This window comes from Phocaeicola acetigenes (assembly GCF_027529745.1).
GTDB classification, from domain to species: domain Bacteria; phylum Bacteroidota; class Bacteroidia; order Bacteroidales; family Bacteroidaceae; genus Phocaeicola; species Phocaeicola acetigenes.
In genome coordinates this window covers 346,028-461,370 of sequence record NZ_JAPZVM010000002.1, presented here as the reverse complement: position 1 = coordinate 461,370, position 115,343 = coordinate 346,028, and the positions used below count along the sequence as shown (strand labels likewise).

At 40.5% G+C, this 115,343-nt stretch carries 91 protein-coding genes and 2 tRNA genes (1 of these 93 cut by a window edge); 20 read left to right on the top strand and 73 right to left on the bottom strand.

Annotation, left to right across the window (positions count from 1 at the left end; all coding sequences use genetic code 11):
• The 6 genes from O6P32_RS04465 to lgt form a co-directional block, all read right to left on the bottom strand.
• Positions 1-1,299, bottom strand: the 5' portion of a protein-coding gene (locus tag O6P32_RS04465) for an ABC-F family ATP-binding cassette domain-containing protein (protein ID WP_269877016.1). Its footprint begins 342 nt before the window's first position; the window shows 1,299 of its 1,641 coding nt (coding positions 1-1,299); the start codon lies at positions 1,297-1,299; the stop codon falls past the left edge of the window.
• 361 nt (positions 1,300-1,660) lie between these two features.
• On the bottom strand, positions 1,661-3,061 hold the full coding sequence (locus tag O6P32_RS04460; RefSeq protein WP_269877014.1) for a S41 family peptidase: 1,401 nt from the start codon (positions 3,059-3,061) through the stop codon (positions 1,661-1,663).
• An 11-nt stretch (positions 3,062-3,072) separates the two neighbouring features.
• Positions 3,073-3,738, bottom strand: coding sequence for an ABC transporter ATP-binding protein (locus tag O6P32_RS04455; RefSeq protein WP_269877013.1), 666 nt, complete (start codon positions 3,736-3,738; stop codon positions 3,073-3,075).
• A complete protein-coding gene (locus O6P32_RS04450) occupies positions 3,729-4,670 on the bottom strand; it encodes a hypothetical protein (RefSeq protein WP_178266357.1) in 942 nt (313 codons plus the stop codon). Before O6P32_RS04450 ends, O6P32_RS04455 begins: the two co-directional genes overlap by 10 nt.
• A 16-nt stretch (positions 4,671-4,686) precedes the next feature.
• Positions 4,687-6,081: a DNA recombination protein RmuC gene (gene rmuC, locus O6P32_RS04445; RefSeq protein ID WP_178266358.1), complete on the bottom strand. Its 1,395-nt coding sequence runs from the start codon at positions 6,079-6,081 to the stop codon at positions 4,687-4,689.
• Positions 6,081-6,902, bottom strand: a complete 822-nt coding sequence (gene lgt / locus O6P32_RS04440; protein WP_269877012.1) for a prolipoprotein diacylglyceryl transferase — start codon at positions 6,900-6,902, stop codon at positions 6,081-6,083. Before lgt ends, rmuC begins: the two co-directional genes overlap by 1 nt.
• A 356-nt stretch (positions 6,903-7,258) precedes the next feature.
• On the opposite strand from lgt, the gene O6P32_RS04435 reads away from it, so the two are divergent.
• The 3 genes from O6P32_RS04435 to groL all read left to right on the top strand — a co-directional run bounded on the left by O6P32_RS04435 (position 7,259) and on the right by groL (position 12,135).
• Positions 7,259-9,919 carry a TonB-dependent receptor domain-containing protein gene (locus O6P32_RS04435; RefSeq protein WP_269877011.1) on the top strand — a complete coding sequence of 887 codons (2,661 nt, stop codon included), beginning with the start codon at positions 7,259-7,261 and terminating at the stop codon, positions 9,917-9,919.
• 263 nt (positions 9,920-10,182) lie between these two features.
• A complete protein-coding gene (locus tag O6P32_RS04430) occupies positions 10,183-10,455 on the top strand; it encodes a co-chaperone GroES (protein WP_178266361.1) in 273 nt (90 codons plus the stop codon).
• Between the two features lie 42 nt (positions 10,456-10,497).
• Complete coding sequence (gene groL, locus O6P32_RS04425) at positions 10,498-12,135, top strand: chaperonin GroEL (RefSeq protein ID WP_178266362.1); 1,638 nt, start codon at positions 10,498-10,500, stop codon at positions 12,133-12,135.
• A 104-nt stretch (positions 12,136-12,239) separates the two neighbouring features.
• Here groL and O6P32_RS04420 read toward each other — a convergent pair whose 3' ends face one another.
• The 4 genes from O6P32_RS04420 to O6P32_RS04405 form a co-directional block, all read right to left on the bottom strand.
• Positions 12,240-13,580, bottom strand: a complete 1,341-nt coding sequence (locus tag O6P32_RS04420; protein WP_178266363.1) for a citrate/2-methylcitrate synthase — start codon at positions 13,578-13,580, stop codon at positions 12,240-12,242.
• 23 nt (positions 13,581-13,603) lie between these two features.
• On the bottom strand, positions 13,604-14,914 hold the full coding sequence (icd, locus tag O6P32_RS04415) for an NADP-dependent isocitrate dehydrogenase (RefSeq protein WP_269877049.1): 1,311 nt from the start codon (positions 14,912-14,914) through the stop codon (positions 13,604-13,606).
• The gene (locus O6P32_RS04410) at positions 14,898-17,153 is read right to left on the bottom strand and encodes an aconitate hydratase (RefSeq protein ID WP_269877010.1); all 2,256 of its coding nucleotides are present in this window, start codon (positions 17,151-17,153) and stop codon (positions 14,898-14,900) included. The genes icd and O6P32_RS04410 overlap by 17 nt, the downstream gene beginning before the upstream one ends.
• Positions 17,154-17,642: 489 nt before the next feature.
• A complete protein-coding gene (locus O6P32_RS04405; protein WP_408636044.1) occupies positions 17,643-19,070 on the bottom strand; it encodes an aspartate ammonia-lyase in 1,428 nt (475 codons plus the stop codon).
• A 300-nt stretch (positions 19,071-19,370) separates the two neighbouring features.
• On the opposite strand from O6P32_RS04405, the gene O6P32_RS04400 reads away from it, so the two are divergent.
• The 3 genes from O6P32_RS04400 to O6P32_RS04390 all read left to right on the top strand — a co-directional run bounded on the left by O6P32_RS04400 (position 19,371) and on the right by O6P32_RS04390 (position 22,586).
• A complete protein-coding gene (locus O6P32_RS04400) occupies positions 19,371-19,892 on the top strand; it encodes a GNAT family N-acetyltransferase (protein ID WP_269877009.1) in 522 nt (173 codons plus the stop codon).
• A 257-nt stretch (positions 19,893-20,149) separates the two neighbouring features.
• Positions 20,150-20,986: a DUF3828 domain-containing protein gene (locus O6P32_RS04395; RefSeq protein ID WP_269877008.1), complete on the top strand. Its 837-nt coding sequence runs from the start codon at positions 20,150-20,152 to the stop codon at positions 20,984-20,986.
• Between the two features lie 283 nt (positions 20,987-21,269).
• Entirely contained in the window at positions 21,270-22,586 is a 1,317-nt protein-coding gene (locus O6P32_RS04390; protein WP_178266367.1) for an anaerobic C4-dicarboxylate transporter family protein, read from the top strand.
• Positions 22,587-22,706: 120 nt separating this feature from the next.
• On the opposite strand, the gene O6P32_RS04385 is transcribed toward O6P32_RS04390, so the two are convergent.
• The 4 genes from O6P32_RS04385 to O6P32_RS04370 all read right to left on the bottom strand — a co-directional run bounded on the left by O6P32_RS04385 (position 22,707) and on the right by O6P32_RS04370 (position 30,129).
• Positions 22,707-23,426: a DUF3784 domain-containing protein gene (locus O6P32_RS04385; protein ID WP_269877007.1), complete on the bottom strand. Its 720-nt coding sequence runs from the start codon at positions 23,424-23,426 to the stop codon at positions 22,707-22,709.
• Positions 23,427-23,750: 324 nt separating this feature from the next.
• Positions 23,751-26,978 (bottom strand): carbamoyl-phosphate synthase (glutamine-hydrolyzing) large subunit, encoded by a 3,228-nt coding sequence (carB, locus tag O6P32_RS04380; RefSeq protein WP_269877006.1) that lies wholly within the window; start codon positions 26,976-26,978, stop codon positions 23,751-23,753.
• A 130-nt stretch (positions 26,979-27,108) separates the two neighbouring features.
• Entirely contained in the window at positions 27,109-28,185 is a 1,077-nt protein-coding gene (carA, locus tag O6P32_RS04375) for a glutamine-hydrolyzing carbamoyl-phosphate synthase small subunit (protein WP_178267314.1), read from the bottom strand.
• A gap of 60 nt (positions 28,186-28,245) precedes the next feature.
• Positions 28,246-30,129: an amidophosphoribosyltransferase gene (locus tag O6P32_RS04370; RefSeq protein WP_178267315.1), complete on the bottom strand. Its 1,884-nt coding sequence runs from the start codon at positions 30,127-30,129 to the stop codon at positions 28,246-28,248.
• A 500-nt stretch (positions 30,130-30,629) separates the two neighbouring features.
• Between O6P32_RS04370 and O6P32_RS04365 the strand changes: the two genes are divergently transcribed.
• Positions 30,630-30,702 (top strand) — tRNA-Thr (locus O6P32_RS04365).
• Between the two features lie 346 nt (positions 30,703-31,048).
• Positions 31,049-33,637: an ATP-dependent chaperone ClpB gene (gene clpB / locus O6P32_RS04360; RefSeq protein WP_269877004.1), complete on the top strand. Its 2,589-nt coding sequence runs from the start codon at positions 31,049-31,051 to the stop codon at positions 33,635-33,637.
• 461 nt (positions 33,638-34,098) lie between these two features.
• Here clpB and O6P32_RS04355 read toward each other — a convergent pair whose 3' ends face one another.
• The 7 genes from O6P32_RS04355 to O6P32_RS04325 form a co-directional block, all read right to left on the bottom strand.
• On the bottom strand, positions 34,099-34,890 hold the full coding sequence (locus O6P32_RS04355; RefSeq protein ID WP_408636043.1) for an N-acetylmuramoyl-L-alanine amidase family protein: 792 nt from the start codon (positions 34,888-34,890) through the stop codon (positions 34,099-34,101).
• 35 nt (positions 34,891-34,925) lie between these two features.
• Positions 34,926-35,465, bottom strand: coding sequence for a peroxiredoxin family protein (locus O6P32_RS04350; RefSeq protein WP_178267318.1), 540 nt, complete (start codon positions 35,463-35,465; stop codon positions 34,926-34,928).
• Positions 35,466-35,608: 143 nt separating this feature from the next.
• Positions 35,609-37,015, bottom strand: a complete 1,407-nt coding sequence (locus O6P32_RS04345; RefSeq protein WP_269877001.1) for an amidophosphoribosyltransferase — start codon at positions 37,013-37,015, stop codon at positions 35,609-35,611.
• 185 nt (positions 37,016-37,200) lie between these two features.
• Positions 37,201-37,974: a prephenate dehydrogenase gene (locus tag O6P32_RS04340; RefSeq protein ID WP_178265751.1), complete on the bottom strand. Its 774-nt coding sequence runs from the start codon at positions 37,972-37,974 to the stop codon at positions 37,201-37,203.
• Positions 37,975-37,985: 11 nt separating this feature from the next.
• Complete coding sequence (locus O6P32_RS04335) at positions 37,986-39,053, bottom strand: bifunctional 3-deoxy-7-phosphoheptulonate synthase/chorismate mutase type II (RefSeq protein WP_178265750.1); 1,068 nt, start codon at positions 39,051-39,053, stop codon at positions 37,986-37,988.
• Between the two features lie 42 nt (positions 39,054-39,095).
• On the bottom strand, positions 39,096-40,280 hold the full coding sequence (locus O6P32_RS04330) for a pyridoxal phosphate-dependent aminotransferase (protein WP_269876998.1): 1,185 nt from the start codon (positions 40,278-40,280) through the stop codon (positions 39,096-39,098).
• Positions 40,255-41,097, bottom strand: coding sequence for a prephenate dehydratase (locus O6P32_RS04325; RefSeq protein WP_269876997.1), 843 nt, complete (start codon positions 41,095-41,097; stop codon positions 40,255-40,257). The genes O6P32_RS04330 and O6P32_RS04325 overlap by 26 nt, the downstream gene beginning before the upstream one ends.
• A gap of 393 nt (positions 41,098-41,490) precedes the next feature.
• Here O6P32_RS04325 and O6P32_RS04320 point away from each other — a divergent pair, with 393 nt between their 5' ends.
• The gene (locus O6P32_RS04320) at positions 41,491-42,666 is read left to right on the top strand and encodes a MalY/PatB family protein (RefSeq protein WP_269876996.1); all 1,176 of its coding nucleotides are present in this window, start codon (positions 41,491-41,493) and stop codon (positions 42,664-42,666) included.
• A 682-nt stretch (positions 42,667-43,348) separates the two neighbouring features.
• On the opposite strand, the gene O6P32_RS04315 is transcribed toward O6P32_RS04320, so the two are convergent.
• From O6P32_RS04315 to O6P32_RS04285, 7 genes are all read right to left on the bottom strand, one after another.
• Positions 43,349-46,006: a glycoside hydrolase family 2 protein gene (locus O6P32_RS04315; RefSeq protein WP_269876995.1), complete on the bottom strand. Its 2,658-nt coding sequence runs from the start codon at positions 46,004-46,006 to the stop codon at positions 43,349-43,351.
• A gap of 173 nt (positions 46,007-46,179) precedes the next feature.
• A complete protein-coding gene (gene thrC / locus O6P32_RS04310; protein ID WP_269876994.1) occupies positions 46,180-47,481 on the bottom strand; it encodes a threonine synthase in 1,302 nt (433 codons plus the stop codon).
• A 4-nt stretch (positions 47,482-47,485) separates the two neighbouring features.
• On the bottom strand, positions 47,486-48,697 hold the full coding sequence (locus tag O6P32_RS04305) for a cofactor-independent phosphoglycerate mutase (protein WP_269876993.1): 1,212 nt from the start codon (positions 48,695-48,697) through the stop codon (positions 47,486-47,488).
• A 4-nt stretch (positions 48,698-48,701) separates the two neighbouring features.
• Positions 48,702-51,134, bottom strand: coding sequence for a bifunctional aspartate kinase/homoserine dehydrogenase I (gene thrA, locus O6P32_RS04300; RefSeq protein WP_269876992.1), 2,433 nt, complete (start codon positions 51,132-51,134; stop codon positions 48,702-48,704).
• Positions 51,135-51,769: 635 nt separating this feature from the next.
• Entirely contained in the window at positions 51,770-53,476 is a 1,707-nt protein-coding gene (locus tag O6P32_RS04295; RefSeq protein WP_269876991.1) for an acyl-CoA dehydrogenase family protein, read from the bottom strand.
• On the bottom strand, positions 53,476-54,495 hold the full coding sequence (locus O6P32_RS04290) for an electron transfer flavoprotein subunit alpha/FixB family protein (RefSeq protein WP_178265741.1): 1,020 nt from the start codon (positions 54,493-54,495) through the stop codon (positions 53,476-53,478). Before O6P32_RS04290 ends, O6P32_RS04295 begins: the two co-directional genes overlap by 1 nt.
• A gap of 5 nt (positions 54,496-54,500) precedes the next feature.
• Positions 54,501-55,388 (bottom strand): electron transfer flavoprotein subunit beta/FixA family protein, encoded by an 888-nt coding sequence (locus O6P32_RS04285; protein ID WP_269876990.1) that lies wholly within the window; start codon positions 55,386-55,388, stop codon positions 54,501-54,503.
• 205 nt (positions 55,389-55,593) lie between these two features.
• Between O6P32_RS04285 and O6P32_RS04280 the strand changes: the two genes are divergently transcribed.
• Complete coding sequence (locus O6P32_RS04280; RefSeq protein ID WP_269876989.1) at positions 55,594-56,769, top strand: mechanosensitive ion channel family protein; 1,176 nt, start codon at positions 55,594-55,596, stop codon at positions 56,767-56,769.
• Positions 56,770-56,847: 78 nt separating this feature from the next.
• On the opposite strand, the gene O6P32_RS04275 is transcribed toward O6P32_RS04280, so the two are convergent.
• From O6P32_RS04275 to O6P32_RS04265, 3 genes are all read right to left on the bottom strand, one after another.
• Positions 56,848-57,360 carry a hypothetical protein gene (locus tag O6P32_RS04275; RefSeq protein ID WP_269876988.1) on the bottom strand — a complete coding sequence of 171 codons (513 nt, stop codon included), beginning with the start codon at positions 57,358-57,360 and terminating at the stop codon, positions 56,848-56,850.
• A gap of 155 nt (positions 57,361-57,515) precedes the next feature.
• Positions 57,516-59,114, bottom strand: coding sequence for an aspartate:alanine exchanger family transporter (locus O6P32_RS04270; protein WP_178265737.1), 1,599 nt, complete (start codon positions 59,112-59,114; stop codon positions 57,516-57,518).
• Positions 59,115-59,205: 91 nt separating this feature from the next.
• On the bottom strand, positions 59,206-61,095 hold the full coding sequence (locus tag O6P32_RS04265) for an AAA domain-containing protein (RefSeq protein WP_269876986.1): 1,890 nt from the start codon (positions 61,093-61,095) through the stop codon (positions 59,206-59,208).
• Positions 61,096-61,174: 79 nt separating this feature from the next.
• Here O6P32_RS04265 and O6P32_RS04260 point away from each other — a divergent pair, with 79 nt between their 5' ends.
• Together O6P32_RS04260 and O6P32_RS04255 are read left to right on the top strand one after the other, a co-directional pair.
• A complete protein-coding gene (locus O6P32_RS04260; RefSeq protein ID WP_178265735.1) occupies positions 61,175-61,999 on the top strand; it encodes an AAA family ATPase in 825 nt (274 codons plus the stop codon).
• Between the two features lie 11 nt (positions 62,000-62,010).
• Positions 62,011-63,009: a DUF4435 domain-containing protein gene (locus O6P32_RS04255; protein ID WP_178265734.1), complete on the top strand. Its 999-nt coding sequence runs from the start codon at positions 62,011-62,013 to the stop codon at positions 63,007-63,009.
• 72 nt (positions 63,010-63,081) lie between these two features.
• Here the strand turns inward: O6P32_RS04255 and O6P32_RS04250 are convergent, their stop codons facing one another.
• From O6P32_RS04250 to O6P32_RS04225, 6 genes are all read right to left on the bottom strand, one after another.
• Complete coding sequence (locus tag O6P32_RS04250) at positions 63,082-63,753, bottom strand: RluA family pseudouridine synthase (RefSeq protein ID WP_178265733.1); 672 nt, start codon at positions 63,751-63,753, stop codon at positions 63,082-63,084.
• A gap of 133 nt (positions 63,754-63,886) precedes the next feature.
• The gene (gene fabG / locus O6P32_RS04245; protein WP_178265732.1) at positions 63,887-64,633 is read right to left on the bottom strand and encodes a 3-oxoacyl-[acyl-carrier-protein] reductase; all 747 of its coding nucleotides are present in this window, start codon (positions 64,631-64,633) and stop codon (positions 63,887-63,889) included.
• Between the two features lie 26 nt (positions 64,634-64,659).
• The gene (locus O6P32_RS04240) at positions 64,660-65,250 is read right to left on the bottom strand and encodes a TetR/AcrR family transcriptional regulator (protein WP_269876984.1); all 591 of its coding nucleotides are present in this window, start codon (positions 65,248-65,250) and stop codon (positions 64,660-64,662) included.
• Between the two features lie 190 nt (positions 65,251-65,440).
• The gene (locus O6P32_RS04235; RefSeq protein ID WP_269876983.1) at positions 65,441-66,952 is read right to left on the bottom strand and encodes a RagB/SusD family nutrient uptake outer membrane protein; all 1,512 of its coding nucleotides are present in this window, start codon (positions 66,950-66,952) and stop codon (positions 65,441-65,443) included.
• 27 nt (positions 66,953-66,979) lie between these two features.
• Positions 66,980-70,222, bottom strand: coding sequence for a SusC/RagA family TonB-linked outer membrane protein (locus O6P32_RS04230; RefSeq protein ID WP_269876982.1), 3,243 nt, complete (start codon positions 70,220-70,222; stop codon positions 66,980-66,982).
• 21 nt (positions 70,223-70,243) lie between these two features.
• Positions 70,244-71,362 (bottom strand): thioredoxin family protein, encoded by a 1,119-nt coding sequence (locus O6P32_RS04225; protein WP_269876979.1) that lies wholly within the window; start codon positions 71,360-71,362, stop codon positions 70,244-70,246.
• Between the two features lie 783 nt (positions 71,363-72,145).
• On the opposite strand from O6P32_RS04225, the gene O6P32_RS04220 reads away from it, so the two are divergent.
• The 7 genes from O6P32_RS04220 to O6P32_RS04190 all read left to right on the top strand — a co-directional run bounded on the left by O6P32_RS04220 (position 72,146) and on the right by O6P32_RS04190 (position 79,079).
• Positions 72,146-74,167, top strand: a complete 2,022-nt coding sequence (locus tag O6P32_RS04220; protein WP_269876978.1) for a protein-disulfide reductase DsbD family protein — start codon at positions 72,146-72,148, stop codon at positions 74,165-74,167.
• Between the two features lie 139 nt (positions 74,168-74,306).
• A complete protein-coding gene (locus tag O6P32_RS04215; protein WP_178266929.1) occupies positions 74,307-75,602 on the top strand; it encodes an L-cysteine desulfidase family protein in 1,296 nt (431 codons plus the stop codon).
• Positions 75,603-75,695: 93 nt separating this feature from the next.
• Complete coding sequence (locus O6P32_RS04210) at positions 75,696-76,346, top strand: RNA-binding domain-containing protein (RefSeq protein ID WP_178266930.1); 651 nt, start codon at positions 75,696-75,698, stop codon at positions 76,344-76,346.
• A gap of 47 nt (positions 76,347-76,393) precedes the next feature.
• Positions 76,394-77,023 (top strand): hypothetical protein, encoded by a 630-nt coding sequence (locus tag O6P32_RS04205; protein ID WP_178266931.1) that lies wholly within the window; start codon positions 76,394-76,396, stop codon positions 77,021-77,023.
• Positions 77,024-77,044: 21 nt separating this feature from the next.
• Positions 77,045-77,638: a uracil-DNA glycosylase family protein gene (locus O6P32_RS04200; protein WP_269876975.1), complete on the top strand. Its 594-nt coding sequence runs from the start codon at positions 77,045-77,047 to the stop codon at positions 77,636-77,638.
• Between the two features lie 72 nt (positions 77,639-77,710).
• A tRNA-Trp gene (locus O6P32_RS04195) sits at positions 77,711-77,783 on the top strand.
• A gap of 270 nt (positions 77,784-78,053) precedes the next feature.
• Positions 78,054-79,079 carry a tyrosine-type recombinase/integrase gene (locus O6P32_RS04190; protein WP_269876974.1) on the top strand — a complete coding sequence of 342 codons (1,026 nt, stop codon included), beginning with the start codon at positions 78,054-78,056 and terminating at the stop codon, positions 79,077-79,079.
• A gap of 40 nt (positions 79,080-79,119) precedes the next feature.
• On the opposite strand, the gene O6P32_RS04185 is transcribed toward O6P32_RS04190, so the two are convergent.
• The 6 genes from O6P32_RS04185 to O6P32_RS04160 form a co-directional block, all read right to left on the bottom strand.
• Entirely contained in the window at positions 79,120-80,841 is a 1,722-nt protein-coding gene (locus O6P32_RS04185) for a hypothetical protein (RefSeq protein WP_269876972.1), read from the bottom strand.
• Positions 80,838-84,149: a phage tail tape measure protein gene (locus O6P32_RS04180; protein ID WP_269876971.1), complete on the bottom strand. Its 3,312-nt coding sequence runs from the start codon at positions 84,147-84,149 to the stop codon at positions 80,838-80,840. Before O6P32_RS04180 ends, O6P32_RS04185 begins: the two co-directional genes overlap by 4 nt.
• Before the next feature lies 1 nt (position 84,150).
• Positions 84,151-84,627 (bottom strand): hypothetical protein, encoded by a 477-nt coding sequence (locus O6P32_RS04175; protein WP_269876970.1) that lies wholly within the window; start codon positions 84,625-84,627, stop codon positions 84,151-84,153.
• On the bottom strand, positions 84,624-85,037 hold the full coding sequence (locus O6P32_RS04170) for a structural protein P5 (RefSeq protein ID WP_269876968.1): 414 nt from the start codon (positions 85,035-85,037) through the stop codon (positions 84,624-84,626). Before O6P32_RS04170 ends, O6P32_RS04175 begins: the two co-directional genes overlap by 4 nt.
• Positions 85,034-85,411 (bottom strand): phage holin family protein, encoded by a 378-nt coding sequence (locus tag O6P32_RS04165; RefSeq protein WP_269876966.1) that lies wholly within the window; start codon positions 85,409-85,411, stop codon positions 85,034-85,036. The genes O6P32_RS04170 and O6P32_RS04165 overlap by 4 nt, the downstream gene beginning before the upstream one ends.
• Positions 85,412-85,496: 85 nt before the next feature.
• Positions 85,497-85,793, bottom strand: coding sequence for a hypothetical protein (locus tag O6P32_RS04160; protein WP_269876964.1), 297 nt, complete (start codon positions 85,791-85,793; stop codon positions 85,497-85,499).
• Positions 85,794-86,039: 246 nt separating this feature from the next.
• Here O6P32_RS04160 and O6P32_RS04155 point away from each other — a divergent pair, with 246 nt between their 5' ends.
• On the top strand, positions 86,040-86,429 hold the full coding sequence (locus tag O6P32_RS04155) for a hypothetical protein (protein WP_269876963.1): 390 nt from the start codon (positions 86,040-86,042) through the stop codon (positions 86,427-86,429).
• A gap of 638 nt (positions 86,430-87,067) precedes the next feature.
• Here the strand turns inward: O6P32_RS04155 and O6P32_RS04150 are convergent.
• The 30 genes from O6P32_RS04150 to O6P32_RS04005 form a co-directional block, all read right to left on the bottom strand.
• Positions 87,068-89,794 carry a GDSL-type esterase/lipase family protein gene (locus tag O6P32_RS04150; protein ID WP_269876962.1) on the bottom strand — a complete coding sequence of 909 codons (2,727 nt, stop codon included), beginning with the start codon at positions 89,792-89,794 and terminating at the stop codon, positions 87,068-87,070.
• Positions 89,795-89,851: 57 nt separating this feature from the next.
• A complete protein-coding gene (locus tag O6P32_RS04145) occupies positions 89,852-90,418 on the bottom strand; it encodes a hypothetical protein (protein ID WP_269876960.1) in 567 nt (188 codons plus the stop codon).
• Positions 90,390-90,896, bottom strand: coding sequence for a hypothetical protein (locus tag O6P32_RS04140; protein ID WP_269876958.1), 507 nt, complete (start codon positions 90,894-90,896; stop codon positions 90,390-90,392). Before O6P32_RS04140 ends, O6P32_RS04145 begins: the two co-directional genes overlap by 29 nt.
• Positions 90,883-91,689, bottom strand: a complete 807-nt coding sequence (locus tag O6P32_RS04135; protein WP_269876957.1) for a hypothetical protein — start codon at positions 91,687-91,689, stop codon at positions 90,883-90,885. Before O6P32_RS04135 ends, O6P32_RS04140 begins: the two co-directional genes overlap by 14 nt.
• Positions 91,655-92,467: a DUF6712 family protein gene (locus O6P32_RS04130; RefSeq protein WP_269876956.1), complete on the bottom strand. Its 813-nt coding sequence runs from the start codon at positions 92,465-92,467 to the stop codon at positions 91,655-91,657. Before O6P32_RS04130 ends, O6P32_RS04135 begins: the two co-directional genes overlap by 35 nt.
• A complete protein-coding gene (locus tag O6P32_RS04125) occupies positions 92,451-93,845 on the bottom strand; it encodes a hypothetical protein (protein ID WP_269876955.1) in 1,395 nt (464 codons plus the stop codon). Before O6P32_RS04125 ends, O6P32_RS04130 begins: the two co-directional genes overlap by 17 nt.
• 249 nt (positions 93,846-94,094) lie before the next feature.
• Positions 94,095-95,135 carry a hypothetical protein gene (locus O6P32_RS04120; protein ID WP_269876954.1) on the bottom strand — a complete coding sequence of 347 codons (1,041 nt, stop codon included), beginning with the start codon at positions 95,133-95,135 and terminating at the stop codon, positions 94,095-94,097.
• Between the two features lie 115 nt (positions 95,136-95,250).
• A complete protein-coding gene (locus O6P32_RS04115) occupies positions 95,251-95,490 on the bottom strand; it encodes a hypothetical protein (protein ID WP_269876952.1) in 240 nt (79 codons plus the stop codon).
• Entirely contained in the window at positions 95,480-95,683 is a 204-nt protein-coding gene (locus O6P32_RS04110; RefSeq protein ID WP_269876950.1) for a hypothetical protein, read from the bottom strand. The genes O6P32_RS04115 and O6P32_RS04110 overlap by 11 nt, the downstream gene beginning before the upstream one ends.
• Positions 95,680-95,937, bottom strand: coding sequence for a hypothetical protein (locus O6P32_RS04105; protein ID WP_269876949.1), 258 nt, complete (start codon positions 95,935-95,937; stop codon positions 95,680-95,682). The genes O6P32_RS04110 and O6P32_RS04105 overlap by 4 nt, the downstream gene beginning before the upstream one ends.
• Before the next feature lie 332 nt (positions 95,938-96,269).
• Entirely contained in the window at positions 96,270-97,250 is a 981-nt protein-coding gene (locus O6P32_RS04100; RefSeq protein WP_269876948.1) for an AbiH family protein, read from the bottom strand.
• 12 nt (positions 97,251-97,262) lie between these two features.
• The gene (locus O6P32_RS04095; RefSeq protein WP_269876947.1) at positions 97,263-98,981 is read right to left on the bottom strand and encodes a DUF4041 domain-containing protein; all 1,719 of its coding nucleotides are present in this window, start codon (positions 98,979-98,981) and stop codon (positions 97,263-97,265) included.
• A 64-nt stretch (positions 98,982-99,045) separates the two neighbouring features.
• Complete coding sequence (locus tag O6P32_RS04090; RefSeq protein WP_269876945.1) at positions 99,046-99,729, bottom strand: hypothetical protein; 684 nt, start codon at positions 99,727-99,729, stop codon at positions 99,046-99,048.
• Between the two features lie 110 nt (positions 99,730-99,839).
• A complete protein-coding gene (locus O6P32_RS04085) occupies positions 99,840-100,847 on the bottom strand; it encodes an AbiH family protein (RefSeq protein ID WP_269876944.1) in 1,008 nt (335 codons plus the stop codon).
• A gap of 8 nt (positions 100,848-100,855) precedes the next feature.
• Positions 100,856-101,905 carry a coiled-coil domain-containing protein gene (locus O6P32_RS04080; RefSeq protein WP_269876943.1) on the bottom strand — a complete coding sequence of 350 codons (1,050 nt, stop codon included), beginning with the start codon at positions 101,903-101,905 and terminating at the stop codon, positions 100,856-100,858.
• Between the two features lie 180 nt (positions 101,906-102,085).
• Positions 102,086-103,993, bottom strand: a complete 1,908-nt coding sequence (locus O6P32_RS04075) for a hypothetical protein (protein WP_269876941.1) — start codon at positions 103,991-103,993, stop codon at positions 102,086-102,088.
• A 6-nt stretch (positions 103,994-103,999) separates the two neighbouring features.
• Positions 104,000-104,533 carry a type II toxin-antitoxin system antitoxin SocA domain-containing protein gene (locus O6P32_RS04070; protein WP_269876940.1) on the bottom strand — a complete coding sequence of 178 codons (534 nt, stop codon included), beginning with the start codon at positions 104,531-104,533 and terminating at the stop codon, positions 104,000-104,002.
• A 332-nt stretch (positions 104,534-104,865) separates the two neighbouring features.
• Positions 104,866-105,471 (bottom strand): JAB domain-containing protein, encoded by a 606-nt coding sequence (locus O6P32_RS04065; RefSeq protein ID WP_269876939.1) that lies wholly within the window; start codon positions 105,469-105,471, stop codon positions 104,866-104,868.
• Positions 105,472-105,492: 21 nt separating this feature from the next.
• Entirely contained in the window at positions 105,493-106,050 is a 558-nt protein-coding gene (locus O6P32_RS04060) for a phosphoribosyltransferase (RefSeq protein ID WP_269876938.1), read from the bottom strand.
• 867 nt (positions 106,051-106,917) lie between these two features.
• Positions 106,918-108,525 carry a hypothetical protein gene (locus O6P32_RS04055; RefSeq protein WP_269876937.1) on the bottom strand — a complete coding sequence of 536 codons (1,608 nt, stop codon included), beginning with the start codon at positions 108,523-108,525 and terminating at the stop codon, positions 106,918-106,920.
• Entirely contained in the window at positions 108,522-109,145 is a 624-nt protein-coding gene (locus O6P32_RS04050) for a hypothetical protein (RefSeq protein ID WP_269876936.1), read from the bottom strand. Before O6P32_RS04050 ends, O6P32_RS04055 begins: the two co-directional genes overlap by 4 nt.
• Positions 109,146-109,156: 11 nt before the next feature.
• Positions 109,157-109,438, bottom strand: coding sequence for a hypothetical protein (locus O6P32_RS04045; RefSeq protein WP_269876935.1), 282 nt, complete (start codon positions 109,436-109,438; stop codon positions 109,157-109,159).
• Positions 109,413-109,913 carry a C4-dicarboxylate ABC transporter gene (locus O6P32_RS04040; RefSeq protein WP_269876934.1) on the bottom strand — a complete coding sequence of 167 codons (501 nt, stop codon included), beginning with the start codon at positions 109,911-109,913 and terminating at the stop codon, positions 109,413-109,415. Before O6P32_RS04040 ends, O6P32_RS04045 begins: the two co-directional genes overlap by 26 nt.
• Complete coding sequence (locus O6P32_RS04035) at positions 109,910-110,716, bottom strand: hypothetical protein (protein ID WP_269876933.1); 807 nt, start codon at positions 110,714-110,716, stop codon at positions 109,910-109,912. The genes O6P32_RS04040 and O6P32_RS04035 overlap by 4 nt, the downstream gene beginning before the upstream one ends.
• 19 nt (positions 110,717-110,735) lie before the next feature.
• Entirely contained in the window at positions 110,736-111,338 is a 603-nt protein-coding gene (locus tag O6P32_RS04030; protein WP_269876932.1) for a hypothetical protein, read from the bottom strand.
• A 3-nt stretch (positions 111,339-111,341) separates the two neighbouring features.
• Complete coding sequence (locus O6P32_RS04025; RefSeq protein ID WP_269876931.1) at positions 111,342-112,337, bottom strand: hypothetical protein; 996 nt, start codon at positions 112,335-112,337, stop codon at positions 111,342-111,344.
• 1 nt (position 112,338) lies between these two features.
• Positions 112,339-113,388 (bottom strand): Clp protease ClpP, encoded by a 1,050-nt coding sequence (locus tag O6P32_RS04020; protein WP_269876930.1) that lies wholly within the window; start codon positions 113,386-113,388, stop codon positions 112,339-112,341.
• A gap of 57 nt (positions 113,389-113,445) precedes the next feature.
• On the bottom strand, positions 113,446-113,862 hold the full coding sequence (locus O6P32_RS04015; RefSeq protein ID WP_269876929.1) for a hypothetical protein: 417 nt from the start codon (positions 113,860-113,862) through the stop codon (positions 113,446-113,448).
• A gap of 57 nt (positions 113,863-113,919) precedes the next feature.
• Positions 113,920-114,402 carry a hypothetical protein gene (locus O6P32_RS04010; protein WP_269876928.1) on the bottom strand — a complete coding sequence of 161 codons (483 nt, stop codon included), beginning with the start codon at positions 114,400-114,402 and terminating at the stop codon, positions 113,920-113,922.
• Between the two features lie 438 nt (positions 114,403-114,840).
• Positions 114,841-115,194 (bottom strand): hypothetical protein, encoded by a 354-nt coding sequence (locus O6P32_RS04005; protein WP_269876927.1) that lies wholly within the window; start codon positions 115,192-115,194, stop codon positions 114,841-114,843.
• Between the last annotated feature and the right edge of the window lie 149 nt (positions 115,195-115,343).

The following is a 115,343-nucleotide window of genomic DNA, read 5'->3' as shown; positions in this document are numbered from 1 at the left end:
AAACATAAATGCCCCCAGTAAATCGCGTATCTTGTTGCGGATTTCTCCTTTTGCCACATCATCTATAGTCTGGAATACCGTCAGATTCTCATCCAACAGCGAAGCCTGGTTCTGTGCAAAATACCCTATCTGTACATTATGTCCCAAAGTCAGTGTACCTTCGTGCTCTATCTCGTTCATGATACACTTCACCAGCGTAGACTTCCCCTCACCGTTCTTTCCTACGAAAGCCACTTTATCTCCACGTTCAATGGTCAGCGTTGCATTCTGGAACACTACATGATCTCCATAACTCTTACCAACACCTTCCATAATCACCGGATACGTTCCACTACGCGGCGAAGGAGGAAATTTCAGACGCAAAGCCGAAGTATCCTCTTCGTCCACTTCTACCAGTTCCAGTTTCTCCAGCATCTTAACACGGCTCTGTACCTGAAGCGTCTTACTGTATGTACCTTTAAAGCGTTCGATGAAATCCTTCGTTTCCTGAATCATCTTCTGCTGTTCCTCATACTGCTTCATCTGCTGTTCGCGACGCTCTTTGCGCAATACCAGATACTGCGAATAATTCACCTTATAATCATAGATACGTCCCATTGTCACTTCGATGGTACGTGTCGTAATATTATCTACAAACTTACGGTCGTGACTGATAACCACCACTGCCTTGGCACTGTTGATAAGGAATTCTTCCAGCCAGCCGATAGACTCGATATCCAAGTGGTTGGTAGGCTCGTCCAGCAACAATACATCCGGATTCTGCAACAACAGTTTGGCCAACTCGATACGCATGCGCCATCCCCCGCTGAAATCGCTGGTCGGACGGTTGAAATCTTCGCGCACAAAACCCAATCCCAGCAATGCCTTCTCTACATCCTCTTCAAAGTGAGTCATGTCGATGGCATAAAACTTCTCGCTCATAGCCGCCACCTTTTCGATAAGCGCCATATACGAGTCGCTTTCATAGTCGGTACGCGTAGCCAATTCGTTGTTCATGCGTTCAATTTCCTCTTCCATCTCCCGCAAATGCGCGAAAGCCTGCGAAGCCTCTTCGAACACCGTACGTCCGTCTTCTGTCATCAGATGCTGTGGAAGATAAGCTATGACACAATCCTTCGGAGCCGTTACCTTTCCACGTGAAGGCTGACGCACCCCTGCCAGAATCTTCAGCAAGGTAGACTTACCTGCTCCGTTCTTTCCCATCAGGGCAATGCGGTCTTTCTCGTTGATTTGAAAACTAATGTCGCTGAATAAGGTTGTTCCGCCAAACTCGACGGTAAGTCCATCTACTGATACCATATTTCTTTTTACGCTTGTTTTTAATAATGAGGTGCAAAGATAGTGAAAGGTGAGTGCAGAGGCAAATGGAAAACGAAGTTTTCAAGTTTGAACTATGCCGAGCCGTATCCTATCTTATGAAAAGATAGCGAAAGACGGGCGCAGTACCAAGCCAAAAGCTTGCTTTTGAGCAAAATGAATGCCGAGCCACATCCTATCTTAGAAAAGAAGAACAATTGCTATCCTCACCATTCATCTATACGACTATATTTATAAGAACCAATTTTCATAAACTGTAAATATTACATTATTCTTATATTGCAAAGGTATATTCAAGGCACAACAGTTTATGTTATCTCTACGTTATCTTTAGGTTTATGCTTCACTCATTAAGCATATTCGTTTCAATCCATTCCCAACATTTATCCACACCCTTCAACCTTTCATCCATAGACATTGGTATATGAAAATCAGGATATAAACAATCATCCTCATTACGGTTCACGTCAGGTCTCTCAAAGAAAGAGTGACTTATGTATCCCTTTGTACCTGTATATGGCAGTTCAACCGGCAAGACATCACCAAAGCAAGTTGGTTTCTGCGAAGTCGGAGTACCTACAGTTGGGAAAAGATGATTGTCCATTATAGTTGTAAGCAAATAGTTTGCACTGCTGAAGGTATTCTGGCCTTGTATGAATATTACTTTTCCTTCGAAACGATTTTTTATTTTCGGAAGAGAGTGTAAGTTCTCAAAATCTCCCATCGGAATAAGTTCTTCTGATTTACATTTACTGCAATCATAGAAATCAGGCATACACTTGAAAAGGAAATCTGATTTTCTGACAAATGTCTTATATTTTGATATGCTGTCCGTATCAACGCCAAAATATTGGAGAAGCTGGTCACCAAGCATACTGTTCCCTCCACCATTATAACGCATATCAACTACCAGCTTCCATATTTGGTGCTGCTTTATATCGTAATCCATCTTATCTATAAAGTCAAAAAATGACGGTAGAAAGTTCAGATAACTATTCTCAACTTTGGTACCCGTAATCTGACATAGTTGTAAATACGACTGCAAATCATACATCGCATTAAATTGCAGATAGCATTTATCATCAATTATCTGATAGGAGAACAAATCATCACGCTTCACGGTAACAGGATAGGGAGGGAACTTCACCTGATGCCATCCGGAACGATTCTCTGTTTCCGACTCAAAAAGTAGACTATTTCCATCGTGAAAGCCAAGACATACTCCCTTTGAAGTATCTACTCCTATCTGATGCAGAAATGCTTTGCGATTCAGATAAAAACCCCATAGCCCTGCTTTTACTTCATTCTCCGAGGGCATTGCTTTACGCATAGCCGACCTGATATTTTTAACAGGTATACCATTGATGGAAACAATCTCTTTTCCCGTGAAATCAGGATATTTTGAATCTATGGCATACAGATAAAAACAACCTTCATAATATCTTATCTCAAAAGGATAAATTAATCCACCTTCAGGGATGATATAAGTATGCGCATCTTCAAGTATGGCTAACAGAGAATTTAAGGCAAACTGGAAGTGCTGCAAGTCTTTCACATCTTTCATTTCATGACAAACTTTCTCTGCCTGTCTTTCAAATCTGTTGAATCTCTCAGGATTAACTATACTGACAGGATGAAATAACCTGATAAAACGCAACAGATTCATTACCTCATTCTGATATTTATTGTAACTTTCATCATAGAAGGTTACCGGTATTTTATGAAAAGTATTATTGTCCATCATGATATCATTTTTTACATATTACTGTTTTCCCTATTTAATATATCCTGCTCAATCTCATCAATTGATGCCTGAATATATCTTTTCCGGATGGCATGAGCATCCAGGAAATCAATCTCATCACACAGTTCATGTAACGTATTGATAAGATGCGATGATATTATGACAGTCTTCCCTTTGTCTTTCAGTTCGCGTATGATTCTTTTAAGTTGGATGCATCCGTAAAGATCTACCCCATTGAAAGGTTCGTCAAGAATGTACAGGTCATTTTCCTGAAGGAGCAGGGACATCAGTGCAAGCTTCTTCTTCATCCCGGTAGAATAGTCCGAAGCGAATCTTTCCAATGGCAGTTGAAAGACTTTATTCAAGGAATCTATGGCTTTAGCATCCATCTTCTTCCCTTTGGCCTTAATGCAGAATTCAAGATACTCCTTTCCTGTAATAAGCGAGTAGAAGAAGCTTTCAGCAGGCATATAACCAACGACCATCTTGGATGACTTCCTTATTTCACCGTCGTAATCGGTTACCCCCATAATGCAATTGAAGAGTGTAGTTTTCCCGGCTCCGTTTTCTCCCACCAGTCCGTAGATTTTTCCGGATTCGTAAGAAACGGAAAGCTTGTCAAGCACTCTTGTCTTACCGTATGACTTGCTCAATTCTTTTATATATATCAGTTCCATATATGTTTATATTTTTTCTTGACTGAAAGTGTAAGGCCTATATTCAAAGCCAAATAAAGAATCAGTACGACTGGGGTTATAATCGAAACTAAAAACAAGGGCAACGGGAAAAGCAGCCAGTATATTCCCATTACTGTTTGTGTCTCAAAGGAGAATCTTGCCATGCCCATATTCCACTGGTATAACAATGTCGAAGAAAACAGTACAAGACAGAAAAGTATAGCTTCAGTATCGTGTCTCAACACAAGAATAAGTACAATGAGTGGGAACATGGTTATAAAGATATTCCTCAGCCCTGATTTGACCAGTATCAGCTGATACATTCCGAAACTGTTATAGACAGAGAGTTCATGCTTCGGTGGCGTCACCATATATGCAGTTCCCTGAATAGCTCCCCACAATATCAGACATACTTTACAGAGATTGATATTGTCATGCAGTACTCCCATGAAAGACAGAAAGAGCAATACCGCATACAGTGGTACTTGTTTCCGGAACATCCTTCTATACAGCAAATCCCCACTGCATAATAAGGGTATAGGCAGAACTATAGAATGAAACCTGACAGGGTGAATCCACGGCATAACTACCGCAATCAGTATGATAACCGGTAAAGAAATGTAATTTGCAGCAATTATCCCCGAAATAATAAACGGTAAACCGAGCAATAAATATTCTGCCGTAAACAATCCTTTGATTCCATGCACCTGTAAAGACAGAAAACCCTTGTCTTTTCTACTGTTATGATACAGCCAGAGCATAAGCAGATAACACACTGACAATACCCATACACTCGTTACTTTCGTAAAAGCATAAAACAGGATGGCAGCAATACTGATAAGAAACAGACACCGGAACGGTCCGATGCCTGCAAGTACACGCACAATCTGTTTTGAGCGCAGATTCAGATAAAGTGAAATGCTTTCTTCCATAATCTCAAAAGTGACTCTATCCTTCAGATGCAGGAAGTTCGGCAACCGAGGCATCTTCCTCACTTTCCTCTGCCAGTTTTCCTTGTAAGCGTGCAGAAAACTTCTTCTTCGGAGTTATACCCAGTCCCTTCAGCATCTCTGCCTGACGGATAACATTTCCCTTTCCGGTAACCAATTGTCCCAAGGCATTCTCGTAGGCCGAAGAAGCTGTCTTCAATGTATCCCCTATCTTCTCAAACGTATCGGTGAAGCCCACCAGTTTTTCATACAAAGCCGTACCACGCTTCACAATATCCTGAATATTCTTTTCCTGATATTCCCGCTTCCACAAGTCGAGTGCCAGGCGCAGCGCAGCAATCAGATTTGTCGGACTCATCAGTACCACCTTCTTCTGATACGCATAATTCCACAGGTTGGCATCGCTCTGCAAAGCCAGTACATACGCCGGCTCGTTCGGGATAAACATCATGACAAAATCCAATGAAGATACATTGTATTTAGAATAATCTTTCCGGCTCAATTCATCAATATGCGCCTTTACAGAAGCCAGATGTGCTTTCAAGTATTGCTCCTGTTCTGCCTTGTCCGTACTGCCTATATAATTTACATAAGCGGTGAGAGAAACTTTCGAGTCAATAATCACCTGACGGTTATCCGGATATACCACCAGCACATCAGGCTGCATACGTTGTCCGTTCTCATTACGCAAAGGTTCTCCGTTCTCGTCTTTCAGAAACTCCTGACGGAAATATTCCTCCCCTTCTCTCAACCCCGAGTTTTCGAGAATTGATTCCAGAATCATTTCTCCCCAGTTTCCCTGTGCTTTCGAATCTCCCTTCAAAGCCCGGGTCAGGTTATTGGCATCGTCACTAATCTGCTTGTTCAGCAAAACCAACTCTTTAATACGGTCTTCCAATGAAAAGCGTTGTTTCGACTCCTTGTCGTACACTTCCTCCACCTGATGCTTAAACTCTTTCAGATTCTCCCCAAACGGTTTCAGCAACGAAGCAAGACTCTCTGCACTCAGCTTGTTGAAATTTTCCGTTTTCTGCTGAAATATCTTATTGGCTATATTTTCAAACTCCAGATTAAACTGCTTATGCAAAGCCGCCACTTCTTCTTTCTGGCTCTCCAGTTTCTCTTCAAGTGCTTTTTTCTCTGCCTTAACAGTAGCCAGTTCCTGCTGCGCATCATTGTACTCCTGCTGCAAGTGCTGTATCTGTCCGGCCTGCACAGCCTGCTGTTCCTTTCCGGCAGCCAGCAATTCCTGCATATGCCCCTGCTGCATTTGCATCTGCTCCTGTTGCACCTGTATCTGTCCACGAAGCGTTCCTATCTGTCGTGCAGCCCACAGGTATCCCATTACGCCACCCAGTATTAATCCTAACACTATATATATTACCATATCCATTATTTTTTCTCCTTCTTATATCCTTGAATCATAAAATAAATACCTATTGCTACAAAAGGAATACTGAGCCACTGTCCCATATTCAGCATCATGCCATCCTCAAAGCTTTCCTGATTTTCCTTGATAAACTCTATGAAGAAACGGAATACAAAGATGGTAGTCAGACACAAGCCGAAGAAAAATCCCCGATGCAAATGTTCCTTCTGGGTACGATACAGATACCACATCAGCAAACCGATACAGAAATAAGCCAACGCCTCGTAAAGTTGTGCCGGATGACGGGGGTGCATATCTACCCGTTCGAACACAAAAGCCCAAGGCATATCCGAGGGAAGACCTATAATTTCAGAATTCATCAGATTGGCAATACGGATACATCCTGCTGTCAACGGAGTAGCCAGTGCGATGATGTCTGCCACATCCAGAAAGTGCATCTTCGTCTTCCGGCAATACAAAACCAATGCTATAATCAGCCCCAACGTACCGCCATGGCTTGCCAACCCTGCATAACCGATAAACTTCCATCCTCCATCGGGCAAAAAGCGTACGGGAAGTATTATCTCTGCCAGATGTTGAGAGAAATAAGCCCAGTCGTAAAACAAACAGTGCCCCAGACGTGCTCCAACAAAAATACCTACCACACAATATACAAACAGCCGGTTGAAGTCGTTCTCCGACAAACCTCTTGCCTTGAACACTCTTCCTGCTACTACCAGAGCAGCTGCCAGTCCAATCATCCAGAACAGGCTATACCAACGAAGTCCAAAACCCAATACTTGGAAAATCACCGGGTCGGGATTCCAATGAATCTGTGCTAACATATTATTCTATTTTAAAAATCCGGTATAAAGATACTGCTTTATCGGAAAACAGAAGAGTGCCTACTTACTTTATCCGAATTTTTACACAATGAGGCAGTCTGTTTTTTTTAGTTCTGTATACAACATGAGCAAGTTCTATAACCTTTTTGCACCAATCAGGTTTTTCGAAAAGAAAGTAGAAAAAATTCTTTTCCAACAGCCTCAACAAAAGACTGGAATTTTTATATATGTTTGTGGAATTAAAAATCATCTTTCACAAACAATCATTAGCAAAAATAATTGAAAAATAATTCTAAAAACGGGTACCCGATTCATCGTGTCATTCGTATTTATATCAAACATTAAAAATTGACTTTATGAAATTAAGATTGACACCTATTTTAGCCTTTTACCTATTGTGTACCTCCTATTTGAATGCACAGACTACTGAATCTATCAATATAGAATTACATAATGTTCCAATGGCTGAAGCCTTGAAAAACATAGAAAATAAAAGCGGCTCTCATATTTTATTTTACTATAAAGATATAGAGCAATTTAAAGTTTCATGCGACTTAAAGGATGTGTCCTTCGATAAAGTAATGGAATTCATATTATCCGGAAAACCACTTACCTGTAAGAAGGTAAATGACAACACTTATATCATTAAAAAAGGAGATACTGCTAAGGAAGAAAAAGAAAGAGAACATATATTGTCTGGAGCTGTAAAAGATTCTTTGAATATTCCAGTAGAAGCTGCAGTTGTAAGTATAATAAATCCACAAACAGGAGCTTCATACAATCAGTGTATAACCGATACAAAAGGACAATTCAAAATTAAGGCAAAAGGAAGAATTCAATTATATATAAACTGTTTAGGATATTCTCCTTACTTAAGTTCTCCTTTTCTGATAAAGAAGGATACTGCATCAAATATCATGTTACGGTCATCAAGTATTATGCTTGAGGATGTCCTTGTTATAGGAGAAAAACAGACACCATCGATACGTGTGGTAAATGGCAATACGATTTTCTTTCCCAAAAACAGTGCTACATTGGCTGGAAGTTCAGCTTTGGAAGTCTTAAAGAAAACCCCAGGTGTATTTGTTGACGGAAATGATAATGTGAGTATAGGAGGCAGAAACGGTGTCTTGATTATTTTCAACGGGAAGCCTACATACATGCAACAAGAAGAACTTGTTTCCATGCTCAAATCGATGTCATCCACATCAGTCACTTCCATAGAGGTAATAAACAATCCATCTGCACAATATGATGCTGAGGGATCTGGAGGTATTATCAACATTAATACTCAAAAACAACCGACAGAAGGCTACTCTTTTTCTATGAATAATGGCATTTCCTACTGGAAGAACCTCCGTCAGAATACAGAACTGTCATTCAGCTACACACAAGGCAAATTCAGCTTGATGGGAAACTATCATCACCAGTTTGGCTATTATGACTTAGACTATGGAATGCATCGTATACAATCGGGGAAAGATTACTATAGTCCTACAAAAGATACAGATAAGCGTAAAACCATAGCTGGTAATCTCGATTTTGAATATCAAGTAAATGACAACAATACAATAGGCGGACAACTTACAGCCAACACTCTTTTTGGACCAGGACGGACAAACACAATTACAAAAATCAGAGATTTGGAAAGTAACACTTTGGAGCAAATTCTTTATGCGCAAAACGAATATTATATGCAAAAAGGTAACAGATATGGAGCTAACCTTTATTACATTTCTACCCCCAAAGAAGGAGTTAAATATACAATAGATGCCAATTATGCATGGTTCGACGGAGGATCAGGAAACTTACAACCCAATACATATAAACTCCCGAATGGTGAAACAACAAGCGATCTTCTATATAAGTCAGTCAATAGCAGGAATATTCATATTTATGCTTTATCGTATAACCAACAACATAAAATCGGATCTGGTGAACTTAAATCCGGTATCAAGTATTCCCACGTCAATGCTGATAATGGATATAAGTTTTTTGAAATAAAGAATAATGAAGAATATATTGATGCTACACAGTCTAACGATTTTACTTATAAAGAACAGATACTGGCTGCTTATCTGCTTTATTCGTACCCAATCAACAAAAGATTAAATTTGGAACTTGGACTGCGAGGTGAACAAACTTGGTCTGACGGCCGTCTATATACAATAGACAGATTGAATGACAAAGATAACAAACGCAATTATTTCAATGTGTTTCCTTCTGTAAATCTTAACTATCAGATTGGTGAAGAGCAATCTCTTTCAGTCGGATATGGCAGTCGTATTGATCGCCCGGCTTATCAAGACCTGAACCCTTTTGAATATCTGTTGGATGAATTATCCTATTGGAAAGGAAACCCATTTCTTTCCCCACAAAAGACACATAGGACTTCCTTTACATACAATTATAAACGCAGTTCACTTTCTGTAGCTTATACATATATGAAAGACTATAAGGCACAGATAACAGATACATTATCTACCAATAAAGTAATAATGACACCCAAAAACATAGGTAAACAACAGCAATTATCTCTGACTTTTAATCAAGGCCTCACCCCTTTTTCATGGTGGGATCTAAACTTAAATCTTATTGGCTACTATGTAAATAAAGATATCGCTTTTGATCAATACAGAGAGTTTAAACAAGATGCATTTGCCGGTATTTTCACAATGATGAATACATTTCGTCTTCCATGGAAAATACAATTTGAACTAAATGGTTCATACATTACCAAAAGACCGGGTGCTTCCAATGAAAAAATGGATCCAAGCGGTTATATTGATATGGCTTTAAGCAGATCATTTATGAAAAAAAGACTGACCGTGAACCTCTCGCTTACGGATATGTTCTGGACAAGTAACTGGAATAGCTACAGCTCTTTCAGCGGTTTCCAACTTTGGAACTGGGGAAAAGGAGAATCAAGACAAATAAAATTGAATATATCCTATCGCTTCGGAAAGGAAAAGAATAGAACTCATGAGCAAGATTTTAAAGAAATAGACCGATTGTAAATCTCTATTTTATCCATTAAAAATAAATTTCCTTTTAGGACTATCTTCATTCATGGACTAATTCATCATTTAATAAGATGCAGTTCACAAATGAAGATAGTCCTAATTTTATACTTTTTATCTGCCATAAATACACACATTATGCCATACAACAAATGACACTTTGGCAGTTCGGCACTTTGGCACAGTTTTCGCTATATCCTCAGTGCTTTCGTACAGCGAAAGAAAACAAATAAGTATAAATACATAAAAAATATAGAACTATGAACATTAAACCATTAGCAGACAGAGTCTTGATTCTTCCGGCTCCTGCAGAAGAAAAAACAATAGGTGGTATCATTATTCCTGACACAGCAAAAGAAAAACCTTTGCAAGGTGAAGTTGTAGCAGTAGGTCATGGCACAAAAGACGAAGAAATGGTCTTGAAAGTTGGTGATACTGTATTGTATGGTAAATATTCTGGTACTGAAATCGAATTTGAAGGTGTAAAATACCTGATGATGCGTCAGAGTGATGTATTGGCAGTATTGGGATAATTAATGAATAAATAGTAATTATAAAAGAAAGGAAAAATCATTATGGCAAAAGATATTCTCTTCAACATCGACGCTCGCGACCAGTTGAAAAAAGGTGTAGACGAATTGGCTAATGCAGTAAAAGTAACTCTCGGCCCGAAAGGACGTAACGTAATTATCGAAAAGAAGTTCGGTGCTCCTCACATTACTAAGGACGGTGTTACTGTAGCTAAAGAAGTAGAATTGAGCGATCCGTTCCAGAACACTGGTGCACAGTTGGTAAAATCAGTTGCTTCTAAAACTGGTGATGATGCCGGTGACGGTACAACTACTGCTACCGTATTGGCTCAGTCTATCGTAGGTGTAGGTTTGAAGAACGTTACTGCAGGTGCCAACCCAATGGATTTGAAACGTGGTATCGACAAAGCCGTTGCTAAGGTTGTTGAATCAATCAAGGCTCAGTCTGAAACTGTAGGCGACAACTACGATAAAATTGAACAAGTTGCTACTATTTCTGCAAACAACGATCCTGTTATCGGTAAGTTGATTGCTGATGCTATGCGCAAGGTTTCTAAAGACGGTGTAATCACCATCGAAGAAGCTAAGGGTACAGATACAACTATCGGTGTAGTAGAAGGTATGCAGTTCGACCGTGGTTACTTGTCTGCTTACTTCGTAACCGACACAGAAAAGATGGAATGTGTAATGGAGCATCCTTACATCTTGATTTACGACAAGAAGATTTCCAACTTGAAAGATTTCTTGCCTATCTTGGAACCAGCTGTACAGAGTGGACGTCCGTTGTTGGTTATCGCAGAAGATGTAGACAGCGAAGCGTTGACTACTTTGGTTGTAAACCGTCTGCGTGGTCAGTTGAAGATCTGTGCTGTGAAGGCTCCGGGCTTCGGTGACCGTCGTAAAGCAATGCTGGAAGATATTGCCGTATTGACTGGTGGTGTAGTTATCAGCGAAGAAAAAGGCTTGAAACTGGAACAGGCTACATTGGAAATGTTGGGTACTTGCGACAAAGTTACAGTATCTAAAGAAAATACTACTATCGTAAACGGTGCCGGTCAGAAAGAACTGATTCAGGAACGTATTGCACAGATCAAGGCTGAAATGAAGAACTCTACTTCAGACTATGATAAAGAAAAACTGCAGGAACGTCTGGCTAAGTTGTCTGGTGGTGTAGCTGTATTGTACGTAGGTGCTGCCAGCGAAGTAGAAATGAAAGAAAAGAAAGACCGTGTAGACGATGCATTGTGCGCAACTCGTGCAGCAATCGAAGAAGGTATCGTACCGGGTGGTGGTGTAACTTACATCCGTGCCATCGATGCTTTGGAAGGCTTGAAAGGTGACAATGCTGACGAAACTACAGGTATCGAAATCATCAAACGTGCTATCGAAGAACCGCTTCGCCAGATTGTAGCCAATGCTGGTAAAGAAGGTGCAGTAGTTGTTCAGAAAGTACGTGAAGGTAAAGGTGACTTCGGTTACAATGCACGTACCGATGTATACGAACACTTGCACGCTGCCGGTGTAGTAGATCCTGCTAAGGTTACTCGTGTAGCTTTGGAAAATGCAGCTTCTATTGCAGGTATGTTCCTGACAACAGAATGTGTCATTGTAGAAAAGAAAGAAGAAAAACCTGAAATGCCAATGGCTGCTCCAGGAATGGGCGGTATGGGCGGCATGATGTAATTCTGACATACAACAAAGGGAAGTCTCTTCAGCTTCCCTTCCTCATACTCAAACAAAAAAGTCCGGCGCTTTGCGTCGGACTTTTTTATTATGTCACAAGACGTTTATCGGGAAGTAATCGGAGTGTATGCCACTTCTTCCAATACATTCTTATAAGCCGGACGGATAATACGTCTTCCTTCAAAGTTCAATTCTTCAATACGATGTGCTGTCCATCCCACAATACGCGCCATGGCAAAAAGAGGAGTATAGATTTCGTGCGGCAAGCCCATCATTTCGTAAATAAATCCGGAATAGAAATCTACATTCGAGCAAACCTGCTTCTTTCCTCCCTTCACCTTCTTGAAACATTCTATGGCACGCTGTTCCAGAAGTTCAAGAAAGGCAAACTCTTTCTGACATCCCTTTTCAGCTACCAGTTCTCCTGCCAGCTCTTTCAACAAGACGGCACGAGGGTCGGAAATGGTATACACCGCATGACCGATACCATAAATCAGTCCACTACCATCATACGCCTCTTTATTGAGCATACGGGTAAGATAAGTATCAATCTCATCTACATTCGTCCAGTCGGATATCACTTCTTTCAGGTGATGGAACATTTTAACCACCTGTATATTGGCTCCTCCGTGCAAAGGCCCTTTCAACGAACCGATGCCTGCAGCAATGCTGGAATACGTATCGGTACGGGTAGAACTGGTGACGCGTACAGTAAACGTAGAGTTGTTACCACCTCCATGCTCTGCCTGAAGCACCAGCAGCAAGTCGAGCATACGTGCTTCCAACGGAGTATATTCCTTTTTAATCATATACAGGAAATTCTCGGCAAGTGACAGATTTTCGTGCGGATGACGAATGTGCAGCGAACGTCCGTGTGTGCTGTGACGATAAATGTTGTATGCGTAAGCAATGATTGTAGGAAACTTGGAAATCAACTCAATAGACTGACGCATCAGATTGTCTCTTGAGATATCATCGGGATTGGGATCGAATGTATACATTTCGAGGACACTCCGGGCCAGAATATTCATAATATTCTGACCTTCCAAGTCGATGATATTCATCGTCGTCTTCTTATCGAGTGGCATATTATCATTAATCAGTTCCTTGAAAGAAGCCAGTTGTTCGTTATCCGGCAATTCTCCCGAAAGCAACAGATAAGCCACTTCCTCAAATCCGAAACGCTTCTCCTTAAGCAGTGCATGAGCGATGTCGTCCAAATCATATCCCCTGTAAAACAACTTACCGGGAATCGGTTTCAGCCCTTCCTCCGTACGTTCATATCCTACTACATTTCCGATTTTGGTCAGCCCCACCAATACTCCTGTACCATCCTCATTACGCAATCCACGTTTTACATTATATTTTGCAAACAATTCATTATCAATACGACATGCCTGTTTGGCACACTCCGAAAGTTTATATACGATGTATTCTTTTTTCATATACAAGCTATCTTTATTAATATTTACAATGATTCAATCACACGCTGTCCGAATTCTTCTGTTGTCAATACATGTCCATCAGGCATAAAGCGTGCGAGGTCCGAAGTTGCCTCTCCAGCCTCGAAGAGGTCCTCCAACGCACGGATAATCAAAGCAGAAGCTTCTTTCCATCCGATATAATCCAACATCATAACAGACGACAACAGCAGCGAGCAGGGATTTACGATATTCTTTCCGGCAATATCGGGAGCCGTACCGTGTGTAGCCTCAAAAATAGCATGTCCGGTCTGATAGTTGATATTGGCTCCCGGTGCAATACCGATACCACCCACCATCGCAGCCAACTGGTCGGATATATAGTCTCCATTCAAATTCAAAGTAGCAATGACTGAGTAATCTTCAGGAGTGAGCAATGTATTCTGCAAGAAAGCATCCGCAATGCAGTCCTTGACAATTACTTTACCCAAATTCATGGCTTCTGCCAAAGCAGCTTTGGCAGACTCTTCTCCCAACTCCTTCTTCAGCTGATTGTAGCGGTTCATGGTAAAAGTCTGCTGGGCAAATTCTGTTTCAGCCACTTCGTATCCCCAACGCTTGAATCCTCCTTCAGTAAACTTCATGATGTTTCCTTTGTGTACCAATGTAACCGAAGGCAAATGATGCTGCAGGGCGTACAGAATAGCAGCACGTACCAATCGTTTGGTTCCTTCTACCGATACCGGCTTTACACCGAAAGAAGAAGTCTCAGGGAAACGGACTTTCTTCACTCCCATCTCGTCGCGCAGAAAAGCATAGAACTTTTCAGCTTCCGGAGTCCCCTGTTCCCATTCTATACCGGCATAAATGTCTTCTGTATTTTCGCGGAAAATATGCATGTTTACTTTCTGCGGTTCCTTTACCGGAGAAACCACTCCACGGAACCAGCGTACCGGACGCAGACAAACATACAAATCGAGTGTCTGGCGCAGTGCCACATTCAGCGAACGGATGCCTTCGCCTACAGGAGTAGTAAGAGGTCCCTTTATACCGATAAGGTATTCGCGAAAAGCATCCATTGTAGCTTCAGGAAGCCATTCTCCGGTCTGCTTGAATGCCTTTTCTCCAGCCAGTACTTCTTTCCACTCGATAGAACGCTTATCATCATAAGCCAGTTTAACAGCCTCGTTTACTATTTTCTGACATACAGGAGTAATTTCTGCTCCCACTCCATCACCTTCAATATAAGGAACGGTCACACAGTCGGGTACTATCAGCCGACCGTCTTTCATATCTATTTTGGACATAATTTTTAAGTTTGTGAGTTTGTAAGTTCTTAAGTTATTTTCGGAAGGTATTCAAAGCACAACCGGCTTTAAACCAACCTATCTGCATTTCATTATAGGTATGCAGGGCAAGGAATGTATCTTCTGTTCCATCCTCGTGCGTTACTACCACCTGCAAAGGTTTTCTCGGAGCAAAGTGATCCAGCCCACAGACAGAAATACAGTCGTGTTCCTGTATTTTATCGTAATCGGATTTGTCAGCAAAAGTCAGTGCCAGCATTCCCTGCTTCTTCAAATTGGTTTCATGGATACGGGCAAAGCTTTTGGCAAGGATAACCCGCACATTCAGGAAACGAGGTTCCATAGCAGCATGTTCCCGACTGGAGCCTTCGCCGTAGTTTTCCTCGGCTACCACAATAGAAGGGATGGCCTTTGCTTTATATTGCTTGGCCACAGCCGATACGGCATCATATTCGCCAGTCAGCCGGTTCCATACACAATTGGTCTTTCCATTGAAAGCATTGACAGCCCCCATCAGCATATTGTCGGAAATATTCTCCAGATGTCCACGGAAGCGCAACCACGGACCAGCCATCGAGATATGGTCTGTAGTACACTTACCCTGCGTCTTTATAAGCAAAGGCATCTGCTCCAAATCTTTACCATCCCAGGGAGCAAAAGGAGCCAGACGCTGTAAACGGGCAGAATCGGGAGCTATGGACACTTCGATATCTTTTCCGTCGGCAGCAGGAGCTACATATCCGTTATCGTCTACAGTAAACCCTTTTTCCGGCAAGGTATCTCCTACCGGAGCATCCAGCCGTACCTGTTCACCCTGTTCATTGGTCAAGGTATCAGTCAGCGGATTAAAGCATAAATTACCTGCAATGGCCAGTGCCATTGCCACTTCCGGAGAAGCCACAAAAGCATGGGTATTAGGATTGCCGTCAGCACGTTTGGCGAAGTTACGGTTAAAGGAAGTAACAATAGAGTTAGCCCGCATAGGATCATCAGTCACTCGCTTCCACTGGCCGATACACGGACCACAGGCATTGGTCATAATCACTCCACCTACCGCTTCGAAATCGGCTATCATGCCATCGCGCCGAGCAGTACAATAGACTTGTTCCGAACCCGGGTTGATAATCAGCCCGGCAGCCATCTTCAAACCTTTCGCCTTGACCTGACGTGCCAAGGAGGCTGCACGACTCAAATCCTGGTACGAAGAATTGGTGCAGGAACCAATCAGTCCCACTTCCATTTTCTGCGGATAGCCATTCTGTTTTACCTTCTCCGCAAATTCCGAAATCGGGCAAGCCGCATCGGGAGTAAATGGTCCGTTGATATAAGGTTCCAAAACCGACAAGTCGATTTCTATTACCCGGTCATAATAAAGATGCGGAGCAGCTTCCACTTCTTTGTCCGCTCTCAGACACGAAGCATTTTCCGAAGCCATTTTTGCCACTTCCTCACGTCCGGTAGCACACAGATATTTCTCCATCTCTGCATCATAAGGAAAGATAGAGGTAGTAGCTCCCACTTCTGCTCCCATATTGCAAATAGTGGCCTTACCGGTAGCAGACAGTGAAGCCGTACCTTCTCCGAAATATTCTATAATGGCATTTGTAGCTCCTTTCACCGTAAGCAGTCCGGCCAGTTTCAGAATAACATCTTTCGGAGAAGCCCATCCGTTCAGATTACCTTTCAGATGTACTCCAATAAGCTTGGGCATTTTCAACTCCCATTCCATTCCTGTCATGACATCCACCGCATCGGCTCCGCCTACTCCGATGGCTATCATGCCCAATCCTCCGGCATTGGGGGTATGCGAATCTGTACCCACCATCATTCCTCCCGGAAATGCATAGTTCTCCAATACTACCTGATGAATAATACCGGCACCCGGCTTCCAGAATCCTATATTGTATTTAGAAGCTACACTCTTCAGGAAGCCATACACTTCCTTATTGGTTTCCTGCGCCACAGGCAAATCTGCCGATGCGCCCTTGTACGCCTGAATCAAATGATCGCAGTGTACAGTAGAAGGTACAGCCACTCGCTGCTGTCCGGAATTCATAAACTGAAGCAGTGCCATCTGTGCGGTTGCATCCTGCATGGCTACACGGTCCGGACGAAAATTGACATAATCCTCTCCACGGCGAAAAGCACAAAGCGTCTTTTCATCGTATAAATGTGCATATAAAATTTTCTCAGCCAAAGTCATTGCTTTGCCCAATTTACGTTGTACTGCATCTACGCGCATTGCATAGGATGCGTAAAACGTTCTCATCATTTCAATGTCATAAACCATCTCTTTTCTTTTTACCTTTCACTTTCAATTAGTCGCAAAAATATGGTATACTATTCTCGTTTGTCTACTAAAGGCAATATTTTAAATACATTTTAATAGAAAATAACTTATTAGCGTATACTTATAACATTTACAACCATTCTTCACAAAAAGGAGTTATAAATATTCAACTTTTAAAACAAGGCTATCGTAACTTCATACCATCAATCACAATCTGCAGCCCACGTCGTTGGTTGTACAGCCCACGGCATCGTCTGTCAAATCGGCGACGCTGGCTGTACAATCAACGTCGTCGAATACAGAAAAGAATAAATATCAGCAGCAGATTGTATCAGAAAGGAAGACTCTGAAGAAAGATATACTTTCCGATTGCGAATATAAAAAAGAGTGGAAGCCTGAAACATAAAAAAAATGCCCGACCACTGAACAGACAGTGGACGGGCAATATTTTTATCACTTATCACCAGTATCGTGACAAGAAGATGAATCTTATTTCTTCGGTTTAATATCCAGTTTTACCGGATGAATCATATTTTCAGGACTTAAGATTGTATCGATATCCTCCTTCGAAAGAATACCATGATCCAAAATCAACTGATACACACTCTTTCCGGTTTCCAAGGCTTCCTTGGCAATTTTTGTAGAATTCTTATATCCAATAATCGGATTAAGAGCAGTTACCACACCAATACTGTGGTGTACCTCTTCAATACAATATTGCTCGTTAGCAGTAATTCCCTCTACACACAAGGTACGTAGTGTATCGAATCCGTTCATCAGCAAATCTACCGACTCGAAGCAACACTGTGCCATCACCGGTTCCATTGCATTCAGTTCCATCTGAGCGGCTTCTCCCGCCATTGTTACACACAACTCATTTCCTATTACTTTATAGCAAATCTGATTCATCACTTCGGGAATAACCGGATTGACCTTACCCGGCATGATGGAAGAACCCGGTTGCATAGCCGGCAAGTTCAATTCACCCAAACCACAACGCGGACCACTTGCCAACAGACGAAGATCATTACAGATCTTGTTGACTTTTACAGCCAGACGCTTCATTGCCGAAGCATAACCCACCAGACAGGAAGTATCGGAAGTTGCTCCCACCAAATCATCAGACAAACGGATATCCCAGCCTGTAATGTCGCGCAAAGCAGCAATACACTTTTCTGCATAACCCGGCTCTGCACAAATACCGGTACCAATGGCTGTACCTCCCATATTGACTGTCAGAAAATCGGCAGCAGCTTCATTCAGATGCTTGATTTCATCAGTCAGGATACTGGCAAAGCCATTAAAAGTCTGTCCCAATGTCATAGGAACCGCATCTTCCAATTGAGTACGTCCCATCTTGATAATGTGTGCAAATTCTTGTCCTTTCTTGCGGAAAGCTTCTATCAGGTTTTCCAGACAAGGGATCAGACGCAAATGAGTGGCATACATTCCCAGATGAATGGCAGTAGGATATGCATCATTGGTAGACTGCGAACGGTTTACATGGTCGTTAGGCGAACAATAGGTATATTCTCCATGTGCATAACCCATAATTTCGAGTGCACGATTGGCAATCACTTCGTTTGCATTCATATTGGTACTTGTTCCAGCCCCTCCCTGAATCATATCCACAGGGAACTGATCGTGGAACTTTCCATCCAATATTTCCTGACAAGCCTGAGTAATCGCTTCAAACTGCTGGTCTGTAAGCAAACCTAATTCATGATTGGCACGGGCAGCTGCCATTTTTGTGATAGCAAGTCCATTTATAAATAAAGGATATTCATTCAGATGAAATTTACTGATAGAGAAGTTTTCCAGTCCTCTCAATGTCTGTACACCGTACAATAATTCATCTGCTATTTCACGAGAACCGATTAAATCGCTCTCTATACGAGTCTTTCCAAATTCTTTCATCATGTTATTCTTTTCGTTTAAATAAACATTTTATGCAGACACCTGCGTTTTTATCATTTTGTAAGGCAAATATAAGTACATTAAGAGAAATAACCTAAAAATACAGATAAATTCTTGTGTAAAAAGTTATATATAATGTTATTTTGTCAAAACCATAAGAAGAAATTTCAAATCATTTCAGAGAGGTATCTACTTTGATATTAGCTCATTATATGTATATTCATAAATTTTTTATGTAAGTTTTATCTTTTCATCCGGATCTTTTATATTTGCTGTAAAATCAATACATCTTATCTAAACATGGAATTTCAACTGACCAAAGCGAAAGCGGAAGAGGCTTCCCTACTGACTTCACTCATTCGGGAAGTATGGCACGGAATGGAACAGCAGGAATGGTTTGCTCCAGAAGAAGGAGAGAACTACATCCGACAACTTATTGAACAAGAAAAAGGAGTCGCATGGATAGCTACAGACACTGCTTCGGAAAAAATTGCCGGATTGTTTCTTATCGTATATCCGGGAAAAGACAATCCGGATAACCTGGGACGAGATATTTCTCTTCCTGAACACGAATTAAATCTGGTTGCGCATATGGATACTGTAGTAGTCCACCCTTCTTTCCGAGGCTATGGTCTGCAACGTAAACTTACAGCAAAAGCGGAAGAAGAATTACGGGCCGCAGGTTACCGCTATCTTTTATGTACCGTACATCCGGACAATTGCTTCTCACGTATCAATATGGAAAAAGCCGGATACCGCTGTGTAAAACAAGTCTTGAAATATGGTGGATTGCCCCGGCTTATCTTAATGAAAGAAGTGTAATAAAGGTATATTGTCCGTTCTTTCTTGGTCAATCTCATATGGAAAGTATCTGTCCTAAAAGTTATTACAGATTTATGTATGTACTTAGTCAAAAAATGAAGAAGATTTACCACATAATATAATAAAGGAATAAGAAAACTGCTTTCAATTTGATAACTTTGTATGATAAGGAACAGTTTTTACACAAAGTAATATGTCCGACGGAAATACATGCAAGAAGAATCCTTCCTATACAATTAGGAAACGATAATTTAAATATGAAAAAAATGATTAGACGATTTCTATTTATTTCAATTCTTTGGCTATGTTTTGATACACTTTGTTCAAGTGCATGCTTAGATGAAGTTAAAACATTCTATAGAGGTTATATGATGAATTTTTTAACTGTTGATTCAAACAACGACTCTTTATGTAAAAAGTTTTTAACTGAAGGATTGATAGCCAAAACAAAAAGAATGAGTAATGCAACTGGAGTTAATCCTATAATACGCTCTCAAGATGTAAATGAGGATGCAATTAAAACCTTAGCTGTGAAAAGAGTTGCAGACGACTGGTATATGGTGAGTTATCTTTGGAATGAAAAGGATAGTACCACTTTAACTGAAATTCCATTAAAGGCACAAAGTATTGATGGTAAGTGCAAGATTGTATATATTACTCCCATTGAAAACGGAAGTCAATGGGGAGACGAAATGTTGTCTGGTTGTGAGTGTATGAATGAAGCCAAAACAAATGAAACATCAGGACAATCGTTCATAGAAAGCTTTTATAAAATCTATCTGTCAACCTATTGTGCTATATCTAAAGACATAAATACACAATTGTCATCTTTGCGCTTGTCTAATTTATCACCGGCGGCATTGCAGCAATTCAAGCAAGCAGAATCAGAACATCAAGAAGATGGTTTTTATGGATATGATCTTTTAATTAATAACTTTGATTTCGATTGCATGTGGTATAAAAGTCTTAAATTCAATCAAATAAGTGATGATAATTATCAAATTACTTATCAAGCAGGAGCCACGATACATAAAATAAATATTAAGATAAAATATCAGAATGGAAAATATTTGATTAATAGCATTTCATTTTAAATAATAAGTGATATTTCTGAAAGTTGTTGGTCATTATTCAGCCCGTAAAATGAGAGGTTTGTTTTTGTTGTGACTTGCTTTCAAATTCATAACCTTTCAGTATAAAAAACAGCGAAAGATAAAAAGAACAAATGTGACACTTCATTGTGAAAACATCTAAAGCGGTCTTGAAAAAGGTCGCTTTCTTTTTGTCCCTCAATTCAACTACAATCACTTTAGCAATTCAGGCAAAATAAGTAACTTTGCAACCTCACAAAAACAAGTTCAAGAAAAAGACAACTGTATGTTATTATTACAATTAATCATTGTATTAGGAGCAATCGTATTGGGAGCTCGTTTAGGAGGTGTCGGACTAGGAGTCACAGGCGGACTAGGAGTAGCAGTACTGACTTTTGTATTTGGCATTCAACCTACCACCCCTCCCATTGATGTAATGCTGATGATTGCGGCTGTAGTTACTGCTGCATCGTGCATGCAAGCTGCCGGAGGTTTGGAGTACATGGTGAAAATAGCCGAACGTATTCTGCGCCGCCATCCCGAACACGTAACGATTCTAAGTCCTATCGTTACTTACCTGTTTACATTTATTGCCGGTACAGGACATATTGCCTATTCTGTACTGCCAGTTATTGCCGAAGTGGCAAGAGAAACCAAAATCCGCCCGGAACGGCCATTGGGTATCGCTGTTATTGCTTCCCAGCAAGCTATTACAGCCAGTCCTATATCGGCTGCAACAGTAGCCCTATTGGGACTCCTATCTGGGTTTGATCTTACCTTATTTGATATTCTGAAAGTCAGTATTCCTGCCACATTCATCGGAGTGCTGGTAGGAGCATTCTGTTCACTCCGAACAGGAAAAGAACTGTCTGATGACCCGGAGTATTTAAGACGACTGAAAGAAGGACTCATTAAAAACAGTTCTGTACAGACTAGTGAAATACAGAATATGAAGAAAGCACGCCTTTCTGTATTTATCTTCTTGCTGGCTACTTTCCTGATTGTACTGTTTGGGTCTATAGAATCACTTCGCCCTACCTTTATGCACGATGGAAAGATGACCATGCTTGATATGCCGGCTCTGATTGAAATCATCATGTTATGTACGGCGGCTATCATCCTGTTAGTATGCCGTATTGATGGTATCAAGGCTGTACAAGGCAATATATTCCCTGCCGGTATGCAGGCCGTCATTGCAATCTTTGGTATTGCATGGATGGGAGATACGTTTATTTCCGGTAACATCGAACAACTGACATCTACCATCGATCAGGTGATTCATTCCATGCCCTGGCTCTTTGGAGTAGCCTTGTTTGTAATGTCTATCTTGCTTTACAGTCAGGCTGCAACCGTACGTGCCGTAGTACCTTTGGGCATTGCACTGGGAATTTCTCCTTTGCTGCTGATTGCATTGTTTCCTGCAGTAAACGGCTACTTCTTTATCCCTAATTATCCTACGGTAGTAGCAGCCATCAACTTCGACAGTACTGGTACAACCCGCATCGGAAAGTATATTCTGAACCATTCGTTCATGATGCCAGGACTGATTTCTACTGGTGTAGCCATAGCTGTGGGACTGCTGTTGATACAGATACTTTTCTAAAAGAACAAAGAGACCGAAAATAAAGAAAGCCAATCGTTTTATGTTACGACAAAACGATTGGCTTTTTCTTTTCATATAAAAAAGAAAGGAAGGGGTTATCTTTTACTCCCTAATCTTTACCTAACGAATCGAATATTTTCCTTCTATCTGCAGATAGAGTTTCCCTATTTCTTCAGGATGGGATGAATTGATATAAATATCTTCATTCCATATAGTCTGTACATGCAGAAAAGGAGCTTTATCTGATGCAAGAAAGAGTTTTACTTTCCTATCATCGCCAGTACGAAAATATCCCTTCTTTACATCTCCCACCGACAAGCCATTGGTACGCCAGGTTATCTCCGGTAATGTCTGTTCTAACGATACACGACGTATTTCGCTGCTTGGTATCTCGGTTCCATACATACCCGAAATACGTAGGGTTTCATTCGTATAGCTGACAGATGTTCCACGACACAGAGGAAGAATAATAAGCCCCGCAATTAATACAAAGACGAAAATACCATAGATACGGCTTTTCCGTTTCATACGACTGGATATCTTGCCTTGTACATAAAGCAAATACAAAAGCAATATACATACACCCAATATCGACAGGATACTATAGAAATTTGAATCAAACCATTTAGAAAGCCACTCTCCTCCAACTAAGGCAATGGCTATGGCAATCATTATATTTCGGACACTTTTCAGATAACGGTGAAAAGCAGGACTGGCCTTTTCTTCTTCCGTAAACGAATGATAATTGGACAGTAATTGGGGCTGTTTCACTATGGCTGTTCCAGCAATTACAAGAATCGCTGCTACCAGTAACATAATAATCAGACTAAGGTAATTCATACTCTTTCAGGTTTTCATTATCAATGCTCTAAATTAAAAAAAATATATTGATTTTTAAATAGTCTGATAAAAAATATTATAGAATGATGATATGTCTTTTCTTCTTTCCAAGACAGATTCTATACAGTGGAATGTACCCCAAAAACGCAATAATATGAGATGATTCAAGAATTACAGATACAATGCGGATTGCAGGATTTTAATAAGTCCTATTATTATAAGGTATCGTCTTGTTCCTCCCCATTAGTTAAACAAAAAGCGCCCGCAAACCTCACGAAGAAGTCTGCGGACGCTATATATTCAATGCCTTATCAAAAGGAAGGATTATTTATATTCTTCCCAGCTCTTGATAGCAATGTCATCGATTGTCATGGTACAGAATGCATGAATAAAGGCGCTTGCCAGACGTGCATTTGTAACCAAAGGAATGTTCAAGTCGACTGCTGCACGACGGATCTTGTAACCGTTGTCCAATTCACCTGCCGACAAGTCGCGCGGGATATTGACAACCATATCAATTTCCTTGTTGTGCAACATTTCCAATGCCTGCGGATGTCCTTCTTCGCTTGGCCAGTATACACGGGTATTTTCTACACCGTTTTCTGCAAGGAATTTAGAAGTACCACCGGTAGCAAAGATGTTGTAACCCTTTGCCTTCAATTCATGAGCCGCTTTCAGCATTTCTACTTTCTGCTTCGGAGTACCTGTAGACATCAGAATGTTCTTTTCCGGAATACGGTAACCCACAGACAACATAGACTTCAGTACTGCGCAAGAAGTATCTTCACCGATACATCCTACTTCACCGGTAGAAGCCATGTCTACGCCCAATACAGGGTCGGCCTTCTGCAGACGGTTGAATGAGAACTGGCTGGCCTTGATACCTACGTAATCCAATTCGAAGAGGTTCTTGCTTGGTTTTTCTACCGGCAGACCCAACATTACCTTCGTAGCCAATTCGATGAAGTTAATCTTCAATACCTTGCTTACGAATGGGAACGAACGGCTGGCACGCAAGTTACATTCAATTACCTTGATATCGTTTTCACGGGCAAGGAACTGGATATTGAACGGACCAGAGATGTTCAGTTCTTTTGCAATCTGACGGCTGATGCGCTTGATACGACGTACAGTTTCTACATACAGTTTCTGCGGTGGGAACTGGATTGTAGCATCTCCAGAGTGTACACCGGCAAACTCAATGTGTTCTGAGATAGCATAGGCAACGATTTCACCGTTCTGTGCTACAGCATCCATTTCTACTTCCTTAGCATGTTCAATGAACTGGCTTACTACTACCGGATGTTTCTTCGATACGTTGGCAGCCAACTGCAGGAAGCGTTCCAGTTCTTCTTGGTTAGAACATACGTTCATGGCAGCACCAGAAAGAACGTAAGACGGACGAACCAATACCGGGAATCCTACTTTTTCGATAAATGCGTTGATATCTTCCATCGAAGTCAATGCGCTCCATTCTGGCTGGTCAACACCGATACGGTCGAGCATAGCCGAGAATTTGTCACGGTCTTCCGCATTATCGATACTCTTGGCAGAAGTACCCAAGATATTTATTTTCTGACCATCAAGACGAAGAGCAAGGTTGTTAGGAATCTGACCACCAGTAGATACGATTACACCGTGCGGATTTTCCCAATCGAGGATATCCATTACACGTTCGAATGTCAATTCATCGAAATACAGACGGTCACACATATCATAGTCGGTTGATACGGTTTCCGGGTTGTAGTTAATCATTACCGAACGGTAGCCTTCCTTGCGGATAGTATTCAGAGCCTGTACGCCACACCAGTCGAATTCTACAGACGAACCGATACGGTATGCACCAGAACCCAATACTACGATACTCTTATGGTCGCCCAAATAGTGAACATCGTTTGCTACACCACTATAAGTCAGATACAGATAGTTGGTCTGAGCTGGATATTCGGCAGCCAAAGTATCGATTTGTTTTACTACCGGTACAATGCCCTGGCTCTTACGGTAGTTACGTACTTCCAATATTCCATCTTCCATATCGCCTTGATAACCGATGGCACGTGCAACCTGGAAGTCTGAGAATCCCTGACGTTTTGCCTTATACAGCAAATCTTTCGGAAGTTGTGCTATCTGTGTATGGTTTCCTCCCCATTCATGCAGTTCTTTTGAAGTCTGCATAATGTTCATCAATTTATCGAGGAACCATTTATCGATCTTAGTCAGTTCATGAATCTGGTCTACAGTATAGCCGGCACGCATCGCTTTAGAGATAACGAAGATACGTTTGTCGGTCGGTTCGCGCAATGCTTTATCTACATCGGCAATCTGCAATTCTTTGTTTTCAACAAAGCCGTGCATACCCTGACCAATCATACGCAGACCTTTTTGGATTGCTTCTTCGAATGTACGACCGATAGCCATTACTTCACCTACCGATTTCATTGAAGAACCCAGTTCGCGGTCTACGCCGTGGAACTTACCCAAGTCCCAACGAGGAATCTTACATACTACATAGTCCAATGCAGGTTCGAAGAAAGCAGAAGTAGTCTTGGTTACCGAGTTCTTCAAATCGAACAGACCGTATCCCAATCCCAACTTAGCAGCAACGAATGCCAAAGGATAACCAGTAGCTTTAGAAGCCAATGCAGAAGAACGGCTCAAACGAGCATTTACTTCAATTACACGGTAATCTTCCGATTCCGGATCGAACGCATACTGCACGTTACATTCACCCACAATACCGATATGACGGATGATGCGGATAGCCAGTTCACGCAGTTTATGGTATTCGCTGTTGGTCAATGTCTGAGAAGGAGCGATTACGATAGACTCACCGGTATGAATGCCCAGTGGGTCAAAGTTTTCCATATTACATACAGTGATACAGTTGTCGAAACGGTCACGCACCACTTCGTATTCAACTTCCTTCCAGCCTTTCAGACTCTTTTCTACCAATACCTGTGGAGAGAAAGAGAAAGCTTTTTCAGCCAATACGTTCAGTTCTTCTTCGTTGTCGCAGAAACCAGAACCCAAACCACCCAGTGCATAAGCAGCACGGATAATAACCGGATATCCCAGTTCTTTTGCTGCACGACGAGCGTCTTCGATATTTTCTACCGCCTCACTCTTGATAGTCTTCACGTTGATTTCGTCCAACTTCTGTACGAAAAGTTCGCGGTCTTCTGTATCCATGATAGCCTGTACCGGAGTACCCAATACCTGCGCATTGTATTTTTCGAATACACCAGCTTTATACAGAGCCACACCACAGTTCAATGCAGTCTGTCCACCAAACGACAGCAATACTCCATCCGGACGTTCTTTCGCGATGACTTTCTCTACGAAATACGGAGTTACAGGCAAGAAGTAAATCTTATCTGCCACACCTTCCGATGTCTGTACGGTAGCAATATTCGGGTTGATAAGGATGGTTTCAATACCTTCTTCCTTCAACGCCTTCAATGCCTGAGAACCAGAGTAGTCGAACTCACCAGCTTCACCGATTTTCAACGCTCCAGAACCTAACAATAATACTTTCTTTATATTTTCTTTCATGAATTTGAGTTTTTAAGTTTTTGAGTTTTTGAGTTTGCGAGTTTAAGTTTGAGTGTGAGTTTTCAAGTTTTTCAGTTTTTGAGTTTTTCAGTTTGCATCAACAAACTATCAAACTAACAAACCAACAAACTTATAACAATTTTACAAACTCATCGAACAAGAATTCGGTATCAGTAGGACCACTGGCAGCTTCCGGATGGAACTGTGCAGAGAACCAAGGATTCTTCTTATGACGGATACCTTCGTTTGAACCGTCGTTCATGTTAATGAACAAAGGTTCCCAATCTGCTCCCAATGTATTGTTGTCTACCGCATAACCGTGGTTCTGTGAAGTAATGAAGCAGCGTTCTGTACCTACCATACGTACCGGCTGATTGTGACTACGATGACCATATTTCAATTTGTAAATCTTAGCACCACCTGCCTTCGACAGCAACTGGTTACCCATACAGATACCGAAGATAGGAAGTTTTTCGTTCTGCATTGCCTTACGGATATTCTGTACAGCAGCATCACAAGTATCAGGGTCGCCCGGACCGTTTGAGATAAACAAGCCATCAAACTGCAGAGAGTTGAAGTCATAGTTCCAAGGTACACGGATGATTTCCACATCACGTTTCAAAAGGCAACGGATAATGTTTGATTTTACACCGCAGTCTACCAGCACCACTTTCTTCTTGCCTTCGCCTTCGTTATAACGAATCACTTCCTTGCAAGAAACCTTGTCTACGTAGTTTACTCCGGCATATGCAGCCTCAGGAATATTGTCCGGTTCATCGTCGAATACGATTTTTCCCATCATTACCCCATGTTCGCGCAAAACCTTAGTCAGTTCACGAGTATCAATACCTGTAATACCAGGTACCTGCTCACGTTTCAACCAGTCAGCCAGGCTTTCCACAGCATTCCAATGGCTGTATTTTTCACTATAATCACTGACAATAATTGCCTCGGCATGGATTTTTTCACTCTCCATGAAAGTCGGAAGTCCGTTAGCTTCAAAAGTAAACGGTGGAACACCATAGTTACCAACCAGCGGATAAGTCAAAGTCATCAACTGACCTGCATACGAAGGGTCGGTCAAGCTCTCTGGATAACCGGTCATTGCTGTATTAAACACAACTTCACCGGCTACCGGTTTCTCATAACCGAACGACTTGCCATGGAAACGGCTCCCGTCGTCGAGGATTAATGTTACATTTCTCATTACCTTATTATAATACTAATATATCGTTTAAATTTATTATTCTTCACTTATTTACATTCATCAGAACTGATAGACTTGCTCTACATAGTCGATGAATGCTTGGTTTACCCGTTTCACTCCACCTGGCGTAGGATAGTCGCCACTGAAATACCAGTCGCCTTCGTGCTGTGGACAAGCTTCATGCAGCCCTTCCAATGTCTGGTAAACAATTTCCACCTTTGCCTGAGTACCTGCCGGAGTAAGCAGTTCTACCATCTTTGCCGAAATTTCCTCGTCGGTGAAAGGAGCATAAATCTCTTTCACGTAATTCACCATCTGTTCTTTCGGTAAAGAAAGCTGTCCTTTCGACTTGCGGTATACTTCCTCAATAACCGACTGCATACCTCGTTCTTCCAGCAATGCGATAGCAGCACGGAATGCAATAAACTGCTCCATACTTGCCATATCAATTCCATAATAGTCCGGATAACGAACCTGAGGAGAAGAAGAAACAATGACAATCTTCTTCGGATGCAGACGATCGAGAATGCTGATGATACTTTGTTTCAAAGTAGTACCTCGCACAATACTGTCGTCGATAATGACCAGATTATCCTCATAAGGAATCAAGCTTCCGTAAGTAATATCATATACATGAGCGGCAAGATCGTTTCTTGTATTACCTTCTGAAATAAACGTACGAAGCTTTATATCTTTAATAGCAACCTTCTCACTACGGATGCGTTGAGAAAGAATCTGTTCCAACTCGCTATGGCTGGGCTTATGTCCCAATGCCTCTATACGCTGCACTTTCAATTCGTTCAGATAGTTATCAAAGCCTTCCAGCATTCCATAGAAAGCAACTTCTGCCGTATTAGGAATAAACGAAAATACAGTGTGGACCACATCGTAGTCGATAGCTTTCAAGATAGGATTTACCAATTTCTCACCCAACAACTTACGTTCGCGATAAATATCCATATCACTTCCGCGGCTAAAGTAAATCCGCTCGAACGAACAAGCCTTTTTCTGTTTAGGTTCATTGATTTGAGCCAAACGCATCTCTCCTTTCTTATTCAGCAGAATAGCCTGTCCCGGTTGTAATTCGTGAATACTGTCAGCCGGCACATTCAAGGCTGTCTGTATCACCGGACGTTCCGATGCCAATACCATGATCTCCTCATCCATGTACCAGAATCCCGGACGGATCCCCCAAGGATCGCGTACAGCAAATGTTTCCCCACTTCCTGTCAAGCCGCAGATTACGTATCCTCCGTCCCATTTAGGACTCGATGTTTTCAATACATTCGTCAAATCAATACGGTCTTCAATAGCATGAGTAATATCCATCCCTTCCAGTCCTTCGGCCTTACACTCAGTAAACAGTCGCTCTACCTCTCTGTCCAGTCGGTGTCCCACCTGTTCCAGCATGATATAAGTATCGGCATACTTACGAGGATGCTGACCAGCAGCAGTAATCTCTTCGAAAATCTCATCCACATTGGTCAGGTTAAAGTTTCCGCATAGCAACAGATTCTTCGCACGCCAGTTATTTCTTCTCAAGAAAGGATGTACGTACGAAATACCACTCCTTCCAGTAGTAGAATAGCGCAAATGCCCCATATACAGCTCTCCTGCAAAAGGCAAGCACTTCTCAGCATATTCAGCGTCACTCATCTGCTCTGGAGTAAGCCCTTTAAAATTGGAATGCACGGCACTAAAAATTTCAGTAATAGCTCCCGCTCCCAAGGCACGCTCACGAAACATATACTCTTCACCTGGATTTGCCTGCAACTTCACACAAGCAAGTCCGGCAGCTTCCTGTCCACGGTTATGCTGTTTTTCCATCAGCAGATACAACTTATTCAGACCATACATCCAAGTCCCGTACTTCTTCTGAAAATAATCCAACGGTTTGAGCAGTCGAATCATGACTACTCCACATTCATGCTTTAGTGGTTCCATACGTATATATGAAAAGACGCCCGGATATGCCGAAAGCAATTCCGGGTGTCAGTTAGTATAAACAAATTACAAATTAAGTTCGATAAGGAACAAAAAAAAAGAGTGACATTGACAGGATGGTAAAAAAGAGAAAAACCAAAGGGAAAGAGGTCGAAACTTGACTGCCCGTTTCCTTTTGCCTGCAGAAGTGCGGTAAAAATGTCCCTTCCAGGATATGCACTTTGCCCTTTTATATGTTTCACCAAACTATACATCAGATTATGCCACATCACTATTCGGGGTGCAAATATACGAATTACTTGGCATATTCTTATATATGTTTTTTAAAATTATTCATATCAGAATAATTATTTCCTTTCTTCAAACGGCTTTCTGCATATATATTCCATAAAAAAACAGAACAAGCAATTTTCTCAAAAAAAACTTCTATTCCTTTTTGCTTGTGAAAAGAAAACAATAAATTTGCATCACGATCGGGCGACAAAACAGTCACCGATATTGCCGAAATAACTCAGTTGGTAGAGTAACTCATTCGTAATGAGTAAGTCGCGGGTTCGAGTCCCGCTTTCGGCTCACAAAGGCATAGTCAACTATGCCTTTTTTTTATTATCCGATTCCATACCGACAATCTTATCCAATTCCCCAATAGCTTTAAGGTAATAAAATCAATTTGCACAACTCTGTATTTCCTCCGGTTCCTACTATATCCCGACTTACATAAGACATTTTTGCAGTCTCTTTCCTTTCTTTAGGACATTTTTGCAGAATAAAGCCTTAACACACTGACAATTAGACAGTTTTATCTTCTTTTCCGACATTGGCAAAGATTTTGAGAATCTATTAGCGTCGTGCAACGGACAAGGTAATTCCCCTACTCCGGACGACACCCTAAAACAAGATAAAAGAAAGGAGAAACTATATGAACTTTAACAACTTTACAATCAAATCGCAGGAAGCTGTTCAACAGGCTGTCAACCTTGTACAAAGCATGGGACAACAGGCCATCGAACCGGAACACCTGCTGGCGGGAGTGTTGAAGGTAGGTGAAAATGTAACCAACTTCATCTTCCAGAAACTGGGAATGAACAGCCAGCAAGTAGCCATGGTTCTCGACAAGCAGATAGCTTCCCTTCCTAAGGTTTCGGGAGGAGAACCTTACCTGAGCCGGGATGCTAACGAGGTACTTCAGAAAGCGGTCAGCTTCTCTAAAGAGCTGGGCGACGAGTATGTATCACTGGAAGCCATTATTCTGGCTTTACTGAACGTAAAATGTACGGTAGCCACTATCTTGAAAGATGCTGGTATGACCGACAAGGAACTGCGTGCTGCTATCAGTGAACTGAGACAGGGACAGAAAGTTACTTCACAATCCAGCGAAGATACTTACCAGTCTTTGAACAAGTATGCCATCAACCTGATAGAGGCTGCACGAAACGGAAAACTCGACCCTGTTATCGGACGTGACGAGGAAATCAGACGTGTATTGCAGATTCTGAGCCGACGTACCAAGAATAATCCGATTCTGATAGGTGAACCGGGTACAGGTAAAACAGCTATCGTAGAAGGATTGGCACAGCGTATCTTAAGAGGTGATGTACCGGAGAATTTGAAGAACAAACAACTGTACTCACTGGATATGGGTGCACTGGTAGCCGGTGCCAAATATAAAGGTGAGTTTGAGGAACGTTTGAAATCGGTCATCAACGAAGTGACTCAGTCGGACGGAAACATCATCCTGTTCATCGATGAAATCCATACGCTGGTAGGTGCAGGTAAAGGAGAGGGTGCAATGGATGCAGCCAATATCTTGAAACCGGCATTGGCGAGAGGAGAACTGAGAAGTATCGGTGCCACTACATTGGACGAATACCAGAAGTATTTCGAAAAGGATAAGGCTTTGGAACGTCGTTTCCAGACCGTAATGGTCAACGAACCGGATACACTGAGTTCTATTTCTATCCTTCGTGGTTTGAAAGAACGGTACGAAAACCATCATCAGGTACGTATCAAAGACGAAGCTATCATTGCTGCCGTAGAATTGAGTAACCGTTACATTACAGAACGTTTCTTGCCGGATAAGGCCATCGACTTGATGGATGAAGCGGCTGCAAAACTGCGTATGGAACGTGACTCACTTCCGGAAGAACTGGATGAAATAGAACGTCGTCTGAAACAGCTCGAGATAGAACGCGAAGCCATCAAACGCGAAAAAGATGAAGCTAAACTGGCTCAACTGAACAAGGAAATCGCAGAGTTGAAAGAACAGGAAACTTCTTATAAGGCCAAATGGCAGAGCGAAAAAGAACTGGTCAACAAGATTCAGCAGAACAAACAGGAAATTGAACACCTGAAGTTTGAAGCTGATAAGGCTGAACGTGAAGGCAACTACGGAAAAGTAGCCGAAATACGATATGGCAAGCTCAAAGCACTGGAAGATGAAATCAAACATATCCAGGACGACCTGAAGCACAAACAGGGAGACAATGCCATGATTAAGGAGGAAGTTACCGCCGAAGACATTGCTGATGTTGTATCACGCTGGACAGGAATACCGGTCAGCAAAATGTTGCAGAGCGAACGTGAGAAACTGCTGCATCTGGAAGACGAACTGCATCGCCGTGTCATAGGTCAGGACGAAGCTATTCAGGCTGTAGCCGACGCCGTACGTCGTAGCCGTGCCGGATTGCAAGACCCGAAACGTCCGATTGGCTCATTTATCTTCCTGGGTACTACCGGAGTAGGTAAGACCGAATTGGCAAAGGCTTTGGCCGAATACTTGTTCGACGATGAAACACTGATGACCCGTATCGATATGAGTGAGTATCAGGAGAAACATACCGTGTCTCGTCTGATTGGTGCGCCTCCGGGATACGTTGGTTACGATGAAGGAGGACAGCTTACCGAAGCCGTACGCCGGAAACCTTATTCTGTAGTATTGTTCGATGAGATAGAAAAAGCTCATCCGGATGTGTTCAACATCCTGCTGCAGGTATTGGATGATGGCCGACTGACCGACAACAAAGGACGTACAGTCAACTTCAAGAATACTATCATCATTATGACATCCAACTTGGGTAGTGCCTACATTCAGAGTCAGTTCGAGAAGATTAACGACCAGAACCACGATCAGATTGTAGAAGAGACCAAGGCGGAAGTGATGAATATGCTGAAAAAGACCATTCGTCCGGAATTCTTGAACCGTATCGACGAGACCATCATGTTCCAACCGCTCAACAAAGAGCAGATTGAACAGATTGTCCGCTTGCAGATAAACGGTATTAAGAAGATGTTGGAAGAAAACGGAGTAACCCTCCAGATGACCGACGAAGCTGTCGACTTTATCGCCACAGCCGGTTACGATCCTGAGTTTGGTGCCCGTCCGGTAAAACGTGCAATCCAGCGTTACCTGTTGAACGATTTGTCAAAGAAACTTCTGTCTCAGGAAGTAGACCGCAGCAAACCGATTATCGTAGAACGTAGTGGTGAAGCACTGAAGTTCCGTAACTAAATCTTTCTACTTAAATAAAAGCAAGGCTGTTTCAAACTATTTTGAAACAGCCTTTTTTTGTATCCGGATATTCCCTGCATCAGGAAAGTCCGTCATACCGTAATTGTACGGTATCCGTTGGACTCTCACCTCAGTCCGAACAGAAGACAATTAAATATTGGAATTGGTATTTATTGAAATGATAAACAATGCAGCAGGAATAAAAAGGCAGCGATAAACGTCGGAAACTTAAAACGCGGTCGTTGGATGTCCGTTTGCCGCCGTTGGCTGTACATTCAACACAGGCAAATGTACAGCCGACGTCGTCGTTTTTAATAAACCAGCAAACAGAATCACTGATTTATATCTAAAAAAGCAGAGACTATCTCAAGTTCATCATGAGATAGTCTCTTTTTACATGCAACAAGTATACCGACTGATGCTTTTTCTGAAAAGCAGGTCAGTCTTTTTTATCTATCTTCTCATTTCTTCTTTGAAGAAGTAGTCTTCTTCGAACTCTGATAATCGGCCACAATACCTTCGGTTATCCAGTTGGCAAGTGCCTGACGATTGTCGGCTATAACCAAACGCTTCTGGTCTTGAGCATTCTGTATATTTCCCAACTCCATGAATACCGAAATAGGTACAGCTCTACGCAGCACAAACAGATTTCGTTCGCTCACCGTTCCGTCAAATCCACGATTGGGCTGATGACGGTCGTACTTGGCACGGAACGTACTCTGTATCCGGTTTGCCAAACGCTTTCCATACGTGCTTCCCGGCGCATGATAGAAGAACACATCGGTCTGATTCCGTCTTCCACGACTATCTACATGGATAAAGATAGCCCGCTTATAACTGCTTTTCTCCTTACGATGAATCCGGTTAATGGCATCACAGCGCTGTTGCAGGCGTGCTACCTGATTCAAAGGAATAGGATCACCCATACAAGTTTCCCGTTTACTGTTCTTCAAGACAGCCTGTTCGCGAATACCGTCTTTCGCATCCTGAATAATAAAGTGTACCTTGGCTCCACGCTTCAAGAGTTCACGTCCCAATCGGAGTATGATGTCGTAAGCATACTCATCTTCGTGCAACTCTTTTCCATTATACTCTCCGATACATCCAGGATCGGGACCACCATGTCCGCTCACCAGATAAAAGACTGTACCTTTCAGCGAATTCGAAATAACCGGATACGATGCTTGTGCCTTTCCAAATAAAGGCTCATAGTTTGCTTTCTTCTTTTTCTGAGAAACAGCCGGCAAACACATAAGCCAGCACAGCAATATCAATACGTATCTCATACTCAGTCTTTCAGCAATTCATCGATTTTCTTACACAATGAAGCAAACTCTTCTTCATTGTACAAACGGGTCATCATCACAATCTTACCATCCTTGCCCACCAATACATTACGGGTAATTCCGGCTTTTCGTTCTGCATAAAGAGCAAAAATATCTGCACCCGGATCAAGGCCTAACGGATAAGTCACTCCGGTCTGTTCTGCAAACTTCTTCACTCTCTCCAAAGGTTCGTCGCGGTCGATACCGTAAAGAGCAAAATCTGCATTATCTTTATGTTTCTTCCAGATATCACGTTCGATGAAAGGCATTTCCTTTCTGCAAACTCCACACCAGCTGGCTGTAAACTGAAGCATCACAACCTTTCCTCTCAAATCGGAAAGACGTACCTTCTGTCCGTCGGTAAGTGTCATTTCAAAATCGGGAGCTTCCTCTCCTACTTTTACAATATAACCTACCGCATCCGGAGTCTGCTGCTGTGCATAGCCAGATGTACCAACCAATAAACTTATTATCCCAACTACCAATAATACAATCTTTCTCATTTTTATATTCTCCTTTATTTTCTTTGACAAACTTACGGAAAAATGACGGAATATGCCAATATCCATAAAAAAAGCTTCTCCCATTCCTTCATCAGGCTATGGAAGAAGCTTACGAATTAAATATCTAAATCATTCTCTATTCATCAAAAGCAACTTGAACCGTCGAAACAGTGCGTACAAACCTTACACTTAGGCAATCCAATTGCTTCAATCAATGTTTCCAATGTATTAAACTTCAAAGAAGTCAGTCCGAAACGTGCACGGATACGTTCTACCAGTTCCTTATACTCTGGTGAATCGGTGGTTGCATACTGTGCCAGTTTTGCATTCTCATCTCCCTCTATTTCCTTGATAATACGGCGTGTAATCAGTTCCATATCTCCTTTCGAAGAAGTAAATCCGATAAAAGGACAACCATAAATAAGTGGAGGACAAGCAATACGCATGTGTACTTCTTTTGCTCCGTAATCGTACAATACATTTACATTATCGCGAAGCTGTGTACCGCGTACGATAGAATCATCACAGAACAAAACTCTCTTTCCCTGCAACATGGCACGGTTTGGAATCAGTTTCATCTTAGCGACCAAAGAACGCATTGCCTGATTGCTTGGAGTAAAGCTTCGTGGCCATGTAGGAGTGTATTTTGAAATAGCACGGTGATAAGGAATTCCTTTTCCTTCGGCATAACCTAAAGCCATACCTACACCCGAATCAGGAATACCGCATGCACAATCTACTTCCGAATCGTCGGTCTTTCCCATCTTGTAACCACTTGCAAAACGAACCTCTTCTACATTCTTTCCTTCATAGCAGGATACAGGGAATCCGTAATATACCCACAGGAATGAACAAATTTGCATTTTATCATTGGGCTTGCGCAATTGTTCCAATCCATCGGCACGCATCCGGATAATTTCTCCCGGACCTACAAAGCGTTCAATCTCGTAATCCAAGTTAGGGAAACTGCTTGATTCGCTTGTAGCCGCGTAGGCACCTTCTTTCTTACCTATCACAATAGGAGTACGTCCCCATTTGTCACGCGCCACAATAATACCGTCTTCTGTCAGAATCAGCATTGAACACGAACCTTTTATCTTATTGAATACGTTTTCAATACCATCTACAAAATCTTTTCCCTGTACGATAAGCAAAGCAATCAACTCGGTAGGATTGGTCTTTCCCATGCTCATTTCCGCAAAATGCATATTCGCATCTAGCATTTCCTTCTCAAGCTCAGCAGTATTGTTGATTTTGGCTACTGTAACAATAGCAAATCGTCCTAAATGAGAGTTGATCATGATTGGCTGCGGATCTGTATCACTAATGACACCTATTCCCGACTTTCCTTTAAACTGAGGAAGTTCTGCCTCAAACTTCGTACGAAAATAAGAACTTTCAAGACTGTGTATAGACCGCGTGAATCCTTCGCCTTCGGCATATGTAGCCATACCGGCGCGTTTTGTTCCTAAATGTGAATTATAATCCGTACCGTAGAATAAATCGGTTACGCATTCAGCCTTAGAGACTGTTCCGAAAAAACCACCCATTCCTTTATTGTTTGTTTTATTATTGTTTGATTGAGAGGACAAAATTACGAAAAAAAAGAAAAGTCATAATCATGAACAAACATAAACATGAAAAAAATATCCATCAACTGCAATCCCCAATAAAAAAAATGCCGCAATCTTACGATAACGGCATTTTCCATAACTTCTTTCTTATGAATTGATATTTACTTTATTTTATCTCGAATCTTGCTAAGATAGGCACGCATTCCCTCGGTATCTTTATTGCTGATAATATCCAAGAGTTCATTCAACTCGGTACGAATTCCCTCTACCTGGGCAGGTGTACGAGGGTTGAATAGAATTTCCTGCAACAGATAATCGTCTTCATTCAAGACTCCTTTCGCAATAGCCATATGACGCTTGAATGTGGTACCCGGTGCATCCTGGTGCTTCATTACAGCTGCAAAGACAAAGGTAGAGACAAAAGGTATGGACAATGAATATGCTACTGTTTCATCATGTCCTTCGAAGGTATATTCAAAAATGTTCAGTCCTAAACGCTGATATAAATCTTTGAAGAAAATCTTACCTAAATGGTCTCCTTCCTTGATAATAATCGCATTTTCTGTACTCAGCTTATCCAAGTTGGCAAATGTAGGACCAAACATAGGGTGTGTGGAAACATAACGGAATCCGCTCTGTTCGTAAAACTCCTTCAGTCCTGTCTTTACCGAAGCAATATCACTGATTATACAATCTTTTGGCAACACTGGAAGAACCTGACGAAAAGCTTCTAATGTATATTTGACCGTCGCTGCATTGATAACCAGCTCTGGTCCGAACTCCTGTATTTCGTCTATCGAGGTGAAACGATAACAGTTGTACATAAAACGAAGGCGCTTGGCATCTACATCATATACTGCTACATCATGGTCAAAACTCAACACATCAGTAAAGAAAGATCCCATCTTTCCGGCTCCCAATATCAATATCTTCATCGTCTCTTTTCTTATTTATTAATAATTTCCATCTGCTGACGTACACTTTCTTCATGGATAGCTTCGAACACTTGCTTTACAAAGTCTGCATCCATTCCACACAGAGTTCCTTGTGCTCCACGCTTATCAAGAATTTCATTGTAACGTCCGGTCTGAAGAATGGTCATATTATGCTCTTTCTTGAATGTACCGATTTCACGACATACACGCATACGTTTAGCCAAAATTTCCATCAGTTCATTGTCGCAATCGTCAATCTGATGACGAAGTTCATTCAGATTTTCTGTAGACTGATGTTCCTTACGGATAACCAGCAAGTTCAAAATATAATCCAGAATATCCGGAGTAACCTGTTGTGCAGCATCGCTCCACGCTGCATCCGGATTGCAGTGTGCTTCTACAATCAGACCATCGAAGCCCAAATCCATTGCCTGCTGACAAAGCGGAGCAATCAGTTCACGCTTACCTCCAATGTGGCTCGGGTCGCACAAAATAGGCAAGTTAGGAATACGACGACGTAATTCGATAGGAATATGCCATTGAGGAAGATTGCGGTAAATCTTCTTGTCGTAAGAAGAAAAACCTCTATGGATTACTCCCAGTCTCTTCAATCCGGCATTATTGATACGTTCCAAAGCTCCAATCCAAAGTTCCAGATCGGGATTAACCGGATTTTTTACGTATACAGGAACATCTACCCCTTTTAATGCATCTGCAATCTCCTGTACAGCAAACGGATTGGCAGTTGTACGGGCACCAATCCACAAAATATCGATACCGGCTTTCAGGCACTCGTATACGTGTTTGGCTGTAGCCACTTCTGTTGCTACGTACATACCTGTTTCCTGTTTGACACGTTTCAACCATGCCAGACCATCCACTCCGATACCTTCAAAGCCTCCTGGTTTTGTACGCGGTTTCCAGATACCGGCACGGAAAATCTTCACACCTTTATTAGCCAAAAGTGTGGCAGTTGACATTACTTGTTCTTCTGTTTCGGCACTACAAGGGCCTGCTATCACCATGGGGCGTTCTTTTGAAACACCTTCCAGTTCGATGGGTTGTAAATTCAGTTCCATATCTTTATCTTTTTTGTTGTTCGTTTTTATTTATCTGACTTTTTATAAGACAGATTTGATTCTCTCTAAAGCTTCTGCCAGTTTTTCTTCTTTGGCACAAAGCGAAATACGAATGTAGCGTTTGCCATTGCTTCCGAAAATAAATCCCGGAGTAATGAATACCCGTGCCTCATGCAAGACTTTCTCGGTCAGTTCCTCTACATCACCATAAGTATCGGGAATACGTCCCCAAAGGAACATGCCCACTTGGTTTTCATCAAAGGTACATCCCAAGACACGCATGATTTCTTCTGCAAGTTTCCGGCGTCGGCTATATACCTGAATATTGGCTTCTTCATGCCATTCGGCACTGTTATGATACGCCTGTGCTGCAGCCAACTGCAAAGGTCGGAACGTACCCGAATCGATATTACTCTTAATCTTCAGAATCCACTGTACAAAAGTAGCATTGGTAGCCAGCATACCGACACGCCATCCCGGCATATTGTGACTCTTACTCATCGAGTTGAACTCAATACAGCATTCCTTTGCTCCCGGCACATTCAAGATACTGATTGGCTTCCGGTTAAGAATAAAACTGTAAGGATTGTCGTTCACTATGACAATATTATGACGGCGTGCAAAGTCTACCAGTTTTTCATACAGTTCCATTGTAGCATTTGCTCCTGTCGGCATATTGGGATAGTTGGTCCACATAATCTTTACACGACTCAAATCCATTTTCTCCAACTCGTCAAAGTCCGGCTGCCAGTTGTTGTCTTCTCTTAAGTTATAGTTGACAATCTCACTACCCAATATTTTATTCAATGATGTATAGGTAGGATAGCCAGGATTAGGAACCAACACTTGATCTCCCGGATTCACCAAGGCCAGCGTCACATGCAAAATACCTTCCTTAGAGCCGATAAGAGGCTGGATTTCCGTAGCAGGATCTAAATCAACGTTATACCAGCGCTTGTACCAGTCGGCCATAGCCTGACGTAACTCAGGAATACCCACCGTAGGCTGATAACCATGAGCATCCGGTTTCTGGGCATTTTCACACAAGACACGTACCGTTTCTTCTGAAGGTGGCATATCGGGGCTTCCGATACCCAGACTGATTACATTCTTCCCTTCCGCATTCATACGTGCTACTTCTTTCAACTTACGGCTGAAGTAGTATTCGCTTACATTAGCCAGTCTATCGGCAGGCTGTATATTATAGTGTAGATTCTCCTTCTGCATATTCTCCTAATATTTTAAGTGCCTTGGTAAGCGGCATTACCGCATCAATAGCTTGTTTGTATCTCAAATAATCGTTAAACATCACATCCACATAAAACAGATACTCCCATTCACGACCGATAATAGGCAACGACTGTATCTTGGTCAGATTGATCTTATAAAATGAAAAGATAGACAAAACCTGTGAAAGGCTTCCTTCTGTATGCGGAAGTGAAAATACGATGTTGGCTTTGTTTACTTTCGAGCGGTCTTTCAGTTCGTCTGCCATCCAAGTATCGGCAATAACCAGGAAGCGGGTAAAATTATGTTTGTTTGTTTCAATGCCTTCCTGCAAGATTTTCATTCCATACAATTCGGCCGCATACTTGGAACAGATAGCAGCATGGCCTTTCAACTGATGCTTACTGATGTTTTCGGCACTACCGGCAGTATCTTCTGTTTCTACTACCTTCAGTTTCGGATGATGCTGCAAGAACTCACGGCACTGGGCCAATGCTACCGGATGAGAATTCACTTCAGTCAAATCGTCCCAATCCTGATCGGGCAAACACATGATACTATGACTGATACGCAGTTTGTGTTCTCCAATGATGGTTGCTCCACTTTCTCTCAATAGTTCATAATTGTGAAGCAAACTTCCTGCAATCGTATTTTCAATGGCCACAAGTCCTATCACCTTACTGTCTTTACGCATCTGTTCAAAGACCTCTTCAAACGTATTGCAACATATCAGTTCAATTTCTTCATCTTTAAAATATTTATGAGCTGCAATATCATGATACGAACCTGGAACCCCTTGTATAGCTATCTTTTTCATATAATCATATCTATAAAAAAAAATCCCGACTTCTTTACGAAGCGGGATTCGTTATATTTTCATTTATCATTTATCTTACTGTACACATGCGAACTCCCGCTTCTACCTTATTGCTAAAGTAAAAGTAATAAAAAAAGAAAAAGAAGTATGTCGCAAATGTTTTCATAAATCTTGCATTATTGTCTTTACGCTTGCAAATGTAATGTTTTTCTAGAAAAAACAAACATAATATTAAAAAAACTATTCTTTTTTATTCATTTAATTGAAAACAGACTGGAAAAGATCTTTCAAAACTGATACCAGAAACAAAAGAAAGATTGTATTTTTGTAAGGGAACAACAAACAAATACTTACCCTTTATAAAACCGATTTACTAACTTTAAATAATACATTATGAATTATTCCTTCGACCAAATCATAAACCGGCAGGGTACTGCTTCAGTAAAAACAGATGAAGTAAAAGAAATCTGGGGACGCGAAGACCTTATCCCATTATGGGTAGCCGATATGGACTTTGCTACTCCTCCTTTTGTACTTGATGCCATACGAAAACGCTGCGAACATCCCATACTGGGCTATACCTGTAAACCGGACAGCTATTATCAGGCTATTATTGGCTGGATGAAAATGAGATACCACATGGAGGTACGTAAAGAACAGCTGAATTATGTACCCGGTATCGTACCCGGACTGGGAATGGCCATCAATGCTCTGACTCAGCCTGGAGACAAGATTATGATTATGCCTCCTGTATATCCTCCATTCTTCTGGCTGGTTACACGCAATAACCGCCGGTTGGTAGAATGCCCGCTTCGTCTGGAAGATGGACATTACCGGATGGATTTAGACCTGTTCCGCCGGTCTATAAAAGGAATCCGCGCCTTAATTTTATGTAATCCTCATAACCCGGGTGGTATAGTATGGACAAGAGAAGAACTGGAAACCATAGCTGAAGTCTGTGCAGACGACAATGTGATTGTATTGTCCGATGAAATCCATGCCGACCTGACCTTACCTCCCCGTCAGCATCTTCCTTTCCCTATGGTTTCAGAAAAAGCCCGTAACAATTCCGTGACTTTCATGTCGCCCAGCAAAGCTTTCAACATGCCAGGAGTATCGGCCTCACACACCGTTATTTTCAATGAAGGATTAAGAGCCCGATTTGAAGCTTATCTGGAATCCTGCGAACTGAATGGTGGACACGTATTTGCCTTTCCTGCTGTGGAAGCTGCCTATTCAAATGGAACAGAATGGCTGGAGCAGCTATTAAGCTATATACAGGGAAACATTGATTATGTAACTGATTATATTCACACCCACATGCCCAAAATCAAGGTGATAGTTCCGATGGCTTCTTATCTTGTATGGCTGGATTGCCGCGACTTGAAACTCAGTCAGGAAGCACTCAACGATTGGTTTGTTTCAAAAGCTCATTTGGCTTTGAATGACGGAAAGACATTTGGCAAAGAAGGGATTGGCTTTATGCGTATGAACATCGGTTCTCCTCGTTCTATTCTTGAACAAGCCATGAAACAACTTCATTCAGCTTATCAGCAATTGCCGGAATAGAATATAAACAACGTGAATTCTGAGAATTTACTTACAAAAGTCTTAGAATTCACGTTATTTACAAAATGTCAATTCAGATGCCTTTATACGGCGTTATTTGACCACCGATACAGAAGTCGTGGAAAATTCGGCTGTTTTTTGACCCTTATAAAAATACAGAAAGACAGATATTCCTGCCTTTATCCGTCCAAATAACATAAACAGAAGTATGCTATATATTCCAGTATCGAAGAATCAAGAAATAAGCAGCCTTTTATCACTTAAAAAAATGAAGAAAATCTGCTTCGAAAAAGCATCAGAAATCCCCCGAAAACAGGTAAAAACAAGCAAAAAGAAGCATCAGCCAACGCAACTAATCGCGTAAGACAACGATTCTAGTACCGTAAGCCCTCGTTTCAAGTATTGTTACCGCCTGATACAAGTCGTATTTTCCTCCGGGAAAGGTTCCATAAACCTGTCCTATAACATGTTTTAAGGAGGTTTTCTAGCCCTAAAAAGGGATTTTTACCACTGTGAGCGAACTTTTTATCCCAAATACGGGTTATCGAAAAACAGCATTTTCCCATTTTTTAATGCAAAACATTCAATATTCCTATCAATATGACAAAAGCCTTGAACCGTTCTCATTATCTTTCCGGTTCAAGGCTTTTCCTTTCTGTGGTAATGTGTTCCGAAGTCTTTCTTATTTCCAGTCGTCTATAACCACTTTATCTTGTGTCCAGCTTTCTACCACCATCTGTATTCTCTCTTTGGGCAACTCGGAACAGAAATCAAAACAGATACAACGTTTGTCTCCCGGCATCAGTGTGACATAATTATCAGAATAATGTACCGGAAGAATCCGCTCGCCAGTTTCCTTATCGAAAAGTTTAATACGATTGAAGAAACTGATACGACTGTCACCTGTAAAGTTAATCTTTCCCTTATACGTGTTTTCATTCTTTACCAGCGAAGCCTGTATATCCGGACGAGAAACAGGCAATTCTGCCAATGTACGATAATCTTCGGGAGTTGTAGTCAGCCAATAAATATTATCCGTCAGTTGTTTTCCTTCTGCATCCAGCAAGGTCAGTTTCAAGAAATACACACCTTTTATCGCTTCCGGCTGCGGAACTTCAAACAAATCATTTAACCCATTGGCCGACGCATCACATGTTTTCTCCTCCTTCCAACATTCCTTTCCATCTCGTGTAAACAACTGCGCTTTTACAACCAACCCTTTCTTCTCTTCAACCGTCGTATTCAGTAAAGTCACTTTTTTTGTAATCAGATTATAAAACGGATGAATCGGTTCGCATCCTTTACGAGTTCCATAAAGAGAAGCATTGACATCGAGAAACCAATCGTACATCTGACCACGCAATGCAGTCCATGGATTTTGAGTTTTCCAAATCAGTACCCCGGTATACCAGTCCCACATGTGCGAAGCCCATCCTTCCATAAAGCTGCGGTATTGGTCATAATTGACTACCTGCGCATATTTACAATAATCTTCAATGGTATGCAGCTCTCCATAACGTTCCAGATGATCTCCATAGCCTAAATCCTTGTGATACCGCCAATTCAGATTACGTGTTCTTCCGTTTCTGGGAAATTCCTTTAAATCTTTCTCCGGCATGAAAGCACGGAAGCTTTCGACTTCGGGCGAACCTACCGAACCAACTTCCGGATTGAAAGGATGAGAACGGAAAGTAAAGAACCATTCCGGTTCCTGAATGCCATAAGGACCGTCTCCATTATCACCCAGTAAATTGCGGGTAAAAGTAGAATCGGTAGAATAACGGGCAAACAGACGATTCGGATCCAAACGAGGAAGAATATCTTCCTGCAAAGCCTGATCTATATCCTTAGCCAAAGGCCACTCGTTCGCTCCACACCAGAAACAAAGGCTCGGATGATTACGAATCATTTTAATCTGGTCTTCTGCCGAAGCCAAAAACAACGCATGATTATCCGGATATTCCCAGCGACGCTCTCTGGAGTCAAGTTTCGTAAGGTCTTCCCATGCTCCATTACAGTCCCCGCTTCCCCACAAATCCTGGAATACCAGAATACCATAGCGGTCGCAAGCCTCATAAAATTCAGGACGCTCCAGTAAGGCACCTCCCCACACACGTATCATACGCAGATTCATTTCAGCATGAAAACGCACGTCGTGCTCATATCGTTCAGGAGACAGACGAAGCAGCCAGTCGGAATCGATGTAATTGCCACCGGTCATAAATACAGGCTGACCGTTTACATAAAATTCACGGCCTCCGTTATGAGGATTTTTGCGTGTAGTTATTTCCCGAATACCAAAACGTACATTCTCAATATCCGTTTCTTCCCCATCCATTACAAACGAAAAAGAAATCTGATGCAAAGGCTGGGTTCCTATTCCATTCGGCCACCACAAAGACGGATTCTTCAAAGTCTGTCTGTCAAGTTCGACTGTTTTGGTTTCATAAGGCTGCAAGCTCACCGGCTCTTCCAACTTTCGTCCTTCGTACACCATCCTCAATATCCCTTTTTTAGGTTGAGCCGATACATTCTTCACCTCCACAGATGTTTCCAAATAAGCCGGAGCCTGTTTGGTATCACTCGGACGGCGTACTCCCGGTACTTTCGTCACCACATACGGATGATCTACACAAACATCTCCTGTCGTGGTAATAGAAACTTCATCCCAGATTCCGGTATTACGGTCGCGTACGGGCTGAATCCAATCCCATCCGGGAGTATATTGCATCGTACAGTTTCGGGCTATCTGTCCGTCACCTCCCTGTCCTCCATTAGGAACTCCTACATGATCGGGAGGAAAGACCAATACTCCCAATACATTCACAGAATCCTTTTTCAAATAAGAAGTAATATCGTAAGTCTGGCGTAAGAACATTCCTTCATGAGTCGTAGTATTGACACGCTTTCCGTTCAGATAAATTTCAGCCTTATAATTGATGCCTCTGAAATTCAGCCATACATGTGTTCCTGAATTTACTGAAGAAACTGTAAAAGGACGGACAAACCAATAAGTATAGAAATCCCGCCCCACAGCAGAGATATCCGGTATCTTCTCATTATTCAATCCAAACTCGGGAGCAGGAAACAACTTGTTCTCCAGCAAGGTAGTCAGCACCGTTCCCGGTACTTTCGCCTGCAACCATCCTGATGAATCAAAACATCCTGAAGTAAGTCTGTTTCCATCTTCTCCAATTTCTGCGGCCCTACGGGCAAACCAACCCTCATGTAATAAAGTTTTGCTTCCAGCTTCTGGTAATACAACCTGTACCCCATTCTGCGCAAAACCCAATAAAGGCAGACAAACTGCCATTACCAATAATCGTACCTGTGTTTTCATGTAATAAAGATTCGTAAAGTGAAAGCAAAGGTACATTTTTATCGTAAAAAACCAAATTATCGGCAGTTGTCATTCCTTATAAAGACAGAGTCTATCTAATGGAAAGAGCTTCTGTAAAAACATAAAAAAACTTCCTGACGAATCATTCGACAGGAAGTCTATAACTGTTTCCATTACTGTTTCAATAAATAATTCTTGAAAGCAGAAAACTCTTTCGACATCGGTACACTCTGTTTTTCACCTCTCATAAAGGCCTGAAGTTTTTCAGGAATCTTTACCTCATGTCCGATGATACCCTCTACTGTTTGAAGGAACTTAGCCGGATGGGCCGTTTCAAGGAAGACACCATATTCATCGTTTTTCAATTCCTGTGCCAAAGCCTTGTAGCCACACGCTCCATGCGGATCGAGCAGATAACCGGTTTCTTCGTATACCTGCTGTACGGTATCACGTATCTGCTCATCGGTATACGTTTCACCACTGATTTCTGAAGCAATTGCGTCATGACTTCCTTCATACAAATCGAGAATACGGGCAAAGTTACTAGGATCTCCCACATCCATTGCATTAGCAATAGTCGATACCGACGGACGAGGGCGGTATTCTCCTGTCTTCAAATACTGATAGAAGATATCATTCCGGTTATTAGCTGCAATAAAACGCTTCACTGGCAGCCCCATCCGTTTTCCGAAGAGTCCGGCAGTAATATTACCGAAGTTACCGCTGGGCACACAAATCACCAGATTGTCGGCCTTGCCTATTTTCTTCATCTGCGCATAAGCATAAAAATAATAAAAAGCCTGAGGAAGGAAACGTGCCACATTGATTGAATTGGCAGAAGTCAGCTGCATGTGCTCATTCAATTCTTTATCCATAAAAGCATTCTTCACCAATGCCTGACAATCGTCGAATGTACCGTCTACCTCGATAGCGGTAATATTCTGCCCCAGTGTAGTAAACTGCTTTTCTTGTATCTCGCTGACCTTACCTTTCGGATACAGTACATACACATGAATACCTTCCACTCCCAGGAATCCATTGGCTACGGCACTACCTGTATCACCGGAAGTAGCAACCAGCACGTTCACTTGGTTTTTACCTTCTTTCCGGATAAAATACCCCAGCAAGCGAGCCATAAAACGTCCGCCCACATCCTTAAAGGCCAATGTAGGACCATGAAAGAGTTCCAAAGCATATACGTTGTCTTTTACCTGAACAACAGGGGCATCGAAACTCAATGTATCGTATACAATCTGTTTCAGAGTTTCTGCCGGTACATCTTCGCCAAAAAACGCATCAGCTACCCGACAGGCAATCTCCTGAAAAGACATTTTTTCTATTTCCTCAAAAAAGGAAGAAGGCAACGGCTTTATCACCTCCGGCATATACAAGCCTTTATCGGCAGCAAGACCCTTTACTACCGCTTCTTCTAGTGTGGCCCAAGGAGCCTTTTTATTGGTACTATAGTATTTCATAAGGTCAGTATTTCATAAATTCATTCATAAACTCATCTCTCTCAAGTGTGCCATACGCCCCCTGTTTGCAGGAAACTTCATCGTATGTCTGCACCTCATCGGGTTCTATACCCGGATAGTAAATAAGGAAAGGAATCGGTTCGGCTGTATGAGTACGCAACTCACAAGGAGTAGGATGATCGGGCAACACAGCAATCGCTACCGGTTCGTCCCATTCCTTCACAGCTTCATATACAGGTTTTACAATACGGCTATCCAGATCTTCTATCGTCTGCAATTTCAAGGCTACATTTCCCTCATGACCGGCCTCATCACTTGCTTCGACATGCAAATACACAAAATCGTCTGTCCGCAAAGCTTCGATAGCCGCATGTGCCTTTCCTTCGTAATTCGTATCATAGAGCCCTGTTGCTCCTTCTACATCAATACAGCGTAAACCTGCATAACGACCAATTCCGCGAATCAAGTCGACAGCTGTAATGACACTTCCCTTCTTTATCTCCGGATATTTCTGTGACAAAGGCTCCATTTGCGGACGGAAGCCCGGACTCCATGCCCAAATACTGTTTGCCGGATCTTTTCCTTCTGCCATTCGCTTCAGGTTCAGCGGATGAGAAGCCAGCAGTTCCTGCGAACGAAGTGTCAGCTCGTTCAGCAAACGTGCAGTTTCTTCTGCCTCAGCACAAGCCGGACGCACCATATTCGGACGAAAAGGCTGCAACGGAATATCGTGAGGAGGTACACAAACCAATCTTTTATCTCCTCCTTTTATTACCAGCAGATGGCGATACTGTACTCCGGTATAAAAATGAATACGGTCCGTGCCCAAATGTTCCTGCAAATAACGAATCAGCACATCAGCCTCTTCCGTGGTAATATGTCCGGCCGAATGGTTTTTCAAGGTTTCCCCTTCCACACATACTATATTACAGCGCAAGGCCAAATCCCCCGGACAAAGTTCAACCCCTATACTTGCAGCCTCAAGCACCCCGCGCCCTTCGTATACCTTAGGTAAATCGTATCCCAATACCGACATATTGGCAACTTCGCTCCCCGGATGAAATCCATCAGCTACTGTTTTCAACATACCACAACGCCCCATTGCGGCCAATTTATCCATATACGGTGTCTGTGCATACTGCAACAAAGTCTGGTTTTCCAATGAAGGTACGGCCCAATCGGCCATGCCATCGCCTAATATAATAATGTGTTTCATTGTTCTAAATATTTGCAATGCTCATAATATCGGCAAACACACCGGCTGCAGTTACGCTGGCACCGGCTCCGTATCCCTGAATGAGCATAGGGTATTCATTGTATCGCTCGGTAGTGAGCAAAATAATATTGTTGCTACCTTCCAGATTATAGAATGGATGGCGACTGTCTACTTCCTGTAAGGAAACTACACCTTTTCCATTGTCCAGGCTTGCCACGAAGCGCCAGCGTTTTCCTTCGGCTTCCAATTTCTTGCGACGGGCTTCAAAATCAGCATCCAACGTTTTGACATTCTTCCAGAAATCGTCCAACGAGCCTTCGAAGCAAAAATCCGGAATAAAGAGATGTTTCTCCACATCCTCCTGACTCAGTTTATATCCGGCCTCACGAGCCAAGATAACCAGTTTACGGATGACATCCTTTCCACTCAGGTCGATACGCGGATCGGGTTCCGAATAGCCTTCTTCCTTTGCTTTACGGATTGTTTCACTCAAAGGTACTTCCTCGCTGATGGTATTGAAGATATAATTCAGCGTACCACTTACCACCGCTTCAATCTTAAGAATCTTATCGCCACTGTTGATAAGGTCGTTGATGGTATTGATAATCGGAAGTCCTGCACCCACATTGGTTTCGAAAAGGAATTTCACACCACGCTGGCGGGCAATAGACTTCAGTTCTGCATAGACATCGTATTCCGAAGAAGCGGCTATCTTATTGGCTGCTACAACCGAAATATTATGGCTTAGAAAATCTTTATACAGTCCGGCAATGGAAGCATTGGCAGTACAATCCACAAATACAGAGTTGAATATATTCATGCCAATAATCTCGTCGTGCAAAACCTGAGGCGAAGAAGGAACACCTTTCTCCTCCAGTTCCTTACGATAGTTATTCAAGTCTATTCCGCGGCGGGTAAAGTATGCATAATGTCCGTTGGCAATACCTACCACTTTCAAGTTCAGTCCCCGCTCCTGCTTCAATTTCTCCTGCTGACTGTTGATTTGCTCAATCAAGCTATGTCCTACCGTACCGATTCCGCAAATGAACAGATTCAGCACCTGATATTCGGACAGGAAGAAAGAATCGTGAATCACGTTCAGAGTCTTACGCAAAGAATCACCTTCTACCACAAAAGAAATGTTTGTTTCCGATGCTCCCTGTGCACAGGCAATGACATTGATACCGTTTCGTCCGAGCGTACCAAACAGTTTACCTGCAATTCCCGGAGTATGCTTCATGTTCTCTCCTACAATAGCCACTGTAGCCAGTCCGCTTTCTGCCATCATCGGCGAGATTTCTCCCATTTCAATTTCTTTGGCAAACTCTTCATTCAGCACTTTACATGCCAAAGCCGAATCTTCTGTACGTACCCCGATAGAGGTTGAGTTTTCCGAAGAAGCCTGTGATACCAGGAAGACACTGATACCATTTTCTGCCAAGGTCTTGAAAATACGGTGGTTGACTCCAATCACACCCACCATACCCAATCCGGTCATGGTAATAAGGCAGGTATCATTAATAGAAGAAATACCTTTGATAGGTTTTGAAAAATGATCGGCCTGCTGCTTGACAATAGTACCGGGAGCATCCGGATTGAATGTATTCTTTATCAGAATAGGAATGTTTTTATGGCATACCGGATAAATGGTCGGCGGATAAACCACCTTGGCTCCGAAGTTACACAACTCCATTGCTTCCACATAACTCAGTTCGGTAATAGGATATGCAGTACTGATGACACGGGGATCGGCAGTCATAAAACCATCCACATCGGTCCATATCTCCAGAATATCCGCATTCAGAGCCGCAGCCAGAATAGAAGCTGTATAATCCGAACCTCCACGTCCCAAATTGGTCACTTCTCCGGTATCCTTATCTGTAGAAATAAAACCGGGTACCAGTGCTACCTGGGGAACTTCCTTGAAAGTCTCTCTTACCAGACGATTCGTCAGTTCCGAGTCGAGTATATGTTTGTTATGCTTCTTTTCGGTTTTGATAAAAGTACGTGAATCGAACCACTGGGCTCCTTCTATCAGTGTAGCCACAATGATAGACGAAAGACGTTCTCCATAGCTTACTATTGTAGCAGAGGTTTTGGGAGAAAGGTCATGAATCAAGAAAATACCCTGAAAGATATTTTTCAATTCGCTCAACAGCTCGTTGACCTGATCCAATAAAACTTCACGTGCTTTCCCGGCAGGAATGACTGTATATACCATTTCGATATGGCGGTTGACAATCTCCTTCATTTCCTTCTCATACGCCGAATCACCGGCTGCAGCCATTTTCGATGTATGAATCAGTTTATCTGTAATTCCTCCTAATGCCGATACGACTACTATAACCTTATCGTCTACCGATTCGACTATTTTTTTTACACTCAACATACTGTTGACCGATCCAACAGATGTTCCGCCGAATTTCAATACTTTCATGCTCTTATATTTTTAGCCTGTTTTCCCCGATATACATGCAGGAAAATAAAGTTCAAAAAAGAAAAAAAATGAATGATAAAAAAGAATATGCTTGCGCACGCAAGCGTGTATCACGTAGAAACACCATATATACTATCTTCCCCCCAGAGGGGTCATCCCAAAGGTCGATGTAGTGGTCATCATCCACCCCATCCCGGTCTGTGTCATGTTACGATAGTAGATATTCACTTATTGATTTTTTAGTCTGTGGCAAATATAAGAACATTTTTCTACAAACAAACAGATTTTACTGTTTTTTTGCCACATTTACATCAACTACACCATCTAATAGATTAAAAAGTATCGAATAATAACATCTTTAGTTCTATAAAGAAAGTCTGGTTCATACAGCAACTCGTCTATATTCGACGACGTCGGATACAAAGCCGACGACGACAAATCACCGTTCAACGATGCCGTTTGCGCAGCCAACGACGGCAATTATATACCGACAATACAAACAGATACAATCCATCCACATCATACAACATTTGTTCCCTGACTTTTCTTCTACCTGCAAAAAAAATGGCTGTACAACGGGGAAAAAATCCTCGAAGTACAGCCTGTCAATTTAACCTATACTATAAAAAAAATCTTTATTTGCGATACGCAGCCAATTCCTCGGCATTAAACTTGCGAATAAAGTTGAAGTGTTTCTCAACTTCAGATTCTGCATAGTTTACGTATACATTGAGTGATTGTGCAAACAGCTCCGGAGCTTTGGTAGCATCCTGCAGCAACAAATGGCTCATTACACATACTGCTGCCATTTCGTACAGACGACGTGCCACGAAATCGAGCAATTCCTGATTCTGTGCCTCTTTCACCGCATTGGTACATGCTTCCAGTTTACGGGTCATGTCTTTGATACGGTTCATGTATCCTTCAAATTCAGGAGCGCATGGAATCAATTCGTATTCGTGCAAAGTAGCGGCATATGAACCGTTAGTCACATAACGGATAGCAGCCACAGTCTGCAACTGAGTAGTACCTTCGTAAATGCTGGTGATACGTGCATCACGATAAATACGCTGACAAGCATATTCCATCATGAAACCTGAACCACCGTGTACCTGGATACAGTCGTATGCATTCTGGTTGGCATATTCAGAGTTCATACCTTTGGCAAGCGGAGTAAAGCTGTCTGCCAGTTTCGCATAGCGTTTCTGTTCCTGACGTTCTTCCGGAGTAAGTTTACGTTCACGGGCAATATCGTCCAAAGCCTTGTAAATATCTACATAGCGTGAAGTCTGATACAGCAAAGCACGTCCGGCATCCAGTTTAGCCTTGATAGTAGCCAGCATATCGTATACTGCCGGGAATTCGATGATAGCCTTGCCGAACTGTTTACGGTCTTTAGCGTATGCCAAAGCTTCGTTGTAAGCAGCCTGGCTCAAACCTACCGACTGTGCAGCAATACCCAGACGGGCACCGTTCATCAAAGCCATTACATATTTAATCAAGCCCAACTTACGTTCGCCGCAAAGTTCAGCTTTCGCATTTTTGTATACCAACTCACAAGTAGGAGAACCGTGAATACCCAACTTGTTTTCGATGCGGCGTACATCTACACCACCGTCGTTCTTGTCATAAATAAACATAGACAGACCACGACCGTCGTGAGTTCCTTCTTCCGAACGAGCCAATACCAGGTGCAAATGTGCATCACCGTTTGTGATGAAGCGTTTTACACCATTCAGACGCCAGCAGTTGTTAGCCTCATCGTAAGTAGCTTTCAGCATTACGCTCTGAAGGTCCGAACCTGCATCCGGTTCGGTCAAGTCCATAGACATGGTTTCACCTGCACAGATACGAGGGATGAAACGGCTGTGCTGATCTTCGTTACCAAACTCGTACAATGTTTCGATACAGTCTTGCAGCGACCAGATATTACCAAAGCCGGCATCTGCCTGAGCTACGATTTCCGCACACATGGTATACGGAGTGATAGGGAAGTTCAATCCACCGAAACGGCGTGGCATAGTCATACCGTTCAGACCGGCTTTCACCATGGCATCGAGGTTTGCTTTAGTTCCCGAAGCATATTCCACGCGACCGTTTGCACAGTGTGGTCCTTCTTCGTCTACTCCTTCTGCATTGGCAGCAATTACTTCACCGGTAATTTCTCCGGTAATTTCCAATACTTTATCGTAAGAGTCGATTGCATCGGCATAGTCCTGCGGTGCATAGTCGTACTCGTCTTTATCTCTATAACTGCGTTCTTTCAGTTCGCAGATACGCTCCATCAACGGGTTGTTCAGATGGAAGCGTAATTCCGGATGTTCTGTATAAAAGTTAGCCATTACTTACTATTCTTTTTATAATACTTGATTAATTTCGGAACCACTTCCTCTACTGTTCCGTTGATTACATAATCTGCAATTGAATTGATCGGTGCGTTCGGATCATTGTTTACAGAAATAATGATACCTGCATCCTGCATACCGGCAATGTGCTGAATCTGACCAGAGATACCGCAAGCGATATACAGTTTAGGATGAACAGTCACACCAGTCTGACCAATCTGACGGTCGTGATCGCAGAAACCGGCATCTACAGCAGCACGGCTGGCACCCACTTCTGCATGAAGTTCTTTAGCCAGTTCGAACAACATATCGAAGCCTTCTTTGCTACCCATACCATATCCGCCGGCAATGACAATAGGAGCTGCCTTCAGATTATGTTTGGCCTTTTCTACATGACGGTCGATTACTTTTACCACGTAGTCTGTTTCCGGAACATACTTCGCTACATCATGACGGATTACTTCGCCCTGATAGTTTTCATCGACAATTTCTTTTTTCATCACTCCTTCGCGTACGGTAGCCATCTGAGGACGATGTTCGGGGTTGATAATGGTAGCTACAATATTACCACCGAATGCCGGACGAATCTGATACAACAGATTTTCGTAAGTAACTCCGTTCTTCTTGTCTTCATGGTTTCCGATTTCCAACTGAGTACAGTCGGCAGTAAGACCACTTGTCAGTGCAGAAGATACACGCGGACCCAGGTCACGACCGATAACGGTAGCACCCATCAGACAGATCTGAGGTTGTTCTTCCTTAAACAGGTTGACAAGAATAGAAGTGTGAGGGAGTGAAGTATAAGGGAACAAGCCCGGAGCATCGAATACATGTACACGGTCTACTCCGTAAGGCAATACTTGTTTTTCTACATCTGTAAGATCGCTGCCGGCACAGATTGTTTCCAGCTGGCATCCCAACTGATTGGCCAACTTACGACCTTTGGTTAAAAGTTCGAGACTGACATCGGCAACATGTTTGCCTTCCATCTCACAATATACAAATACGTTATTCATAGTCTTTATCCGATAGTATGGTTAGCCAACAGTTCAACAATCAAATTCTCTACATCTGCATCACTTCCTGTCAGTGTCTTACTTTCCTTAGCCTGGAAGATAATATTTTCAATCTTCTTTACCTTAGTAGGTGAACCTGACAATCCGCATTGTTTAGTGTCTCCGTTTACATCGGCTACACTCCATTCTACAATATTCAGATAAGGACGAGTTTCATACAAAGAAGCATATGGAAGTTCTACGCCTTCTTTTGCCAATGCAGCCTTTTCCTGTCCGCCCAGTGCACGTTTGTACTTCTGCACCAGTTTTGCATTACGCGGACGGCATGGAGCAGCACTACCGTTTACAGTCAGCACAATAGGCAATGGAGCCTCTACAGTTTCCACACCTCCGTCGATATGACGTTTTACACGGATGCGTCCGTCTTTTACCTCCTGAATTTCTTCTACGTATGTTACCTGAGGCAATCCCAGTTTTTCTGCTACCTGAGGACCTACCTGTGCAGTATCTCCATCGATAGCCTGACGACCACCTACAATAATGTCATATTCACCTATTTTACGAATAGCAGTAGCCAACGCATACGATGTAGCAAGTGTATCAGCTCCGGCAAAAGCACGGTCTGTCAGCAAATAGCCGTTGTCGGCACCTCTATATAAACCTTCACGAATAACTTCTGCGGCACGGCCCGGTCCCATAGTCAAGATAGTCACGGTAGAGCCAGGATGTGTGTCTTTCAGTCTGAGTGCCTGTTCCAAGGCGTTCAAGTCTTCCGGATTGAAGATAGCCGGAAGAGCCGCACGGTTCACCGTTCCGTCGGCATTCATGGCATCTTTCCCTACATTGCGAGTGTCAGGTACTTGTTTTGCCAATACTACAATTTTCAAGCCCATTCGATTAATATTTTAGTATTAGTAATTAATTGGCGGCAAATTTAATGAAACCATTCATTCTGCAAAAAGATATGGAAGGAAAATGCACAAAGTTTGTTAAATTGAGCATCACAAGGCAAAATATCAACAGAAATATAAAAAACAATGTTATCCTAAATTTTGAAAAGCTTGTATATTTGCTATCCGTATATCAATATAAAATATCATGCATACTATTTCAGAAGATATCAGTCAGCAACTGTGCAATTGGGGCATCCAGCCTGCACAATCCAACTGGACAACCAAGATTATATTTATCGTAGGTATTTTACTTCTTTCGTATCTCATCAGCATGGGCTTCCGGCATTTAATTGTTCCCATCATACAAAAAGTAACCGCCAAAACCAAAGCTACCTGGGACGACTATCTGTTTAATGACAGAATGATGCACAGCTTTTGTTTACTCATACCTCCACTTGTATGGTATCTGTTGCTGCCATTTGCCTTCAACGATTCTCCCCACATATTAAATCTGTTATTAAAGGCCTGTCTGATTTATATTGTAGTCATGACGGTAAAACTCATAGGCAGTTTTCTCGACTCTCTTTATGAAATATCCAGCGAACATGAACGGTTAAAAAATCGTCCGCTGAAAGGTATTTACCAGATGATTCAACTGATAGTCATAGGAGTAGGTCTAATTCTTATCATCAGCATTCTGATTGATAAAAATGCAACCAGCATTCTGGCAGGATTGGGAGCTTCGGCAGCCATTTTAATGTTAATCTTCAAAGACAGTATATTGGGACTGGTGGCAGGAGTCCAGTTATCTGCCAATGATATGTTACGGCCGGGCGACTGGATTACCATGCCTAAATATGGTGCCGACGGTGATGTACTGGAAGTATCTCTTACTACCGTAAAAGTACGAAACTTCGACAAGACAATTACCACCATTCCTCCCTATGCTTTGGTGAGTGATTCTTTCCAAAACTGGAGGGGAATGCGCGAAACAGGAGGCAGACGTATCAAACGCTCTGTTTTCATCGATCTGAATACAATTCATTTCTGCACTCCCGAAGAAAGAAGTTATTTTAAATCGAAAGGGTGGATAGAAAAAGATGAGAACAACCAAATTGTGAATTTACAGGTATTCAGAGACTATCTGCAAAATTACCTGAAAGCTCACCCGCGAACGCATAAAGAACTCATGATTATGGTACGACAGATGCAACCCACTTCGGAAGGACTTCCTCTGGAAGTTTATTGTTTCTCTAATACTTCCGACTGGAAGCAATACGAAGAAATACAGGGAGAGATTTTCGATCATCTGCTGGCCATGATTCCGGAATTTGGACTACGTGTTTATCAGCGTCCTTCGGGCAGAGACATCAACAGATAGCCCAACTATAAACAAGAAAGGAGGTAAAACCCGATTATATGAGTGGTTTTACCTCCTTTCCTTTCTTACACAAGCCGTTTATTGAAACAAAGAACCGTCAAACTTTACATTGAGATAAACATCATTCGGTTCATTATCTATTTCTACCCGATAAAAATCGGTTTCTCCCTGAGGCAGATCAATGATTTTCACTTCATCCACGTGCCTTCCTCCTGCTTCCCGTGCAACTGTTTCCCGCACCTTTGCAGGAATCACAACCTGATCGGCTGCTACAGAGTAATAACTTGTCACATCAAACTCAGTCTTTATCCATTGTGCTCCGGATGTATAAAAGGCCTCAGCTTCTACACGGTTCAGCGGCATATTCCATTCTGCATGAGTTCCTGTATAAAAAAACTCAGCCTCATAATTACCCCACTCAAAATCCCACTTAGGGTTCATATTTGGATATTGAGCTTCGAAGACCTGTTTCACCTCATCAGGAGGATTTGCCCCTACATGATCGTCGTCTTTATCACAACTCGACAAAGTCAATATTCCTAACACTGTACCTAATGCAATACCAGTATACTTTTTCATCATTTCTTTCATAAGATTCCATTATTTAAGATTTCTGATGCAAATGTAGGAGGGTAATTCTGAAATAAAATTGAAATATAAGAACAGAAAGGAATAAAAAAAGATTGTATTCTGCAAAGCATACACTTCTGCAGAATACAATCTCTCTTTTTTCTATACTGTATTTTCTACACCAGGAACATCGCTATAAACTGAATAAACAAAATAAGGAATACCATGGCTATAGGATAGACAGTAGCATAAGCTACTCCCGGGATATTACTATCGGTCATCGAGTCGGCTGCAGCCAAACCGGGTGTGCTGGTCATTCCTCCGGTAATGGTTCCCAGCAAATCAAGCAAACTGATCTTAAAGACCAAACGTCCTACCAATGCAGCTATCAGCATCGGAACGAGAGTAATCAATGCTCCTACTCCAAACAGCAGGAAACCGCTTTCCTGAAATGTAGAAACCAAATTCTTACCCGCTGAAGTTCCAACTTCTGCCAGGAAAAGCAACAGTCCCAACTGACGGAGCAACTGGTTGGCCGGTCCAGACATAGACCAAAGAATAGGTCCGGTTTTTCCGATTGCACTTAAAAGAAGAGCCACAATCAAGACTCCTCCCGTTAAACCCGGAGAGAAAGACATTCCTCCACCAAAAGATATATTCAGTTTACCAAACAAAACTCCAAGCACAATACCCATTGCTATCGGGAAAAAATCTGTATCGGAAAGACGTTTTGCATCATTTCCCAACATACGGGCAACTGCCTGAATACCTTCCTTTTCTCCTACAACCATCAATTTATCACCAAACTTCAGAGCCAGTTCAGGCGAGGGAGACAAATCAATTCCACTTCGACGTACACGCGTAACGGTACATCCAAAATTGCGCTGCATATTCAAATCGCCCAGTTGCTTGTTGATCATATCTTTTTTGGTAAGCAGCAACGATTCGATACTCTGTGTATGCTCCAAAGGAAGTTCTCCTTCTTCACGTTCTCCCAACATCAAGGCCAGATTATTCAAGGACTCTTCGCTGCCGACAGCCTGAATACAGTCGTCTTTTTCTACCGTTGTATGGGCTGTAGGAATCATAATCTCTTCTCCACGTTTCAAACGAGAGATTACCGCTCCCGTCATTACACGGATATTAAGCTGTGCCAATGTACGTCCAAATACAGCAGAATTAGTAACCCGAAACAGACAGGTTCCCAATTCTGGAAAACTACTACGACGTTCTTTTTCCAGCTGACGCGCCTCTTGCTCCAAGTCGACACGCAACAACTTAGGCAATAGTTTTACAAATAAAATAACACCGATTACCCCAAATGGATATGCAATACCATACGCAATAGAGGCCAATGGAGACTGGGTACTGTCAATAGCTACAGCCAACCCCGGTGTACTGGTAAGAGAACCGGCTATCAGTCCTACAATACTAGGAGTATCTATATTGAATGCATATTTCAAGCCAACCGCCGTAAGACAAGCAGATGCAATAATAAGCAATGTAATCAAAATCAATGTTTTTCCTTTACTTCGGAAAGAATCGAAGAATCCGGGTCCTGCCTGAAGGCCAATGGTAAAAATAAACAATACCAATCCAAAATTTCCCAATTCTTTTGGAATGGAAACACCCCAATGACCAAATGCCAAGGCTATAAAAATAACGGCTGATACATCGAGAGACAATCCGCCTATCTTGATACGTCCAAGCATAAAACCCAACGCCACGATCAAGAAGACGGAGAAATAAGACGATTGTAATAAGTCGATTAACATAAGTTTTAATTGATTAATTGTTTTGGAATCAAATATACGACTTTCCTTTGAATCGTCCAAGTCATTGATTCATAACAAACAAGAAAATTACTTACTCATTCAATTCCTCTATATATTCGTATAATTTCCGGTAAAACGGATGTTGTGTCAAGGTGGAAACATCTCCTAATATAATCAGCTTCATACGGGCTCGGGTCATGGCCACATTCATACGACGCAAATCATTCAGAAAACCAATCTGTCCTTCTTCATTTGCACGCACCAGACTAATCAAAATGACATCCCGTTCCTGTCCTTGAAACCCATCGACAGTATTTATTGTAATAGCCGAACGGTAGGGCTTAAAGAAAGTATCTTTTTTAATCAGTTGCCGTAAATATTGCACCTGTGCCTTATAGGGGGATATTAATCCGACATCAATTCGCTCTTCGAGAATGCGCTCTCTTCCTATCTTCTGTAAATACTCCTTTAATGTTTGTACAGAAAGTTCAGCTTCCTGTTTGTTGATTCTCCCATAATTCTCACCGACAAACTCTTCATTGCAATCCATTCCTTCTGTATTAATCCACTCTATCGGAGTATCAAAATCAAGAATTCCACGGTATTTCACTTCTGGAGCAGAACGGAGTTGCCCATGATAGAACCAGTCCGATGAAAAGCGCATGATCTCTTCATTCATACGGTATTGAAGTTTCAAAAGTGATACCGTATCCGGTTTGTTACTTACGATAGCCTGCATCAGAGTATTTCCCAAACCTCCACGCAAAGCTTCCGGACTTTTTACCGTAGGTGGCAACTGACAATGGTCGCCCGCCAATATCACCCTGTCCGCTTTTCGTATGGCAATCCAGCAAGCAGCTTCCAAAGCTTGTGCCGCCTCATCTATAAATAAAGTGCCAAACTTTTGTCCAACCAACAACCGGTTGGCACTTCCCACCAACGTACAAGCTATCACACGGGCATCGGCAAACAATGCTTCATTAATACGTATTTCCAATTCCGTAGCACGGTCTTTAAGAGAGTTTATCTTTAAGCGGACAGTCTCTCTATCTGTACCTTTTCCGACACGAGCATATAGTTCGCGAATCGCTTTCCGGATACTCCATAATTGAGGATAATCCGGATGCGACTCAAACCGACGCTCGTAAGTAAACGAAAGCATTTTATCGTTTACCCGACTGGGATTACCTATACGCAATACACTAACTCCTCTGTCTACCAGTTTTTCACTGATCCAGTCGACAGCCATATTACTTTGTGCACAAACCAGAACTTGATTTTCACGATGCAACGTTTCGTAAACAGCTTCCACCAACGTAGTAGTCTTTCCTGTTCCGGGAGGTCCATGTACAATTGCTACATCTTTAGCATGCAATACTTTATTAACGGCCTCATCCTGTGCTGCATTCAACCAAGGGAAACGGACAGGTTGAAAAGAATAAACAGAAGCCTGCCTGCTTCCATGAAACAAATCTCTCAACTCCGCCAACCTGTTATTTTTTGCAGCAATAACCTGCTTCAAAGCCTCAAACATGGTTCGATAGCTGGTTTCGTCAAAATATAACTGTATCCCCAACACTTCCTTATTCTGCAAAGCCAGCAATGCATCCACTCCAGGTAGCACTAGAACCATACGGTCTTCGTCTACATAACTTACAGTAGCTATAAAGTGAAGATAATTCAGCTTACCCGATGCATCTTGCGTGAAAAAACACACCGGACGCCCATACTCAAACTGATGTTCAATGTCTTTATCCTCTCTCCGCTCCACTTCCACAACCAGTTGGTTCAAGGCATTGTAATAGTTACGCCCTATATTCAGCGGATACCAGCACATACCACGTTTGATTTTACGTCCGATGCCCATCAACTCTGTTTGCTGTTCGAACTGTTTTTTCTCGTAGTCATATTCTTTCTGCAGCAATTCATATTGCTTTTGCAGATAAAGAACAGGGGAAGATATTGTAGAATTTTCTTTCATACACATATTTTAATCTACGCAAAGATACAAGTTTCCATATTAATTGCTAATTTTGTTAGAAAGCAAATAGGATACAACCATGAAAAAGGAAGCTGACTACATTAAACGTATTGAAATAAAAGGTCTTTGGGGACGCAAAAATATTTCATGGAATCTACGTGCCGATGTCAATATTCTGAGTGGAGTAAATGGAATCGGGAAAAGTACGATTTTAAACAATTCTGTACGTAGCTTAACAGAGCTGGAAGGAGGTTCTCTAAGTAATGGAGTTAAACCGGGAGTAGTGTTCGTCTTTTCTCCTGAAGATGCAACCTATATTCATTTTGATGTCATTCGGAGTTTTGACCGTCCGCTCATCAATGCCGACCTTTTAGGAAAAATCGGAAACCAACAAGTCAAAACAGAGTTAGACTGGCAACTTTATCAATTACAGCGACGTTATCTGGACTATCAAGTGAACATAGGGAACCGTATCATTGAACTGCTGACCTCAGGAATCATTGAAGATCAGGCTAAAGCTACACAAGTTTCAAAGCCTAAGACCAAGTTCCAGGACTTGATAGACGAACTGTTCAGCGAAACCGATAAGAAGATTATCCGTAAGAGCAACGAAATATTATTCGAACAAGATGGAGATATTTTGACTCCTTATCAATTGTCTTCAGGTGAAAAACAAATGCTTGTAATATTGCTTACCGTCTTAGTACAAGACAATAAATCTTGTGCCCTGTTTATGGACGAACCTGAAATCTCTCTACACATCGAATGGCAGCAAAAACTGATTGGTATGATACGTAGTCTCAATCCTAATGTACAAATTATACTTACGACTCATTCTCCTGCTGTCATTATGAATGGCTGGGTAGATGCCGTGACAGAAGTTAGTGATATTACCACTCTTTAAATTTTCACACTATGGGAAAGAGATTGACTGAAAATCTTTCTTCTTTATACATTGGAGCAGCTAATAGTTTAAAGCCCAAACATGCAAGAAGAAAAGTCGTAGCATACGTAGAAAGCTACGAAGATATATCATTTTGGCGTTCCTTGCTTGCCGATTATGAAAATGAGAATCTTTATTTCGAAGTCATGCTTCCCTCTGCCAACTCATTAGCTAAAGGAAAGAAGACTGTATTAATGAACCAATTGGGAAAACAATTGGGAGAAAATATGATTGCCTGTGTAGACAGTGACTATGACTATCTTCTTCAAGGAAGGACTCAGACTTCTCAATACATTAACAACAACCCTTATGTTTTTCAGACTTATGCCTATGCCATAGAAAATTACCATTGCTATGCAGAAGGTTTGCATGAAGTGTGTGTAACTGCAACTCTGAATGACCATTCTCTCATCGACTTTCCTGCTTTTATGAAACTATACTCCCAAATAGCTTATCCTCTTTTTATCTGGTCTGTATGGTTTTACCGTAAACATAACTTATCAGAATTCTCTTTACTCGACTTTTGTTCACAAGTGAAACTTGACCACGTAAGTATACGACATCCGGAGCGTAGTCTGGAAGTTATGGCTAAAAAAGTCAATCGGAAGTTACACGAATTAGAGCGGAAACATGCGAATGCCCTTCATGAAATAGAAGAAATGAAAAGTGAATTTAAGACATTAGGAGTATACCCCGAAAATACCTATATGTTTATTCAGGGGCATCACATTATGGATAATGTAGTGTTAAAACTACTCGTACCCGTATGTACTATATTACGACGCGAGCGCGAACAACAGATACATGAGTTGGCACTGCATAATATACAATTACATAATGAGCTTGTCAGCTACCAACGCAGTCAGGTAGGAGTAGAATTGGTCATCCACAAAAATCCCAATTACAGAAATTCACCACTCTATCATATGATTCAACAAGATGTAGAGCGTTTTCTGAAAAAAATACACTGAATAAGATTACATTGATTTACATTGATAGAATCTGATGTAAGTAACATTTAGACCAAGCTTAAAACAAGACTGTCAATCAAAACTAAATCCATTCCATAAATTACCAGCAGGAACCGGAGCGATAAGATCTATTTCCTGTTTGGATACCGGATGCACAAAACGTACTCTACGTGCATGGAGGCAAATGCTTCCATCGGGATTGGAGCGAGGAAATCCATACTTTAGATCCCCCTTAATAGGGCATCCCATTTTAGCTAGCTGGCATCGAATCTGATGGTGTCTTCCTGTTTTCAAATCGACTTCCAACAGATAATAATTTTCCGAATGACCTATCAGACGATAATGTAATATGGCCTTTTTCGAGTTCTTCACTTCTTTATCGTAGGCATAAGACTTATTCTGTTTTTCATTGCGAACCAAATAATGCACCAACTCTCCTTCTGTCTGAGGAGGACAGTTTTTCACTATTGCCCAATAAGTCTTTTTCACTTCTCCTATACGAAACATCTCATTCAAACGAGAGAGAGCTTTGCTGGTTTTTGCAAAGACAACTAATCCACTAACCGGACGATCCAGTCGATGAGTCACTCCGATAAACACATTGCCAGGCTTGGCATACTTTTCCTTCAGATACAGTTTTACTGTCTCCGACAAAGGAGTATCCCCTGTTTTGTCTCCCTGTACAATTTCAGAAGCGGTTTTATTAACTACAATAATATGATTATCTTCGTAAACTACAGTCATAGCTATGTTAGAAATGAAATGATCCGACTAAAGAATAAAATTTACTTGAAAAATAAGGAATGAAGAATAAAGAAAGCCGAATGCCGTAAGCCATTCTTCTCCCTCTATTCTTCATTCCTTATGAAGTACTATATTACATATTCATACCACCATCTACCTGGATAACCTGTCCTGATACATATGCAGACAAGTCAGAAGCAAGATATAATGCAGTATTAGCTACATCTTCCGGAGTACCTCCACGACGCAAAGGAATCTTCTTAGCCCATTCAGCCTTAACTTCGTCAGACAACTTAGCTGTCATATCAGTAATGATGAATCCCGGAGCAATTGCATTGGCACGGATACCACGAGAGCCCAATTCCTGAGCAATTGATTTAGCCAAACCAATCATACCAGCCTTTGATGCAGAATAGTTGCACTGACCTGCATTACCGTGTACACCAACCACAGAAGCCATGTTGATGATGTTACCACTCTTCTGACGCATCATGATTGGAGTACAAGCGTGAATAAAGTTGAAAGCAGATTTCAGATTCACACCAATCACAGCATCCCACTGTGCTTCACTCATACGCATCATCAAACCGTCTTTTGTAATACCGGCATTATTCACCAGAATATCGATAGAACCGAAATCTTCCTTAATCTGTTCTACCACTCTAGCTGTATCTTCAAAACTAGCAGCATTAGAAGCATATCCTTTTACTTTTACACCGAATGCAGCTATTTCCTTTTCTGTATTCTCACCATTCTCGTCGATAACCAAATCTGTAAATGCGATGTTTGCACCTTCTGCAGCAAACTTCAATGCGATAGCTTTACCGATACCACGAGCAGCACCTGTAACAATCGCTGTTTTTCCTGTTAATAATCCCATAATGATATTTATTTTAAAGATTAATATTATTCTTTTTTACATCCCAAAGCCCCAAATACGATTTTAGCTACATATCGCCAGCCAATCTCGTCTTCCAAATCTTCACCAATCTGACCGCGAATATAAGGCACCTCCATCCCTTTGATACAATAGTGCAAGATATCTGCTGTTATCTCCACATTGTCGATATCAAAAATACCTTTCTCTTTGCCTTCCTGCAACACATTTCGAAATAATTGTATTTCCTTTCTATCAAAGTTCTTACGCATTGCTTCTACCCGCCATATATCCCGAAAGAAATCCGCGCGAAGAGTTCCATTCCGAAATACAACCATTTTAACAATATCCAAGTGGGTAGTAATTAAATCAAGAATCTTCTGGTCAGGAGCAACCGATTGTTTTGCAGCCTTTTCCATTGAATCCGAAAGCATTTCCAATTCCGACTCCACAACAGCCATATAAATCTGATCCTTACTTTTAAAGTAAGTATACAGTGTGCGACGTCCCTTTTTAGAGGCTACCGCAATATCATTCATCGTTGTATCTTCTACCCCTTTTCTGGCAAAAAGTTGCCGGGCAACATCTACTAATTTGGCTCTTGTCTTTAATACTGTCATGCCTTCCTTCTATTGCACATATTTATAGAGTGTGAGCAAAAGTACAGTTTTTATTCCGACTACACAAATAATTAAGGCGGGAAAGGCGATTTAGGAAATAAAAGAAAGGAAGTAAAGCATCAAATACATTTGAGGCTTTACTTCCTTTTTTACTTTTTCAAGTCAATACTTTAATTTCTCCTAATAAACATCAACGATCGTATTGCGGCATATCAGGATTGAAATCAAGAACAGTCTGTGGAATCGGCATAATATAACGCAAGTCGTTTGCGGGCAATGTCCATGTTTCACCATCAGCACTGTGAACGATATCTTTACGGAACCAGTCTTCACGATTCAGACGTTTCAAGTCAATCAAACGCGGAGCCCCCTGCATAGCAAACTCACGACGGCGTTCGTCGATTACCAGTCGAAGAGCCTCTGTACGATTTGGAGCATCTGTTTCCTCTACATAATGCACATTGTTTTTAATACGGGCATCACGCAATTGGTCAAGCAATTGCAAAGCTCGAGAAACAGAACCGATACGCGCTTCACATTCTGCAGCTATTAAGTAAATTTCAGGAGTAGTAAATCCTGCATTCTGAGTAATATAAGGAGCATAAGTACTATATCCTTTAAATTTTTCAGGTGTTGCAGAAGGATTCATTGTAAAATTAGCCTCATCGGTAGCAAAGAACAGACGCAAACGCATATCTACTCCATCAGGAGCCAAATGACGCTTGAATGTTTCAAGCAAATCTTCACTAGCTACAACTGCAGTGTAGAAACCTGAACCTGCTCCATTTAAGTTACGCATGAAGATATTCTCTACATTATCTACATCTTCTGGGAAAGTTTCATCCGGATTAGACTCCAGCACAATACGTCCAAATGTACTGTATGTAGTAGTATAAGGCTTCATATCCAGTAACTCATCATTCAGTTTAAGAGCTTCATTTGCATTTTTCAACGCATTCTCGTAATCACCCATATAAAGGAACATACGTGCCTGAAACGCATAACCGATTGTCTGACTAGGATGATATACATTAGTTGCAACTTCCGGCAAAAGCGGAGTGGCAGTCTTCAAGTCAGAAATAATCTGATCATATACTTCTGCAACTGTATTGCGCACATACGAAGCGCCATCACCCACTACTTCGCTCAGCAAAATAGGCACCCCATAATCTGTACCCGCAGTCTTAGGGTCATAGTGATTTCCGAAAATATTGACCAAATTCAGGTATTCGAATGCACGACCTACAAGTGCTTCAGCATATTTTGCCTCTCTCTGTTCTTTAGTAGCATCAGGTACATTCAATATATTATTTGCTACTGCATTATATACATAGATATTTTCGTAAGCATTATTCCACAAAGGGTCAGAGTTTCCGGCAGTCAAAACCTGTCCGTGTTTGAATGTATAAAGATTACGCTCATGATCATCACATCCGGAAAAATTGAACTCAGTATATTCTATCAGTTTTCCTTCAGCATTCTCATTCATGATTTCTCCTCTAGAAGTACGATAAAGGTCATCAGTCAAATAAGCAAGTACTGTATTCGATGAGCTCATCAGATAACTGCTATTCAACAGTTTAGAATAATCTTCGAATTTCTCGGGAATCGTATATCCCTTTGGCTTGTTTCCCAAAAAATCGTCACAACTATGTAAAGACAAGACACCAAGTCCAATCAACAAGTATTTAGATAGATTCATATTATATCTTAAATTCATGGTTATACATTAAAAATCAAGTGCTACACCAAAGGTGTAAGTAGCCGGAATATGTTGTCCTCGAGATGAAGCAGTTGCAACTTCCGGATCAAGGTGCTTCTTATTGGCAGCCCAGTAAAAAGCATTCTGAATCTGGAGGCTCAGACGCAATCCCTGAATACTTACACTACGCAACCATTGTTTCGGGAATGTATATCCCAAGGTAATGTCACGCAATTTAATATAATCAGCTCGTTCAATATGTTTATCAGCATATTGCCACAATCCGCTACAAGTTTTACCATTTTTATACTGGAAAGCCGGATTCATATCCGGATCGAGTTCATCACCTGGTTTTTGCCAGAAGTTCAAGCGGTCACGATCCATATTGCTGGTATAGTTTAATACAGGATACATGGTAAACTGATAGCTTGATGCTACATCACGCATTACGTTTCCTCCGTAATAAACAAACATCATGCTCAGGTCAAAATTCTTATAAGCAAAACGAGTGGTAAGCGATGAAGAATAAGGAGCATTTGTTGTTCCTTTGTAAACCAAATCTTCAGCCTCTAAATCGTTTACAGAATTAACAATTGTTCCGTCTGCTTTGTAAGCTGTCGGATTACCTTCACTGTCAAGTCCGGCATATCTGATAGCAAAAATAGAACTCATAGGATAACCTTCACGGTTCTGATAAGAACTATACCAACTAGACGCAGAAGTTCCCGAATTATCAATCTTTGTCAGTTTATTCTTGTTATAGCTGAAAAGGAAGTCAATACCAAAACTGAAGTCGCGTGTACGTACAATTTCACTCTGCAAAGAAAATTCCACACCACGGTTTACCATAGAGCCATAGTTCAGCAACAGTGAAGACCATCCGAAAGTTGAATCTGTCAAGCGATTACCCAACAAATCACTGGTAGCCTTGTTATAAAATTCCACACTACCGTTCAAGCGGTTATCAAACAAGTTAAAATCAACTCCCACATTCACCAGTTTTGTTTTTTCCCAACGTAATGTAGGATTAGGTGCACTTTTAACATATGCCTGATACTCATTGGTATAGTAATTAGTACCGTTATCAGCCACAATCATATACGGACCGGTATTCTTAGCAACATTACCGTTAATACCATAAGTCAAACGTCCTGCCAGACGATCCAATACCCCCTTGTTTTCCAATATAATGTGTTGCAAACCTACAGACCACAATGGTTTGTACTGATACTTAGGATCGGTACCAAATAAGTTTGACTGGTCGATACGGATACTTCCGGTAAGTGTTGTACGATGATCGTATGTATAAGATGCATTACCATAGAATGACACATAACGGTTATCATCGAACATGAAACCATCAGTACCCAAACGATAAGAACTGAAATAGAAGCTTCCGCTCGTAGACTGAGTACCGCGGATACCTTGTCCCATAGCCAGTTCGTCGATTGCCTTCCATGAAAGCGAATTATCATCGTAACCATATTTAAAGAATTGGCTGCTCTGATTAACCACTTTACGACGCTCTGCACCGGCAATTACCTGAACAGAATGTTTTTTCAGGAAATCACGGCTGAAGTTAAGTTGTGCACGCAATGTATACGAATTGTCTTTATTCCAGTATTCACTCAAATTACCTCCTTCAGGAATATAATGAGTACGTGTACCATCGTTATTGATAACCGTAGCATCATTAATCATTTTTTTCACGCTGTAATGATCAACCGATCTATACTGTTTGGTATAACCATTAGTCATTTCAGTCTGATAGCGTAGATCGAAAGTCAATCCTTCAATAATTTTGAACGTTGCACCTACGTTAATATTCCAATACTGCTGTTTATTCTGATAGTGAGACGTATTCAGAGCCTCAGTCGGATAGAAAGTTTCATCGTACAATCCTACTTCCTTTAGACGATCTATTTCACGTTGCGATTTACCAGTCATATACCATTGTACAGGAGAACCATCTGCGTTACGAATCATACGGTATGATGGTCCACTAAACAAGTAACTGTATCCAGAGAAACCATTATCATAATCCTGTGATACGGTACTATTCAAGATACCCAAATCCACACGAAGCCACTTGAAGAAATCGAACTGATTCTTAAAGTTAAAACCATATCGATTGGTCTTCTGTTCTTTAGCATGAGGCAAATTCTGCTGGAAATTGGCAGAAAGAGCATACTTATAGATGTCAGAACCACCCGAAATAGAAAGGTTGTGCTGGTGTGTAGTATTCGAACGACGTACAAACTCATCCTTTATCTGGTCGTAACGATCACGATTACGATATACATCGAGTTCTTTTTCAAGTTCCGCATCAGTCAATTCTCCGGCTTCATGACGATACATCAAATCGTATACTTCATTGGTAAAGCTTGGACTGGTTGGGTCGTATGTATTATGATAATAATTGAATAATACTTTCTGCAAATCTACCAATTCGGCACTCGACATCAAGTTCATATAATCACGGTCTGGCAGCGGTTCAAACTTGATACTACCGTTGTAGCGCACTTTAGGCTTACCAAGTTCACCACTACGGGTAGTAATTACGATGACACCATTTGCCGACTGTGCTCCGTAAATAGAGGCAGCCGAAGCATCCTTCAATACAGTCACATTGACAATATCAGACGGATTAATAGCATCCAGACTACCTTCGTAAGGAATACCATCTACTACATAAAGCGGAGTTTTGTTAGCATTCAGTGTTGAAATACCACGAATTTCCGGTGTAGATCCATTCATCTTCACACCAGCTACCAAACCTTCCATACGGTCGATAATATTGGTTTGCAATTTATCTGCCAAATCTTTTTGATTCACAATGGCAAACGAACCAGCTGCACGTTCCTTTGATATCGTCTGATAACCAGTAACAATAACCTCATCTATCAAATGAGTTTCCGGCTCCAATGAAACCGTATATTTAGCTTTACGCTCATTAATCTGAACTTCCTTATTTGCATAACCGATAAAAGAAACTACAATAGTAGCTCCTTTTTCTGCCTGGAGAGAGAAATTACCATCCATATCGGTAATTGTACCCACTGTAGTACCTTTTACAACAACATTTGCACCTGGTACAGGTTGTCCATTTTCATCAAGAACGACCCCTTTTACCCCAATTTTTGCCTGATCTATAGCAATGACTTCATTTACTGAATTACCGGCTTTCAATTGAGAAGGTATCATCAGGGAACAAGCTGCTACGGCAAACCACACCCCATTCCACATTTTACTACTTTTGCCCATTTTCATAAACGAATCTTATCTTTAAAATTAATGTTTTGGTTTCGGTTTCAATACATCAGGACGCATAGAATATCCTTTTTTTCCATATTTAGGAGCAGTCAGCAATACTGCCGGCACCTGAGTTTTATCAGGCAAATTACGAAGTAATTCTTCCAAAGCTGCCGCATACTCCTGATGAATATTAGCGTCATCACGATCTGTTTGATTATATGCGATATAACGTAAATACTCTACACTCTTATAGAACCATGTAGCCGGTACGGACTTATATCCACGAGGAACTCTAACTAAAAACTTCATACGCTGTATCAGTTCCTGTTGATCTACAGTCGGATCTGCAATCAGTGCATCCAATTCTACAGCAGCCTTATCATACTGTTTAGAATATACCAGCTTACTCACTTCAATCATTTTACGGTTGAAAGCTTTTCCTTCAAAATCGCACATGCTATCCAATAGAGCTACATCTCCATACATTGTTTCTTTTACAAGTTTTGCATCTACCGCTTTTTTTCCAAATGTCTGACAGAACAACGAATATTCTTTCGAAACCTGTTGTACATATTTGTTATCCATACCACTGATCACTTCAACAAACAAATCCCATATATTCTGATCTGTAAGTTTTGCTCCACCTGCAATCAATGCATCAAAAGCCTCCTCTACTGCCTTACGTTGATAAATTGAATGATTATAACGGATATAATCAATCAACAACTGTGGTTCTCTATTGCCTTTATTATATTCTTCTATCAGATAAAAAGAACGTTGAGTCGGAGTCAGCGCAGCCTTTCCTGTCGCAATAAACTGTTCTTCTGTCTGGCGGCTGCTACTACGATGCACAGCTTCTCCTGTCGCCGGATCAATAAACACATAGGTTGGGAAAGAACGTACACCATACTTTTTAGCCAACTCGATACCTTCTCCATTTTCAGTATCAATTTTAGCCGAAACAAAATTAGCATTATAAAAAGCTCCGACTTCCGGCAATACAAATACCGTCTGAGCCATGTTCAAACAAGGTCCACACCATTGAGTATAAAAATCAACAAATACCAGTTTGTTTTCAGACTTCGCTTTAGCTAAAGTCTCTTGCCAAGTTCCATGAAAAAATGCGATTCCCTCAGCTCTCAACGGCAGAGCCATTACGACAAGCGTTAAAATAAATAACAAAAATCTCTTCTTACTACACATACAATTACACTATTTTAAATTTAATGGGCGCAAATTTAATAGTTTTCACAAAAATATTCAAATACATGAATTTATTTTTATAAAATATCGTAACAAAAAAGCATTTAAAAATACGCATTCGTTACATGAGAACAGATTTTCTCTATTTTTTAAAACAATTTTCCGTACTAAACCGTATCAAATAAGAACAAATCACCCTTAAAAAAAAAAAAAGAAAAGATCAAAATTTTCATAAGACCATATTTCGTTTTGTACCTACGTATGCCGGCTACGCAAACATTATCATCAAATTATACGTCTTCCTATCAATCAACCTACAACCTAAAGCATCTCCAATATTTTGTCCAAATCCATAGAAATTTGTTCTAACAAAAAAGAATAATGACATAAACCTTCTCAAAAAGTTCAAAACAGATGAAATATCATATTCCTATTCAAACTTAATTTCTTCTCTTCACGAATAAGACAAAGAGGCATAAACCACTATATATCAGCACAAATAGTATATATTAAAAGTTCGCTTTTCATATCCATAGCCTTAAATCTAATACCTTTTCTACACCAGACAATCATTCTCAATAAAAGGCTTTCAACTTAAAAGACTCATTCTTACGACAAATGTTCAACTTACTTTTTCCAATATTTTTCCAATATTCATTCGTTATTATAAGATAAAACACTATATCTTTGCAAATCCTTTTGAAAAACGAATATTAAACAATCAATTTATAAGCAATGAACAAAAGATTCCTACTCACTTGGCTTTTAATGGCCATTTTATGCCTGCCGGTACTCGCACAGATGCAAGATCCGGTGCAGTTTAAAACAGAATGGAAGGCCATCTCGGATAATGAGGCTGAGATTGTCTTTACCGGAACCATCGAACGTGGATGGCATGTATACTCTACAGATCTGGAAGAAGGAGGTCCTACCTCGGCTACATTCAACATCGACCAGATAAAAGGAGCTGAACTGGTAGGTAAACTTACCCCAAAAGGCAACGAACTCGACATGATGGACCCTGTATTCGGTATGCAAGTTCGTTTCTTTGAAGGAACAGCCGTTTTTGTACAAAAGATTAAACTGACTGGAGGAGATTACAATATTACAGGATATCTCAATTACGGAGCTTGTGATGATCAAAACTGTATGCCTCCTACTAATGTAGAATTTACTTTTAAAGGCAAAGCAGCAGGAAGTGCCAAACAAGCAGCTGCTCCCGCTAGCCGGGAAACAACAGAAGCAACTCAAGCTACAGAAACTGAAAATGCAAATGATACCGTACAGGCTGCCGCAACAACAGCCCCTGCACAGCTGGATGGAACCACAGATTACTGGAAACCTGTTGTAAACGAATTAAGCAACTTCGGTGAACAAGCTGGAGAAGAATCTCACTCATGGATTTATATCTTCTTTACCGGTTTATTGGGAGGATTATTGGCATTGTTCACTCCTTGTGTATGGCCTATCATTCCTATGACTGTCAGCTTCTTCCTGAAACGTACTAAAGACAAGAAAAAAGGAATCCGCGATGCATGGACATATGGTGCTTCCATCGTAGTAATCTATGTCACACTGGGATTAGCTATTACTTTAATCTTCGGTGCAAGCGCATTGAACGCCTTGTCTACCAATGCAATCTTCAACATCTTGTTCTGCTTGATGCTGATTGTTTTTGCAGCCTCTTTCTTCGGTGCATTCGAAATTACTTTACCTTCTAAATGGAGTAATGCAGTAGACAGCAAGGCAGAACAGACCACTGGTTTGTTGAGTATCTTCCTGATGGCATTTACCTTGTCATTGGTTTCATTCTCTTGTACAGGTCCTATCATCGGCTTCCTGCTGGTAGAAGTATCCACTACTGGTAGTGTAATTGCTCCGGCGATTGGTATGCTGGGATTTGCCATTGCATTGGCTTTGCCGTTCACCCTGTTTGCCTTGTTCCCATCATGGTTGAAATCAATGCCAAAATCAGGTGGATGGATGAATGTAATCAAAGTCGTATTGGGATTCCTCGAACTGGCATTTGCATTGAAATTCCTGTCTGTTGCCGACCTCGCATACGGATGGCGAATCCTCGACCGTGAAACATTCCTGGCTTTGTGGATTGTAATCTTCGGATTGCTGGGTATGTACCTGTTGGGCAAAATCAAATTCCCTCACGATGACGATGATACCAAAGTAAGCGTACCTCGTTTCTTCATGGCACTTATCTCACTGGCATTTGCCATCTATATGATTCCAGGATTGTGGGGTGCACCTCTGAAAGCTGTCAGCGCATTCGCTCCTCCTATGCAGACTCAGGACTTCAACCTATATAAGAATGAAGTACATGCGAAATTCAACGATTTCGATGCAGGTATGGAATATGCACGCCAGCAGGGAAAACCTGTAATGGTAGACTTTACCGGTTACGGATGCGTAAACTGCCGTAAGATGGAACTTGCTGTATGGACAGACCAGAAAGTAAGCCAGATGCTGAACGACGACTATGTATTGATTACATTGTTTGTCGACGATAAAACTAAATTACCTGAACCTATCAAAATTACAGAAAACGGTACAGAACGTACACTCCGCACCGTAGGCGACAAATGGAGCTATCTGCAACGTTCTAAGTTCGGAGCAAATGCACAGCCATTCTATGTATTGCTCGACAACGAAGGTATGCCTCTGAACAAATCGTACTCATACGATGAAGACATCCAGAAATATGTAGAATTCCTGGGAACAGGTTTAAAGAACTACAAGAAATAAATATACACTAAGTTCATAAGTTTTTGACTTTATAAGTTTGTTCTGTTAAACAAAAGCATTACAAACTTATAAAGTCAAAAACTTATAAACAAATTTGAAAAAACAGACAAACTCAAAAAAACTTATAAACTTAATATCCATGATTGCTAAATCTGAAAGAGAGCAAATCATTGCCCTGATAAAACAGGAAGTAGTTCCGGCAATAGGCTGTACTGAACCTATTGCCGTAGCTCTTTGTGTAGCCAAAGCGACAGAGCTTTTAGGTCAACGTCCCGAAAAAATCAAAGTTCTTCTCAGTGCCAATATTCTGAAAAATGCAATGGGGGTAGGTATTCCCGGAACAGGAATGATTGGACTTCCTATTGCTGTAGCCCTTGGTGCACTGATAGGAAAATCGGAATATCAATTGGAAGTTCTGAAAGACAGCACTCCGGAAGCCGTAGCCGAAGGCAAAAAAATGATTGATTCACAATGTATCGACATTGCACTAAAAGAAAATATCGAAGAAAAGCTGTATATTGAGATTATCTGCGAACATGGCAATGACAAAGCTACTGCCATCATCAGTGGAGGACATACTCACTTTGTATACGAAAGCATCAATGATAAAGTTCTGCTGGATAAACGTACCCAGTCTACACAAGAAGCAGATGCTACAAATGTAGAATTATCATTGAAAAAAGTCTACGACTTTGCAACCACTGCCCCGCTTGAAGAAATTGAATTCATTCTGGAAGCTAAGCGTCTCAACAAAAACGCAGCAGAACGTTCGTTCCAGGGAAACTTCGGACATGCACTGGGAAAGACCTTACAAAGCAGCAAAAGCGAACAGAGTGTAATGGGAAGTAATATTTTCACCCATATTCTTTCCTATACCTCAGCAGCTTGTGATGCCCGTATGGCAGGAGCTATGATTCCGGTGATGAGCAATTCTGGAAGTGGTAACCAAGGTATCGCAGCCACTCTTCCGGTTGTTGTATATGCAGAAGAAAACCATATGTCCGAAGAACAGTTAATCCGGGCTTTAATACTCAGTCACCTGACCGCTATCTACATCAAACAGAATTTAGGACGCCTTTCAGCTCTCTGCGGATGTGTAGTAGCAGCCACAGGAAGTAGCTGTGGTATCACCTACCTAATGGGAGGAAGTTATCAGCAGGTTGCTTTTGCCGTACAAAATATGATAGCCAACCTAACCGGTATGATTTGCGACGGTGCAAAACCAAGTTGTGCGTTAAAACTGACCAGTGGCGTATCTACCGCTGTATTGTCTGCTATTTTAGCCATGGAAGGCAAATGCGTGACCTCTGTAGAAGGTATCATCGAAGATGATGTAGACCGAAGCATCCGCAACTTGACCAAGATCGGCTCGGAAGGTATGAACGAAACAGACAGACTGGTTCTTGATATCATGACCCATAAGCATTGCGATTAAATTGCATTTTTCATCATACTAACGACTGTTTTTCGTAAAAGAACTGAAAAGTAAAAGCGAAGAACAGTCGTTTTTTTTATCTTTGCCCTCCGTATGAAAACGAGGACGGAAACAGAATATATACAACAGCTGATAAGTGAAGGAGAACATATTCAGCAGGACTTTAAGTTCGCCATTTCTGATGCAAGGAAAATAGCCCGAAGTATTTCGGCTTTTGCCAATACACAAGGAGGAAGACTACTCATCGGAGTTAAAGACAACGGAAAGATTGCAGGCGTACGCTCGGAAGAAGAAATATATATGATTGAAGCAGCCGCCCGTATGTATTGCCGCCCACAGGTTGAATTAGAAAACTATATATATAAGGTAGAGGGGAAAAATGTACTCGAAGTACGTATTGCCGAAAATCCCTGCAAACCAATCTGTGCTTTGGACGAGCAAAATAAGGCATGGGCTTATGTCCGTATCAAAGATGAAAACATATTGGCCAATCCTGTACATTTAAATATATGGAAACAAAACCGGCAGAAAGAATCGGTTGTCATAGCCTATACCGAACGCGAACAGCATCTGCTCAACATATTGAAACAGCACGGTGCTCTTACTTTAAACCAATGCAGCAGATTATCTCAAATCAATCGGAAACAGACGAGTGAACTGCTCGCCGATTTTATCCGCTTTGGTTTGGTAGAACAAGATTTTAAAGAACACACTTTTTATTTCAAACTGACAGAAAACGAGTGACATTTTTTATTACCTTTGCCCCATAAAACCTAAATTAACAATCATATATGAGCATATTTTCAAAAATATTCGGCAAAAAACAAGCAGAAGAAGCAGAAGGAACTGTACGTGTAGGAGGTATGGAAGACTTCATGACACTGATTCGTGTATATTATCAGGCAGTAATGGCTGCACAGTTGGGAATCAGCAACATCAATTTCTTACCCGACATGGCTGTATTCAAACGTACTCTTAAAATCCCTACTCAAAACAACAAGTTGGGACTGGCAGAAAAAGCACGTTGCAAGAAAATGCTGACAGACATATACGGACTCAACGACAGTTTTTTCAAAGAAATAGACAATTCCATCAAGAAGAACTGCAAGAATGTAAACGACATCAAGACTTATCTGTTCATGTTCCAGGGCTTCAGCCAGGACTTGATGATGTTGATTGGCAATTTGATGCAATGGAAATTCCGTATGCCGGGTGTTTTCAAGAAAATGTTGCGTAACATGACTGAGAAAACCGTACACGATATCCTGACCAAGATGACTTGGAAAGACGACAGCGTACACAAAACCTGTATCACAATCCGTCAGTATCAGCATAGTCTGGGATACAGCGAAAGTTGGATTACCGAATATGTGTACAACATTGTGCTTCTTGCTAAAAAAGAGCCAAAGCCTAAAGCATAACCCAATAATAACGCAAATACAATGATAGAAGAAACTGTGCCTGTCATAGAGACACATCCTCTCGAACCTTTTCTACCGGGTAATGCGGTATTGCTGATGCTGGGAAGTTTCCCTCCGCAACAGAAAAGATGGAGTATGGATTTCTTCTATCCTAATTTGCAAAATGATATGTGGCGCATCGTCGGACTGATATTCTTCGGCGATAAAGAATACTTCCTGAAACCAGACAAGAAAGCATTCGACAAAGAACGGATTATAGATTTCCTGAAACAAAAAGGTATTGCTTTATACGATACAGCAACCTCCGTCCGACGTTTGCAAGACAATGCTTCGGACAAGTTTCTTGAAGTAGTAGAACCTACAGACATCAGGCTTTTATTAAAACAGCTGCCGCAATGCCGGGCCGTCGTTACTACGGGACAGAAAGCCACCGATACACTCCGGCAACAAATGCATGCAACAGAACCAGCTGTAGGATCAAAAAGCCCGTTTGAGTTCGAAGACCGGCAATTATTCCTTTACCGAATGCCTTCTTCAAGTCGTGCCTATCCGTTGAAGTTAGAAAAAAAAGCAGAAATTTATCGGCTCATGTTCAGCGAATTAGGATTGCTATAGCGAAACAGAGAATAAAATAATAGAAAAAGGTATTGCATATATTGAAATTTGTACTACCTTTGCAACCGCAATACGGGAATAGCTCAGTTGGTAGAGCATCGGTCTCCAAAACCGAGTGTCGGGAGTTCGAGCCTCTCTTCCCGTGCAAAACGAAAAAGCTGTAACTCTGAGAGTTGCAGCTTTTACTGTTTTAGCCCCAGGACGAAATCGGGACGCAAATTTTCTGAATGTCAAACCGTATTACGCTTTCGAACTCGAAAAACGTAATAAAAAAATGTTTTCATCAAGAAAGAAAAGTGCATCTGTTTTTAGTATAATTTCATATACTGAACCAAAACTTCACACAGGAAACAACTGGTATATTGACTTCTATTCTTATGATCCTTTGGAGCAGAAGATGAAAAGAAAGAAGTACATGCTTAATGGTATAGCCAAAGTTTCAGACCGTCGCCGTCGCGCAAACGAAATCATCACAAACCTTAATGTTAAGCTCCGTTCCGGCTGGAATCCGTGGGCTGATGTAGAGAACTCCAGACAGTACACACCGTATATAGATATTATCAGAAGGTATCATATATATCTAGAGAAACTCTATACTGCAGGAACCATCAAAGAGAATACCATCAAGGATTATGAAAAGCGTCTGAGGGTCTTTGAAGAATATACAGCCAAACATATACCAGCCATCGTGTATGCTTATCAGATTGACCAGTCTTTTATCTCCGATTTTCTTGACTATATCCTATTAGACCGTGATTCATCTGCAAGAACCCGAAACAACTATCGCACATGGCTGTCATCCGTATGCAACTGGATGATGGAAAAACAATACCTGGTCAAGAATCCGGTCGAGAACATCCGCATGTTACAGGAAGACGAAAAGAAGCGAGCAGCCTTGAGCATACCCGACATCAGAAAGCTCAAGAAGTATCTCAAGAAAGAGAACCCTCACTTTCTGTTCTTGTGCCAGTTTGCCTACTACACCTTTATCCGACCAGATGAAATCACGAACATAAAGCTCTCAGATATTTACCTGAAGGAACAGAAGGTCTTCATCGCATCCAGCATCAGTAAAAACCGGAAAGACGGTATGGTAGGCCTTAATGACAAACTTATCAAGACGATGCTTGACCTTGAAATCTTCAAACATCCGGGTGATTATTATTTGTTTGGTAAAGGATTCAAACCCTCAAAAGAAAAGGTCACAACCAAAGTCTATAGAAACTACTTCAACAAAGTCCGTACAAAACTCAAGTTTCCGGATAGTTACCAATTCTATTCCTTGAAAGATTCCGGAATACGTGATCTGGCCAATGCTGAAGGAATTGTAATTGCACGTGATCAGGCCCGACATGCTGATATTTCCACTACAAACAAATACCTCAAAGGTAGTAATATGACAGTACATGAAGAAACGAAACATTTTGAAGGAGAACTCTAAACCATCGGGATACCACGCTGTTCAACGTGATATCTTACCTTTATTCTGCCAGATAAAAAACGCCTTCTGCAACTTTATCTATTCCTTGAGGATGAACTGTGTAACGCATCTCCTTACAGTAATATTTCTTGTTATGAATCATAAACAGCCTGTTCAATTCATACACTTCGTTAACCAAAAACCGGAAATGATATTCTACAGAAGTATCAATCACCCGCTTGTTTTTATACACACGGTTAAACAAACCATTATCACCATCGAGGATCAATGAATAATCAGGTAAAGTCAAGATATTCTGTGTGCCATAATTTGAACTAGGTTTATTCATAAAATACCGGTCATTGGAAGACATCGGCATTTTATCCCAGTATTCACCCGGATATTCGTCCGGACCTCTGTTCAAGCCTTTGCATATGCCATAGTAAAGACCAATATACAGTTTATCCGGTATATCTTCTGTATCACCAGAACCACTAATCAAATCGTTGATGGCATTGCTCTTCTCCGCTCTTATCTTTTTTACAGCCGGACCATAAATGAAACGACCACCTGTCATACTGTACACTTCATTATCTTCGGTGATGGCCGGAACAATCTTGAAAGAACTTTTGTCTCGGGCATCCGGGTCTCCTGCATCTTTAAAACGGTCTACAATGATTAGTCCTTTCTGCTCTCCTGACGATAAAGGATAACTGGTTACTGCATAATCAAGATTGAAATCCTCTGAATGAAGGAGATAAGGTCCTGAATAATACGTGTCATAATCCGCTTTAAAATCATCCCATTCTTCACTGGTAACAACCGTGCAGCTCTTTCTCACTCCATCTTTGAGTTTCACATAATTATAATAACTATCACCTGGCAAATCATAAGATACGTTCTTATATGAAAACGCATAGTTTGTATCGACATCATAAGTTTTCTCCACACTATCATCAACCACATCATCCAAATAGGCTGTTTCTGTATTGGCAAAGTATTCGTTCATATCAACGATATCGAATCTCTGGCTCTGCCTGTCAATCGAAATGATACAATTCAGATATAATTCAACCTGTTCAATAAACTCATTTATCGTCCAATCTGGCAACAACTCCTGTAATGCAACATCTTTGTATGGGTTTACAATAAATGTCCTGCACCACACAGGATCATTCTCCAGTTCATTCAAGCCTTTAACAAAACCAAGTTTCTGCATAAGATTCTCAACCACATACATCAGATAATATTGTGGAGAAATATTGCTTGAATCTGTAAAAGAAATATCCTCACCAACCTGAACTTTATTTAAAACAGATGTATTATTATCAGAATCAACTCCTGTAATGACCGGTGTATATACCGAATGATGTTTCGGAAAGGTTCCCAACAGAGTCTGAATTGCCTCTTCTGAACTCAAGGAAATACTATCAAAAGATAAACTCCTGATATTTGTATCTCCACCTTCATAATTAAGCTGAGAATTACCTGCTACAATCTGAATCTTAGCAATATTACTCTCTATAGAAAGAATAATCTCAATGCCAGAAATTATTTCAACTGGCCCTGACAATAACACCGCTTTACGATTCTTGAAAGTCTTCGTCACATCCGATCGGTTGATGTGTTGATAAATCATCCTATTATTCGGATTCCTGAGATCAATATCTATATCATAAGTATATTCTCCCTTGCGAGTAAAATATGGATTCTCGGTGATCAATTCCAGCTCAAACTGCTCGGAAAGTATCACTTCTTGCCCATCAATGAATAATTGTGTCATAAGCTGAGTCTTCTTGATGCGTTATTCTTCATCTTCGTTACAAGTTCCTGGGCTTCGTTTATACCCATCTTACCGGTAGCCTTAGTATATGTGTAAATCGGTTCATTAAGCCTCTTGTTCAAAGTACCCATCACCTTGACCACTTCCATCATCACGGCTGGCATACCATTATCAATCGGTACAGTCTGTTGGTAATATGTGTTGTTTGTCGCCGAACTAACACCTGACAATACTGCAGATACATCTTTAGCAGTAAGACTACCAATTGTATTATTCTTCTGCGCCCTGTCTATCAGATCCAGAACCGGACGCACTGAAGGATTACTAACCGCATAACGGTTAGCCACAAACTCACCGGCATGAACAATACCTTTCGGCTCATCATGTCGACCAGAACCTGTATATCCACCTTCTTCGAAACCATTGATTGCAGCTTTGGCTGTTTCGAAAGCAGCAGTAATCAAAGCTATCTCAGCTGCTGCCTTTGCCAAACCAATAAAACCAAATGTCGAGATATTTTTTATTTGGGTTTCTGCAATAGAAGCTAGCATGATCTTTTGCAATGTATCCAAAATCAAAGAAACAGTGGCTTTCATATAATCGGCCATTGTAGCTTCTGAATCTGCGACCAATTCTGCAAATGTAGAGCCAAAATCGCTGCCTATATCTTGAGCTAATCGTACTGTCTTACGAAGTTTAGCTTCATACTCTTGCTTATTTTTCTCTGACTCTTCCAGACTCTGTCTTTCGATTCTTTGCTGTATTTCAGCCTTTCTTTCTTCAGAAATTTGGGTCGTATGCAAAACTTCATCATAATATCGTTTTTGAATATCAGCCAATTCCTGATAGTATGCTTCTTCTGAAGAAAGAGTTTCAAAGTGCCTCTTTGTTGCCTCTTGAACTTCCAACTGGTATTGCTTTTCCATTCTGGAAAAAGTCTCTTCAGAAGCTTCTTCTGCAGCCTGTTCATCCTGCTGTATACACTCTTCTTTGAATTTAATTCTCATCTCCAGCAATTTATCCTGAATCTGCTGACGCTTCTCCGGCTCCAGTCCAACAATGGCCAGCATCCGTTCAAGATGCTGTCTCTCCAAATCCTCAGACAAAGCCTGATAATCCTTTTGTGTCATAGAATCAGAATCAAGATAAGACTTTTTGAGCTGCAACAGTTCATCATAATAACGAGCAGTCTCAGCTTTAGAAGCAACCTCTACCGCAGAAGAGGTATTTTGACTGTCTTCTATACCACCCTCTGTTGTATTCACCTTGTTTTGCTCAGGTATAGAAGCTATGATATCTTTCAAAGTTTTCTCTCTCTGCAAAAGATACTCAAGTTCATCAGTTTTCTCCTCAACCTGATTATTCAGAGATTTCAGCAAAGCCTGCCTCTGCCCTTCATCCACATCCGTTCTCTCCATAATGAGTTTCTTCTGTTCAGCATAATACTTCTGATAAGCAATGGTCTCCTGCGTCAACTTATCTTCTATTGCCGCCAGTTCCGATTGAGCATCCTGTTTAAGCGCCTGCTTTTGGCGATCATTCAGGTTATTGATATTCTTAAAACGGTCTTCGATATTCTGGTATCGTTTCAGTTCTTCCTGTGTACGCTCGAGCTCTTCGTTATACCTACGTTGCGCCTCGGTTGCTTTATCGGTATTGGGCACCAGTTTTGTAATCAAATATGTACCCAACGCCACAATTCCACCTATAACCAAACCTGCCGGATTGAGTTTGAGCACTTTGTTAAAGGCCGAAGTAGATGCTGTTGCAACCTTTGTCCATGTATCATACAACTTTGTTTTGATAGTAGCTGTATTCACAGCAACAGAATATGCAACTATTGCTGCAGTACTAGATATAATCACACTACGATATTCTATTGCAAAATCTATGAGCCGAGGCAAAATCGTAATTACCTTAGTAGTAAGACTTGTCAAAGTCATAATAGACGGATTCAATCTCTCGGCCAATTCTATACCCGCTTCTTTGATGGCATTTTTATGCTGCTCCAGTTTTGCCCTGTTTGTATCAGAATTGATGGCGGCCTGTTCTACCGCAATATTGGTACCAGTAACGGCCTGTGTATATCTGTCTACAGCATCTACATTCTGAATGAGAATGGATGCTGCAGAATAGGCTTCTTCACCAAACATCTTCTGTATCTCACCAGCCGACATCCCTTTACTGTTCAAGTTCTCGAGAGCAGTCTGGAGTCCTACGACTTTAGGATTTGTTTCATCCGGTCCAGTCTGCAATACCAGGAAGAACTTTTTCAGGGCAGTACCGGCCACTTCCGCTTCCACTCCTTTTTCAGCAAGTGTCTGTATCGCTCCCTGCAGACCTTCGATAGGCACACCAGCCGTTGCAGCGGCCACACCGGCATTCTTGATGGCAGCTGCCTGCGAAGCCACATCAGCAGCACCTTCTTTGGAACCAGCAGCCAACACATTGACATATTTGGCCGCCTGATCTGCAGATTCGCCATACATATTCAAAGAAATCGTTGTAGCCGTAACTGCATCCCTCAAATCAATTTTAGCGGCAGTAGCCAAGCGCATAGCTTCGACTGTGACCGCATTCAGTGCTTCTTTGTTACCCAACAACTCCGGCTTTTTAGAACCAATAAGCATATAGGCCTGCAAAATCTCATCTGATGATTGCCGGATACGAAGACCTGACTTCTCCATTGATGTAGAAAGAATTTCTGCCTGACGAGTCAACCATGCAATAGATTCATCATCAAGGCCAGTAAGCGCCTTCAACTCAGCCTGAGCCTCTTCTTTGTCATCGCGATTACTGCGTAACTTATTTATCGTAAACGAGACACCTGTTAAAGCAGCAGCTGCTGTCGCAATCATACCGCCCCATTTGGTGAGACCATTATTCATCCGGTCGAGCCAACTGGTAGTCTCCTGAGTCTCCAGCTTAATCTTCTGCAGCTCTGCAGTTACCAGTTTAGCCTGCTGCTGATAATACTTCCATTCAGCCGAGCCCCTTTTAATATATCCGCTATTCAGTTGCTTATTGATGGCTGCCAACGTAGCCCGAAGTTCTTTGGGAGTAGCCTTGTCGAGGTTATTCATCACCTCAGTTAACGCAGTGGTATCTTTTTTCAACGTCTTAATCTGAGTTTCCGTCTTGCGCAACTCGGAAGTCAGCTTTTTTATTGTAGCCGTATCACCAACCTTGTGGGCATCAGCCAACTGGCCTTTAAGAGATGTTGCATACTTCTCCAGATCTTTGAGTTCCTGCTTGGCTTCCTCACCATTGACACGAACCTCTACGGTAGCTACCTGGTCTATTGCCATATTATCTGAATAAATTTAGGATTGAACGAAATTTGAAACCAACAAACAGAACGATTACCACCATCACAATAATCGTAAAACGTATACAGAACTTCTGCCAGGAATTCAGTTCCTTCTCCACCTCTACCCTTTCCACGGTAGTCTTAATAATTATACTATCCTTTCCTGGAATAAAAACAGTATCGGAAGGAACTCTGAAATCTGCCAACAGATTACCCATCGAATCAAGTTGAAATTTTAGACGTGCATTCTCAGATTGAGCCAAATCCAGCCAAGACAAGACAACACGCCCATTAGAATCACATTCCAATAAAGCTCGAATGGCAGCAGAATCAGACGGTCTGTACACCGGGACCAATTTATCATGCACAATAATCTGTGTCTGATTATCCTGTGATGTCAGGTGTTTCCCGGTTTTACACCCGAAAAACACCGTAACACAAATCAATGAGAATGTAAGTATAACCAAATACCTCATAATAAATCCCATCCAGATTCTACATCAGCCATTACAGCCGGTACCCCATTCTCCACTTGAGATATGGCAGCCGCAAATGCACACATGGTCGTTTTGTCATTGACATCCGGAACATAGGTCGTAGGAACCTGCATCTCAGTACAGACTCTCTTGATGTATGCAGATGTGTTATTCTCTGTTTCCGGAGCCCAGCGCTTTATAAAATCGGCCATTGTCTGGCACCCATGTAACTTGCGGTAATTCTGAAGCAATTTTATCAATGCCCTGTAACCATAGGCAATTGTCTCAAACTCTTCGAATGACTTATCATTCTTAGAAGCTTCATCCACTTCACCTTGCCAGTCTGTACGCTGACTGTTGCGGATATTCCCCGGATTATTATTGCGTAATCCTCTTGGCTGTTTACTCATTTGTTATCCTCCTCTTTAATTGCTTTGATAATCTTTTTAGCTTCGTCCGGCGACAGACATTCCACAATTTTTGCCGCCATTACAGCGACTTCTGCTGCATGGCTTTTCTTTCGTCTGAGATTCTCTATCACCGAAAAACCTTCTACGCACAACACACCTACAGTACCAATGATTGCCCCATAGGGTAAATTATACCATGGGAAACATAACCCCAGCACATCGATTAATACAAAAAATATCACTAGGCGATAGTAGTCTACAATTTTGCTAACTGTATACCTCAATGGTTTACTCCTGATCTTTTCGCTGTTGGCCTTGGCTGCTTCGATACCTGTCCACATATCCAGCATACAAGCCACGCTAATAAGAATCAAGCATGTAAAGATTATTGTCACACCCGAACGAACATCCTGCGTTATAAAACCTATATATTTCTCCATCGATACTCGATTTTAAAAGTCAGCAACTCAACAAAGACCATATCCACAAGACTACAGTGAACAAGACAGGAACTATAATGCCGGCCAATACATCCAGCCAGTCCCATACACTCCCACTACTTTTTTGAATGTACTCTGCAGTACACATCACGATAAATACGCATACAACACCTGTAAACGCTGCCTGCAGGGTGGATATGGCAGTCAGGAGCAGTACGGCAATAATCCAGAACACAAAAATGAAACAACTCGCTTTGACTAATTTTGGGCGGTTACTACTCTTCAGCCACTCAAACAGATTGGATAATTTTGTCATATTTTTATTTGTTTGTTGCTCAAAGATATGTATCCACCCCAAAGGGTAAAAAGACAAAAGCTCTAACAGGGATATCTTTAGGATACCTACCTATTAGAGCTTTTTAATTATCTTTGTACCGTAGAGATGTTGCTTATTAATAGCGATAAATCCCCAACTGGACTAAAATTCAGAAGGGGATTTTATTTTTATCAGTTATGATATAAAATAATAAAACTTTGCGTTATTATGGAATAACAGCATAATATGGAAACAAAAGAATCACTACGAATTATCATTAATGAAATTGATGATATTACCAACCAATGTAGGTTAATAGCTAACCAATGTGTAGAGAAGTTATTATACCGTATTAACATTGAAGGAAAATCTATCGGAATAGCCCTATTAGAAGATTCTTTTTTGATGGACTTACGGAACCTAGCCGTACAAATATGTCGTATTGACCGCTTGCATATTGTTGAGTATGGTATGGCGTTACTCACTTTTCCTATACATAGTTTCTTAAAGAAAGAAGATTATGAGACCGTTGAAGTTTTTCTGCAAGAGTATTTATCATACTTATCTTTATCTATTATTCCTGAAGAAATATTATTGGGTACATCAGATTCGATATTACTACTATATACATCATAAACAACGATAAAAAATGGTAGTAGTATAGAATAAAAAAGTGACTAATGACATTTGATTATTCACTTTAAATTTCATTTGATATACATTTCTATCCCCAATGTAGTATTCTAATTTATCAAGCACCACAGTATTAATAAAATCTCCTTCCACAATATTCAGACTGTTTTTATAACATTAAATTTTTCGTTCTTTTCTATAATAATAGTATTTGCTATTATAATCATATAGACTTTAAACTCTCTTAACAAAAAACTATTATTTAGCAAACAAATTTAATATTCCTAAAATATCAGATAACATATTGTATAATAGCGTATTACAAAAACAATTACCCTATTTGATTAACTATATATTTTATGATTTTATTATTTTAAAAACAGTATATAAATTTGTGTACAAACAAAGACCTCCTACTGCCATAGGAGGTGCAAATAAAAATAATTTATATGAATAATTTATTATTAGAACTGATAATACTAATCATGCAGTTTATCAGTAGTCTTTTAGAGTTCATAAAAGCACTGAAAGATTTCAATTAGAAGGAAAGGGAGGTAATCTTACCTCCCTCTTTACTTGTACAAAAATAGTCTATTTATGACATATCTCAAAGATAAAATCGATTATTTAATCGAGTTATTCTACAATGACATGAGTTTAGAATTTATTGAGGGGTAAAGATATTTATAGCCATCACTATTAGGATGAGTACCATCTTTTGTTAGTTTTTCAATTCTAAATTTTGAAACTGTTTTTTCACCAATCATTCCATTTGGTTTGTTATCATCCCAATTAAAAAATAATTGATTTTCAATACTTGAAAAATCATAAGTAGGTAATCCATATTTTTTTGCTGCATCTCTCACGCATTGTCTTAATATAGCATTAGTTCCATAAGGTACAATCATAAGAATTTTTGCTAAGGGATATTTATTTATCAAGTACGGTAATATAATATTCCATGCTCCCCAAAATGTTTTGTTAGTAGAATCATTTTCAGTACCAACATAAAGTGCATTAAAATATTCTACGTTATTATCATAACGTTTACCTCCTACTTCCCCTGTAACAGCATTTACAGCTTCATATTGTTCTTGAGTAGTATAAGGAGTTCCATCAGACGCGCTTGTCCCTATTAAATCAGGAGTTCTTGGATAATATATTTTAGTGCTATATGTTGAAAATAACCATTCTTCTCTTTTCATTATATTGCCATAAAAATCATCATTCCATCCAAAGAATATTGATAAATGTGTTAAATCATTATCCATCTGAGTATATCGACCACCTTCTTTTGAAAATCCGTTTTTGTCTTGCCCATTAGCTACAACAAATCCTAATGTTGAACCACTGATTCCATAATTAGCCCAACGCATACGATTCAATTTCGCAATATAATAACCGTATGTAGCTTTTTTCGTTCCGCTAATTGGCATGTATGGGTCTGAATCCAGCAATAATTCGTCTAACCCAGCTCCCTCTGAGATAGAATCACCCGCTTGACCGTACAAACCATTTGTCAATGTTGTATTACTTAAATTAACATTGGATGCTATTTTTTCAGCCGTTACACTACCTCTTGGGTCATTAGCTTTATTATATACTTCATTAGTAATTTCAATTGGATTGCTACCTCCTTCTTCTTTATTTTCCCAATTATATTCAGCATACAAGTAGATACCATCTACCGTTACAGATTGTACGGATTGTTGGCTACTCATCCATGCCGATATAATTGTCTCATTTTGGCCATTTCTCAATTGTATTCCCCATTTACCTGAAACATTTTTAGCTAAAATACCAATTTTAAGACCATCTAAAGAAATACTACCAGTATATTCACTTACATCAATGAATAGTTTCCTTATTACAGCATTATACTTATATTCTTTTGTAAATGTTGTGGTATTTAATGACGCAAGTAAGGTTGAATCTAATTTATCTAACTTGACAGAACCATAAGCTATTTTATCAGAATTTACAGAATTATTTTTTAACTTACTGGAACTTATTGAATTGTCAATTATTCGTTCTTCGCCTACAAACGGAGAATTACCACTATTAAAGGCTAATGGTAATAATAAAGAGTTTGGAGAATAATTGTTTCCCGGTTCCATTACAGACCAATCATATATAGCATAAGCTTTAATACCGTTTTGTACTATATTAGCATATTCAACCTCTTGCTGTTTCCATGTATCAAATATCAATTCTTCATTAATGTTTCGTACTGTAAAACCCCATAGATTATTCTTTCCCCTTGATATAACACCTATTTTTAGACCATCTAAGGTATAATCTCCATTATAGCCTTTAGTATCAATATATAAAAATTTAATTACTGAATTAGCCAATGTATTATAGGTATATACATTTCTATTTGTTTTACTTTCTAACTCGGTAAGTTTTGCCGAAACCGCTTTGTTCGAAACAGCGCGTTCAGACTGTGCATCGATGGCTTGATCAACATTGGTGATAAACTCTCCTTTGTCTGTCCATGCATTGGTTGCCCACTCATAGAGGTGACGAGGATTGCCCACAAATGCATAGCTGCCATTGCCAGCTGTAGGGTATGCGGTCTGAAGCTGAGACAACTGTCCATAGGAGCCTTTGAATTTTCCGCCATCGGAAGAAGAGAGGTATCTAATCTGAAAGACCTTGTAAGTTGTCTCAATGTCTGTTATGATATTAACATTCAATGCATACTTTTCTGCAGATCCGGAAACAACCTGAATATTGTATTCTTCATGCGATGTTTTGAGATAACCCTGCATTTTCACCCGGCCATCATCAGTTACTTTAGCCAGAACTACGGACATGGAAGGAGTTGTAGGCAACTCTCTACCATCCGTACTGCCCAGATCTACTATAGCGAAGTCAATGGAAGGAGGGATAATGTTATCTACTGACTTTGTAGAAGTAGTAGCATTGACTGTTTCGGAGAATCCCTCGATGGTCTGAGTCTCCAAAGAGGCCATCAGGTCTTCGATACCCAAGTTCCGCTTTACCTGTCCCTGTTCTTCTTCAGACAGATCCTGCTGTGTCTTAAATAATCCCTCATTCGTTGCCTTATCCGCAGCAGCATTGGCAGCAGCTGCAGCTGCTTCTGCAGCCGCCCCCTGTTTAATCGCTTCTTCCACGATATCACCAGACTGCGCCACAATATCCGCCTGCCTTTTCGCTTCGTCGGCCGCGGTTTCAGCCTGTAATACCGCTTCTGCAATATCCGCGATATCCATCGACTCCATTTTATCCAAGGACGACAAAAGGAAATTACCAATCCGTAATGCCGTATTCTGCTTGTTCGCCTTTTCATCACGAATCTGTATAGCCAGTTTTCTGAGTTCTTCGAATGTTTTTGTTGCCATAATTTTAAGTTTTTCACGAAGTAAACTTACCGAGTTAGAAGGTAAAAAGACAAAGTTTTATTTATGAGAGCCATACAAGCGTGAACGAAGAGTCGTGCTGAGCTTATGGTTTGCTTCTTCAATCTTATCCACCAGCAAGCCACAGAATTCTTCTCCATACATATACGCCATCTGCTCTTTAAGCACCATGACTGATGCGAAATAAGGACGTGAAAACCATTCGCGGGGTTTGCGCGGATTGCCGGAAGTATAATATCCGCCCGGCTTCGGCCCCACCTTGCGAGGTATATCAAGCCGATGTTCTGCACGATATGCCGGATCCAGAATCTTCAAGTCTCCCCCATTCCCCTTCGTATACCCCTTACCAACACCCATATCCTGGTAGATGCCATACTCAAGGAATTTGTGCTGAATCGTGGCCACATCATTAGAAGAGGTTATCACATTCTCATTAATCTGCTGATGGAGCGAATAGGTATGCACTACCCTGAGGCGCTCTATCTTCTCTCTCCAGATTGTAATCATGGTGTCTGCCCATGCTTCCTGGTACTTTTTACGATCCTCTGCAGAAGCCTTCGGTCTGTTCGGATCTATCTTATTCGTCTTCCCACTGCGAGCCATCATAACACAAATCTGTCGGTTCTGTCATTTCTGCCATAAAGTATAAACCTGTGCAGCCGGAAAGAAAATACTCACCAAGCTCACGGGAGTAGATTCGTGACACATTAAGGAAAGAAAGATCCAAATCCTCATAGATGTATTTGTCACGAATCATGCGCGTATGGAATTGGCGGAATAGCTGTCTGCAGATATCCAACTTCTCCTTACGGTCGGACATATCATCAAAGCGGTACCGTATCAGCAGGAATACCGTGAAAGTACGTTTACGGAACCAGCCACCCCCTATCTGCTCTGTGGCCGCATCGTTGGTATCATCGATACAGACAAAGGCCGAATGGCGACGGAAGTTCTCAAGCACATCCTGCAGTGAATTTATACCGCTGCAGGAACACGGAAAGAAAGCATTGGCTTTGGCCAGCTTGTTCTTTTGAGCCAGATTAGTAAAATACGTATGCCCATCAAAGAATTTACTTGTATCCATTTTTCTGTTTTGATTTGAGTAATTGAATATCATGTGCCTTGGCATCAAGTTCAGTCAAAGCCCGCCAACAATCCATCTGCAGCACCTCTTTTTCTTTTGTCACATCACCACCGGTCAAAGCACGGATCTGCGCGTTCATCACGCCCATCAGATCAGGTACGGTCGGTTCTTCTTCAACATTCCGCTGTAATGGCTGGAAGAAATGGGGGAAAAGAGAAGAGAAATACAACTTTATACTGCCCCACCATAAAAACACTGACAACAGTTCATATTCTTTGGGATGCAAGAAGAAGGATTTGAAAGCAGCTGTGATATCGGACTTCTTTTTATAAAGAAAACTATACAAAACCTTGAGATGTGACACATCCTGTGAAAACAGATAGCCTTGATAATGATTCTCACAGCACAAATACTCCTCGAAACTAAGTCCATGAACCAACGCATCGATAGCATATCTGCCAGCTATCCGGTCCAACCGAACAGGATAGCTGTTGGGCGCAGATATATAATCCAGCTGGCGGAGAAAGCTGCAGATCTGCCAGTCATGTATAACTAATCTCAACCGTTTCCGCCAACTGATACGATACGTACACAACCAGCCTTGTTTGAGCTTCTTCTTTATCCGAATACCTGTAAAGCGTATGAAGATATAGGTCTTGGCTTTAGCAGGAGGAAAGAGCGTAATGGCCAAGAATACATACCTCAACTGTTCCTGATTGAGCTGTCGCCACGATGTCGGAAACCGGAAATCGAGAATCCTATCCCCAAAAGTATGTGGAATCGTCTTTTTCATTCTGGTATGTCTGGAAATGTTTAGCTTTATACGCAACCGAATCTTTATAGCTTGAGAAAGCATCAAGCCGAGATTCTGCATAATTCTCGATACGCTCAAGCATATTCTTTGCGGCCGAATAATTCTTCACGATACAAAAACCTATGAACTTGGACATATAGTCTACCATAGCAGTTTCTTCTTTAGTGAATGTATTATGACGAGCCTGCTCAAGCAGATGCTCAAAGAACTCAGCCGACACATGCTGCATGATCTTTTCTTCTGCCTGATACATCTTTGTCCGAAGCTCAATCAGTTTTGACCGATGGGCATCCGGAAAATCGGCATATAACTTCAGTTGCCTAGCCGTGTAAATCAGATTTGGAATATTGATACGAGCCAGCGCTGTATCAGCCCAATCTGTACCGACCAATAACTCGAGGCATCTGTCATAACTATCTTCATAAGCATTTGTTACCTGCTGCAGCAAATTTTTAACTCTATCGGCAGAAGCCGGAGCCAAGTTCTGATTAGACACCACCCCAAAACCTGTGGGTGTCAGCACCAAATCAAGCTGCGGAATCTGTTCGGCATACGTGCGAAGGCAAATAAGCTTCATCACACACTGCTCCAATCCAGGAACAGCTTCCAAGTCATCTGCCATCGCACCAAGCAACTCATTGCGAAGCTGCAGCCCGACCTCTTCGAGATGCAGGGAAATCATATCAAAGACTTCGGAAGTTGAATTTGTAGCCGAAGATATGATCTTTTCGAATTGTTCTTTAGTTATTGTCATCATTCTGTGATATATGAGATGTTGTTGTTTTAGCATCAGTATTCTGGTCGAGCGTGGTAAGCAATACCATCGGAACATCCGGATAAACCTTTTCACTCCATCCGTTGTATTCAATCACGATATTATGGGGAATATTCATCAGGTCGTGAAAAGGAATCTCCAATGCCTGCTTGAGCGTAAATAACTCCCGCTTGTCCGATCCGGAGTTATTACTCTGACTTTTGCCAGGAGTGGCACCAACCAGATTCGGATGGATATTGTCGCCATAACAAGTGATATTGCTGGCCTCCTGGATGTCTTCACTCCAATCACCACCTTCTTTGCCAGCCTCAATGACATTGATACGTACCATCTTGACCTCTCGCCCGTTCGGATCGATGTAATACCCCGTAATCCAGACCTTTCCGGAGTTCTCAATACTGGAAACAAAGTTCTTGATATTCTCCTTTTCCTTCTTGATACGCTCGAGTTTCAGCAACGGGTCGGTGATACGTTCTTCCGTGCAGATGTTACTCCAATAGTCCTTATGCACCTCTACCTGATACTTTACACTGGCATGATTGCGCAACTTGGCTTTTTTACCCTTGCCGATTAGCCGCTTGATGTCGTACCAATCTCCCCGGAAGATACTGGTGTAATACGGTATCGGATAATACTGGAAGCCGGGAGTCGGGAAGCGAACCAGAACGGCAAACTTTCGTTCAGAAGTTCTCACTTTCGTCAAGCCGTCACGCCCTGGTTCACGCCCCATCAAGACCATCAGTTCACCCATCGGGTCGCGCGGATCAAGCAAGCGTATCACTTCGTAATCACTTGGAGCGAGTGAAGTATTGCTGCGATAATTGGCATAAATCACATGGTTAATCTTGCCGTTTCGGGCTTTCTCGAAACGACAATAGCACGCTTCTTTATGCACAAGGCGATTAATGTTCCTGCCATCCTGTGACAAGATGATGACCGATACACAGAAGAAGAAATACTTCATATCAGTAGCCTGCTCGAGCTGGAATGTCGGGAGGTTATTTCGCCGCATCCATTTTTTGATATCCGGATGTGTAGTAGGCTTCTCTGTATCCACATCCATATACTTCAGACCGGCTCCATAGCACGTAATCACATTAAACAGCTTGTTCTGGCTCATTACCTCGTCTACTCCAATCATTTTGATAATCTCGAACGGCAACTGGTTGTCTGTACCAAAGTTGACATACGACATTCCGTTACGCCCAGGAACAGGAGTCGTCTGGATATCTGCATCTTCATCAAAGACCAGCGAACTATCAGTCACCGTACTCATCTCTGTTGCTACATTGGATACCTCGATGTCGTATATCTCACCAGGCATGAAGCCGTCGTCATATTGTAGTCTTGTCTTATCCATACTTGTTTTTTAGAGGTATATAGTCATGTTGTTAATCTCGAATAGCGATATATCCCGAAAGGAACGTATCAGTCCTGAAGCCGGCAGGCGAACACGATGAATGCCTTTTCGCCAGTGCGAACCGACACAGACAGCACCACGATATTCAAGGACATCGCCTGTACTGAGCTTCCATAGTTTCAGGTTACAAGGTTGTCCGGACTCAAGTAACCGCAAAGCATCTTTGATATGTATTACGTTCATGGCAGATTAATTATAAGTATCATCAAATGTATCATCAAAAATAGCAGGAAGCAGCCGGAGACGCTGCTGGCACCGAGAAGCCAAAACATAAGTGATAGTAAAAGAAAACATCCCATCGAGCGCATCATCACGTTTCGTTTCGCTCTCTAAAACAGTTATCGGTATATCCCCGTATTCGTCTATCAACCAAACCTCTGTTGCTCTGGCTACATCATCTACCAAGGCAAACATAGATTCGGGCACATAACCAGTGTTGAGTGTATGCTTACGCTGCTCATCTACATAATAGGTTTTATACTGTCCGGAAAAATAAGATGCATTTCGTGTCAACTCCGGTTCAACAGACTCTCCGCCTGCAAAAGAGATTGTTTCTGCAACCCCAAAAGAATTCCGAAACTTTACACCAATGAAATCCAGCTGATCCTGATTCACAAGAAAAGTCTGCTGCCGGGCACCGGCTGTAATGGTGTAACGAAGCAGCTGATATCCGGGTTGAGTAAAACGAGAGGGCGAAGCATCAATCGCACGAATACCATAGTCTTCCACAGAATCCAGCTCATAAGTGAAATAGAGAAGCTGATTCTGCTCATCTACAAAAACACATTCGGCAGTTACCCCAATCGATGTTTCTCCAGAATTCAAAGCCCCTGTGGTAAGGTATAGTATCTCTGATCTCCCCAATGCTGTCACTTTATTACGGCCTGCCAAAGTTGAAAGAAAGTAATTCATCACAAACTCATTCGCAGTACATGGAACATACGGTCTGCATAACAACACTGTAAAGGTCTTGGAAAACGTTTCTTCTTCTGAAGCTGAAAGCGTATAGCTGAACGACAACAACGGTTCAGCGAGAAGGTACGGTTCCATCAGCGAAAACAGGTCAAGAATACGAATCAGATTATTCGCATCCGGAGTATAAGTTTCCTGCAGAATGACGGTATCACCCTGCTCGAGAAGCAAGGTTACCGGCCGGTCTGCACTTATCAGGAAATTGTCCAGTTGTGAAGACAAAGCAAAGTCGGGTATATCTTGTGGAATAGAAAGCATAATTCTTTGTTTTTCTCAAAGGTATGCCACAGTAGAAAAGGGTAAAAAGACAAAAGACGTAGCGTCTTCCCGACGCCACGCCCCTGCAAAATGTAATAAAAATATGATGCTATGCCTATTTACGCAACATGATCCATGAAGGCCGCCCTTCAGGAGAAATAGCCAAGTCGTAGCCTAAATCAACCATTGTCTCGGCTATCTCATTAATCGTAATATCGGCCATTTCGGACAACTCATCCTGAATTTGTTGCGAAGTCTTATAAATCACATCATCTGTTACCTTATCGGCAGGAAGATATTCCTGGAAGTAACGATAAAGGATATACTTGTCAAATCGAGCTTTATTATCTTCCATGATTTGTCTCCTTTCTGTCATTCAATGCGGTTTGAATTAATTCACTGAGCTGCTCCATCTCCGGACGTGTACAGCATAATTTCTCACTCCCATACATGAGAATAGTGTATTGTTCAAACAGAACTTTATCATCCTCGTATGCCTGATATTTGTCGACGCGAAAAGTTGCGGGTTGTGGCGTGTAATCGGTCATCGCAAACCTCCTTTCTTGCAAAGCAACAATGAGTACACAAACCAGCCCAAACAAAGAACAGCAGCCAGCCAGTGAAGGAATACGGAACAGGTGAGAATAGAAAACGAGGTCATGGCCTGAACCATAAGCAGAGCCTGACGGTTAGATACTTTCTCTTCCAAGATAGTGGAAAAGAGACTGTTTTCACGGTGAAGCCACAACGCAATGGGGCTTTCTTTTGCCTGGCTTACAGGCAATGCAATTTGATTTTTCATTTTGGAGAACATTTAAAATGAAACAATATGTTGATAAAATTACGGGAAAGGAAACAAGAAAGGTCCCGCTTTCCCGCTGTTCTCCACCTGATACAGGCAGTGGGTGCATTAACACTCCACACGGGGGTCGGAACCCTATGGGTATATAGCAAAGCTATGGACATAAAAAATGCCCGCAGCAAAGTTATTTGGCGAGCCATCGCGCGCCTGTATCAAATGGAGAACAGTGCAAATATGTAGATTTATTTTGGAATGGCAAAAGAAAGGAATATAAAAAAGCGCTCAATCCCTAAAATTGGATGATTGAGCGCCTTTCTTAGTCACAAAACATTTTAATGATATGACAAATCAGAGATTAACTCATTAAAATAGTTTTGAATTTTAATATCGTCTATCTTATCCTCTGTTCGATACAATGCAAAATCAGAATTCTCAAAAAATAATCTTGTCTGTTTATCATTCATTATTCTTAACTGAAACAATATATCAAGTCTGGACTTTTCATTGTATGTGAATATCCTTATCTTCTTACGATTTTCTGGAGCTATTTTCCGGCATTGCATTTGGAAAAAATCAGAGAAATATGGATAATCAGTTTCTCCCAATGAATGGCCAAAGAAAATAACTTCATCAGCTTCGTCTAACATGTCAACTATTCGTGAAGAATGATAGTATGGACTATGTGACTTTATAACATAAGAGAAACTTTTATCAACTTCTACACTATCCTGAATACCGAGAATTAAATTTGCATTAGAACCTTTTGATACCTTGCCATGTATATGATAAACAGGAACCTGAATGTCAAACCTTGTAGTTTCTTTTAAATCTGTATAATTAAATGTAACAATCTGGACATTGTCATATTTTTTAGTTCCCAATATACTCATTAATTGTAAAGCATAATTATTGGGCATATTGTCAGGAACTTTCAAGGTGGAAATATAATTATTTAAACAATCTCTAAGAAAATTAAAAGATGACATCATAAAGTCAGAAGAGACAGCTAAATAGTCCTCATAAAGACCTGTTTCATTATTAGTTTTTTTCATATGCCGACCAGCTAATTTGCCAATCTCCATCTCTAAGTCTATCCAATTTTGAATACTTAGTATATTCTTAAAATGCTCGAAGATATTAATATCGACATCAAACTGTAAATTATATCTTTTTTTATACCCAAGACTCTCTGAAATCTTTATAGAACAATAATCATATATGTTACTTTCGATAAAATCTTTGTAACTAGTTCTAAGACCTAGTTCAAGATCGAAGCCATTTCCTATTATCAGTAATATATTTTTTTTCTTCATAAATACTTTGTTTTAATTTTCCGTTTCATCATCATTTATGACTTCTTTTATGGAATTTTGTTGCTGCAACCATTTCTCTTTTGCTTCTTTGTCTACAAGCATAGATTTTTCAATCGCTAACGTTTCTCTATATTCTAATGCTGCAGCTGCCATTGTCCATGTCACATCAAGACCTCGCTTCTCAACTTCTGCTCTTATTTCAGCAATGGGGATTCTGAAAAATTCTTTTCGAGGGTTAACCTTATTCACCTGATTTTGTACAAAATATTTGTGCAAAGCTGTTTCCAAACCTGGAGCATCCTCTGAATAAATCATTGCATGAACATCAAACGGAAATGGAACGCTGGCATCTCCTAATTCTCTAACGCGATCTAACGGTTCCAGTCTTCTCGTCATACCGATTTTAAAGACATCCTCACCAAAAGAACCGATATTAGATATTATATAAACATGCCCAGACTTCGTTTGTTGAGCCATAGATAAAGCCCTTTGATTCTTCGCTTCAGCTTCTTGCAATTTAATTTGTAACTCGGCCAACTGAGTTTCATACTTAGCTTTTTGCTCTGCACTGGCTTTTTCAATAGCTTGCTGAGCTTTTTCCATGGCACGACGAATTGTTTCTTCTTCTTTTGCAGCCTCTTTCATTGCACGTTCATATTCTCGGCGTGCTCTCTCTTCTTCTCTAATCTGCTCTTTAATTCTCCGTTGTTCTTCCCGTTCTTGAAGCTTTAGTTCATTGACTATAGCTCCCCATTTTAATTCATCCAATCGTGCCTCGAGATAAACATCTGTAATGTGAGCATTTCTAAATGCCATTCCTAAATTATTAACCAAAGAATAAGCATCACGGATCTTCTGTTCCAAAATACCGTGATTGTCTTTTTTTATCATAGACAAGATAGAATCCACTTTACCGTTAAATGCGTCAAGGACAAAATTTTCAGCAGTGGTTCTTCTATTTGTTTCTACATAATCACATTTTGAAGCATTGCCACTCTTTATGAGCATTTTTGTTTTTTCTCTTGCATCTTTTAGTCTTTGTCCAGCTTCATCATATCCAAATTCTTCTGCTAAATCATCCAACAAGGAAAAAGTAGGTTTAAGATATTCATCACCATACCCCTCAATCACATTTTTCATAGCCTTGGCAACACTTTCGTAGTGCTGTGCCTTTTGTGCAATTTCATAAGCATCTCCAGCAATGGTTTTTGCTTTTTCCTCTGCTTGTTCCAGCATTAATGCAGCTTGTCTAGTTGCATCAGATTTTATGCGTTCAGCATCCTCTTTACCCTTTTGTATCAGCTCCCGGTTAGACTTTCGAATTTGTGATATCTCATTCTGGACTGTTTCTAAATCAATATTTGCTTGCTCAAGAATATTTTTTGCATTCTCTTCAGCAGACGCAACTATATCAGATGATTTTTGTTGGGCAGACGACAAAATATCTGAAGCCTCAATTTTAGCTTTTTCTAATCTCTCTACTGCCTCTTTATCTGCATCCAAAGCATTAGAATAAATCTCTAATTCTTGATTACGAAGATTTAATCGGTCATTGTCTTCTTCCAAGACTTTATTCTTGGCATTAACATTCGTCAATTCAGAGTGCAGCAACTGTCCCTCTTTAACTAATTCTGAATTTTTCTTCTTTAATGTACCATTCTTTAAGATCAAAAAAATAATAAACGCTAGCAAAAAGCCAATAATATAAATCCAAATAACAATATTATCCATAAACAGTTATTTTTCAATTAATAAGAAATCATTAGCGTAACTTTAAAATGTGATTCTGATGAATTTAATCAACCATTTTTATTTTGGAAAGTTCTATAAATTCCTTCGTTTCATAATTGATGTAATATCCATTGTCCGTGATACCAGCATAGGCTTTATTACCACCATCAGAAAGGAATATTTGCACCGCTTTACCTGTTATTTGTAGTTCATCAACCATCTTCATAATTTGAACAGGTGTCATTTTTTCACTTGTAGATACAAATATACCAGAAGGGCGTCTTTGAATGATTAAAGCTTTAATACCATCAACTACACAATCTGAAAGTTTAGCACTTGGAACTTCTTTTGCTTCTTTCATTTTCAGATCCAGATCTTTTATATAAACAGCCATACCGGTTACTGTTGTGTAAACGACTGAAGGCTCATAGGTATTCGAAATCTTCAAGTTGATAAGTCCGTTTGCACCTTTCTGTATCAATTCGTTTCCAATGGAATCGAATAGTTTGTTCATATCGACATCGACACGAACCATCGTAGGAAGTATCGCTCCGCGCGTAGTTGAAACGACACTACCCAACGGTACATAATCGTAGTTAACATTATTCGCTTCCGTAACAAATATCCCCTTATCTGTCAATGGTGCATAATCTGTAATTTCTGTTACCGTAATCTGCTCAACACCAACATATGTAGCACATGATGACAGCGAAAGAATCAACATCAATAATAATACAAGTCTATTCATAGCAGTCTGCATTTAAAAACTATTAAATTTATAGTCCAAATGTAATAAAATGTTTATAGTGAGGCAAAAAATAAGCGGAAACTTTTGTGGGAAGTTTCCGCTTATCTTTTTTATCCTATATAAGAGAATTGAGGATATATACGACTTTTCAAATCTGATAAATAGTCTTCTATTTTATCATCATCCATATAGTCTTTTGTTCGATAAATAGCAAAATCACAATATTCATAAAGCATCTGTGTGTGCTTTTCGTTCATGTTTCGTAATTGAATTAAAATACTTTGTCGAGATTCTTCATCATAAGTAAAAATCCGAACTTTTATTTTCTCATTATCAGGTTTAACAGCACATTGCTTTCGAAAGAAGTCTTCAAAATATGGATAATCTGTTGAGCCTAAAGAATGACCAAAGAAAATAACTTCATCTGCTTGATCCAATTTGGATTTTAAATTGTGAGATGTATAGTAAGGGCTATGTGATTTAATCATAAAACAGTAACTATCATCTATTTCAATATCATCTTGAAATCCCAAAATAATGGATGTATCATCAAACTGACTCTCTCTTGACTCTAAATTACCATGCATATACTTTATTGGAATAGCAATATTACTATCTCCAATAATTGGAGCCAACTTGTTTATATCTGTATAATTAAAAGTTATTATTTCTGAATTGCTATCTTTGTTGTTCAAAATTTTCAAAATTTTCAATCCATACGAATCTATTTTAATACTATGATAATTAATACTTTTTAGATAATCGCAAAGAGAGATTCTTAATTGTTGGAAAGTTTGTTTTTCTCGCTCAGAAACCGAAGCCAAAACTCCTTCCTCTTTAAGGCTAGCAAATTTTTCACGAACTTTTCTTGAAGCCAAGAATGCTAATTCTTTTTCAACATCTATCCAGCCTCTAATGTTTTTCTGCTTTTGTAAAAAGTTAAATATATTAATCTCTACATTAGGCTCACTTATGCTAGGTTCATTGATAAATTTAACACAATGATCCAAGAAGTATTTACTACTTAAAAAATCATTATAACTCGTTTTAAGATTTAAGTCCAAGTCAAATCCGTTACCTAAAATGAAAAGCGTCTTATGGGCAGTGGAATCATTCATGATAATATTTATTTATCTTTAAACAGTTTTATTAACTCTGGTATTTTTTCATAAGGTAAAGCATCTTTCTTTTCTAACTTCTGGAGAAGAGTTTCATCTATACGCATCCCTTCCATATTATGAAGATGGTTGTCAATCAAACGAGATATAGCCTCATTAATTTTAGACATAGATTCTCCAATATCTACAGAGAGTGTATTTAGGGCTTGAAGTAAGCCTTCAATATATTCTATCTCGTAAATCTGACGAGCTAAGACTACCATCTGTCTTTGAGCACGGTTCATTTGTGTTATAAATCCCCAAAGGAGACCAATTGCCACAGGAACTGGAAGAATAATGGTCCAATATTGCTCCCAATTTGGAAATAGAACTGTATTATTTATTTTATAGCATACGACAGCTTCTATGACAATAAGAAGCAGGACCAACGCTACAGATATAAAGCCATATATTTTATATAGATTTTTTAACCTGTTATGTTCTTGCTGGAGTCTGCTAATAGGCACTTTTAAACCCTGAAAAGCCTCGGTAATTTTAGTTTTCCAATTACTTATTGCTTCATTTTGTTTTTCAACAGTTTCTTTTTCCGTCTTTAATGTTTCAATAGAAGATTCTAATTCTGTTATTTTTTCTTTAAGAACATTCTCATTCCCTGTCTCTGCTCCATATTCATCTAGTTTCTTTTTATAGTTCTTAACCTCCGATTCAAGCTTACTAATTTCTTTTGTATAGAAAGCGGACGAATTTAATAATGGCAATTGGTAAAATATAAATAACTCATCAAATGATTGTTTTATTTTATTGATATCATCAATGTTAATATTATTATTATTCAGTATATCTTCTATACATTTACATAAAGAAAAAGCCCTTTCAATTAATTTATGGGAATAATTATTATCTGCAATAAGCCTTCTTTGTAAGTACAAAAGCCTAGAATATATGTCTAAAAAAAGAGTCTGATCATTTCTTTGTTCGATCTGCTTTATTAGTGATGTACATAAATTAATCGTATCATCTTTAGCAATATTATCAAATCCCAATTTAATTCTCATCATTTATATATTAAGAATGAAATAATAACTCAAATGTAATAAATTGTCTAAAGGAGGACAAAAATAAGCCCAAACTTTTTCATATATACATATTTACCCATAAATGCGAATAAAAAAGCCCTACCATTTTATAAAATAGTAAGGCTTTTAGAACATATAAAATATATAAGATAAGTAACAGAATTATTTCTTTACACTTTTATCATCAAATTTATTTCTAGAATTAATAATTAAAGACATAGACTTTTGCTCCTGCTTTAACGAATCTATTTGTAATTCAATCTTTTTCAAAAACTTATCCTTCATTACATTACTCTCTAATGTTTTTGTATAATTGAATAAATTAAAGGTTAGTGCAACATAAAATCCAAGTCCAGACAAACCAAACAAAAATCTTTTGCTCCTTATATAATCTATAAAATCAATACGTTGTATAAACACTGGAGATACTAACAAATACAATGACGTAAAAAGAACCAAAATGATACCTAGTCCTGTTGTATTACAAAGCAACTGACCTAAATCTGTTTTATCATTAACTACAAAAATATTAACGGTACCAAATAAGAATGTAATGGCTGCTGTAAAAATGGCTATTAAATCAAAAGCCTTTTTATCAGTTGTTTTTATTGTTTCCTTTATATTTTCAATATCTCTACGTTCTTTTGATAAATCAAAAAGAAAAGATAAATTATCTCGTTCTTTTTTAAAAGATATAAGTTTATCTCTTTGTTGTTTATAATCAATATGCTTAGCAAAAGCTGAAGGAACAAACAAGTTTAAATCATTATTCTCTGAATAATAACGTGATTCTTCAAATGGGAGTTGAAAAGGAAAGAACTTATGAAGTTCACTCCATTCTAAGGCTTTTTCGTATTCTTCTATCAGATGACCTAGTTCATCAAGTTTATCCTCAATAAGCCAATCATTAAATTTATTATTATTAAGATGTTCCTTTACGCATAAAATAATTGCTTCTATGCCTTTTTCGAATGGATGAAAGTTTTTTATTGAAGTACTTCCTTGAATCTCCAATATCTTATTTATGTCACGTTTTAGCCTCTTTATTTGAGGATTACATTTCTTAACGTAAAAAGATAATCTGCAATTATATAAAAAATTCAATATTGAGTTCCAAGAAAAAGCGTCATATTTATATTTAAAAGCTTCATCTGCTGTAACCTGTCTATTTTTAAATGAATCATATCTCTTAATATATCTCTCAATAAGCTTATCCATCAATTTTATATCATTTGGCTTAACAAGATTATCTTTATAATATCTCATTAAATATACAAATGAGCTAATTGATTTACTGTCACTATTTGTATCTTTTAGATAAGTATCTTTATCTTGTACTTCCCTTTTAGCAAAATGGCTATATTCACCTAATTCTAAGGAGGAAGGGTCTATTATTTCGGTTTCGAAATTGATATGAGACTCAAAAGATGAAGATTTAACTCTTTGAATAATATAATTACATTTATGCAATAAAATAGACAATATATTTCTTAATCTTAAAGAATCTCCATTAGCAATTTCTTCCCTTAACTTATTTCTTATAATTAAAAGATTCTGGAAATCTCTTGATTCTGTCGGAAGGTGATAATCGCATTTACAAAGTGGAATCGTCAATTTATTAAATAAAGCCAAAGTATTATTAGGTATTCCCATCCTTATTTGGAAAACACCAAATTTTTCGCTAGATGAATTAATATTAAATTTATTTTTGGCTTCTTCAATGAAATTTTGGTAATATTTCAATGCATTAAATAACGAACTATTTAATTCATTATATTTTGACTTAAATTTATACTCCAAAGGAATGTCGCTATATAGAACTTCCGGAGCATAGAAATCACCACCCTTAAGCTTATCCCCAAAATCCTTCAAGATACTTTCAAAGTCTGAAAACTCTATATATTCACCAGACAATATAGAACGGGTCAGATAGATAAAACAATCATCTATAAAATCTGTAATTCCGTTGAACAATCTCATATTTTCATCTTCATCTCCAAAATCAGAAGGCAACCAACTATCATTACCAAATTTACTTAGATATTGTTCTAAACAAGCCTGTAATTCCATAAAATATTATTTAAAACATTTATTAGAGTCAGAACGTATTGATTCTGTTAACATCTTAGCACTAGAACGTCCCATAAATTCAGCAAACTTCATTGATCTATTCCAACTATCCCATTTATGAGTAATTTCAACTAATTCAAATGAATTTAAACTTATGATTAAGGGATTTATATCTTTCAAATCATCTAAAGCATCTTTGATTCTAATACATAGAGGATCTTGGGTGTTGTAAACTTTTTTTTCCTTCACCTCGACAGATCTATCTTTTATAAAATATGACGGAATTTTATTATCCAATATTGCATTGTATATATCACTTTCAACTGGGCCATATGGCAAGGCATGAAAATTATTAAACGTATCAAGAAGATCTGGACCTTCATTCTTTTTGGGTGCAGCAACCAGGAATAATAACTTAAGCACTATAAGCTTAGACAGTGGTTTAACTGTGAGATTTTTACTTTTAAAATAATTTATCCTCCATTCTTCAATCAATTGAAGCATGTAGTCAAAAGCCATTATTTTGTCATAATTTTTCATGATAAAAAATTGATAGTAATATATAAAAAACAAAATATATCTACCACTTTTAGCAGATATATTTGTATTTAACCTCCGCAAATTAAAGAAAAAAATAAAAATTATAGCAACTTTTTTTTCTATTTTCTTGTAAATAACTTAAAAAAATATTTTTGGTAATTAAAAAACTAATTTCATAGACACTCGCAAATCTTTTGCGTAAAACAATCAGAACACCTTATTTCCCGCCGCCCGATTTTCCTGCCAACGAAGTGATAAGTAGGAAAATCGGGCGGCGGGCGACTAATATACTACCCACCTACCCTAAACGCTGATACAGCCAATCTCAGCCCCTACAAGCGTCCTTCGTCCGCATAGCTATAATAGTTGTCATCCGAATAAATTACATGGTCTAACATACGGATATTAAGCGTTTTTGCCCCTTGTGATACGGTCTGAGTCAATTTGTCATCTTCCGCGGATGGTCTTGTATTTCCGCTTGGGTGATTATGCACAAGAACTAAACCTGTAGCACAAACTTTCAACGCTCCGCGAAGAATCAACCGTACATCTACCAGCGTACTAGCCAAACCACCTATAGAAATACGCTGCTTCCGTATTACTTTACTATTTTGATTCAGATAGATTACCCAACATTCCTCATTATCCAAGTTCTGCAAATATCGGTGCATGAGTTGATAAATATCTGCACTACATTTTATCTGACTATAGTCTGATTTCCGACTTAACATGCGTTTATAAAGTTCTATTACTGCCATCGCCATGGCTCTGCGTGCCGGTGTCAACTGCTGACAAATTTCTTCTATCGTTACCCTATCAGACTGCAACAACATTTTCTCTACTTCCTTTGAGGTCTTTTCATTGTTAGTGATTTGATAAACTACTTCTGCATCACTGAGGTGGCGACATTCACCACACAATTCAAATAAATCTTTCATAAGTTTAATTTTACAAGTTAATTAGTTTAATAATAATGTTTTACCCAAGAAAAAACCACCGATAACAGATGCTCCGAAACGCTCAAGCATACACGAGAATTTTGCGTATGAATAGCCTTGTGTCAGAATATCATCGAAAACCAAAATTTTCTTTCCGTTGAAGAACTCTTTATCGAAATCTATCGTTTGAACAGTTTCCAAATTTTTACTGCACTTGGTTTCGTGGATGGCTAGACGTGCTCCATGTACGTGAATATGGTCGAAAGCGTTTACCGCTCCGCTTAATCGGCACACTTCGTCTGCAAATACTTTATAACGTGTAATATTTTTTTGCTCACTACTTGCAGGGATACACGCAAACACGATATTCTTCGCTTCTGCTCCAAAAAACTGTATCAGTTTATCTGCCACAAGCTTGGCTACAGTAAGGCTTCTTTTACCATCCTTAAACTCCCAAATCAGTTTACGTACATCCCAATCTCTTTGACTTGCCTGTTTATACTTGGTTGGCAAATAATCATAAAAGTTGTACATCAACTTATTCCACTGTTTTTGGTATTCACTACTAGAAGTTCTCATATCGGCATGTTATTAATTTCCATTCTTGAACCTCGAGCTGAGGTAGTGAGCCTTTATTTCTGCTCTTCCTTCTCTGAGGTTTTTTTTATTCCGTCGCCTTTCGCTTTCGGTTTTGTTCGCCTTTTTACACTGCCTCAAAAGGTGTTCGAGGGCAGCACAGACAAGTCTTTCAGAAAAAGCAGAGCCTTGAATACTACCCTGAAGGGGTGGAGATTTTTTTATGAAACAGAGCCTGGACTTGGCGTGCAGCACCGAACATTTACCTTTGCAGTGAGAAAAAGGCGATAACCGAAAGAGATAGGCGATACCGAATAATACCGAAGAGAAGATCAGAAGAGCAGTAGACAACATCATAGGCAATGCCTATACCGCTGAAAAAAACGGGAACAGAGTGGGGCGGGTGGGCCGCTGCGTTGCACGCTATCGGGAACTTCAGAAAGTCTTGCCAAAGTCTTTCTACCTTAAACTCCCGAAAATTGCTCCTTTTACCATAAAAACGGCTTTACGGCATGGCAAAAGGGGCAATTTTCGGGCGCCCAGCAAACTGTTTTACAACATATTAGCGCCCGAAAAGCAGGCTAAAAAGTAGAATTTACAGGAAAATTCCGCTCCTCAATAAAGAAAAGCGCACATAATCAACCGAATACATCCACTCAAGCCCGCATTTTATGCGGAAGTAGCGGAAGCTACCCCCCACCGCCCTACGCCAAAAACCTAATTAGCACCTTTGAAAAAAGCGGAATATGTAACGACACATTCTCTACACGCGCGGTACTCGCCATCGCACGTATAAAAAATCAGCCCCGACAACCATCATGCACGGTCATCAGGGCTTACATTAATAAAAAACTAATTAGCTATTGAAAGCTACATAGAAGATGTAACAAAAATGTCGAACGTCATTTGAGGGAACCGTTCACACCCAATACACAATGTATCAAAAGCATCGGAGCCATCGGTTCTTGCCTGCAACTGGTCCTCTTCGGTTTCTGCCAGCTTTTCACCTCGCTTATCCTTGCCGCCATTATACACACCTGCAGTCTGGACTGAGATAAGAAGGTCTTCGTTATTCTGTTCATTAAAGAAAGGAATGAGCTTGGCTTTACCGGCAAACATACGGTTAATGAGTAACCACTTCTCGATATGCTTCATCGGGTTACCTATATAAACAGAACGTACTTCCCATCCTCTGTCCTGGAATGCACGTTCCACTACAAAATGGAAGTCTTCGTCATTGACAGCATAGTTGGACCCAAGCGCTGTACTGTCATAATAGAAAACAACCTCCTTCCGTTTCTGATGGCGGTAGTACTTGCAGAAGTCATCGACCAGAGCCTCCAGCTTACGCTCATACTTCACCCAAAAAGACTTGAGTACCTTCAGCCTGTTCCTGTCATGCTGCCCTGCTACCAGCCAGTTGATATTTGCATTAAAGTCGAATGCAATACAAATAGGCTTATCCCTGTCAAGGTCAGCATCCATCAGACACGAAGGCTCCTTTATTTTGTCGAACTGGTATTCAAGACTGTCAAGATAACTAAAATCGGTTGCATTATACTTATGCCCTTCAGTCATGCTTGAGTAGAAACCATCTTTGCTTATACCGATACGCTTACAGAGTATAGCCGTCTGGAAGGTAAGCGGAGGCAAGTCACGTTTCATCTGATTGATAAAGGCTTCACCCAAAAGTTGCATATTCTCGATTGTGGAGAACTCACGATACAATACAGCAGCAGAACCTAAACGACACACATCACGATTCAGAGTTCGAAGATAATCCTTCAGATATAAAGGTACAGGTTCAGACTTTGCCTGAAGGTCACGAATGCGCTGCTTGGTACGCCATATCTCGTGAACTGCAGCCTGAATGACTTCGATAAGTTCCGGGTCACATTTCTTTTCATAATCCAGGAACCAGGAACCTTTCTTTGTTACAGGCATATCGGAAGTGATAAGCATACCATGGTGAAAATAGTGATGCCCGAAATATTGCTTGTTACCACGATTGGCCGGAAGAGTTTCATCCTTCAGCTGCTCAAAGTCAATATACTTTGCCTCGTCGATGTCGAGGTAATCAAGGGAGAAAGAGTTGGATGTTCCGGAACGGTCCTGGCTGATGATGTAGCCTATCGAGCCATTGTAGAATGAAATCACATTCTCCCAGTTGTCGGGCTGGAAGATAGGTTCACCCCATCCCCATGACTTCGGTGGTTTCTTGCCGATTGTCCAGTGTACATCACGCTTAAAGCCCCAGCGTTGCCAGTGGATCAACATGGACGGGATAGTATTGGTGAGGGCACGCTTACAGTTAGCTGCCACAAATCCGGTGATACTGCCTGGCATGCGCTGCATGTTCCTGAGGTTGATTGCAGCATGAATCGGTCCTTTACCCCAACCACGACCGGCACACAAGACTATATCTTTTGCCGGTGTGTAAAGAACCTGCTGCTGTGTCTCATGAAAATACTCTCTCATGGCTCAGGCTCCTCCTCTATCTTTTTAGGATTAAAAATATCATCTTCATTAAAGTCTGCAACCTCGAACTGGATATCCTGAATATCCTCATTCATATACTGTTTGATTTTATCTGCAATACGTTGACGTATATTCGGAATAGGACGAATACCAAGAATAGTCGGGTCTGTTGATGGTTGAAATGGCTGGATAACAATCTTGTCATAACCAAGATCCTTTGCATCCTCTTTGTCAAGCTGCATATATTTGGCATAGTAGTTGTCACAGGCCGCCATCGCCCTGGCATCTTTCATGCGTTTAGCCATCTCATAACTTTCTTCATTACGCTGAATGAAGCGATATCGATGATAATCCTTAGTGGCTTTGTTCAGATCACCCAACAGGTATTTAATGATACGGACATCCTCGTAAGCTGCAGACTTTTGTATCTGATAGCGTTTCTGCAATTCCAGCACAATCTCCTGCTCTCGTATACGAGGATACTGAAGCCAGTAGTTGTACATATCCCTAAGGCGCAACAAGCGCTGCTGTATTATCTCGGGGATATTATTCTCTCGCATTTCATCAACCGATGCAAAGAGATAGTCTTTAGCAATATCAACAGTTGCAGGTAATGGCATATCAAAATAATTTATAAGTCTTCGTCTGAGGCCATATCACGGAGATATGAACCAATTAGCTGGACGGCAAGCGGACTTCCGGCTTCTGCCAGCTCAAGTTCGTTCTGTCGGATCTGAAGGGCGCGCTCAGCTTTACCTTTACGGTAAGCCAAACTTGCAGGATGTGACCTGTCTGAAAGAATTTCACGCAATCTACGTTCATCGATATCCATCAGAACTGCAATGTCCGACACCGGAGTAAGCATAGAAGCAAGTTCTTTAATACGATTAATCTGTGGCGAAGTTAATTCCATGTAGATGCAAGCTACGTGTATTAATAATATCAGAAAATTGGTCTCTCAATGTAAGGAAGATATCAGGTTGCGTTGTAACGATAGCACATTCTGTTCTGTTGCCTCGAGTCTGATTCTGACTGGTAACTACAGTGACCATCCATTTGTCATTCTCAATCAGAAGGACTTTTGAGTGGTTCTCTGTGAGATATACATCATCAAAAACGACACCCATAAATGTGGAAAGATTCACGGTCTTCTTGGCAGCCTTCAAGTCAGCCATAAGAACAGCATGAAGAATCAATTCACGTTTACGGAGTGAAAATAGTCTGCGTAAGAACTCCTCTGAAGTAGAGAATGTAGATACATAGACTTTTGCCGGACCGGTCTGCAATAATATAAACTCGAGGACATCAAAAAGTTGAAGCCGATTATCCAGATAGGCTTGTAATGGCATATCGGATATCGGCTTCAATAATCGGTTTACAATCTTCATACCTTAAGCCCTAAATCTTGCAAAGCTTTAACCTGGTCATCACTAACATTGTTGCCTGTGGTAATCAGGAAGTCATACTTGGCTTGCATTTTAGCAAGCAGTTTTACATACTTACCCTGATCTTCAGCTTCCTTGAGTTCTGCAAGTTTTTTCTTGTTGTCCGAAAGGTATCCCCTTGCAGCACTGACTTTCTTGGCCATTTCGACTGGATCTTCAGGAGATTCTCCTTCAGTACCTTCTGCAGCCTGTTCATCTGGCTTGTAATGGTCATACTTGTTCATGTTATCCCGATATTTAGTATCCAGCTCTTCCAGTTGCTTCAGGTATTCATACCTGTCGCATGGAAGAGCATCTCTCATGGTTTTCAATGTTTCAAAAGTTTCCTTCAACCGGAAATAAATATCCTTGTTGGATTCCCACAACTGCTGAATCTCTACAGGCAAAGAATCATGGTCTTCCCGCTTTCCTTTTGCGATGAGAGCCTCCTGAGGTACATCATCATCAGAACTTATCTCAGCAGGTTTGAATGACTCCAATGTTTTTTCAACAACCGGTATGAGTTCTTTATCCATTTTTATAACATCTTGAAGCGTCTTGCGGTCAAGACGAATCTTAAGATACTTATTCAGTTCGTACTCTATTTTAGAAGCGAACTTCTGAGGGTTACGAGAAATGTTCTGAAACAAGATACGGTTACGTGTCAGTTTAAGAACCATTTCAGCCCCCTTCAATAAATCACGCTCAGCCGGCTCCGTATTGAGCCAGCTTTGCATATCTTTGGTTAATTGCTCATCTATAAACATAATCAAATCCCTTTAAAGATTATCCACCCGGCAAAATAGCACTACCATCAGCACCGGAAATATCACCGTCCTCTGTTTCGATTTTCCCTGTATAGAATGGTGAAGGACAAATATCCGTACACTGAGCTTCGAGCGTAGTACCTGCAGTACCGGTATCACCTTCACCGGAAGTCTGTGAAATGGTAACAGAAGGGTCGAAAGCTTCAGATCCTATAACACGGAACTTCCCATTCTTCTGCTGGCAAAGGAAAATCAATTCGTCAATATTAGCCTGGCGACAAAATCCAGAAGCTTCTTCATCAGTACCGGCATGAACTAATGTAGCTTTATTCAGAATAGTTTTAGAAGGAGCCTCCCCCTGTGATTCTGCACTGATAGATGATTTAGTGGTCAGCAATTCAATATACTGCCATTTTTTATCAGCTGCTAAAACAAATTCACCTTCGTAAGTAGCCAAAGCCGCCATACTTTCTGCACCTTCAATAGCCGGAAGTTCCGGCCATTTCTCAATCCAGCTTTTAGGAATAAAATAGACTTTTCGTCTGATACCCGGTGTCGAGGTCTGACCGGGACACCAGGCTAGGGATTCGTACATCCCTTTACTTGTACAATCTACTGCCATATATTAGCCTCCTATACCAGCGACAACAGAAGTTGTACCATCGATAGTACCGACCAGAAGTCGCTCTTTAGAAATTGTTTCAAATTCAGCACCAAAGAACATCGTAGCAATAAAATCGAGTTTAAAAGCATGATGCTTTTCAACCAGGATCTTTTCTTTGTCTGCACCATTACCGAAACCAACAAGCATGTTGCTCTTAGTAGTAAGATGAATGAACGGTGAGTTCGCCTTATTAGCCAAAGGAACTAATTCACATCTGTTGTTAGAACCTTCAAGGAAGGTCTTTTCGAATGATGTATTATAAGGAACATGTCCTACTGTAGCCTGATAATCATCAACGTAATTATCATATACACCTTGTGGTATAAAGAGTTTAGTTTGTGTTTCACGCAATACGGGGTCTGCAGCACGGTAGAATGCCTTAAGTACATCAACAGCATTGTCTTTGCTGATAGCTTCAATAGTGAACATATTACCCAGCTCTGCAGAAATCTTACTAGCATCCTTCTCTGTTTTAGTAATGGTATCAAAACCATTAAAAAGGTCTTTAGATTTTGTACCGCTTGGGTTTCTAACAGCCGACCATAGCACTGCATTAAGGTTTGCACCTAATTTAGCTGATAAGAATGCAAGAACCTGACGAGTTATATCCACATTCTTCAAAGCATCACCCTTAGAAATCAAATTACCGTAAACTGTCTGCCAAACAGAGTTAGGAGAAAACTTCTTAACTACACTACCAAGGAATGTTTCCAGTTCACGTGGTTCGATACCTACGCCTTCAGTATCCTCACGGCCTTCATCATAAGGACCAAGTTCAATGTCGCCAGACAATTCGCCAACAACTTCCTTACCTCTAACACCCGGTCTTTGTGTCATGTGCTGTAAAGTTCCAGCCATGGCCAAAACAGGCATCATCAGCAATTCTTTTCTATACTTGACAGCAGACTTGGAAAGCTGCTCGTCAGTAATTTTTATGTATCCTTTTTCGTCTGCCATATTATAACAATTCTTTTACGCTGTTAAACATTTCGTTTGCTGAATTGAGTTTAGTGATGTCATCTTCATCACCTTCATCACCGTTGATGTGTTTTGTCTCATCACCATCATTCTTCTTCAGGTTTTCATTCTGAGTCTTGAGGTCTGAAATCTCATTGTCTTTATCAGAAGATTCCTTCTCAATGTTGGTAATGTGGTCGTTGATGGCTTTGACCTGGTCTTCAGTAAGAGTTACCTTACCATCTTTGTCAAATTCCATACCATCGAGTTTCAAGATGGAATTGACTTTCTGATAATCCTTTTTCATAATCTTTTGTGTTGTAGAATTAAAGCGTGGTTTATTTTGTGACTGTGAAGAATGTATATCATTATCCTTGGATGACTTAAAGAACCGGTTTACAAAGTTATTGAACCACCCTGGTGCCGTCTCGTCATCTGGAACAACAGTCTTATTCTCAGTAGCAGGCAACGCAGGAAGATGATACATATTGAAGCGGGCCTTCATCGAGTCATCAAAGTTGGGTTTATCCCCATCTTCGATAATCTCATCAATGAAACCGTATTCAAGAGCTTCCTGGGCAGTAAGCCATCTGCCTTCTTTAAGTATGGGCAAAATTTCATCTACTTTCTTCTTACACTTATTAGCATACAGATTAGCGAGAACCAAATCCATTTTATCATTCTCGAGCTTATTTGCTTTCAGATCATCAATAAGCTGTTGAATCTGGTCAGCATTATAACTGCCCCAGGCATCAATCCAGTTTGAAACCTTATGAATAAGATAGAAAGCATATTTGGACATACAGGTTTTCTGAGCACCTGTTGCCAGAATTGTCGCAGCACTTGCCACATATCCGAACAAATAGCATGTAACATTGCCATGGTCGAGAAATTGCTGGCGAATATCAAGAGCATCATCAACGGCTCCACCGAGTGAAGAAACACGCACATTGACAGGTTTATTTTTTAAGCCTGTCATCTGATTACGGATATAGTTCTTCGAATATCCCCATGGACCAATGTGCGAATCAATACTAAGGTTATATTCCATATTGTCGAAAATTTGTATATGCAATATTATACCTTATATATATAGTATAAAAAGACCTCAACCTAATATGGCCAGCATAGGAATGGTAGAAGTATAGGTCACGGTTACAGTTGTTCCGGATTTAGAAGAAGGAACAGAAGGGAAAGTTTCTGCATTTTGTACAACAGGATAGGGCTTATCAGCGCAACCTATCAGAAATTGTGAACCTGTAACAGTAGTTACCCGAAAGCAAAGTTTCTTTGAACCTGGAAGAAGTTTGGCTTTTCGAGACATAATGAGTTTAGTGGTAAAAACACGCTGATTATTCTCTATTTTATCTGAAATTTCTACAGAACTAAGGCCAATCGTATCTATTTTATCAAAATGCTGGTATACATTAAGCCATACACCGCGGTCGGTAATTATATCGGACTGTTGAAGATGGTATGCTTCAATACATTCCACCAGTCGAATATTATTAATCAAATGTATCATAATTCCATGTATTTTTTATTCTGTGTTCGGGGCTGTTCGGGTTAGTACAAAAACGCACTACTCATCCGAGTGTTTTCTTGTTAAAGAACCTAAAAATATTCCTCTCCTACTATAAGAGGTTCTCATCCGGTAATATTTCTGTCGGACTGTTTCTGAGTAATTGTCATCAATGCCATGCATCTCACAGTAAGCAGAAATAGTCTTATTAATACCGCAATTACGTCTGGTCAAATCACTCATCTCATTCCATAGATTCGAACGAAACAAATCCTCTATCGTCTCCTTGACAGCTGCCTTAGCTTTCTTGCCAAGATAATTGTAATACTGCGGAGGTTTCGCTTTACTATCCGGAATGACAATGGCAGTCAATTCATCAGCCGCCAACTCCGGTTGAATCTCCGGTGGTCTTTTGCGAAGGAAGCGACGAATCACTGCGTTCTCATTACTTTGTGGTGGGAATACAACCGGATTACCAAGACTGTTATACAGCCATTGTTTTAAATAAGGTTCAAGTTTAAGATAAAATACGATGTGGCTCATAATTAGAATATTATACTCACAAAGATAATATTTATATTATTTATTAGATATTTAAATCTATCACAAATCATTCTTATCAAGCAAAAGTTTTTCACTACGTATGACATACTTTTTGCCTTCTACACCTTCTACACTTTCTACAAAATGCACAATCATTTTATTTTCAACGACTTACATTTTTAAAAGGTTTCTACATTTGTAGAAATCATGTAGAAAATGAAGTATTTTGTAGAAGGTTTTAACAAAATCGGCGATTTGTAGAAATTTGTAGAAGGTTTGTAGAAAGGTTGTAGAATATATAACACTCTCATTTTTAACATTGTAGAAAGTGTAGAAGGTGTAGAAGGCATTTTCACCCCGTAGGAAAAGGCAGAATCGTCCCTTGACATATACGAAAGATGCCCATACGGAAAACCGTACAGGCATCTTTCTACATTATTATTGTTGACACAATACATTATGAATCCTTTCATCTAATAGTCCGTAAAGATTACTGACTGAATATGCTTTCTCACAAAATGTCCTACCGGACTTAAACCATACACGAGCGGAGAACCTTTGACCGGTATCTATAATCTTGATACGACGTACATCCGGGAATGCATTAAGAAAGTAACTGCAAATCTTCTGCCTTATTTCAAAAGTGGCACTTGCCTTGCGATGACGAACACCAGTTACCGGGTTATAAACTCTCAAAGCATTACTATTGAATGAACGAATATCCGTTTCGTGGATTGACGTTCCGTTGAAGCTGAGCAAAGCCTCATTAGAAATGGTTGTATTTCTTAACATGATAATAAAAAAGTATCCGTGCCTGTCCCGTTGCTCATCACATTACAACCGAATGCTGTACGGCCATTAAGCCTGTACACGGGGGTACACGGATACCAATATTTTGATACTACGAAGTATGCGGACATAAAAAATGCCTGCACGTATAA

What these genes read in the sequence shown, in the direction of transcription:
- O6P32_RS04460 (WP_269877014.1), bottom strand. Translation starts at nt 3,061, where the DNA reads ATGATGGACAATAATACTTTTCATAAAATACCGGTAACCTTCTATGAT.
- O6P32_RS04455 (WP_269877013.1), bottom strand. Translation starts at nt 3,738, where the DNA reads ATGGAACTGATATATATAAAAGAATTGAGCAAGTCATACGGTAAGACA.
- O6P32_RS04450 (WP_178266357.1), bottom strand. Translation starts at nt 4,670, where the DNA reads ATGGAAGAAAGCATTTCACTTTATCTGAATCTGCGCTCAAAACAGATT.
- rmuC (WP_178266358.1), bottom strand. Translation starts at nt 6,081, where the DNA reads ATGGATATGGTAATATATATAGTGTTAGGATTAATACTGGGTGGCGTA.
- lgt (WP_269877012.1), bottom strand. Translation starts at nt 6,902, where the DNA reads ATGTTAGCACAGATTCATTGGAATCCCGACCCGGTGATTTTCCAAGTA.
- O6P32_RS04435 (WP_269877011.1), top strand. Translation starts at nt 7,259, where the DNA reads ATGAAATTAAGATTGACACCTATTTTAGCCTTTTACCTATTGTGTACC.
- O6P32_RS04430 (WP_178266361.1), top strand. Translation starts at nt 10,183, where the DNA reads ATGAACATTAAACCATTAGCAGACAGAGTCTTGATTCTTCCGGCTCCT.
- groL (WP_178266362.1), top strand. Translation starts at nt 10,498, where the DNA reads ATGGCAAAAGATATTCTCTTCAACATCGACGCTCGCGACCAGTTGAAA.
- O6P32_RS04420 (WP_178266363.1), bottom strand. Translation starts at nt 13,580, where the DNA reads ATGAAAAAAGAATACATCGTATATAAACTTTCGGAGTGTGCCAAACAG.
- O6P32_RS04410 (WP_269877010.1), bottom strand. Translation starts at nt 17,153, where the DNA reads ATGGTTTATGACATTGAAATGATGAGAACGTTTTACGCATCCTATGCA.
- O6P32_RS04405 (WP_408636044.1), bottom strand. Translation starts at nt 19,070, where the DNA reads ATGAAAGAATTTGGAAAGACTCGTATAGAGAGCGATTTAATCGGTTCT.
- O6P32_RS04400 (WP_269877009.1), top strand. Translation starts at nt 19,371, where the DNA reads ATGGAATTTCAACTGACCAAAGCGAAAGCGGAAGAGGCTTCCCTACTG.
- O6P32_RS04395 (WP_269877008.1), top strand. Translation starts at nt 20,150, where the DNA reads ATGAAAAAAATGATTAGACGATTTCTATTTATTTCAATTCTTTGGCTA.
- O6P32_RS04390 (WP_178266367.1), top strand. Translation starts at nt 21,270, where the DNA reads ATGTTATTATTACAATTAATCATTGTATTAGGAGCAATCGTATTGGGA.
- O6P32_RS04385 (WP_269877007.1), bottom strand. Translation starts at nt 23,426, where the DNA reads ATGAATTACCTTAGTCTGATTATTATGTTACTGGTAGCAGCGATTCTT.
- carB (WP_269877006.1), bottom strand. Translation starts at nt 26,978, where the DNA reads ATGAAAGAAAATATAAAGAAAGTATTATTGTTAGGTTCTGGAGCGTTG.
- carA (WP_178267314.1), bottom strand. Translation starts at nt 28,185, where the DNA reads ATGAGAAATGTAACATTAATCCTCGACGACGGGAGCCGTTTCCATGGC.
- O6P32_RS04370 (WP_178267315.1), bottom strand. Translation starts at nt 30,129, where the DNA reads ATGGAACCACTAAAGCATGAATGTGGAGTAGTCATGATTCGACTGCTC.
- clpB (WP_269877004.1), top strand. Translation starts at nt 31,049, where the DNA reads ATGAACTTTAACAACTTTACAATCAAATCGCAGGAAGCTGTTCAACAG.
- O6P32_RS04355 (WP_408636043.1), bottom strand. Translation starts at nt 34,890, where the DNA reads ATGTGTTTGCCGGCTGTTTCTCAGAAAAAGAAGAAAGCAAACTATGAG.
- O6P32_RS04350 (WP_178267318.1), bottom strand. Translation starts at nt 35,465, where the DNA reads ATGAGAAAGATTGTATTATTGGTAGTTGGGATAATAAGTTTATTGGTT.
- O6P32_RS04345 (WP_269877001.1), bottom strand. Translation starts at nt 37,015, where the DNA reads ATGGGTGGTTTTTTCGGAACAGTCTCTAAGGCTGAATGCGTAACCGAT.
- O6P32_RS04340 (WP_178265751.1), bottom strand. Translation starts at nt 37,974, where the DNA reads ATGAAGATATTGATATTGGGAGCCGGAAAGATGGGATCTTTCTTTACT.
- O6P32_RS04335 (WP_178265750.1), bottom strand. Translation starts at nt 39,053, where the DNA reads ATGGAACTGAATTTACAACCCATCGAACTGGAAGGTGTTTCAAAAGAA.
- O6P32_RS04330 (WP_269876998.1), bottom strand. Translation starts at nt 40,280, where the DNA reads ATGCAGAAGGAGAATCTACACTATAATATACAGCCTGCCGATAGACTG.
- O6P32_RS04325 (WP_269876997.1), bottom strand. Translation starts at nt 41,097, where the DNA reads ATGAAAAAGATAGCTATACAAGGGGTTCCAGGTTCGTATCATGATATT.
- O6P32_RS04320 (WP_269876996.1), top strand. Translation starts at nt 41,491, where the DNA reads ATGAATTATTCCTTCGACCAAATCATAAACCGGCAGGGTACTGCTTCA.
- O6P32_RS04315 (WP_269876995.1), bottom strand. Translation starts at nt 46,006, where the DNA reads ATGAAAACACAGGTACGATTATTGGTAATGGCAGTTTGTCTGCCTTTA.
- thrC (WP_269876994.1), bottom strand. Translation starts at nt 47,481, where the DNA reads ATGAAATACTATAGTACCAATAAAAAGGCTCCTTGGGCCACACTAGAA.
- O6P32_RS04305 (WP_269876993.1), bottom strand. Translation starts at nt 48,697, where the DNA reads ATGAAACACATTATTATATTAGGCGATGGCATGGCCGATTGGGCCGTA.
- thrA (WP_269876992.1), bottom strand. Translation starts at nt 51,134, where the DNA reads ATGAAAGTATTGAAATTCGGCGGAACATCTGTTGGATCGGTCAACAGT.
- O6P32_RS04295 (WP_269876991.1), bottom strand. Translation starts at nt 53,476, where the DNA reads ATGGCTAACTTTTATACAGAACATCCGGAATTACGCTTCCATCTGAAC.
- O6P32_RS04290 (WP_178265741.1), bottom strand. Translation starts at nt 54,495, where the DNA reads ATGAATAACGTATTTGTATATTGTGAGATGGAAGGCAAACATGTTGCC.
- O6P32_RS04285 (WP_269876990.1), bottom strand. Translation starts at nt 55,388, where the DNA reads ATGGGCTTGAAAATTGTAGTATTGGCAAAACAAGTACCTGACACTCGC.
- O6P32_RS04280 (WP_269876989.1), top strand. Translation starts at nt 55,594, where the DNA reads ATGCATACTATTTCAGAAGATATCAGTCAGCAACTGTGCAATTGGGGC.
- O6P32_RS04275 (WP_269876988.1), bottom strand. Translation starts at nt 57,360, where the DNA reads ATGAAAGAAATGATGAAAAAGTATACTGGTATTGCATTAGGTACAGTG.
- O6P32_RS04270 (WP_178265737.1), bottom strand. Translation starts at nt 59,114, where the DNA reads ATGTTAATCGACTTATTACAATCGTCTTATTTCTCCGTCTTCTTGATC.
- O6P32_RS04265 (WP_269876986.1), bottom strand. Translation starts at nt 61,095, where the DNA reads ATGAAAGAAAATTCTACAATATCTTCCCCTGTTCTTTATCTGCAAAAG.
- O6P32_RS04260 (WP_178265735.1), top strand. Translation starts at nt 61,175, where the DNA reads ATGAAAAAGGAAGCTGACTACATTAAACGTATTGAAATAAAAGGTCTT.
- O6P32_RS04255 (WP_178265734.1), top strand. Translation starts at nt 62,011, where the DNA reads ATGGGAAAGAGATTGACTGAAAATCTTTCTTCTTTATACATTGGAGCA.
- O6P32_RS04250 (WP_178265733.1), bottom strand. Translation starts at nt 63,753, where the DNA reads ATGACTGTAGTTTACGAAGATAATCATATTATTGTAGTTAATAAAACC.
- fabG (WP_178265732.1), bottom strand. Translation starts at nt 64,633, where the DNA reads ATGGGATTATTAACAGGAAAAACAGCGATTGTTACAGGTGCTGCTCGT.
- O6P32_RS04240 (WP_269876984.1), bottom strand. Translation starts at nt 65,250, where the DNA reads ATGACAGTATTAAAGACAAGAGCCAAATTAGTAGATGTTGCCCGGCAA.
- O6P32_RS04235 (WP_269876983.1), bottom strand. Translation starts at nt 66,952, where the DNA reads ATGAATCTATCTAAATACTTGTTGATTGGACTTGGTGTCTTGTCTTTA.
- O6P32_RS04230 (WP_269876982.1), bottom strand. Translation starts at nt 70,222, where the DNA reads ATGAAAATGGGCAAAAGTAGTAAAATGTGGAATGGGGTGTGGTTTGCC.
- O6P32_RS04225 (WP_269876979.1), bottom strand. Translation starts at nt 71,362, where the DNA reads ATGGCTCTGCCGTTGAGAGCTGAGGGAATCGCATTTTTTCATGGAACT.
- O6P32_RS04220 (WP_269876978.1), top strand. Translation starts at nt 72,146, where the DNA reads ATGAACAAAAGATTCCTACTCACTTGGCTTTTAATGGCCATTTTATGC.
- O6P32_RS04215 (WP_178266929.1), top strand. Translation starts at nt 74,307, where the DNA reads ATGATTGCTAAATCTGAAAGAGAGCAAATCATTGCCCTGATAAAACAG.
- O6P32_RS04210 (WP_178266930.1), top strand. Translation starts at nt 75,696, where the DNA reads ATGAAAACGAGGACGGAAACAGAATATATACAACAGCTGATAAGTGAA.
- O6P32_RS04205 (WP_178266931.1), top strand. Translation starts at nt 76,394, where the DNA reads ATGAGCATATTTTCAAAAATATTCGGCAAAAAACAAGCAGAAGAAGCA.
- O6P32_RS04200 (WP_269876975.1), top strand. Translation starts at nt 77,045, where the DNA reads ATGATAGAAGAAACTGTGCCTGTCATAGAGACACATCCTCTCGAACCT.
- O6P32_RS04190 (WP_269876974.1), top strand. Translation starts at nt 78,054, where the DNA reads ATGCTTAATGGTATAGCCAAAGTTTCAGACCGTCGCCGTCGCGCAAAC.
- O6P32_RS04185 (WP_269876972.1), bottom strand. Translation starts at nt 80,841, where the DNA reads ATGACACAATTATTCATTGATGGGCAAGAAGTGATACTTTCCGAGCAG.
- O6P32_RS04180 (WP_269876971.1), bottom strand. Translation starts at nt 84,149, where the DNA reads ATGGCAATAGACCAGGTAGCTACCGTAGAGGTTCGTGTCAATGGTGAG.
- O6P32_RS04175 (WP_269876970.1), bottom strand. Translation starts at nt 84,627, where the DNA reads ATGAGGTATTTGGTTATACTTACATTCTCATTGATTTGTGTTACGGTG.
- O6P32_RS04170 (WP_269876968.1), bottom strand. Translation starts at nt 85,037, where the DNA reads ATGAGTAAACAGCCAAGAGGATTACGCAATAATAATCCGGGGAATATC.
- O6P32_RS04160 (WP_269876964.1), bottom strand. Translation starts at nt 85,793, where the DNA reads ATGACAAAATTATCCAATCTGTTTGAGTGGCTGAAGAGTAGTAACCGC.
- O6P32_RS04155 (WP_269876963.1), top strand. Translation starts at nt 86,040, where the DNA reads ATGGAAACAAAAGAATCACTACGAATTATCATTAATGAAATTGATGAT.
- O6P32_RS04150 (WP_269876962.1), bottom strand. Translation starts at nt 89,794, where the DNA reads ATGGCAACAAAAACATTCGAAGAACTCAGAAAACTGGCTATACAGATT.
- O6P32_RS04145 (WP_269876960.1), bottom strand. Translation starts at nt 90,418, where the DNA reads ATGATGGCTCGCAGTGGGAAGACGAATAAGATAGATCCGAACAGACCG.
- O6P32_RS04140 (WP_269876958.1), bottom strand. Translation starts at nt 90,896, where the DNA reads ATGGATACAAGTAAATTCTTTGATGGGCATACGTATTTTACTAATCTG.
- O6P32_RS04135 (WP_269876957.1), bottom strand. Translation starts at nt 91,689, where the DNA reads ATGAAAAAGACGATTCCACATACTTTTGGGGATAGGATTCTCGATTTC.
- O6P32_RS04130 (WP_269876956.1), bottom strand. Translation starts at nt 92,467, where the DNA reads ATGATGACAATAACTAAAGAACAATTCGAAAAGATCATATCTTCGGCT.
- O6P32_RS04125 (WP_269876955.1), bottom strand. Translation starts at nt 93,845, where the DNA reads ATGGATAAGACAAGACTACAATATGACGACGGCTTCATGCCTGGTGAG.
- O6P32_RS04120 (WP_269876954.1), bottom strand. Translation starts at nt 95,135, where the DNA reads ATGCTTTCTATTCCACAAGATATACCCGACTTTGCTTTGTCTTCACAA.
- O6P32_RS04115 (WP_269876952.1), bottom strand. Translation starts at nt 95,490, where the DNA reads ATGGAAGATAATAAAGCTCGATTTGACAAGTATATCCTTTATCGTTAC.
- O6P32_RS04110 (WP_269876950.1), bottom strand. Translation starts at nt 95,683, where the DNA reads ATGACCGATTACACGCCACAACCCGCAACTTTTCGCGTCGACAAATAT.
- O6P32_RS04105 (WP_269876949.1), bottom strand. Translation starts at nt 95,937, where the DNA reads ATGAAAAATCAAATTGCATTGCCTGTAAGCCAGGCAAAAGAAAGCCCC.
- O6P32_RS04100 (WP_269876948.1), bottom strand. Translation starts at nt 97,250, where the DNA reads ATGAAGAAAAAAAATATATTACTGATAATAGGAAATGGCTTCGATCTT.
- O6P32_RS04095 (WP_269876947.1), bottom strand. Translation starts at nt 98,981, where the DNA reads ATGGATAATATTGTTATTTGGATTTATATTATTGGCTTTTTGCTAGCG.
- O6P32_RS04090 (WP_269876945.1), bottom strand. Translation starts at nt 99,729, where the DNA reads ATGAATAGACTTGTATTATTATTGATGTTGATTCTTTCGCTGTCATCA.
- O6P32_RS04085 (WP_269876944.1), bottom strand. Translation starts at nt 100,847, where the DNA reads ATGAATGATTCCACTGCCCATAAGACGCTTTTCATTTTAGGTAACGGA.
- O6P32_RS04080 (WP_269876943.1), bottom strand. Translation starts at nt 101,905, where the DNA reads ATGATGAGAATTAAATTGGGATTTGATAATATTGCTAAAGATGATACG.
- O6P32_RS04075 (WP_269876941.1), bottom strand. Translation starts at nt 103,993, where the DNA reads ATGGAATTACAGGCTTGTTTAGAACAATATCTAAGTAAATTTGGTAAT.
- O6P32_RS04070 (WP_269876940.1), bottom strand. Translation starts at nt 104,533, where the DNA reads ATGAAAAATTATGACAAAATAATGGCTTTTGACTACATGCTTCAATTG.
- O6P32_RS04065 (WP_269876939.1), bottom strand. Translation starts at nt 105,471, where the DNA reads ATGAAAGATTTATTTGAATTGTGTGGTGAATGTCGCCACCTCAGTGAT.
- O6P32_RS04060 (WP_269876938.1), bottom strand. Translation starts at nt 106,050, where the DNA reads ATGAGAACTTCTAGTAGTGAATACCAAAAACAGTGGAATAAGTTGATG.
- O6P32_RS04055 (WP_269876937.1), bottom strand. Translation starts at nt 108,525, where the DNA reads ATGAGAGAGTATTTTCATGAGACACAGCAGCAGGTTCTTTACACACCG.
- O6P32_RS04050 (WP_269876936.1), bottom strand. Translation starts at nt 109,145, where the DNA reads ATGCCATTACCTGCAACTGTTGATATTGCTAAAGACTATCTCTTTGCA.
- O6P32_RS04045 (WP_269876935.1), bottom strand. Translation starts at nt 109,438, where the DNA reads ATGGAATTAACTTCGCCACAGATTAATCGTATTAAAGAACTTGCTTCT.
- O6P32_RS04040 (WP_269876934.1), bottom strand. Translation starts at nt 109,913, where the DNA reads ATGAAGATTGTAAACCGATTATTGAAGCCGATATCCGATATGCCATTA.
- O6P32_RS04035 (WP_269876933.1), bottom strand. Translation starts at nt 110,716, where the DNA reads ATGTTTATAGATGAGCAATTAACCAAAGATATGCAAAGCTGGCTCAAT.
- O6P32_RS04030 (WP_269876932.1), bottom strand. Translation starts at nt 111,338, where the DNA reads ATGGCAGTAGATTGTACAAGTAAAGGGATGTACGAATCCCTAGCCTGG.
- O6P32_RS04025 (WP_269876931.1), bottom strand. Translation starts at nt 112,337, where the DNA reads ATGGCAGACGAAAAAGGATACATAAAAATTACTGACGAGCAGCTTTCC.
- O6P32_RS04020 (WP_269876930.1), bottom strand. Translation starts at nt 113,388, where the DNA reads ATGGAATATAACCTTAGTATTGATTCGCACATTGGTCCATGGGGATAT.
- O6P32_RS04015 (WP_269876929.1), bottom strand. Translation starts at nt 113,862, where the DNA reads ATGATACATTTGATTAATAATATTCGACTGGTGGAATGTATTGAAGCA.
- O6P32_RS04010 (WP_269876928.1), bottom strand. Translation starts at nt 114,402, where the DNA reads ATGAGCCACATCGTATTTTATCTTAAACTTGAACCTTATTTAAAACAA.
- O6P32_RS04005 (WP_269876927.1), bottom strand. Translation starts at nt 115,194, where the DNA reads ATGTTAAGAAATACAACCATTTCTAATGAGGCTTTGCTCAGCTTCAAC.